The sequence below is a fragment of the Pseudomonas sp. Mb7 genome (assembly GCF_054790525.1).
Genome location: NZ_CP186501.1, coordinates 1,832,014 through 1,944,111 on the forward strand (window position 1 = coordinate 1,832,014; position 112,098 = coordinate 1,944,111).

Below are 112,098 nucleotides of genomic sequence, written 5' to 3' on the forward strand. Positions count from 1 at the left end.
CCTGTGCGCTGATGGAGGAGGGAACACTGATCGGCGGCGCTACCGGCAGAACCGAATTCCGGCGCCTGTTTGTCAATTACCTGTGGATCGACGCGCAATGGCGCGGAACCGGGCTGGGTACTCAGGCGTTGCACAAGCTTGAGGCGCTGGCCGTTGAAAGGGCGTGCGTGGATGCCTTGATCGAAACGCTGGATGACGACGTCGCCCGTTGGTACACCCGCTGCGGCTACCGATTGATCGCGCACGTGCCTGAGTACTGCGGCCCGTGGAGTCGTCATACGCTGTTGAAAACCCTTGGCGCAACCCAAGGAAATGCCGCCGATGACCAATAGCGATCTGGGCAGTACACCCAAAACCGGCAGGCTTCATCACGTTGAAATCAACGTCTCATCGCTGGAAGTCTCGCTGCGCTTTTGGCAGCCGTTGCTCTTGATGCTGGGATATACGCAGCATCAAAACTGGCCCGCCGGGCGCAGCTTTATTCTCAACGGCACCTACCTGGTGTTCGTTCAGGCAAGCGATCTGCAACAGGGCTTTAACCGCCGGGGCGTGGGCTTGAATCATCTGGCGTTCCAGGCGGGTTCACAGGCGCAAGTGGATGAAATGGCGGATTGGCTGCGAACGTCCGGTTTTCGTCTTCTCTACGAGAGCGCCTATCCGCACGCCGGCGGCCCGGAGCACTACGCCCTCTACTGTGAGGATCCGGACAAGATCAAAGTAGAGATCGTCGCGCCGGTGGACACGCACCTGTAGTCCCGTTTGCAGGGCTGGCACGAATGACGTTGCGTGCGGCATTGAAGACTGTGCCTTCTACAGCGCTTTGGCAAAAAGGAAATTCTTGGGGTTGATTAATATATGGATATCCGTATATTCGAATTTCCATATGTGCAGAGCCCATTCCATGATCACTCCCACCGAAGTCTTCAAGAGCCTCGCTGACGAAACCCGTGTCCGCGCCATGCTGCTCATTTCCGATCAAGGTGAACTCTGCGTCTGCGAGCTGATGTGTGCGCTCGACGACAGCCAACCGAAAATCAGCCGCCACCTCGCGCAACTGCGCAGCAATGGCTTGCTGCTCGATCGCCGTCAGGGCCAGTGGGTCTATTACCGGCTCAATCCGGAGCTGCCGGCGTGGGTGCGCGAGATTCTGCAAGTGACGTCCAAAGCCAACGCCGATTGGCTCAAGGACAACGCCGCCCGCCTGCAGAACATGGACGGGCGTCCGGTGCGCGAAGCCGCCTGCTGCTGAATCCGGATTTAGAGAGTTCTGACATGTTGCTGGCTTTCGCTGTTTTCGTCTTCACCCTCGTACTCGTCATCTGGCAACCCAAAGGATTAGGCGTCGGTTGGAGCGCCACGTTCGGTGCCCTGATCGCCCTGGCTGTCGGTGCCGTTTCGCTGCAGGACATTCCCACAGTGTGGGCCATCGTCTGGAACGCCACCGCCACGTTTATCGCGGTGATCATCATCAGCCTGCTGCTGGATGAAGCCGGCTTCTTTGAATGGGCGGCACTCCACGTTGCACGATGGGCAAAGGGCAGTGGTTATCGATTGTTCGCGTTCTGCGTGTTGCTCGGCGCGGCGGTGGCGGCGGTGTTCGCCAACGACGGTGCGGCGCTGATCCTCACACCCATTGTCATGTCGATGTTGCTGGCGCTGCGCTTTTCACCGGCGGCGACGTTGGCATTCGTCATGGCCGCCGGGTTTATTGCCGACACGGCCAGCCTGCCGCTGGTGGTATCAAATCTGGTCAACATCGTCTCCGCCGACTACTTCGGCTTGGGCTTTGCCGAATACGCATCGGTGATGGTGCCGGTGAGTCTGGTCAGTGTCGCGGCGACGTTGCTGGTGCTGTTTGTGTACTTCCGGCGCGATGTGCCACAGCGCTACCCGGTTGAGGCGCTTCAGGAACCCAAAGCAGCGATTCGCGACCACGCCACCTTCGTGGTCGGCGGCTGGACACTGCTGATACTGCTGGTCGGACTGTTCGCACTGGAACCGCTGGGGATTCCTGTCAGTGCCGTCGCGGCAGTGTGTGCGGCGATCCTTTTTGCGGTCGCTGCCAAGGGCCACAAGATCGCTACCCGACGGGTTTTGCGCGATGCACCGTGGCAGATCGTGGTGTTCTCGCTGGGCATGTATCTGGTGGTGTATGGCCTGAAGAATGCCGGGTTGACTGACCTGCTGGCCGTCGTCCTCGACCGCTTGGCCGAGCAAGGTTTGTGGAGCGCCACCCTCGGCACTGGCCTGCTGTCCGCGCTGTTGTCATCGGTGATGAACAACATGCCCAGCGTGCTGATCGGTGCGCTGTCGATCCAGGCCAGCGACGCCCAAGGGCTCGTTCGCGAAGCGATGATCTACGCCAACATCATTGGCTGCGACCTCGGCCCGAAAATCACCCCCATCGGTAGCCTCGCCACGTTGCTCTGGCTGCATGTGCTGGAACGCAAAGGTCTGCGCATCACCTGGGGCTACTACTTCAAGGTCGGCATTCTGCTGACCCTTCCGGTTCTGTTGATCACTCTTTCGGCCCTGGCACTGCGCCTGAGCCTTTGATGTCCGCCAAAAGCGGTAGGAGCAATCCATGCGAGTTTTGTTCATGTGCACGGCCAACAGCTGCCGCAGCATCCTCTCTGAAGCCATGTTCAATCATCTGGCGCCAGCGGGATTCGAAGCGGTGAGTGCCGGCAGTTTTCCCAAAGGTCAGGTCTTGCCGCGCAGCCTGTCGACGCTGCAACAGGCCGGCATCGCCATTGATGGTTTGCACAGCAAAGGCAACGACGCTTTTGAAAGCAACCCGCCAGATATCGTCATCACCGTGTGCGACAAAGCCGCTGGCGAGACTTGCCCGGTGTATTTCGGCCCGGCGCTGAAATCCCACTGGGGGCTGGAAGATCCGTCCGAAGTGAAGGGCGACGAAGCCACTGTCGACGCGGCTTTTCACGCCACCCTTATGCGCATCGGCCAACGCTGTCAGGCCTTCCTCGATCTGCCTTTCCACTCGCTCAGCCGCGATCAACTCAAGGCTGAGCTCGACCGCGTCGGCACGCTTTAAGGAGGATTTATGTCCGAACTGCCCAACCTCGATCTCAATCTGTTCGATAACGCCAAACCGTCGCAAGCGGGCGCGCACAAACCGCGCATCCTGCTGCTCTACGGCTCGACCCGCGAACGCTCCTTCAGCCGTTTGCTGGTAGAGGAGGCCGCACGTCTGCTCGAACACTTCGGCGCCGAAACGCGCATCTTCAACCCATCCGGTCTGCCACTGCCCGACGACGTTCCGGTCGACCATCCCAAGGTGCAGGAACTGCGCGATCTGGTGCTGTGGTCGGAAGGCCAGGTCTGGTGCTCACCCGAACGTCATGGCGCCATGTCCGCCGTGTTCAAGGCGCAGATCGACTGGGTGCCGCTGGAACTCGGCGCCGTGCGCCCGACTCAGGGTAAAACCCTGGCCGTAATGCAAGTCTGCGGTGGCTCGCAGTCGTTTAACGTGGTCAACCAGTTGCGCGTGTTGGGCCGCTGGATGCGCATGTTCACCATCCCCAACCAATCCTCGGTGCCGAAGGCCTACATGGAGTTCGACGACACCGGGCGGATGAAAGCGTCGCCGTTCTACGATCGTGTGGTGGATGTAATGGAAGAACTGGTGAAGTTCACCGTGCTGCTGCGTGATCAACAGGCGCATCTGGTCGACCGTTACTCCGAGCGCAAGGAAAGTGCCGAGCAATTGATGGCGCGGGTCAATCAGCGCTCGATCTGAGGCCGTCCCTCGGCGAGGGACGGCTGCGTTCAGTCGACCAGTACTTGCGGTGACACCACCCAGACGCTGCAGGGCATTTTGTACAGCAACTGTTCCACCGTGCTACCGATCAACCGACCGAGGCCGCGATGACCGATCCGGCCCATGACGATCACGTCGATGTCATAGGCATCGGTGTAGCTGCACAGCACTTTGGCCGGATTGCCCATGATCATGTGCTGGCGTTCCGGCGCGATGCCGTTGCGCTCGGCCAGTTCGCGGAATGCATCACCTTGCGCATCGAACAGGGTTTTCGCCTTGCCCGGGGTAAAAAACGTCGAGGCGTTGCCAAAACCGAACTCGTCGGCGCTGATCGATGACAGGTCGTAGGCGTAGATCACATCCAGTTCGGCATCGCAGAGGCTGGCCAGTTTCGCGGCCTCGCGCAGGATGCGGTCGTTGAAGTCAGCGTATTGCTCGTCGCGATGAAACGGATCAATCGCCGCGACGATCCGCCGAGGCCGGGCATGCTGAACATGGCTGACAAAGTGCAGCGGCACCCGGCATTCGCGCAGCAAATGAACATCGAGCGGGGTGAACATCAATCGCGACATGAACGAGGCGTGCTGCAGATCCTTGATCAGCAGGGCCATCGGCTGCTCCTTGAGGTGAATCTGGATTTCACGCAACGGATTGTCGACCCACACCACTTCCGTGGTCACGGTCACGCCGAGGTGGCGCATGGGCCGGGCCTGGTCCTCCAGCCATTGGCGGTGGCGCTCGACATAACCCAGGCGCATCTGTTCCAGGGCCTGCTCGTTGACCAATCCGGCGGTCGCCAGCCCTTCGAGGTAATCGAATGCCACGATATGCAGCGCCGCACCCGATGCCTTGGCCAGGGCAGCGGCCCGATCGAACGCAGGGCTGTGTTTCATCAGCGGTGAAGCTACCAGCATGAAACGTGCTTGCTCGGACATGACGAATCTCCTGTGGGTAGCGGCATTGGCCGGCCAGACGCAACGGCGTCAGTTCATGTTGCTCCGTGCCGCCGGGCGCGGCTTGATCTTTGTCAATGACGCAGCCGAGCAACGCCCGCGCCCGACGGGCGGTAGCGGCGGGCGCAATCCTGCATTGATTGATCGTTATCAACCTTGTGTCGGTCAGTTCGGCGCAGCCTTGGAAAGGTGCTGAACTCACTGCAAACACCTGCACAGGAGTCTTGATCATGGCCATGATGAAAGCGGCGATATTCGTCGAAAAGAATCGCATCGTGCTGGATGACAAACCGATCCCCGAGGTTGGCCCGCTGGACGCACTGGTGCGTATCACCACCACGACGATCTGCGGCACCGACGTGCATATCCTGCGTGGCGAGTATCCGGTGGCCAAAGGTTTGACCGTCGGTCACGAACCGGTGGGCGTGATCGAGAAACTCGGCTCACAGGTGCGCGGATTTTTCGAAGGCCAACGGGTGATTGCCGGCGCCATCACCCCCAGCGGCCAAAGCTACGCCTGCCTGTGTGGCTGCGGCTCCCAGGACGGGCCGGACACTCGCCACGGCTTTCGCGCCACCGGCGGCTGGAAATTCGGCAACATCATCGATGGCTGCCAGGCGGAGTACGTCTTGGTGCCCGATGCCTTGGCCAACCTGTGTCCGATCCCCGACGGGCTGAGTGACGAACAAGTGCTGATGTGCCCGGACATCATGTCCACCGGATTCTCCGGCGCCGAACGTGGTGAAGTCAGTATCGGCGACAGCGTTGCGGTGTTCGCGCTGGGGCCGATCGGCCTGTGTGCGGTGGCCGGGGCGCGGCTCAAGGGCGCGAGCGTGATCATTGGCGTCGACGCGGTGGCCGAGCGCATGAGCGTCGCGCGGCAGTTGGGTGCGACCCATGTGGTCAACTTCAAGGATGGCGACGTGGTCGAGCAAATCATGGCGTTGACCGACGGGCGCGGCGTGGATGTGTCCATCGAAGCCTTGGGCACCCAAGGCACGTTCGAGTCTGCCTTGCGGGTGTTACGCCCGGGCGGACGCTTGTCGAGCCTTGGGGTTTACGCGTCGGACCTGCGCATTCCCTACGATGCCTTCGCGGCGGGGCTGGGCGATTACAGCATCGTCAGCACCCTGTGCCCCGGCGGCAAGGAGCGCATGCGCCGGTTGATGGCGGTGGTGCAAAGCGGTGGTGTCGATCTGTCGCCGCTGGTGACCCACCACTTCAAACTGGACGATATCGAAGCCGCCTATGAACTGTTCGCGCATCAGCGCGATGGGGTGATGAAGGTGGCGATCACGCCTTGATTGGCAATGCGCCCCGTACTGTTTACTGGTGCAGGGCGCAGGAATGGCGCTACAGACTCAGGCGATGAATGACCTGATGGGGATCATCAGGATCGCTGTGGGTTTCAAAGCCCAGTGATCGGGCGAGGTCGCGCATGGCCGTGTTGCTGGCCGAATCCACCGAATACAGATGTTTGAAACCGTTGAGCCGGGCGGCTTTGATCAGGTGCTCCATCAGCAACGTGGCCAGGCCCAGGTGCATCCATTCATCGGCGACCGTCACAGCGCATTCGCAGTCCTGTTCGCCCGTGGCGGCGTAGCGGCTGATGCCGATCTCGATCAATTCGCCATTTTCGTGAACCAGTGCGATGAAGGCCGCGCGTTGTTTGTAATCGACGTCCATCAACTGATCGAGCAACGCGGTGCCCGGCTCACTCATCTGCGCGAGAAAACGCAGGTGTCGGGACTCGGGCGACAAGCGCTTGATAAACGCGTACTCGCGTTCGCGATCCTTGGCGGCCAGTGCGCGGATCAAGACGTGGCGGCCATCCTTGAGCGACTCGATCCAGTATTCACCTTGGTGCGCGGCATAGGCCGGCGCCGCACGGTCATTGTGGTCTTTGACAGTGAGCATGAGATGAGCCTCCATCGGGGCTGAACGAGCAACGCGCAGGAGAGTGCGCTGAGTCTGTTCTACACCGATGTCAGCCCCGGAAGCTGATCTGGATCAGATTCCGACGCGCGGCCACTGTTTTTTAGCGGGCGATGGTGCTTCTGTTTCCGCAACAGGCTCAGCCCTGAGGTGGCTCGCGGGTGCTGCGTTGCGATGCGGGGCGCGGTTGCCCGTCGGGAATCGACAAGGTCGCGCGCAGGCCGCCCTCAGCGCGGTTGACCAAAGTGATCCGTCCGCCCAACTGCGTGGCGATGGTGTTGACGATGGTTAGCCCCAGCCCCGCGCCGTGGGCATTGCCGCGACTGTAGAAGCGTTCGAACAAGCGCGCCCGGTCGGTTTCATCGATGCCCGGCCCCTGATCTTCAACGCTCAAGTGATAGAAACCCTCAGCCTGGCTGAGCAGCACGGTGATCACGCCGTGTTCCGGGGAGAAGTTCGCAGCATTGGTGATCAGGTTGTTCAGGGCAATGTCGATCGTGCCGGGGCTGGCCATGATGTTGAACGGCTGGGCGCTGTCTTCAAAGGCCAGTTCCAGGTGTTTGCTCAGCAACCATGGCGTCAATTGCACCAGGCTGTTGCGCACGGTTTCGCTGAGGTCGATGGGTTGCAGCGGCGGCGGATTGGGTTTCGGCTCCAGACGCGCCATGGTCAGCAACTGGTTGACCAGGCGACTGGTGCGGTCGACCCCGGCGATCAGAAACGCCAGCGATTCGCGGCGTTCCTGTTCGGTGCCGGCCTCCTGCAGGTTCTGCGCATGCACCCGCAGCACCGCCAGCGGCGTACGCATTTCGTGGGCGGCGTCGGCGATAAAGCGCCGCTCGCGGCCGAGCACTTCCTGGATCTGCGCGAGCATACGGTTGAGCGCCGCCTGCATCGGTTCCAGCTCACTGGGCAGCGGCGCCAATTGCAACGGTTCCAGCGAACCGCTGTGGCGGGCGCGCAAGGTTTCGGCCATGTTCGCCAAAGGTTTGAGGCCCCAGCCAATCGCCAGCCAGACCATCGCTGCCAGCAGCAGGCTGCCGACCACGTTCGGCCACAGCGTGTGACGGACGATGCGGTCGACCAGATCGGCGCGCACATCGTCGCGCTCACCGACCCAGATGCGCAGGCCGTTCTGTTTGTCTTCAAGGAGAAAGGCGCGCCAGTGCCGATTGTTCAGATCCACCACATCGCTGAAACCGGGCTGAGTCGGCGGCGCCTTGAAGGACGGTGCGCTGGCGGTGTGCACCAACACATCACCGGCAGGATTCCACACCTGAAAGGCGATTTTGCGTTCGTAAGGATGACCCTCGCCGCGCGGCACCGCTTCGCCCAGCGCCGAGTTAAACGCCTGGTAAAGCTCTGCGTGCTGTTTGCTGGCCAGGGGCATGCGCATCACCCCTTGCAACAAGCGCGCGTTCTGCGCCAATTGTGCGTCGTAGACTTCGGCGATTTCGTGGTTGCTGTCGTGCAGGTTGAAGGTGCTGAGCACCGCGAGGCCGGCCAGCAACAGGCCGATGATCAAGGTCAGCGTGCGGCGGCGGATCGAGGTCATCGACGCTCCTCCACCAGATAACCCACGCCGCGAATGGTGCGGATCAGGTCGGTGGAAAACTTCTTGCGCAGGTGATGGATGTGCACTTCGAGGGTGTTGCTTTCGGCTTCTTCATTCCAGCCGTAAAGCAGCTGCATCAACTGATCGCGGGTCATCACCCGGCCCGGCGGCGACAGCAGCTCGTGCAGCAACTGATATTCCTTGGGCGTCAGGGCCACAGGCTGGCCCTGATAGCTGACTTGCTGGGTGCCGGGGTTAAGGCTGATGCCGGCATGCTCGATCAACGCCTGGGCGCGCCCGGCACTGCGCCGCAACAGGGCGCGCAAGCGTGCCTTGAGCTCGTCCAGGTCGAACGGTTTGATCAGGTAGTCGTCGGCCCCGGCGTCGAGCCCGGCGATGCGATCTTCGGTAGCGTCGCGCGCGGTAAGAATCAGCACCGGCAGATTCGAACCGCTGTCGCGCAGGCGGCGCAGCACTTGCAGGCCGTCCATGCGCGGCAGACCGAGATCCAACACGGCGACATCGAAGGTTTCACTGAGCAGCGCATGCAACGCGCTGCTGCCGTCCTTGAGCCAGTCGACGGTGTAACCCTCGCGGCCCAGCGCCTGATGAATGCCTTCACCCAGCGCCACGTCATCCTCAACCAGTAATAAACGCACGCGGACTCCTGTCAGTCGAGTTTCTTGTTCACGTCCACCAGCAGGGCGGCGATCTCTTTGCGACGCCCGGCATCGGCACTTTCCCGGCCCGGACGCGGCGCGGCTTGTTGGGCTTTGAGCAGGGCTGCTTTGGCTTCAGCGTAGCGCTTCTGACGGTAGAGGTGATCGCCCCAGAAGTACAGGCTGTCGATGCCGTTGGGGTTGAGTTGCAAGGCTTGCTTGAGCAGTTGCTCGGCCTTGTCGCTGTCGCCGAAACCGATGGGCCAGCCGGGCACGCGGTCATACAGCGCGGCGAGGCTGGTGTAGGCCGAGCCTTGCAGGGCTTTGGGGTCGAGGGTCAGGGATTTTTCCAGATCGGCCTTGGCGTCCTTGGCTTTGCCCAGTGCGCCGAGTCCGCCCTCGGCACCGGCCCAACTGCTGGTGACGATGCCTTTCCAGATCCACGCTTCGGCCACCGCCGGGCGCTGCGTGGTGAACGTGTTGGTTTCGCTGGCCAATTGTTCGAACGCGGCGGCGCGCTGTTTTTCCGCCACTTCATATTGGATGTGCGCCCAGCTCTGCTGGATGCCCTCGAGACGTTGCTGGTCGGCCGGTTCCAGCGCCCAGACACTTTGACTCAAGGCGGCGAGCAACAGGCATGCGGATAGTTTTTTCATGGCTTTGGCGACTCGTGGTCAGGTTTTTCACTGAGACGGCGGATCAGCGGCAACTGCTTGCGCAGGCCTCGATCCACCAGATGCGGGAGCAGATTGTTCAGGCGGACGAAGAAGCGTTCCGGCCAGCCCAGGTAGAGATCGCGACGATCACCGGCAATCGCATGGATCACCGCCGAGGCCACGGTTTGCGGATCGTCGACGTTGGCCTTGAGTGCGTCGTTCAACGCTTGTGCGGCGGCGCTGTTCATCGAGGTGCGCGTGGCGCGGGGCGCGACGTACAGCACGCTGACGCGGGTGTCGGCGAGCTCGCGGCGCAGCGCCTCGGAAAACCCGCGCAAAGCGAATTTGGTCGCGCAATAACTGGCGTAACCCGGGTAGCCGATCGAGCCATAGGTCGAACCGACGTTGACCACCATGGCGCTGTCGGCCTGCTTGAGCAGCGGCAACAGCAGTTTGGTCAGGCACATCGGTGCACTGATGTTCACCGCCAGCATCGCGTTGATGTCGCTGTCATCCAGCTGTTCAAGCATGGCGAAGTGATTGACCCCGGCGGCGTTGATCAGCAGGTTGATGCCGCCGATGGCTTCGGCGGCGACCAGCACTTTGCGCCGATCGCTGAGGAAGGTCAGGTCAGCCGCGACCCAGCACAACGAGTCGGGGTAGCGCTTGAGCAACGGCAGCAATGCCTCCTGATGCCGCGCCACCGCGAGCACATGGGCACCGGCTGCGCACAAGGTTTCGGCGATGGCCAGGCCGATGCCGCCACTGGCACCGGTCAGCACCACCCGCGCATCACGCAGCTGCATGTTGAGCCTCCGCGTCACGCGGCAAGCCACGGAACATGTCGGTGTACAGGCGATAGACGACTTTCGAGGCATGGATCACGGCGGCTTGATCGGCAGGATCTTCCAGCTGATTCATCAGGCGCCGATAGGTCTGCATGTGCTCGATATCGAGCGAACCGTGGGAGCTCAGGTAACTGAACGCCGTTTCCGGCAACGCCAGGCGCTCGCGAATGCTGCCCGCCGCGTGGGTGGCCAGGGCGATGCTGGTGCCTTCGAGCACGTTGACCATGCCGAACAGACCGACCGGATTGCCCCGGGCGATCAGGTCGTAAAGAAAGCTGACCATCAGTTCGATCGACAACGACGGCTGACCGTCGCGCACCGCATCACGATCACCGCCACATGCAGCGATGTCGTTGAGCACCCAGTGCTCGTGGCCGTATTCGTCTTCGATGTACTCGGCCACCGCTTTGCGCAGCCATTCCAGACGCGTCGGCAGGCGCGCACCGCAAGCCATCATCAGCGGCACGGTGTGGCGCACGTGGTAATACGCCTGAGCCAGAAACGCCCGATAACTGTCTAGGCTGACCTTGCCTTGCAGGGCATCGACGATGATCGGCAGGTTGAACAGTTCGTGGCGTTCCTGTTGCGTGGCTTCTTGCAGGGTGTCAAAAAAACTCATGATGCGGACTCCTCGGAAACAGCGGATTCGGTCAATTGCGCGTGGTACTGCGCGACGATGGCGTCGCGGCGCGGGCGGCCATTGGCGGTGAGCAAGCCATTGGCGGCGGTGAAGGGTTGCGGCAGGCGCGTCCACTGATGCACCTGGGCGTAATCGGGCAAAGCCTCGTTGGCTTCGGCGACGGCAGCGGCCAGTTCGGCATCGGTGCAGTCCGGACGATGTGGCCAGAGCAGTGCGTGGTTATGCGGCAAGGCCTCGCCGTAAACGAACGCCTGAGCGATGTGGCGGCGCTGGGTCAGCTCGGACTCGACCCATTCCGGGTTGACGTTGCGCCCGAAACTGGTGACGAACTGGTGCTTCTTGCGGCCCTTGAGATAGAGAAAACCTTCCGGGTCGAACTCGCCCAGATCGCCGCTCGGCCACCACTCATCGGCGTACGGCGCGTCGCCCAGATAACCGAGCAATGTGGAACCCTTGATCAGCACCTCGCCGTCCTCGGCCAGGCGCACTTCAACATGTGGCAGCGGTCGGCCGACGCTGCCGGGGCGGCGTGCGCCGGGGCGATTGAGGCACACCACCGAGGCGCATTCGGACAGGCCGTAGCCTTCGTAAACTGGCAGCCCGACCCGTTGCGCACGGTGCAGCAGATCCTCCGAGACCCGCGCACCGCCGACAGCGGCAAAGCGCAGGTTTCGCGGGTCGAAGGCTTTCTGTTCGGCGGCGCTGACCAGCAACAACAGCAACTGCGGCACCAGGATCAGACTCTCCGGCGCGCGGCTGGCCAGATAACCGAGCAGGCGCGGAATCTCGACGCCGCTGGCGCCCTGAATGCCGAGGGTTTTCTGGCTCGGCACACTGAGCGTTGCGCCGGCATACAGCGCGGCATAGCAGCCGAGGTTCTCTAGCAGAATCGCCAACGGCAACAGCGCCAGATGATGCTGCGGGCCGGTCGCTTCGCTGGCCTGATCCAGCTCCCGCGCCACCCGCAGCAGGCTGTCGGCGCTCAGGCATACACCTTTCGGCGTGCCGGTGGTACCGGAAGTGAAGGTGAGTTTCGCGGTGCCGGCCGGCATGCAATTCGGGCCACTGAACGAACGGCACCAGAACTCGCCACGTTGTTCATAACCAGCCGCGAGCAGTTCGGCGCCCAGTTCTGGCTCGGCGATCACCCGTTCGGCTTGGCTTTGTTGCAGACAATGAGCACGTTGCGCCGCACTGAAAAACGGCGGCAGCGTCACACAGGTCAGGCCTTCAAACAGCACGGCCAGATCCCACAGCATCGCGTCGACGCCGTTGTCCAACGCCAGCGCAATCACCTGCGCTTGCTCATCGCGCAGGCGCTCCTGGCGATACAACACCTCGGCGTACAGCGTGGCGTAATCGAGTTTCAGCGTGTCGCCCCACAGGGCCGTCGCGTTGTCATTGCGCCGGGCATGGTCGCGCAGGGTTTCCTGGAAGCGTTGCAGTTCAAGCGACATGACAGGCTCCTTCAATCGAGCCGGGCAAACCCAGGCGAGTAAACAGGCCGATATCGCGCAAATGGACGAACCCGGCGCGGATGTTGCCGACGTGCACCCAAGGTTTACTTTCGTAATAACTGCCCCAGTGTTGACGCTCGTCACCCAATCGATCCGGGTCAGCGGCGCACAATGTCACTGGCTTCAAACCCAGGCGATGGAAGCTGTTGACCAGGCCGATGTTGCCGGTGAACGTCACCCATTCCAAGCCGCCCATGGCCAGCAGGTAGGTGATGGCGATGATGCTCAGGCGCGCGCTGCCGGTGTCGCTGGCGGCGAGGTTGCCGACTTCGACGATGGCGCTGCGCTCGACCGCACGATCTGCCGCCGCGCTGATCAACGGCTCGATCGGCTCATCCAGATAGCGCTCAAGGAACAGTGATTCCAGATGCGCGCGACGCACCCCGGCCACGGCGCACAACTCGCCATCGCCGTTGTGCATGCCGAACAGCTCGGGCATGAAATGGCGGATGTCGGCGCCGTGGGCTTTGCGAAAGCGCTGCTGGATAAAGGCTTCGAAAGTCTCTCGCAGGGCATCGTCGGGCAGCGCACCGGTCAACGTCATCTGCGGTGTTTCGGCTTGACCGAAGCGCAGGGGCAGGGGGATGTTCCAGTCAAATTCGGGCATGGGCAGAACGCCTCCCTCAATAGGTTTGAGGCGAGTATCGGAGGCATTTCTTAACGAAGTCTGAAGGTGAAAAAAGGTTAACCTGAGGGTCTGTCTTCAGACTCTCTTAAGACTGGGCGGGCAGGGTAACGCCGTCGGTTCGCCCAACAACCGGAGCGAGGCGGTCGAACGAATCGGCCGTCACTCACGACAATCAAGAGGCGCAGCTTATGTCCCACGACATCGCCGTAACCCGTTACGGAAAACTCTCAATCACCCTGCACTGGCTGATGCTGGCGCTGTTTGTCGGCGTCTACGCGTGCGTCGAAATCAAGGGCTACCTGCCCAAGGGCAGCGAAGCACGCGGCTTGCTGATGGGCTTCCACGGCCTGTTCGGCGCGAGCATCTTCGCCCTCGTGTGGATCCGCCTGCTCGGCCGCCTCAGCCCACGCCCACCGATCACCCCCAAACCACCGGCGTGGCAGACCGGCATCGCGCACCTGACACACCTGGCGCTGTACGGCCTGATGATCGCCACCCCAATCCTCGCCTGGCTGATGCTCGCCGCCGCCGACAAACCGTTCCCGTACTTCGGCTTCCACGTCCCGGCACCCGTGGCCATCGACCCGGACTTCGGCAAACAACTGAAGTACTGGCATGAACTGATTGGCAGCACCGGTTACTGGCTGATCGGGCTGCACGCGCTGGCGGGGTTGTTTCACCATTATTGGGTGCGGGATAACACGCTGGTGCGGATGCTGCCGGGCCGCACCGAATAACCCTGATCCACTACAACCCCTGTGGGAGCGAGCCTGCTCGCGAAAGCGGTGTGTCAGCCTACGATGATTTTGGCTGACACGGCCCCTTCGCGAGCAGGCTCGCTCCCGTAGTTTTTTGTGGTGTCTGGCAGAGCGGGGCAGTTGCCGGAACCGCACTTCGCGTCCACTCTATGACCTGCCGACAAGGAGCGTCCGCCGACCCTCCGTCGTGACCACAGGGAGCTTGCAGCATGAGCGAAGACAACAAGGTAAAAGGCCCGGCGTCATACTTCCCCTCCATCGAGAAAAAATACGGCCAGCCCATCGAACACTGGCTAAACCTGCTCGCCAGCATCACCGACAAGAAACACATGGAACTGGTGGCGTGGCTCAAGGAGGAACACGGCATGGGCCACGGCCATGCCAACGCCTTGGTTGCGCATCATCTGGCGGGTAAAAAGTGAGGGCAGGGCAGCGATGAATTTCTCCCACCGGCCCGTGACGGCCGACGACGTCAACACCCTGTGCAGCTTTCCCCAGGGCGAACAAGAACTGTTCTTCATGTTCCCGAAAGCCAACTTCCCGCTGACGGAAGAACAGATGCACAGCGCAATCAGCCAGCGCTTCGACTCCACGGCTTTTCTGGCCAACGGCGAGTTCGTCGGCTTCGCCAACTTCTACCGCGCTGAGCACGATGGCATCTGCTGCATCGGCAACGTCATCGTCGCGCCCTACGCCCGAGGCCAGGGTGTGGCGCGGTACATCGTCGAGACCATGACCGCGTTGGGTTTCGAAAAATACCAGGCCAAGGAAGTGCAACTCTCCTGCTTTAACGAAAACACTGCAGGACTGCTGCTCTACCCGAAACTTGGCTTCGTGCCGTTCTCCATCGAAGAACGCCCGGCGCCGGGTGGCCGCCGTTCCGCGCTGATCAACATGACGCGCCACCGACCATAGCCATCCTCCAATCTCTGTGGGAGCGAGCCTGCTCGCGAAGACGTCAGCCCGGTAAAAAACGCACCAAACCTTGGCCCGAATCCTGTGGGAGCTAGCCTGCTAGCGATGGCGTCAATTCAGTCGACGCATCAAGTATTGAGAGGCGTGCAACCCGCGCCCCGTGAATGATTCATCAACATAGCGAATAAGAATGGACACTCTGAAAGACAGACCGCGAGCAAAAGAAGTGCAAGCGGCTTGGCAGTCACTTGCTGGTCAGATGCTCAACACACAAGCGGTACACCGTATCGAACATCTGGTTTCCAAAAATCATGCTGTCACCGTACCGCCGAATGCCGGAGTTTATGCATTCTGGTGGGTGGGATGCCGTGAGCAGCTCATGAACGCAAATCGGCATATTATTTTGAAGGGCCCAGGAGGTTCTGATGTCGATGTGCTCTACCACGATTGGTGGCCGGCAGACGCACCGTACCCGTGTTTGTACGTAGGTAAGGCGACCAATTTAAAACGTCGGCTGAGAGAGCACCTTTTACCCGGCACGGCGGGTCGCGCGCACCCACCGTTAACCCAAAACAATAAGGCCAAGCCTCGAACAACCTCCTGCCAGTTACGATTTGGCATCGAACATGTATTTCCTGCGGAAACTGCACCCCTGACATTGATAAATGACAATGTCGGGTTTTCCTGGTGCGATGACTTTCCGGATAACGCAGTGGCTGAACGTTTCTTTGCCGAAGATAGACTTGTAGGGCACCTTCGGCCGTGGTTCAACATCGATTCGGAGCGCTAATGTGCGACAAAGGGCTGGATTGCTAATTCGCGTTCCAGCCCGGTTTTGCCACATTTCAAAGGTTTTGATCATGTCAGACATACCACCACGCCTGATCTACAGGCGCCCACAACAAGCAGACCTACCAATCGTGTTCGCTATTTTCGGCGACCCGCAAACCAACCAATTCAACCCCGCCGGCCCCTTGACCGACATCGCCCAAGCCGAGGCCCTGCTTGATCGCTGGCTGCAACACTGGACAACCCACGGCTACGGATGGTGGGCAATCAGCAGCCCTCAAGCCCCCGGAAAAATCCTCGGATTCGCCGGCATCGCTGCCCATGACTATCTAGGAAAACCGGTCACCAACCTCGGCTACCGCTTCGCCGTCGAAGCATGGGGCCACGGCTACGCAACAGAAGCCGCCCAAACCGCGCTGACCCACGCATTTCACCACCTCGGTTTACCCGAAGTCTTCGGACTGGTCAGACCCGAACATTCCGCCTCAATCCGCGTTCTGGAAAAAATCGGCATGCACCGCTTCGGCGATCTCGACGACGTCCCGGGCAAAGCCCCCAGCCTGGTATTTCGCATTCAACGACCTGACGTCTAGACCGCATTCCCCTGTGGGAACGAGCCTGCTCGCGAAGACGTCAGCCCAACCACCGCAAAATCCAAGCCGACCACAATCCCCTGTAGGAGTGAGCCTGCTCGCGATAACGCTAGCCCCGTCACCCCATCAACCACTGACCGAAATAAACAGTAAAAACCACCACTGTTTAAACGAAGCCTCAAGTAACCACCGAAACCCTACAACGCCTTGCGCCGTTACCTACGACTAAGCCAGAATCCGCCGGCTTGTGCGTCTAGGTCTCGGGTTCTATCGTCTGTCGGTCGCTGAAAAACAGCGATCGGGTTTGGTAGCCCGGTGTTAGATGTACAGCTCCTCCATCGCCGAAACTTCTTCGTTTCGAATTTATGGTGGTCATGTGCAGGGCGTCCTAGGGCGCGCCGGATCCTAACACCCGGTCTACCAACCTGCGCATGGCCGCCACCCTTCGTTTGGTAGCGAAAGGGTGAAGCCTCCTCTAAATGTGTTAGGAGCTTCATCTATGTTCAAAGTAACGCCGAACCCACCAGAAACCGACCCCACATCCCCCTACGAATCCCCCGACTCCAAGCGATTCCACGAAGCCGCCGAACGCGCCCTCGACCACTACCTCAAACCCGCCAGCCAAATCATGGCCAGCACCCAACAACCCGAACGCATGTACCTCGCCAACCCGAAGTACAACAGCGAATCCCTGCTCGCCAACGCCAGCGAAACCCTCGGCTCCGCCAGCGAAATGCTCCTCAACTTCGCCGCCATGCTCGACACCCCACACCGCAAAACCGCACTGGGCATCGCCCAAGTCGTGATGCTCGGCGAAATCGCCGTAAACCAAGCGCTGGATAACGTCGAAATCGCCAGCTAACCCCCACCTCGACGAGGGGAAACCCTCGTCGAACCCCGCTGTCACACCCTGGCTGGCACACGGCCACGGCTTGCGCCCCAAAGTCGCGGCTGTCACCCTTCGGGCCGTTCTCAAGGATCAGAACCAGGAATCACGGATGAGTGGCTACGTACCCAACGCCCCGAAAAACTACCGCTACGAAGAAGCCAAACCCGTCGATATTCACGCCCAGCGTTGGGCGGAATATGAGAAGCACGGGAAAGAGCCTGCGCGCGAACCTGAGAAAATCGGAATTGCGCTGAGGATTGGGGTTTTCTTTGATGGCACAGGGAATAATGCGAACAACACGGCGGCTGGATTGCTGTGTGGGGCGCAGCATCCGATTGCGCCGGAAGATATTCCTGCTAGCTGTCAGCCTTACATGAGGGATCCGGACAGCAGCTACGCCAATAGCACCACCAATGTTCAGAAACTAAGCGAACTGTACTTCGCACCTCAAAGGGCCGAAGGAGATGGTTTGCAGAAGCAAGCGTTCCGGATGATTTATATCGAGGGAATAGGAACTGAGTCAGGCAAGAAGGACAGTACGTTAGGTGGTGGTACTGGCCGAGGCGATACAGGCGTGGCAGGACGTGTTCAGTTGTCGTTCGCAGAGATCAAAACCCGTATCAAGGACGTGCTGGATAACAATCCCAATAGTGAAATTACGTCCCTGACGTTTGATGCATTCGGCTTCAGCCGTGGTGCTGCTGCAGCAAGACACTTTGCCAACGAGGTCGTACGTGGAAAGCAGGGGCCACTCGGGGAGGTTTTGCGAAGCAACGCCAATGCCCTCAGCCGGACCTTCATCGAAGAGTACAAAAGCAGCATCAACATGGGTTTTATTGGCCTTTTTGATACGGTGCCATCCATTGCTGGCTGGTCGAATCTGGGGGATATCAAAAGTCCCATCGCAACAGGAATCAAACTTTACCTCGACCGCCGCTTCTTCACTGATGTGGTGCAGTTATCCGCGCGTGACGAATATCGGGCTAACTTCGCTCTGAGCCGCGTTAAAGCGGATCACTTGGAAATAACTCTGCCCGGGGTTCATTCCGACATCGGCGGTGGCTACCGCGATGAAGTCCAAGAGTGCGTGCTCGTCAGTCCGATGCAAACGCTTGAGGTGTCGCAATTTACCGACGTCTCCACTACTTCGATCTACCGTGATGCCGTGACGGTGAAGGCGCAGTGGCTCGCCAAAGGATGGCCTGAAGAAATGTTGGAGATCGTCACGCCTGATGCCCTTTTTCTGCCAATTGATCGGCAGGAACGGCTCAGCCCACGTATGAAGCGCGTGTATGCCGCAGTGCAGCTCAAACGTCCTGTGAGTGGCTTGCTCTCCAGGGTATATCTACGAGTGATGCACCGATTGGCAAAAGAGAAGGGCGTTCGGTTTCAAGACATTCCCGATACGCCTGAGTTGGCAGTGCCCGCAGAGCTTCAAGCGCTGTGTGATCGATTTCTGGCGGGTAGTTACGACACCTCCATCCAAGAAGACCAATTGTTGAAGCTAAAGTACATTCACATGTCTGCAAATTGGAACCATCCTCTCGGGCGCAGAGATGGCAGTGGCGTCCGTGCCGTTTACATCAATGCCCCGACACCGGACTCGATACGCGTACAACACCCCCATGTAGCTGACTGGAAACTTTGGTGATGAAAGTACTTTTTACCCTGCTATGCGCGCTGTTCATTACTGGGTGCCAGTCTGCGGATCCACTTTCAGCAAAAAATGACCCGAAATCCGAGTGGTGGGAGTTGGCGTTTACCGAGCCGGACTATATGAAGGTCTGGGTAGAGAACAGTTCTGTTCAAGACATTAACGGCAGGATTTTCTACAAAACCGGCGGCGGCACCGCTGCGGGGGGAGAGCCGGAAGATGGAACGGAGTCCGCCCGAGGTTGGACAGGTGGGGTAGGCGGCAGCGGAAGGAGAGTGGTGGGAGCAGATTTACCTGTTCGCATCTGGGTTCGTTGGCAATCGATTGTCGAACAGAAAACGTGGCAGGCATGGGTAGAAATCCCAGAGGAAGCCAGGCAGTTGATGGTGGCGTCCGTCAGTCAACGTTGCCCGCAGACGCCTGATCAGGAAGCGAGATTTATGGCGTCGGTTTATTTAGGGTTGGCCCCCGGTGGTGTTGTGCAGGTTTGGGTAAGAGACTCTTGCCACCACCCGGTCAAAGTCGCTCGAGCGCAGGCAGAAATTGAGCCGCTAGGGCCGAGCCAAGGTAAGAACGAAGGGCGTTACGCTTATCCTGTGAGTGAAAAGGCAAAGCAGTACATTGAGAAGTACGGTATCCCTTACGGTAGTTGGTGAGCAGCGTGCTTCTGACCTCCAATCTCACCCTGGATGAAGCGCCTCACGAGGCTGTTCTCGTACGTCACCTGAACGTCGCAACACGTTTGGTTGGCGCTAGTCGGATCATGGAAATTCATTTTGAGAATTGTAAACACTACACGCTTCGATGATGTCGACCACGACGCGGGATATGAGTACCGTGGTTTCAACTACGTGATTCGGAATGAAATGGATGAGTTTCACGTCAGAATTTACGATAGTGATCTTGGCAAGGTAACGGTAGTACGTCCGACCTCTATGTATGAAAACTGCAACCTCAGAATTCTTGTAGGCTTTTTACAATCCAAGCTTGGTGCATCCTCGATATCCGTCTATAAGATGGAGGTAGGGGCTTATGAACAGATAGATCTCAATGGGTGATATTCAAAAAATAAATCTGTCCCGGTTTTCTGCCTGGCCAATCATTCCTGCGGAACGTGTGCACGAATGGCAGTGAATCACGCGCACGTTGTGCTAAATTCGGTCGATCTAACTCTTTGGAACCAGAAACGCGCACAGGCGCAGTACCGGAGCGATGTGAGCAAAGTTGTATCAATGGAGAGGCAGATTGCACGAGGTCTTTATCAGCAATGATGCTGAAGTTGAAATTGAAGAGCTGCTCGCACTGCTCAAGGCCCACTGTATTGTGGTTCTGAATGCCGTCATGCGGACTCAAGCAAGGGATATCAGAAAGGTAGCCAATGCAGCAATCAAGGATTATCGAGGTGAAGGCCCACATGTCCATCTGTTCGAATTCGATGTTCCTATCGACACCGAACGATGGAGCATGCCGACCTTCACCCACTCCACACGCAATCAGCTAGACATCACGCAGACACACCGCATCGTCGACAGAGCTACCCGAGCGTGGGTAGATCGAGGTATGGCGAATCACTTCCTCTATACCAATTGCGCAGAAGTTCAAAGCAAAAAGAGCAAAAAGGGAACTGAGCAAAAAGGGGGCTGATTTATTTCTCAGAAAATAAATCAGTCCCCTTTTTTATATAGTATCTGGTAAGGATTCAACCGATTAAGGAGAAAAAGGAGACCCAGTTTAATAGCGCTCTATCCTTGGTTTAAGTCTATTGTTTATCGCGATTTGTGCGTTAGGTATGTTCTGATGTAAAGATCGATCAGTTTGCTTAGTTGTTTATTTGCTTCGTCGTGCTTTTGTAAGCTTCTCATTTTTGAAAGATGGCGCTCTAGAAATTTATGTGAAATTTTTATTATTATTTTGTTGTGATTGTCATAGATTTCTTTCGCCCATTGTAGCTCTCTGTGTTTTTCGAGGTTGTCGTTGAAATCTCGATTGATGATGAATGCTAATCGCCCGTAGTCTTTGTAAAGATAGCCGTTAACTTGGCGATAGTCCGATGATGTCAAATCTCGATAGTTTTTGACTTCGAAGATGACCTGCCGTGTTTGATAATCTGTAAGGATTCGAGACCAAACTCCTGAGTCAGCGAGATTGGTGGCGATAATATCCCTTTGCTGAAGTCCATTTTTATTGGCGTGCAATTCGATATTTGCAAGGTTTGTTGCGAAAAGTATTTTAATTGCCTTTAAAGACCATGCCTCAAAGTCGACAGCTCCGGCTTTTCCTTCAGGTATCTCGCTCAAATCTTTGAGTAGTGATCCAATTCGTTGTTTGCGCTGTTCTTCCGAAACAGAGCTAACTTCTATGTCGTACTCGTCATGAATGTCTTCGGCTGCATTGCTGTCAATATCAAATTCTTGGATGCTTAGTGCTAGCCAGTAGCAAGGGTGAATTAATATCTTAGAACTTTCTGAAAAATCTTTTTCAGGTTCTTTTCCGTCATGGCAAAATACGTACGAAGACGACTGTGTGTTGTAAAGTCCTAAAAACCCAATGCTGTAGAGACGCTGGATAACTTGAATGGGCCCGTCAAGGAGAAGGATATCCTGTTGCTTTATTTTGCTTTCAAGTACTGGGGATGCCATTGCAGTTGTGATTAATTTTGCGGTCTCTAAGACTTGGTAGTCTGGTTTCTTGTTTGAGAATAGCGATGTGAACACGTCCAGGGCTGGAAATACTGTCTCGTACTCCTTGAGCAAGTCATTTAGTCTGTTTTGTGAGATTGTATTTGCTGTTGCATTTATATCGTCGATTATAATTTTATCTCGATCTTGAACAAAAGCACGCAGGAAGGCGTCATTGAGCAAAACAAGTATGTCTCTAGGCCGATATAGAGTGAGTTTTAGTGCTTCACGGAAGCCAGTGCTGGACTGGAGGCTGTTTGCTGTATAGGCATTCCATAGTCGGGTGTTATTCTCTATCTTTGAATCAAAAGCTGATCGAATTCGATTGCAGACCAAGTTGAATAGATTGTACTCGTCCCAGTGTAGTCTGAGTACTTGTCCTTCAATATTTCTTGTAAAGTCTGGGTCCATTTTAGATATGGCGCGGTGTATGTTGTCTCGGACGAATGCGAAGGCTATTACTCGTTCTTTGAAGGTCTGTTTTATATCGATAACTGATTGAATGAAACCGTCTACAATAGCGACGCCTACATCATCTGGCGTGTAACCTTCATCTAATCTATCGGCAAAAATAACAAACTGAAATTTATTTCTTTCTAGCGCTTCGAGAATTGCGTCTTCCAATTCATCAAGTTCGAAGCCATCTGAGAGCTCTGATATTCGACGAGCCGGAGACTGGTCCTTTGTGTTTTCCAGTATGCTGAGTAGTTTTTTTCTTATTTTTCCACTGATGTTTTGCCGCTTTGCACCCCAGATGCTGAGGTGCTTTAATGCAGTAGGGTCCGTCAAGTTACCTTGCAGTTTATAGTGATCGCTTATCTCGGAAATGATCTCCATGTAGATTGCATAACGCCAGGCAAGTTTGCTTCCTGCCTTAATGTGTAGGTAGTTCTCGCCAAACAGTGAGACAATATCTCTTAATCCAATTATTTGCTCTTCTACTGGCGTTATGGTGATTGTGTGTGTTTTTGGTTTGCTGTGCCAGTGTTTAGAAAGCATGTAAACTAATGCGCTCTTTCCTGTCCCGCGGCGCCCAACTATAACGCATCTGTCATTAGACTCTAATAAAGATTTGTAGTCCGTAGTCGGCCAGAAGGAGGTTTCGAGCATCTTTGCATCATGCTCTGCTCGGATGTCACCAAGTATATTTCCTTTCATTCTCTATTCCTTGCTGTTTTTTTTCTTAAGTGAGAGAGCTTATGCTGCCTTGGTGAATGCGATTTTTATAAGTGTCTAGTTTTCATGTTGTAGGTAAGGTTCGGAGTTGAGTTGTTTTTCAATCGAATTGATTTTTTCTATCAAGAATTCCCCAAACTCCTTTGTGATTTTGACCTTGTCACTTCCCATGTTAATGGTTCCTAAGCTAAAGCCGCCGGCATTGGTGATGGCTGTGTTTGGATGGATTTGTCTAAATTCGTCAAGTAGATCCTGCCGTTTTAAATCGTGTATCCACCACGACCCTCCAAATTTCGGTGAGTGATTACGCCCTTCCAGATACCAAGGCCATCTTTGGACCCAAGGTTCTATTTTTACTTGTGCATCAGCGACATATTGTAGGCCGCCGGTTATTCGGAAGTATGATAATATTGATCCCGCGCCTACAGCAGTAGTGATTATTATGTCGCCTTTTCTCAAGCCTTTTGGTTTTTTCTTAGAAAAGTGTAAGTTCTGGTGCAATCCTGAAAAGTCTTGTTGGTCATTAAGTGTTACAGGTCTTTCACTGTGACCGATCGGTTTAAGAAAATATTGGGTGGTTGTGTTGTTCGCGCTTGTATCGCTATAAATGCTTTTGAGAATATCGCACGATATATCTGGAAGGGTGACCCATTCAGGGTTGAGTTTTTTGTATTGCTCTGAAAACATGCACGCCTTCAGTAATTGGTGTAAGGTAAGCTCTTTGTATTCAATGTGGTGGAATAGTTCTGTGGCAGTCTTGTTGATGATGGTTTCATCTTTCGTAAGGAACCCCCACTCGTGATTGCTTACTAGTCCATTGTTGGTGAAGTTTGCTGATGTTAAAATCATTGTTTTTTGGCTTTTTGATAAATAAATCTTGCCGTGTAATTTGTTGCTGATGTGGATGTTTAATTTTATTTTAGGATGGTTTTGTGAAAAAAAATTATAGAAGGTTATGATTTGATATGGTTTCGTTAGCTGTTCTTCGCTATAAGGTCTTAGCGTTGTAATAAGTTCGATGGTGTTAAGGTTTGAGAAATTAAAATTTTTCAGGAACTCCGACATGTTGGAGGCTAAAAAAGGAGAAGCAATAATAAAGTGATCTTTACACTCTTCTAATAGCTTTTTGGTGTGGCTCATGTGATTGTTATTGCTATCAAAGTTGGAGATCAGCATTTCGTTGGGCCTGAGTTTTTCTCAAGGCTTCGCTTTTTGGGGTGATTGTCAAATTGTTTTTTTGTCAAGGTAAGTGCTCCTTCTCAGTCTTACCGTTTGCTTAAGGCACAAGTAAAAGGACTGCTTTTTAGGCTTGTTCAGCGCTAACTGCGAAAGATGAGTTCGCCAATTTAGCTCCATTTACCAGTACATGTACTAGGTGCTGCCCAAAATAGTGTTTTCGCGTCGTAAAATCCCTAATCACCTGGCGCCTCCCCACAACCTCACTCCCATACCCCGCCAACACCACCATCTTCAACTTAAAAACCTTAGCCGAAATCCCACCATTCGCCTTCACATAGTCAATCGCATAATCAATCACCAACCGCTGCTCATGCGCCACTGTCGACTTCACCACAAACGACAACGTAATCGCTTCCCCCAACCTAACCACCGCCGGCTCAACCCGCACATCCAACAACTCAACCTCAGCCTTCGCCCCGGCACCAATCACCGTCAGCGCCCGCAAATCCCCCTGCTTGATCAAACTCCGCAACGCATGCTTGGCAATCCAAGCCGTGTGCTTGTTCTCCAACGACCAACCTTCAACTGTGTCCAATACCCACTCCGGATGCACCTTCGTCACATCATTCAAATGATTCGCCACGGACTTGCGCACGTACAAACTCTCATCCGCCTTCAACCGATCCAGTATCCCGGCCGCTAACTGCGGATCCGCCTGCACCGCTTCCAACCGAAACGACCAAGGCAGGCGAGGGCGGCTGCCTTCGCTGGCGAGTCGTCGAACGTGGTGGTTTTCGTCTCGGGTCCAGTCGTGCATCCGTTCCAGCGAGCGCTCGAGGTCGCTGCGCAGAAAGTGGCGGATGGCGAATTCGGAGGAGCCGAAGGTGGTGAAGTACTTCAGGGCGTCCATGGAGGTGTCGAACGCTTGTCCGCCGTAGCTTGCGACGTAATGCGGCAAACACATGCTGACGAATCCGCTGTTCAGCCTTGGCGCGAGTTCACGCAATACATCGAGGGAATCCTCGTAATCCAGCGGCAACACGGCGTGCAGGCTTTCGCTGACACGGGCCATGCGTTGCATCACTGATAATTCGGCGAGTCCGTCCTGGGCGTGTTTGAGAAACGCTTTGGCCTTGAACGCCGGGTACACGGCGCTCATTTCGCGGGCGATGTGCTGCAAGCGCTCGGCGTTGAAGATTTCCTTTAACGCCGGGGCGGCGGTGTCGGTGGTGCTCATGGTCAGGTCATCGGGGTGCTGACGAACGCTTCGAGGGTTTCGGCGTAGGCGGTGTATTGGGCGATGTGGGGGTAGCGGCGGGTGTCGATCTGGTCGGGGACGACGAGGCCGGTGAAGCTCCAGGCGACGGCGAGGCTGATGCCGGCCTGGGTGAGGGTGCCGTCGGTGGGCAGGCCGGTTTTTTCCAGTTCTTGCTCAAGGGCGGTGAACGCGGCGGCGAGTTGGCCTTCGACGCGTTCGACCCACGGTTGGTATTGAATGTCGGCCGGGCGCAGGTTGCGTTCGTAGTAGAGCTGTACGGCTTTTTCGCAGGCGGCGAGGCTGAGGCCGATCAGGCGCAGGGCCTGGGCGCGTTGTTTCAGGTCGGTTGGCAGCAGGCTTTTGCCGGAACTGGCTTCGAGGTAGTCGAGGATGAGGGTCGAGTCCATCAGGACCACGCCGTCGTCGAGGATCAGCGTGGGGGCTTTGACCACCGGGTTGATCTGCTGGAATTGCTCGAAGTGGCGGAACACCGAGACCGACTCGTGTTCGAGGTCAATCCCCAAGCGTTTGGCGGAGATGGCTACGCGGCGTACGTAAGGGGAGTCCAGCATGCCGATCAGTTTCATGACGCGTTCCTTCAAGTCAAACCGGTGGGAAGGCATAACCTAGCCGACGCTGAGGCAATTGTCAGTCGTCGAAGCCGGGTTGTTCGTGAATCTCATCAACATTCAGTTCCAGCCGATACGCCACTGCCACAAACAGCGCCTGACACAAACACAACGTCGCACTCAGCGAACGAAAGGCGAGGGCGCTGCCTTCGTTGACCAGCAATACGCTGTTGGCGAGTTTCGCCAGCGGCGAGAGCTGGCTGTCGGTGAGGATCAGGGTGTTGGCCTGTTGCTGGCGGGCGAAGCGCAGGCAGTGTTGGGTCTCCTTGGCGTAGGGCACGAAGCTGATGGCGATGACCAGATCGTTGGCGCGCACGCTGCGCATTTGCTCGCGATAGCTACCGCCCAGCCCCGAAACCAGGTGAATGCGCTTCTGAGTGTGTTGCAAGTTGTAAACGAGGTAGTCGGCGACGGCGAAGGAGCGGCGCACGCCGACGACATAAATGTTGTCGGCGTTGACGATCAGCTCGACGGCTTTTTCGAAGGCGGCGTCGTCGAGTTCGCGGCCCAGGCGTTCGATGCCGGAGCGCGTGGCGTCGATGCATTCCCGGGCGAGGTCGCCGACGCTGGCTTGCTGCGACTGGTCGGCGATCATGCTGCGGATGCGTTGCTGGTAGTTTTGCACCGGCGAGGCTTTGTGCGTGTAGGCGCTGCGGAACAGCGCCTGCATTTCGCTGAAGCCGCTGAAACCGAAGCGTTGCGAGAAGCGCACGATGGCGGACGGGTGCACTTCGCACTCGCGGGCGATGTCGCTGATGCGGTCGACCATGATCCGGTCGCTCTGTTGGCTGATGTAGCTGGCGATGCGTTTGAGCTGGCGCGGCAGGGCGTCGTATTCGTCGGTGATCAGTTGCAGCAGGCGCTCGGCATTGATCGGGGGGCTGGCGAGTGAAACCTCGTCGGTGGCCGGCAGATCGGGGCGGGGCATAGGTCATCCTTCAGGCTGATTGATCACACGGTGGGCCTGATAGTAGGGGGGCTTTTGCGGTTCTGCTTTGCTGAAACGATGCAGTGCGTGGTAAAAAACTGCGTCTGGGCGCTGCGTGGTTAGCCGTTTGTCTTCTATATACAGCCGCTCGACTGAATTTCTTGCTATAAACGCACTCCGATGGCCGTGTGAACCCCGTGTCAGAGCAGTTTCCGGGCGTTGTCGGACAAATTCCCTGTATTTACAGTTGCTGAGGCCTCGATCGGGCCTTAGACTGCCGCCCCTCGTAAATTGAGTGCCGGGTGGCATTTGCAATAAACGATGCCTTTTCGCCGACCGCACGCGGTTCGCCGAAACGCTCCCTAATTCGCCTTAATGCACGTTTTTTTATAGAGATATCAATGACAAAGGACAAGTTGCTGGCCATGCCGGCAGATGACTACATGAATGCAGAGCAGCACGCTTTCTTCACTGAGCTGCTGCAGAACATGAAAGTCGAAACCCACGAGCGCATTGAGCAAAACCGTATCGCCATCGAAAGCCTGGACACCCCGGCTGACCCGGCGGATGCGGCTTCGGTTGAAGAAGAGCGCACTTGGCTGGTGAACGCGATCGATCGCGACCAGCGCATGCTGCCGCAACTGGAACAAGCCCTTGAGCGCATCAAGGAAGACAGCTTTGGCTGGTGCGACGACAGCGGCGAGGCCATTGGCCTGAAGCGCCTGCTGATCAGCCCGACCACCAAGTACTGCATCGAAGCTCAAGAGCGTCACGAGCAGATCGACAAGCACCAGCGTCAGGCCTGATTCTGTGGGGTGACCCTTTCAACAGGGCACCTTGAAAAGATCGCAGCCTTCGGCAGCTCCTACATGGGCGTTGCTGAAGGCTGCGATCTTTGTTTTTACTCGTCTGCAATAAGCCCGCGCCGTTCCATTGACCTGCCACAGACCCCACGACTAACGGACCATGGATAATGGCGTTGTAGTGGCGTTTAATGCAGTCACAATAATGAGAACAAGCGTGGGGTGTTGATATGACGAGAGACGGATCTCTGGTTGGGGCTTTGCCTGCACCAGTGCTTTTGCCGAAAAACCGCTGGATTGCGCCGACCCTGCAAAGCATCGCCCTGATGCTGTTGCTGGCCGGCATGACGCTGGGTGGATGGTCGCTGTACATCGGCATGCCGCTGGCGGTGCTGATTGTCTGGCTACCGCGCTTGCGTTCCCGCGCCATCCCCGATGTTCAGCCTGCCGACAGCGGCAGCGCCATTTCTGAGTTGACCCGAGACCTTTCCTACACCACCAGTCATAACGCCTTGTCGGCGGCTGGCGTGGCATTTTCGGTCAAGGAACTGGCGAGCAAACTTGAATCGCAACTCGATGCGGCGGCGCAGATCGTCAGCAACGCCGAGGTGATGATCGTGACTGAACACGCCACTTCACAACTCAGCCGTGCCGCGCTTGAAGCAGCGAGTCAGGCGCATCACAGCAGCGCGGCGGGGCGCACGGAACTGGTGGATTCGATCGCGCGCATGCATCAGCTCAGTCAGCGCGCCAATACCAGCCGTGAGTTGATCGAAGCCTTGAGCCTGCGCAGTGACGATATTCAGCGTGTGACCCTGGTGATTCAGTCGATTGCCAGCCAGACCAATCTGCTCGCATTGAACGCGGCGATCGAGGCAGCGCGAGCCGGAGAGCATGGTCGCGGTTTTGCCGTGGTCGCGGATGAGGTGCGTGGATTAGCGGCGCGCACGGCGTCGGCCACCGGTGAAGTGGGTGAGATGGTCGCCGACATTCAACAACGCACGGCGCAGGTGGTGGAGCAGATTCGCGAGTTGTCGAGTGATCTGCAGATCGGTGTCGAGCAGGTCGAACACACCGGCCAGCATCTGCAGAACATCGCGCGACTGGCAGCGGGGGTGGAAAGCCAGGTCGGTGAAATCGCTCAGGGTGCAGAAACCAATCGCGAACAGCTCGACAGCCTGTTCAAGGCCATCGAGCAGATGCGCAGCGATCTGGCGATCAGCGATCAACAGACTCGCCGCCTCGCTGAAGCGGCGGTGCAAATGGAAGGGCAGGCGGAAACCATCAGCGAGCGGCTGGCCGAAGTCGGTCTGGATGACTATCACCAGCGCATCTACGATCTGGCCCGCGAAGGGGCGAGCCAGATTGCCGCGCGTTTCGAGGCGGATGTCGAGCAGGGCCGGGTCAGCCTTGAAGACCTGTTCGACCGCCAGTATCAGCCGATCCCGAATACCCAACCGGCGAAGTTTCAGACCCGTTTCGACCGTTACACCGATCAGGTGCTGCCGGCGATTCAGGAGCCATTGTTGCCGCGTCACGAGGGGTTGGTGTTCGCCATTGCCTGCACGCAGCAAGGTTATGTGCCGACGCACAATCAGCTGTTCAGTCAGCCGTTGACTGGCGATGCGCAGGTCGATGCGGTGAACAATCGCACCAAACGCAAGTTCGCGGATCGCACCGGTATTCGCTGCGGCAACCATCAGCAACCGGTGCTGTTGCAGACTTACACCCGCGACACCGGTGAACTGATGCATGACCTGTCGGTGCCGATCATGATCAAGGGCCGGCACTGGGGTGGATTGCGCCTGGGCTATAAGCCGGAGAAACCGCGCTGAGAGATTGTTACTTGCGGTGCAATGAATCTGTGCACGGAGCTTGCTGTTTCCGCTCGAAAGAAACCATTAATCTGCCCGCTTAGTTAGGTTGCTAATGATTTCGGGGGCTGCATGCAGTGCAGAGTTGATGTTGCTGTGATGATCGGCAGTGGCGTGCCGGCCGGTTTACGCGCGTTGGGGCAGAGCGTGTGCTGGGTGGTTTTGCTCAATGGCGAGCGTCGCGGCACCGCGTTTGCCAGTCGTAACGAGGCCGAGCAGTGCAAGGCTGCGTGGCTCGCGCAATTGCAAGCCGAGTGTGGTGACAGCCTGCACTGAGTTCGGTTACTTGCCGTCGTGAAGGCGTACGTTCAGCTCGTCGAAGACGATTGCCCTGTCATCGTCTTTGCTGATCCACTCTTGCAGCGTTTGCTTTTGAGAGTCCGACCAGAAATGGGCATCGACTAGTTTGGTGTCAGCGTCGAGAGGATGCGCGTCGATGAAACTGTCGATCTCCGGTCCTTCTGAAGGAAGACCTAACTGATCGAACAGAGTTTTCAAGTTATAACCTTCCAGATCCATCGTGTTCTCCTTTTTGATTTGCGCCGGGATGGCACAATCGGTCGCTCTCTTTATCTGAGGCAGCCATTCGCCAGGAGTTCGATCTTCGACTCAAGTGAGCGGGCGAGGGCGCAGGCTTCGTTGTGATCTTCACGGAAACCTCTTACGCGCCCGGTCGATGTTTCCTTTATATGGAAGAAAGCGTTGCCGGCGGGTACCACTTGGAAACGCGGGTAATCGTCGTTGATCGTGGTGGCACTTAGTATCAGCGACGATTCGATCCGGGCGTCAACGGTCATGGCAAAGTGAGTCCGAGTGCACATATGAAGTCCTTTTCATCAGTTGGCCGGTATTTACCGGCCGTTTCGGGTAGTCGGAATGAGCATCGCTGCTCTAGAATCGCCAGTACCTGTTGACGACAGGGCTTATCTAAAGCAATTTTTCGCCAGCGATATGTCGGAGAAGTGCTTTTTTTCGTGAGAATTTTCCCTAAAGTTCGTAGTCAGACTGCTCTTGCTGACGCTGAGGAATTTTCCTTCAGGTTTTGGCGACATCGGGATGAGTTTCCCGAGTGACAATCCAGTAGTCTTACCAACCTCGCGTTGAATGAGCACTCTGCTCGATTCGGGCTTTATTGATTTGTTTGCAGTGACATCGGCCTGGCCGTTTTTTTGCCGTGCGCGTTTTCCGTGTGCGGTTTTTTCAGATGTGGGGATGTTTCTTTGGCAGTCAGTAATCTCGATATGCATGCTTTGTTCGTGTTGGGTGATTTGCGTGCAAAGCTGGTCAAGCTGTTCCAGTCGCGTTTTGTTTACATCACCGAGCAGAACGCCGAAGGCATTTACGTGGCCGAGATCGACACCGAAAGTGCCTTGGTGGTCGATGACAAACCGGGGCTCAAGCTCAAGGTCGGCGATCATTTCAGTGCATCGGTCTTGCCCAGCCGCGAAGGCGGCAAGATGGATCTGCGTTTTCGCGAAATCAAACTCACGGTCTATGGACTGGGTGATTACGCTTTCGTCGAAACCGCTGACGGGCACGCCATCCTGTTCAAGGAAGGCCATAGCGTGGTGACCGTGTTCGCCGCCCATGAGCAATTGCAGGAAGGCCTGACCAAAACCCTGAAAGCCGTTACGGCCAAAGCCGCCAAGTGGCGCAAGGGTGAGCTGGTGACGTTCAAGGCCAGCGAGTGAGCCGCGCGGATTTCCATTCGCAGAACCTCGTCACTGCACGCGAGGAAGCCCTGCGGTTGTTCGCCGCCAAGGCGGAACTGCAAGGTGCCTGGCTGAATTGGCTGGCTGCGCAGATCTATCAGTTGCGCCCCGCGGAATACGCCAGCATGGTCAGGCGCGAGCTGCAAAGCTTGCAGGAAAAGTCTGATTCATAACCTCGTCCGCAGCATGACCCGGAAAAAGCAGGAACCTCGGCTACAGTCAGTTGACTGAGTATTCAGAGGCTTGCGGTCCTCTGTCAGGCCAACCTGCCATTGCTGTGAACAGCACGAGGTGCAATGCATGAACGGATTTCGACGGTTATTGGCCGCCAGCGTGGCCACGTTCGGTTTGCTGACATCAGCGCCATCGGTGATGGCCGCGCAGGCGCCGATCCATTTTGCCGACCTGAACTGGGAAAGCGGCAGCCTGATTACCGATGTGCTGCGGATCATCGTCGAGAAGGGCTACGGCTTGCCAACCGACACCTTGCCTGGCACCACCATCACGCTGGAAACCGCACTGGCCAACAATGACATTCAGGTCATTGGCGAGGAGTGGGCCGGGCGCAGTCCGGTGTGGGTCAAGGCTGAGGCCGAAGGCAAAGTCGTCAGCCTGGGCGATACCGTCAAAGGCGCTACCGAGGGCTGGTGGGTGCCGGAGTACGTGATCAAGGGCGATCCGGCCAAAGGCATCAAGCCGCTGGCGCCGGATCTGCGCAGCGTCAGTGATCTGAAAAAGTACAAGGACGTGTTCAAGGACCCGGAAACCCCGAGCAAGGGGCGGTTCCTCAATAGCCCGATCGGCTGGACGTCGGAAGTGGTCAACAAGCAGAAGTTGACGGCTTATGGTCTGCAGGACGATTACACCAATTTCCGCAGTGGCTCCGGTGCGGCACTGGACGCTGAGATCAGTTCTTCGATTCGTCGCGGTAAGCCGGTGCTGTTTTACTACTGGTCGCCGACGCCGCTGCTGGGCAAATTCAAACTGGTGCAACTTGAAGAGCCGCCGTTTGATGCCGAAGCCTGGAAGACGCTAACCGATGCGGATAATCCCAATCCGAAACCGACCCGGTCGCTGGCTTCGAAGCTGTCGATTGGTGTGTCTACGCCGTTCCAGAAGCAATATCCGCAAATTGCCGAATTCTTCAGCAAAGTGGACTTTCCGATCGAGCCGTTGAACAAGGCGTTGGCCGAGATGAGCGAGAAGCACACGGCGCCGCGTGATGCGGCGGTGGCGTTCATGAAGGCCCACCCGGATGTGTGGCAGGCCTGGTTGCCGAAGGATGTGGCGGATAAGGTATCCGCTGATCTGAAATAGAGGCTGTAGCGCCCGGCCTCATCGCGGGCAAGCCCGCTCCCACAGGTATTGTCGTTGAATGCAAATTTTATGTACGACACCAAACACTGTGGGAGCGGGCTTGCCCGCGATGCTTTTAAAACTTCGTCTGCACGGCCAGTTCGAAGGTGCGCGGTGTCCCCAGGTAATACGCCGGCGAAACATGCGCAAACTCGGCATACACCTCATTGGTCAGGTTACGCACGCGCCCGGTGACGGTGGTATGCGAATCAACCTTGTAGCTGAGAAAGCTGCCGAACAATGTGTACGACGGCACGGTCATGGTATTCGCAGTATCGGCATACACCGACGCCACATATCGTGCATCCACCCCACCTTGCCATTGCGGCGAAAAATCATAAGTCAGCCACAGATTGCCAACCCGATCCGGCACGTTGGTCGGCGTGTTGCCCTTGCGTGATACCACCACGCCGGCGGCATTCTTTTCGGTGAAATCATCGTATTGCGCATCAACCCAGGCGAAGTTGCCTTCAGCCAACAGCTTGTCGGTGATCCGCAACGAGCTGGCGATCTCTAAACCTTTCGACGTCTGCTGACCGACCGGAATACTGCTGGTCGGGTCCAGCGGATCGGTCACGGCGAAGTCCTTTCGCTCAATGGTGTAGGCCGCAATCGTCGCCGAGCCGCGCCCGTTCAGATAATCAAATTTGCTGCCAATCTCCCATTGCTTGCCGGTGGAAACGTCGAAGTCTTGCGTGCCGTTCGGTTGCTCGGCGGCGGTGCTGTATTGCACGTAGACGTTGGCCGACGGAATGAATTGGTAAGTCAGGCCGGCGCGGCCGGTGACTGGTTCCCAACTGCGCTTGAGGTGTTTCGGGTTGGTGGCGGTTACCGTGCGATGGTTGGTCACGTCGAGGTCAATGTCGTCATAGCGCAGGCCGGTGAGCAGCGACAGTTTGTCGGTCAACGCTAAACGGTTTTCCACGAACAATGCTTTGGTGGTGACCTCGTTGGTTTTGTCGCTGATCAGCTTGGGGTTGGTGCCCGGGATGTCGTAAAAATGCCCCGGACGGTAGTTGTTCGGGTCAACCGAGCTAGCGCCTTTGACGTTCAGCGGCGAGTTGGTGGTCTGGTTGACCTTGTATTCGAAGCCCCCCGACCACGTCGTATCGAGACCGAACAGCGTGTTGTCATGGCGCAACTCGAACTGGTTGCCGTTCTGCTCGCCTTGATGACGCACCTGATACGCAGTGGAGCGATTCACCGCGGTGTTGTCGGCGTTGTACTGGTAGGTTTCGAGGTTGCGGTAATCGCGTTGGCTGTCGAGGTGGTACAGCGTATTGCGCAGGGTGGTGCTGTCGTTGATCCGGTAGTCGATGATCGAACGGACCCAGATCGTCCGCTGCTCGTAGCGACCGTCCTCGACGTTGTAGTTATTGAAGCGGTTGTGTTTATCGATCTTCAACTCGCCGGCCTTGGGATTGAGCACGGGCGTGCCCCAGTACGGACTGTCTTCGTGTTCATCCTGATATTCCAGGGCCAACGTGTGCGACAGGTCGGGTGTGAGATCGCTGAGCAGCGAGAACGCCACGCTCCAGGCATCGCGCTCCTGGCGGTCGATGTAGCCGTTGCTGGTGTTGTGACTGACGTCGAGGCGCGCGTAGTGCTGCACGTCGGCGCTCGGGTCGGTGAGGGCGTGGTTGAGGCCGAAAGCGGTTTTGCTGGTGTCGTAGGTGCCGTAGCTGACCCGGCCTTCAACCGCTTGTTCATCACGGGTGGCGAGTTTGGTCACGTAGTTCAGCGATCCCCCCACCGAGCCTGCGCCGTTGATCAGCGACGACGGGCCGCCGACCAGTTCCACACGATCATAGATCCATGAATCGACGGGCCGCGCGAGTCCGCCGGAGACGTTGATGCCGTTGAACATCTGGGTGATCTGGCTGCTGGTGAAGCCACGATAGGAGACGAAGCCGCCGAACCCCGGCGGTGCGCTGGCGTTGACCCCGGGCAAGGTGTTGGCGGCGTCCTGGAAGTTCTGCGCGCCATGGCGTTCGATGTCATTGCGATTGGCGATGGCCACCGAGGCCGGCGTGTCGCGCACGCTCAAACCCAGTCGCGAGGCCATGCCGCTGGATTGGTCGAGGCTCAGACCCGGTTCTGCGCCGGACTCGCCATCGATGGTGATCGGCGCCAGATCCACGGTGGATTGCGCCCAGACGTTAACGGACAGGCAGCCGCACAGGCTCGCCAGCAGAGTGAGTTGTTTCATCATTGAATCCTGAATGCTTGTCTAGGAGTCAGCGCACAGGCAAACGCCGCGCGTTGGCGCAGTGGGCTGACAAATCAAAAAGGCAGAGACACTCAGGCGAGCGGTGGGGCGCGAGGATTGGCCGACGGCCAGGTGAAGCGGGCAGGGAGGTCGGCGCTGACGATGGGCGCCAGTGGTGGGCTGTGTTGTTCGGGCAGGATCGCTAGCGTCAGGCTGGAGTTGAACGCCGGGCCCATGCCGCCGCCGACCGAGCACAGCGGGCAGCCAAATGCCTTGGACAGGGTCGGCAGTTGTTCTTCAGTGGGGTTGCTGGCGAGCGGCGCTTGAGTGGCCGGGTCGACTGTACAGAACTGGCCGCCGATACCGTTCAGCTGCATGCCGACCATTTGTCCGTGACCGATGCTGCAGGCGAACACGTTGAACAGGACGCAGCAATAAAGCATCCAGGCCAGTAGTGAGCGATCGGAACGGGAGAATTTCATGGGGCGGCACTTTACCGTACCGCTGATCGGTCGTGCACTTGGAAAAAATGCGACTAGGCTGATTTGTTCAAATCCCTTTCCAAGGATTTCAACCATGACCTTTGTATTGGCTCAATGGCTGGTGACAACGTTTGCGGTGATCGCCTTGATGCACGTGTATTGGGCGCTGGGTGGGCAGTGGGCGGCAGCGGTGGTGGTGCCGCAGGTGCCGGTGCGCGGATTTGTCGCAACGGTGCGGCCGGCGTTCAAGCCTTCGGGCTGGCTCACGTTGATTGTGGCAGCGGCATTGCTGGTGATTGCTGGGTTGGTGTGCATGCGGGTTGGCTGGGGAGTGCCGGCGGTAAGTCACAAGGCACTGCAATGGGTGATCAGCGCGATTGCGTTGTTGATGTTTGCCCGGGCGATTGGTGATTCGAATCTGGTCGGGTTTTTCAAGGAAGTGACGGATTCACGGTTTGCGCGACTGGACACCTGGGTGTATTCGCCGTTGTGTGCGGTCTTGGGGGCGGGGTTGTTGGCGGTGGCTTGGGTTTGAGGTGAGTCGGATATCGCTATCGCGAGCAGGCTCACTCCTACATTTGGAATGCGTTCCCCTGTAGGAGTGAGCCTGCTCGCGATGGCGTCATATCAGCCCCTACAAATCTTCAGCTACCACTCTCGGTGCGGCGGCTACTGACTTCTGCCGGCACATCATCCCCAGCCATGCGCTTGCGGAACAACGCCGCCCGCGCCAGCAGCAAAGTAGTCACCGGCACAGTAATCGCCAGCAAAACCGGAATCAGCCAGGCATGTATGACCGGCCCGGACTTCAGCGCCGAAAAACAGATGATCGATGCCAGCGCCACACACCATGCGCCTAGCGTCGAAGCCAGTGCCGGCGGATGCATGCGCTGGAAGAAATCCTTCATACGCAATAATCCGATCGCACCGATCAGCGCAAAAAGCCCGCTAAGCACCAGCAGGATCGCCACCGGAATCTCGATCCATAGCGACAATTCAGCATTCATTCGATCACCTCGCCACGCAGCAGGAATTTCGCCAGGGCAAACGAGCCGACGAAGCCGAACAGCGCAATCAGCAGCGCCGCTTCGAAGTAAGTGTCACTCGAATACCGAATGCCCAGGGTCAGCATCATCAGCATCGCGACGATGTACAGGTAGTCCAGCGCCAAGACCCGATCTTGCGCCGAAGGGCCTTTGAACAGGCGCACCAGGGTCAGCACCATCGCCAGCGAGAACAGGAACAGCGTCAGCAGGATCGCGTTCGACAGTAATGGGCTCATTCGAAAATCTCCATCAGCGGCCGCTCGTAGGTGCTCTTGAAGTGCTCGATGAACTGCGCTTCGTCATCCAGATCCCAGACGTGCAACAACAAAATGCTGCGATCCAGCGCCAGCTCTGACCATACCGTGCCGGGCACCACCGTGCAGATCATCGCCAGCGTTGCGAGGCCGTGAGCATCGCGCAGGTCCAGCGGGACTTTGACAAAGCCCGAGCGCGGAGGGCGCCGACCAGCATTGAGCACGCCCCACGCAACGATCAGGTTGGACATCACCACATCACGACCGACGAGCAGAAACAGGCGCAGAATCGTTCCCGGACGGCGAATGCGAACTTGTTTCGGGCGCAGTTTGCGCATCATCAAAGGTGCAGCAAAACCCAGTATCGCGCCGAGCAGCAGATTGCCCGGGCTGATCGACAGGTTCAGGGTCAGCCACAAGGCGCACAGCGCCAACGACAATAAAGGTGCAGGAAACACGCGCTTCATGGCTGCACCTCCAGCATCGCCGATTTGGCTTCCGGGCTCGGGACGGCGCGGGTGCCGAGCACCGCCATGACGTATTGCTGCGGGTTGTTCAGTGCCTCGGCGGTGGCCTGGGTGTAGCGCAGCAGGGGCTCAGCCTTGAAGGTCAAGACGATGCTCAGCCCCAGCAACAGGAAGATCGGCGCGCATTCGAGTTTGCGCAGCAGCGGCGAAGGGCGCTCCTCCGGGGTCCAGAAGCGCTGGATGCCGAGGCGCGAGAACGCCATCAACGACGTCAGCCCGGTGAGGATCAGCAGTGCCAGCAACGCCCAGGCCGCGTTGGATATCGGCGCGCCGGTGCCCAGGCCTAGCGGATTGAGCAAGGCGCCGATCAGGCTGAGTTTGCCGATAAATCCGGACAGCGGCGGCATGCCGATAATCAGCAAAGCGCAGGCGATGAAGCTCAGGCCGAGAAACGCCATAGTCCACGGGATAACCTGGCCGACCACGGCTTTCTGCTCGTCATCGAGGTTGATGCCTTTGGGCGGTTGCAGGGATTCCTGTGGGCGTGGCAGCAGTTCGCTTTCGTCTTCCAGCGGGATCTCGTTGGCCGAACGCGAACGTTCGATCAGTTCTGCCAGCAGGAACAGTGCACTCAGCGCCAGGGTCGAGCTGACCAGATAGAACAGCGCCGCGCCGATCAGGTTTGGCTGGGCGAAACCGACGGCCGATAACAGAATCCCCGCCGACACCAGAATGCTCAGGCTGGCCATGCGCTCCAGCCGTTGCGCGGCCAGAATCGCCAGCGCCGCACAGGCCATCGTCGCCATGCCGCCGTAGATCAGCCAGTCGCCACCAAAGAATGCCGACGCTCCGGCCTGGCCGGAAAACAACAGGGTCCACAGACGCAGCAGGGTGTACACGCCAACCTTGGTCATGATCGCGAACATCGCCGCCACCGGTGCACTGGCGGAAGAATAGGCGGGTACGAGCCAGAAGTTCAGCGGCCACATGCCGGCCTTGGCCAGGAAGGCGACAGCGAGAATCCCCGCGCCGGCGTGCAGCAAGCCGCGGTCGGCCTCCGGCACCAGTGGAATCTTCAGCGCTAGATCGGCCATGTTCAGCGTGCCGGTGACACCGTAGATCAGGGCCGCGCCAATCAGAAACAGCGACGAGGCAAGCAGGTTGATCGAGATGTAATGCAACCCCGACGAGACCCGTGCCCGACCCGAGCCGTGCAGCAACAGGCCATAAGACGCGGCGAGCAAGACTTCGAAGAATACGAACAGGTTGAACAGATCCGCCGTCAGAAACGCGCCGTACAGGCCCATCAACTGAATCTGGAACAGCGCGTGGAAGCTTGAACCGGCGCCGTCCCAACGGGCCATGGCAAACAGCAGGGCGCTGACGCCGATGATCCCGGTCAGCACCAGCATCAGCGCCGACAGGCGATCAACCACCAGCACAATGCCGAACGGCGCCTGCCAGTTGCCCGGCAGGTAAACCCCGATGGAGCCGGGCACGCCGGTGGTTTGCGTCCATTGCAGCAACAGCACCGAAATGAACAGGCCGACGAGGCTGGAGAACAGGTTGATTTTTGCCTTCAACGGTCTGTGCCGCTCGCCGAGCATCAGCATGATGGCTGCGGTCAGCAGCGGCAGCAGGATCGGTGCGGCGATCAGGTGAGTCATCGCCATCATTCCTTAGGCTCCCGGCCGTCAACGTGGTCGGTGCCGGTCAAACCGCGTGAAGCGAGCAGCACGACGAGGAACAGCGCGGTCATGGCGAAACTGATGACGATCGCGGTGAGTACCAGTGCCTGTGGCAGCGGGTCGGTGTAGTGCAACAAATCCTGGGTGACACCGTCCTTGATCACCGGCTCCTTGCCGATGAACAGGCTGCCCATGCTGAAGATGAACAGGTTGACGCCATACGACAGCAGGCACAGGCCCATGACCACCTGGAATGTCCGTGGCCGCAGGATCAGCCAGACGCCGGACGCGGCGAGCACGCCGATGGCGATTGCGATGACTTCTTCCATCAGACGGCTCCTTTACTAGCGACGGACTTGGGCAGCGATGCGGTCTTGTGACCCCGCACCGATTGGTGGGCGAGGGCGGTGAGGATCAACAGCGTCGAACCGACCACCACGCCGTACACGCCAATGTCGAAGAACAGCGCGCTGGCGACATGGATGTCACCCAGCACTGGCAAGCTGAAATGCCAGGTGTGTGTGGTCAGGAACGGATAACCGACCAGCATCGCGCCCAGACCTGTAGCGGTGGCGAATAGCAATCCGGTGCCCATCCAGCGCAACGGCCGCAGGCTCATTTGTGCCTCGACCCACTGTGTACCGGCGACCATGTATTGCAGGATGAAAGCCACCGACATCACCAGGCCGGCGACGAAACCGCCGCCCGGTTGGTTGTGCCCGCGCATGAACAGGTAGCACGACACTACCAGCGCAATCGGCAGCAGCAGACGCACCAGCACTGCCGGCACCATCATGAAGCCGAGCGCGGTGTCGCTGGCGGAACGCGGGTTGACCAGATCGGTGACCACGTCCGGTGCCAGCAAGCGTTGCTGGGCTGGCAATTGCAGGCTTTCTTTCGGAGGACGGAAGCGCCGCAGCAGGGCGAATACGGTCAGCGCCACGGCAACCAGCACGGTGATTTCGCCGAGGGTGTCGAAGCCACGGAAATCCACCAGCATCACGTTGACCACGTTGCTGCCGCCGCCCTCAGGCATGGCGCGGCTGAGGTAGAACGAGGAGATGTCGTTCGGCGTTTGCCGCGTCAGCATCGCGTAGGACAGCAGCGCCATGCCACCGCCGACGGCAATCGACAATAGTAAGTCGCGCAGGCGGCGAATGCGTGCCTTGCGCAGGCTGCTCGGCAGTGGCGAGACTTCTTCGATGCGTCGTGGCAACCAGCGCAGGCCGAGCAGAATCAGTACGGTGGTGACCACTTCCACTGCCAGTTGCGTCAGGGCCAGATCCGGTGCGGAGAACCAGACGAAGGTCACGCAGGTCATCAAGCCGCAGACGCTGACCATGGTCAGGGCGGCGAGACGGTGATACTTGGCTTGCCACGCGGCGCCGAGCGCGCAGGCGATGGCCAGCAACCACAGGGTCACGAAGACAATGGAACCGGGGATTTTCGGCCGGTCGCCCCAGCTCAGCGTGCTGTGCAACATCGGGATCAGGCCGGCGAGTACCGCCGCCATTACCATCAGGAACAATTGCATCTGCAAGCGCTTGGTGCCGAGTCGTCGCTCCAAGCGTCGGGCCATACGCATCATGACGACCAGACTACGCTCGAACAGGCGCTTACCGTTGAAGCGCCCCACCAGTGGCGGGTATTTAAAGCGCCCGCGCTTGAGCTGTTTGCGCAACAACAGATAGACGACGATGCCGCCGGACATGGCGATCAGGCTCATGATCATTGGCGCGTTGAGGCCGTGCCAGATTGCCAGGCTGTATTCCGGCAAGGTGCCACCAACGACGGGCAGTGCTGCCGCCGCGAGCAACGGGCCGACGATTTGCGCCGGGAAAATCCCCACCAGCAAGCAGGTGAACACCAGCAACTCGACCGGCGCACGCATCCAGCGCGGCGGCTCGTGCGGGGTGTGGGGTAGGTCGGTGGCCGGCGGGCCGAAGAACACATCGACGGTGAAACGCAGGGAATAGGCAACGCTGAATGTACCGGCGATGGTCGCGACAATCGGCAGCGCCGCTTCAACCCACGCCGTGGCATTGATGAACACGGTTTCGGCGAAGAACATCTCTTTCGACAGGAAGCCGTTAAGCAGCGGCACGCCTGCCATCGAGGCGCTGGCAACCATGGCCAGCGTCGCTGTGAAGGGAATCAGTTTGATCAGGCCGCTGAGTTTGCGGATATCGCGAGTACCGCTTTCATGGTCGATGATGCCCGCGGCCATGAACAGCGAGGCTTTGAATGTCGCGTGATTGAGGATGTGGAATACCGCCGCCACAGCGGCCAACGGGCTATTGAGACCCAACAACAGCGTGATCAGGCCGAGGTGGCTGATGGTCGAGTAAGCGAGCAGACCTTTGAGATCGTTCTGGAACATCGCGCAATAGGCGCCGAGCAACAGCGTACACGCACCAGCGCCGCTGACGATGTAGAACCATTCTTCGCTGCCGGACAGCGACGGCCACAGACGCGCGAGCAGGAAAACCCCGGCCTTGACCATGGTCGCCGAATGCAGATAGGCCGAAACCGGAGTCGGCGCCGCCATTGCGTGGGGCAGCCAGAAGTGGAAAGGGAACTGGGCGCTTTTGCTGAGGGCGCCAATGAGAATCAGGGGAAGGAGGATAGGGTAGAGCGAATGTGCGCGAATCATGTCGCCGGCGGCCAGGACCTTGTCGAGGTCATAGCTGCCGACGACATGGCCGAGAATCATGACCCCCGCCAGCAGGCATAACCCGCCGGCACCGGTGACCATCAACGCCATATAAGCACCGCGACGGGCGTCGGCGCGGTGGTGCCAGTAACCGATCAACAGGAACGAGAAGAGGCTGGTCAGCTCCCAGAAAAACACGATCTGAATCAGATTGCCGGAGATGACCAGACCGAGCATGGCGCCCATGAACGCCAGAAAAAACGCGAAGAAACGCGGCACCGGATCGTCCGGCGACATGTAATAACGGGCATAGAGAGAAACGAGCGTGCCGATGCCAAGTACCAGCATCGAAAACAGCCAGGCGAAACCGTCCATACGCAGAACGAAGTTCAGACCGAGGCTGGGCAGCCACATGAACTCTTCGCGGATCACGCCGCCGTGGGCAATTTGCGGGTACAACATCGCGACCTGGACGGTGCCGATCAAAGCGACCAGACCTGCCAACAGTGATTCGGTATTACGCGCGTTGTGAGGCAGCACCGCTGCCAGACAGCTGCCAATGAATGGCAGAAGCAGTAGAACTATCAGGGACATAGGCTTCTAATCTGCGGAAGTTTGTGAAGCATCATACGTGCCAGCTCCCCGATCACCAAACGCCAGGATGTCTCAGAATCCTACAAAGTAGTCTGGAATTTTCTGTTTGGCATTGTTTCAGGTAGATCGATGTTGCTTGGAATGGCCTCATCGCGAGCAGGCTCATTCCTACAGGGGGGAACGCATTTCAAGTGTAGGAGTGAGCCTGCTCGCGATAGCTATAGTCCAGGCACTAAAGATATTGCAGATTAACCTTGAGTTTCTCGCTCCAGCTCTGCTTCGGCTTCTGCAACCTTACCCTTGGTCTTCAACTCACTGACAATCACCGCAGCGACAATTAACCCGGCGCCCACCAGCGCAATCGCCGGCAACCGCTCCCCGGCAATCCGCCCGACAATCCCGGCCCACACCGGCTCACCGGCATAGATCAACGTCGCCCGGGTTGGCGAAACACTCTTCTGCGCCCAGTTCATCGCCACCTGAATCGCCGCACTCGCCGCGCCCAACCCCAGCGCGGTCACCAGCAGGGTCAAGGAAAAGTCCGGTATCAATTCGCCAGTCGGCACCACCAGCAGGAACGACAACACCGAAGTCGTGGCCAGTTGCACCACGGTGACCCGACGCACATCCACCTGGCCGGCGTAGGTACTGATCAAAATGATTTCGGCGGCAATCGCGATCGCACTGATCAATGTGGCGATTTCACCTGGACTGAAATTCAGCTCAGCCCCGGACGGCCCCGACAGCAGCATCAAACCGGTGAACGCCAACATGATGCCAATACTCGGCATCAAGCCCGGACGACGCCCGAGCACCAGCCATTGCAGCAACGGCACGAACGGCACATACAACGCGGTGATAAATGCAGATTGACTGCTCGGGATCGTTTGCAAGCCGACCGTCTGCAAGCCGTAACCAAGCATGATCGCCACGCCAATAAAGGCGCCGGCCTTGAGTTCGAACAGGGTCAGTTCGCGTAGATGACGCCATGAGAACAGCGCAACGATACAAGCCGCTGCCGCAAAACGCAGGCCGACAAAAAACATCGGGCCGCTGACCGTCATCGCGTGCTGCACCAGCAGGAACGTGCCGCCCCAGACCATGGTAATCAGCACCAGCACGCACTCGGCTTTGCTGAAACGAGAGAAACGGAGGGGAGTGGGGGAGCTGTTCTGCGACATCATGACCTTGCGCACTATAAAAAGGAGGCCGCACAATGCGCCCAACGTTGCGCAGTATACTGCCCAACCTCACCGAGTGAGCAATATAGTGCACAAAGATTCAATGCAACGGGCATCCGTCCTGCAACACGTCAGCCAGAACGTCCGGCGTCTGCGGCATGCCGCCGACCTGAGTCAGACCGCGCTGGCAGAAAAGTCCGGTGTCAGTCGGCGAATGCTGGTGGCGATCGAGGCGGGCGAGAAGAATGTCAGCCTGACCACCCTTGATCGCGTCGCCGAAGCGCTCGATGTAGCGTTCAGCGATCTGATCCAGGCGCCGGATGCGCGTGATCCGAGCCGCATCAATGAGGTGGCTTGGGCGGGCACTCACCCAGGCAGCAAAGCGGTGCTGCTCTCCAAAGCCACGGCGACGCGCGAAGTCGAGCAATGGGAATGGTGCCTGCAACCGGGCGAGGTCTACCCCTCGCAAGCCGATGCCGAGGGCTGGAGCGAGCAGATTTTCGTCTTTGAGGGTTGCCTGACCCTGATGCTCGGCGATCAGCCGCAGCACATCGGCACGGGCGAGTTTTTTATGTTTGCCAGTAACCAGCCGCATTCCTATCGCAACGATGGGGATGTGCCGGCGCGGTTTGTTCGTAATGTGGTGATTTGAATGAATCAGCGTGCAGACATCCTGATTATCGGCGGCGGCCTCAGCGGCACGATGCTGGCCGTGCAATTGTTGCGTCTGCCGGGCCGGCGCCATGTCCTGATTATCGAACCGCGTGCCGAGATCGGTCGAGGCGAGGCCTATAGCGCGGTCGAGTTGGGTCACACGCTCAACGGCAACGCCGCGCGCATGAGCGTTGATCCGGATAATCCCGATGACCTGACGCAGTGGCTCACCGAGCACATTACTGCTGGCGGCTGGCCAGAGTCTGCCGAGCAGAAGGTGCCGATCAGTGAACTGTTTCCGCCGCGTGGATTGTTCGGGGTCTATGTGCAGCAGCGCTTGGCCGAAGCGCGCCTTGTCGGTGCGAGAAATGGCTCAAGCGTTGAACACCTTCGCGCGGAGGTCGTCGACCTGCAAGTCGAGGCCGATTCAGTGCAGCTCACACTGAGCAATGGCCAGGCACTGCGCGGTGGCTACGCGGTCCTGGCGACTGGAATGTTCCCGGCCGCGCGAACCCCGCAGAAAACCTCCAGCGGCCTCAACGCCGCCGCGCTGGATCCGTGGGATGTCGCGGAGATGCGTCAACTTGACCCGCAATCGACCGTATTGATCATCGGCTCTGGCCTGACCATGGTCGATGCCGTGGTGTCGTTGGAGCAGGCCGGGCATCGCGGGCCAATTGAAGTGTTTTCCCGGCACGGTTTGTTGCCCCATGTGCGCCGACAACCGCCGGCCTGGATGGATTTTCTTGGCGACGATCACAGCCTGTGCACGCCTCGGCAGCTGTTGCGCGAATTGCGTCGGCAATGCCAGGCAGCCATCGCACAAGGCATCGATTGGCAAGCGCCGCTGGACACGGTTCGCGTGCACATCGCCCGCTTATGGAGCCAGGCGACTGACACGCAGCGTCGACAATTCGTACGCCATGTGCGGCCGTGGTGGGAAAGTCATCATCACCGTTCGCCGCCGCTGAGTGCGGCGCTGGTTGAACGGTTGCATGCAGAAGGACGGTTGCGGATTCAGGCGGCTTCGTTCAAAGGGCTTGTGCCGAGTCCGCAAGGTGGCGTCAGCATTTGTATTCGGCGTCGCGGTGAGTCTGGAACTTGTGTAGTGCAGGGCGCAGCACTGATTAATTCCAGTGGCATCGAATACGACTGGCGCCGCGTGGCACGACCGTTGCCGCAGCAGTTACTGGCGCGGGGTTTGGTGCAGCCGGGGCCATTGGCGCTGGGAATCGCAGCGGCAGTGGATGGCGCGGTGCTGGATGCCGAGGGGCGTGCGACTGGCCGGTTGTTTGCCATGGGGCCGCCATTGCGCGGGATGTGGTGGGAAAGCACGGCGGTGACGGATGTGGCGTTGCAGGCCAAGGCGTTGGCGGCGCGGTTGGTGGGATAAGGTTGATAGTGTTCTTTCGGGCCTCTTCGCGAGCAGGCTCGCTCCCACAGGGGGACTTGGGTTGTAAACACCCTTTGCGCTACACACCAGACCCTGTGGGAGCGAGCCTGCTCGCGAAATCAGTGGATCAGTCGACATCACAGCGACTGATATACCGCTATCGCGAGCAGGCTCGCTCCTACATTTGTTGCGTGGTAACCAAAAGAGTTACGCCACCACTCGATAACACGGCACATACGCGGCGCCGCCCGGCAGTTTCATCCGGTGTTGGGCGACGAAGGCTTTGAGCAGCGCATCCAGCGGTTGCATGATCGCCGCGTCACCACGGATCTGGTACGGCCCGTGTTCTTCGATCAGGCGAATGCCCTTGTCCTTGACGTTGCCGGCGACAATGCCCGAGAACGCTCGGCGTAGGTTGGCCGCCAGTTCGTGCGGTGGCTGGTCGCGGTGCAGTTTCAGGTTGGCCATGTTTTCGTGGGTCGGATCGAACGGGCGCTGGAAGCCTTCGTCGATTTTCAGCAGCCAGTTGAAGTGGAACGCATCGTTACGCTCGCGGCGGAACTGCTTCACCGCTTTCAGGCCTTGAGTCATCTGCCGCGCCACCTCGGCCGGGTCGTCGATGATGATTTCGTAGTGCTGCTTGGCCGCTTCGCCCAAGGTCGCGGTGACGAAGGCGTCGAGTTGTTCCAGATACGGCGCGGCATGTTTCGGCCCGGTGAGGATCACCGGGAACGGCAGCCCCTTGTTGTCCGGGTGCATCAGGATGCCCAACAGATAGAGGAACTCTTCAGCCGTACCGGCGCCGCCTGGGAAAATGATGATGCCGTGGCCAACGCGCACGAAGGCTTCCAGACGTTTCTCGATGTCCGGCAGGATCACCAGCTCGTTGACGATCGGGTTCGGCGCTTCGGCAGCAATGATGCCCGGCTCGGTCAAACCCAGGTAACGACCGCCATGAATACGCTGTTTGGCGTGGGCAATGGTCGCGCCTTTCATCGGGCCTTTCATCACGCCGGGGCCGCAGCCGGTGCAGATGTCGAGGCTGCGCAGGCCCAGTTCGTGGCCGACTTTCTTGGTGTATTTGTATTCTTCGGTGTTGATCGAGTGGCCGCCCCAGCACACGACGATTTTCGGCTCGACGCCAGGGCGCAAAGTGCGCGCGTTGCGCAGCAGGTGGAAGACGTAATCACTGATGCCTTGCGAGGTGCTCAGGTCGATGCGTTGGCTGTCGAGTTCGTTTTCGGTGTAGACGATGTCGCGCAGGGCACTGAAGAGCATTTCGCGGGTGCTGGCGATCATTTCGCCGTCAACGAAGGCGTCGGCCGGAGCGTTCAGCAGTTCGAGGCGTACGCCGCGATCCTGCTGGTGAATGCGGATTTCGAAGTCCTTGTAGGCTTCGAGGATGGTCTTGGCGTTATCGACATGGGCGCCGGTGTTGAGGATGGCCAGGGCGCACTGGCGGAAGAGGGTGTAGGTGCTACCGGATCCGGCTTCGCTCAGTTGCTGAACTTCACGTTGAGAAAGGGTTTCCAGGCTGCCTTTCGGGCTGACCGAGGCATTGATTACGTGTCGTTGGGTCATGCAATGATCCTTAAAACGATGTCATCTCAAGACTAGGCGATGGCATCCGAATAGTGTGTATCCATGAATGAAGATGGCACGATCTGCGCAGTACCGCCATGTCCCCGTTGGATGCTGAAAAGATGAAAAGGAGCCCCAGCATAGCTAAATCCGCGGTAGAGGCGATAATGCGCCGGCCGGTTTTTTCAGTTAGCCCTTTTGTCGCTCAAGGAAGTCATTTGTGATGTTCGAGATTCAGCCGATGGATGCCGCCACTTTTCGCCAGCAGACCCGCCGCAGCACGATCATCATCGCCGTGCTGTTCCTGGTGCTGGCGATGTTGTTTTCCAGCGTGGCGGTGGCGCTGTTCGGCGAGCCTGGCGGCGATAACCTGCGCTTCAATGTCGGCGGCGTGTTTGTGGCGTTTCTGCTGACCGCAGCGTTACTGCGCGGGCGCTTCTGGAATCAGAGCTGGATGGCGCCAGCGGTGTACAGCTGGCGGCTCAAGCGCAATCTGATGAGCATCACCAACGTCATGCATCAGGTCACTGCAGCCGTGGAGCAGAATGATCCGACCGCCATGAAGGTTCTGCGCTTTTACCATCTCGGGTTAACGCAAATGCACGAACTGGACGGCAACTCCAGTGATCACGGGCAACTGTGGCGGGAAGTTGAAACGCACAAGGAGCGGATGCAGGCGCTGGGACTCGATACCGAGCAGACGCGCCTGGATCCGGCCTGGCTGGAGGCGTTGAAGCCAACTTCGCGCTGAAACGTCCGCAGTATAAGTTTCAGCCAAAGATCATTGAGCGATGAGTGCCTGCACCGGCGCGGGCCCCATCGCCAACTGCTAGCGCTACTGAACCGGCAGCCAATGCCGCATCTCCGCAGGCAAATACGCCGGCGACGCTGGTTTGTTGTGTCGCGTCAGTCTGAATAAACGGTCCCATCGGGCCATCCTCGAATGTACATCCCAATTGTTCAGCCAGCGGGCTGGCCATGCGTGTGCGCGGCATGGCAAACAGGCCTGCAACGGCGATGACCTGACCATCGCTGAGCACCACGTCCGCACGCTCGCCACGGATGTGACTGACCGGCCGGGTTTCCAGAATTACACCGCGGCGATCCAGTTCCGCCAATTGTTCGGCATCCGGCTCGAAGACACCGTTGGTGAAGAACGTGGTCGGACCCCAATCCGGCAGTAGCAGGGCGTGATGAATCGACATGGGTGACGTCGCCAATACGCCGATCGCGCCTTGATTCAGTTCATAACCGTGGCAGTAGGGGCAATGGAAAACACTTTGGCCCCAGCGTTGCCTGAGACCGTCGATGTCCGGCAACTCGTCGATGACGCCCGAGGCCAGGACCAGTCGCTTGGCGCTGAGCCATTGGCCGCTCTCTGTGCGCAAATCGAATCCGCTGTCAGTCCGAGTCGCTTCAACTGCTGTATCCGTTAGCCATTGCACGCTGGGGTAAGCCAGTAATTGTGCGCGTGCTTCGTCAGCAATTTGCTCCGGAGCACGTCCATCCTGGCCGAGGAAACCGTGGGATGTTTCGGCAAAACGGTTGCGTCGCAGGCCCGAATCCAGCACCAGCACATTGCGTCGGGCGCGGGCCAGTTGCAGGCCGGCGGACAGCCCGGCATAGCTGCCGCCAACGATGATGACGTCGTAAACCATGAGCGAATCTCCTCTTGAGTTTTCAAGGCACACCGTAAGTTACGAGAAATATTGCTGTCAATAGTCTCGTAACTTCAGACCTTGCAAGCGATACTCGGCGCATCTTCTCAAAGGCTTGAAAAAAGGATCATCGATGAGAAACGACACGCGGTTATCGCGCATGCTCCATGTGTTGATTCACATGGCCCGCCATGAAAAGCGCGCGACCTCGGAAACCATCGCCGGCATGCTTGGCACCAACCCGGTAGTGGTGCGGCGCACCATGGGTTTGCTCAAGGAGCAGGGTTTTGTGACGTCAGAGAAGGGCCATCAGGGTGGCTGGGCGCTGGCCAAACCGCTGGCGCAGATCACCCTGCTGGATATCCACCAAGCGTTGGGCACGCAGTCGATTTTTTCCATCGGTTTGTCGACGGATCACCCGGAGTGTCTGGTCGAGCAAGCGGTGAACGCCGCACTGACCCGAACCTTCGATGAGGCGCAGGCGCTGTTGCTGGCGCGGTTGGGCGGCATCACCCTGGCGGACCTGGCAGCGGATTTCGAGGCCCGCTTCAAGTCAGTCGGCGAGGATAATTAAAGCGGCGAAGCGGCGCGACGATGTTTCCATGAGCGAATTGCCCGCCCGTACACCAACAGGTTGATCGCCAGTACCACGCTGCCGAGTGCCAGTTGAATCTGCGGGGTGAGCCCGGCCGGGTAGATGATCGGCCAGATGTAATGTTCGATGAAGCCGCCGGCATATTCGGTCTGCCCGGCGGCGTGGCGCATGAGGTTTTCCCAGTAGGTCAGCGGGCAGGTCAAGTGCAGCACCTCGACCGCCACGCCCCAAGCAGCGGCCGGCAAATGCAGCCACATCACCCGTGGCCATTTGAGGACCAGCAGCCCGCCAAACAGCACAAACAGAATGAAGGACAAATGAAACAGCACCAGCCCGTCGGCTGCGATTCGGTACAGCATGTCGTCTCCCTGACGCGGTTGTGAATGGCGCTATGTTACGCCGCTCAGGGCATTAAAGGTCAGTGCGAAAGTCAGCGAATTGCGCGCGCATCCGGCCGATTTCCCACAAGTGCGCAAGATTGTTCAAGCCAGAAAAGCGAAATGGCTGGCACAGTCTTCGACCGTTTTCCTGGTTGAAGAACGTTTATGTCTGATTCACTTATGCCGCGCAGTGCGTTCCTTCGCGGCGCTGTGGCGATCATGCCGTTGTCTCTGGCCACCGCGCCGTGGGGACTGTTGGCCGGCTCGATGGCGATCGAAGCCAACCTTACGCCGCTGCAAGGCCAAGGCTTGTCGAGCATCGTGTTTGCCGGGGCGGCGCAATTGGTGGCGATCGGTATGCTCAAGGGCGGGGCGGGTATTTTTTCGATTCTGTTGACCACGCTGCTGCTGACTTCACAGCACTTGCTGTATGGCATGAGCATGCGTTCGGTGATTTCGCCACTGCCGGGGCGCTGGCGCATCGGTCTGGGCTTTTTGCTCACCGACGAGTTGTTTGCACTGACCAGTCAACATGATCGTCAACAATTCAATCGCTGGTATGCGCTCGGCGTCGGCCTGACGTTCTACATCGCCTGGAACCTGTTCACCCTCGCCGGCATTGTCCTTGGCAGCAGCATTCCGGGGCTTGAGCACCTGGGGCTGGACTTCTCGATTGCCGCCACCTTCATTGCCCTGATTACACCGGTAGTGCGCAACGTGCCGACGGTGGTTTGCGTGGCAGTGTCGCTGTTTTGTTCGGTGTTGTTCAGTTACTGGCAATGGGGCTCGGCGCTGGTGTTGTCCGGTCTGGCCGGGATGACGGCAGGGTTTATCTGCAACAAGCTGTATCGGGAGCGCACATGATGGTTTGGGCGGTGATTTTCGGCATGGGGATTTTGGTGTTTCTCAATCGCTACGTGTTTCTTGAACCGCGTTTGCCGGTGCGCTTGAGTAGTAATGCGCGGCAGTTTCTCGGTTTTGCAGTACCGGGGATGCTCACCGCGATCTGCGGGCCGATTGTCTTCATGCCGGACAAACAGCTGAATCTGCAGTGGGACAATCCGTACCTGCTTAGTTCGCTGGTAGCGATCGCTCTGGTGATTTACACGCGCAGTACTTTGCTCAGTATGTTGTTGAGCATGGCGTTCTTCTTTTTGCTGCGGTGGTGGTTGTAAGTTGTGCGTTTGAAACTGTTCTACGCTTCAAGGATGACGGGTAACTGATGACGGGAGGTGTACATGACGACTGAGCCAAAGCAGCCAGAGACGGATGACCAAGACACGGATCAACCGACGCAAGAAGAAATAGAGCGGGAGAAACACACCGAACAGACCTGGAAGCGCGATGAATCCACAGAGCTTTCAGATCCAGACCGCAAGTTTTGAAGATTTTTACGAAAAAGCCCCGCACATGCGGGGCTTTTTTTGGGTTCAGAGATCGTCCAGCTGCGTGAAATCGGGGTGTGAAGCCCGATATCCCAATGTTCGGTCGATCCATGCGTTCAGCTCGTTGACCATCACCGGCGCGTGGCCGGGATACCCTTCGAGGGTGGTGCGCAGGATGCGTTCGATATCGGGAACGGCACGCAGGTTTCGGGTCTTGATGTAGTGGCCGATAAAACAGTCGAGTTCAAAGCGTTCTGTCATGGACAGATAAATACACTCCAGGCCGCTGACCTGTTTGATTGCAAAATCGTCGCGCAACTTATTTCTCTGCAAGGCTTGTAGACGTTGTGGGGATTCCTGGTTTGTTGACTCTTTGGTCAACTGGTATACCAATCGGAAAGGCGGCGCGCATGCTAGCCGTAGTGCATCTAAATGTATGTATGACGGTTGAAATGTCAGACAGGCGGTTTGTTCACTCGAACGTGTGTTTTATTTGCAGCGTTTCAAAGATGAAACAGAGTTTGTAACGGCAGTGATTCGCCTTTATGAGTCGCTGAAGGTTGCAATAGTTTTATTCTTCTAACGCTGCGTCAAAAGATCGCAGCCTTCGGCAGCTCCTACATGGATAGACGCGTCAAGGCGGTAAATGTTTAAGTCTCCTCGATAATCAAACTGGCCCCCTGATTGCGCACGTTACCGACGGCTTTGCCGACTTTGTACCACTCGAACACTTCACTGCCTTCACCTTCGAACAACAGCATTTGCTCGGCGCGTTCAACGGGTGTCGCGGGGTCGAGCCATTCGCGCACCAACTCTGCGCGGAACACCACCGGTCGGCGATCGTGGATATCGAGCATGCCGCCGGCGGCATCGGCGGTGATGATCACGAAACCGTCGTCGTCTCGGGCCGCTGTTTCGGCTGTCGGAAATTGGCCAATGGCAGCGCAGAAAACCGCCCCATGATCCGCCCGACGAATCAGCCACGGTTGTCGGGATTTGTCTTCGCTATCAACCCATTCAAACCAGTTGTCCACGGGCACAATCAAGCGATGTCGCCAGATCGCCCGGAAGAACGGTCCGTGGGCGACTTTCTCTACCCGGGCATTAATCGGTGGTGGGCGATCTTTGGCCCAATGCGGGCGCCAGCCCCAGCGCAGATTGTCGGCTTGCAGGTGTTGCTCTTGTTGATGCAGGACGGCCAGCGCGGTGGTCGGCGCCGCGTTATAGCGATCAAGCGGCGCATCGCCAACGTGGTTGATCAACGCGTCGGGAATGCTCAGCACCGCGACAAAGTCGTGAATGCCACGGTACTGCGAGAGTCTTCCGCACATGGGCCGATCTCCGGTTGGAGTTTTCAGCTTAGTCGCTGGCGCTCTGACCGGTGAATGTGTCGCGCCAGTTCAACCAGCGGCGTTCGAGCATGGCGAGCAGGCCGTCGCTGAATTTACCGAGCAAGGCGAGCACGATGATCGCGGCCAGCACGATGTCCGGCCGCGAGGTTTCCCGGCCGTCACTGAGCAGATAACCCAAGCCTTTGGTGGCCGCGATCAGTTCCGCTGCCACGAGAAACATCCACGCCAGACTCATGCCGCTGCGCAACCCGGTGAACAGGCCGGGCAGGGCGGCCGGCAGCAATATTCGTCGCACCAGTTGCAAGCGGCTGAAGCCATAGATGCGGCCGACTTCCACCAGTTTGCGGTCAATGTTGCGTATGGCCGCGACGACGTTGACGTACACCGGAAAGAACGCACCAATGGCGATCAAGACAATTTTCGAGGTCTCGTCGATGCCCAGCCACAACAACAGCAGTGGCACCCAGGCCAGGCTCGGGATTGAACGCAGGGCGGCGAAAGTCGGTTCCAGATAGGCCTCGGCTTCGCGGCTCAAACCGACCCAGGCGGCAAACACCAGCGCCAGACTGGCGCCAATGGCAAAGCCCAGCAGCACGCGTATCAGGCTGGCGCCGATGTGTTTCCACAGCGCACCCTCAGCGAGGTCGGTGAGGGTCAGGGCAATCTCGCTCGGTGCCGGCATCTGGTAGGACGGCAGCCACCCGATGCGTACGATAATTTCCAGCGCAACGATGATCAGCAGCGGCAGGGCCAGGCCCTTGCAGCGGCGCTGCCATGCCGGATTTAAACGCGCAGGACGCTGGCGCGATACGGCAAGTGGCGCGGGCAAGTCTTTGCTGTGAGTGGTCATGGTTTTTGGCTCCGCTCACAACAAATCCGCGACGGGCGCGGATTTGTCCTGAGGCTGATCGGTTACTGGCGGGCGACGGCTTGCTGCACACCGCTGTCGAGCAATTGATCGATGACTTGATCGACATTCACCCCACGGCGCACCAGTTCCTCGGAGACCAGAATCGGCGCCGCTGCCTTGGAGGCACTAATGTCCTGTTGGGTCAGTTGCGGGCTGCTCAGATCGGTACGCGACAGTTGCAACTTGGCTACGTCCAGCGGCAAGCCGGACTCCTTGGCGAGGAGGGCGGCGAACTCATCAGGATTTTTCAGCGCCCAGTCGCGGGCCTGTTCGTAGGCTTTGATCACGGTTTCGATAGTCTGCGGATGTTCTTTGGCGTATTGCTCAGTGACGCTGACCACGCCGTAGCTGTTGAACGCCGGGTTGCGGTAGAGCAGGCGCGAACCGGCCTGCACCTGACTGGCGGCCATGTGGGGATCAAGGCCGGCCCAGGCGTCGACATCGCCTTTTTCCAGCGCGGTGCGGCCATCTGGATGTTGCAGATGAACCAGTTCCACATCGTCTTTTTTAAGTCCGGCCTGTTGCAGGCTGCGTAGGGTGAACAGGTACGGGTCGGTGCCCTTTGTGGCGGCGATCTTCTTGCCCTTCAGGTCGGCGACGGTCTGATATGGCGAATCCTTGCGCACCACCAGCGCTGTCCATTCGGCGCGGCTGTAGACGTAGACCGATTTGATCGGGCTGCCATTGGCCCGGCTTAGCACGGCGGCGAGGCTGGCGCTGGAGGCGAAATCCACGCCCCCACTGTTCAGGTATTCCAGCGAGCGGTTGCTGCCCTGGCTCAATACCCAACTGACTTTGGTTTGCGGCAAGGCCTTTTCGAGGAAGCCGAAGTGCTTAAGCACCAGGCTGACTGGCGAGTAATAGGCGTAGTCGAGATGCACTTCAGCCGGCGCGGTTTCAGCCGCGTGGGCGAGCGGTTGCAGGCTCAGCACCATGGCGCTGGCAGCCAGCAGGGTTTTGAGTCGGGGAAAGAACGATGTCATGGGGGCGCTCCGGCAAAGGCACAAGTTTCTTATGTCCAAAAAGATATTTTTATCGAATGCTTCCTGCATGAATGGAATATTGCAGGCTCTGTGCCATGTGCTTGAGAGCGCCGGTTTATAAGGGTTTTAACGCCAGGTGCAGGATTTCAGCTGTTGCGTGGGAAACAGTGTGGTTCGCAACTGTTGCCAAGCAAACAGCAAGTATCAACCGTGATGAGCTTATGCATTTATCGAATTTCAAAACCGCGAATCAACAGCGTTATGGTCTATGTAATTACTTTCGCAGGACTCACCATGAAGCTTTCTCGTTTCCTCGGCAGTGGGTTAATCACTGCATTATTTACCTCGCCGCTTTCCTACGCAGCCGAGCCCTTGGTCCTCCACGTCGGCGATCAGAACTACTACAACATCCGTGCCTCGGTGGAGGCGTCCGGCGTGTTGAAAGACGCGCCTTATACCGTCGACTGGAAGCACTTCCAGGCCGCTGCACCCTTGGCGGAAGCCTTGCAAACCGGTTCGCTGGATCTGGGCTTTCTGGGCGATTCCGGTTTTCTGTTTCTGGCTGCCAAGCAGGCGCCGGTGAAACTGATTGGCGTATCGCGGCAGAATCCGGACACCATCGCGTTACTCGTGCCGAAGGACTCGCCGGTAAAAACCATCGCTGATCTGAAGGGCAAGAAAGTCGCCTATTGGCCCGGTGCCTGGAGCCAGCAGTTGACCTTGCGCGCACTGGAGCAGGGCGGTCTGCCGGAAAACTACGTCGATTTCGTCAAGCTAATGCCGATCGATGCCGCCGCAGCGTTGCCACAGGGCAGTATTGACGCTTTCCCGGTGTGGGAACCGTACATTTCCCAGCAGATCGTGTTCTCCGGCGCGCGACCGATCCTGACCGCAAAAAATCTGATGCCGGGGCTCAGCGCTATCGCCGCGTCGACGCCGTCCATCGACAGCAAGCGTGCCGCCATCGCGGATTTCCTCGGCCGTTTGAAACAGGCGCGAGCCTGGGTCGACAGCCACACCGATGACTACGCCGATCTGTGGGCAAAGAAAGCCAATCTCGATCAGCAGGTGTCTCGGCACTGGTTGCGTCAGGCGCACATGACTGTGGGACCTGTAGACGAGCAGGCGGCTTCAGACCTGCAAAGTACTGCTGATTTCCTGTTCAAAGTGAAAGCGCTGCCGGCTCCGTTGGCCACCGCTGGCATTATCGACACGTCTTTTCAACAGGCATTGGCTCACTGAGCGAGCGCCGGAACCAAACCCTGTGTACCTTATCCAACCTCCGCTCGCGTATCGGAGCGCAGGGATGGATAAGGGCGAGGGAGTTTTGCCAATCGACAACATGACGGCAGCCGCCGTGCTCAAGGCAAAACATGACATCCGGATTCAAGCTTCTCTGTGCAGCGCTCATCGTCCTCGGGCTGGCCGGTTGTATCGCCGCCCCGATAGAAATGACCGCGCAAACCGAAACGCGCCTGAAAGCCCAGGCACCGGTGCGCTTCCTGTTGACGTTCGATGACGGCCCCAGCGCATCCAGTTTCTGGAATCCGTCGGCGACGGTGCTCGACAGCCTCAAGGACAATTCGCTGATGCCGAATATCAAAGCGGTGTTCTTCGTGCAGACGCGCGCACCGCGAGCGGGCAACAGTGACATCGGTCGCGGCATCATGCGGCGTGAGCATGAGGAGGGCCACATACTGGCGTTTCACACGGCCACCCACTGGCACACCAATCATCGTTTGCTCGACCCGCAAGAACTCGAAGAATCGCTGACCAACGGCACGGCTGATATCGCTGCCATCACTGGCGCGCCGCCGAAGTTGCTGCGCCCGCCGTTCTGGAATTACGACAAACGTACCTTTGCCGCCTATCAGCAGCACGGCTTGCATGTGTTGCTCACGGATTTAAGTGCCAACGACGGCAAGATCTGGGGCTTCAATGCCAGCCCGAGGCGCCGGGCCAACCTATTGCGGCAGTTATCGGAAGTCCGTGAACGGATTGCCCTTGGCGAGCTGCCGACTGTGGACGGGGTGATTCCGGTGGTGGTGACGTTCCATGATCTCAACCGCTATACCGCGCGGCACACGCGCGAATACCTGCAGATTCTGCTCGATAGCGCCGCTGCCACGGGCGTGAAGCTGGCTGACAAGCCTTTCTACGATGATCACGCTGAACTTGAGAAAGCCGCATTGGCTCGTACGGTAGAAAAAAGCTCGGAGCCGGTGAGTTTGCCGGGGATGTGGAACTGGATCTGGGATCACGACGCACACTGAGGGCGGGGTGGATTGTTGTGATCGGGTTGGCATTTTGTATCGGGCAAGCCACAACTGGCTCATCTATGCTCAACGAGTCGACCGACCCATCGCCTGCGAGGCGTGCACTCATGCTTGCCATTAACGATATTTGCCGGATTGTCGAATCCGGCTTTCCTGCGTTCAAGTGCGAGTGCATTCCGAATTCGCAGGGCCTGCTGCAGATCAAGGTTTATGAGGCTGACAGCGAGCGCGTCGAATTGCTGCTCACTGGCGTTTCCCCGGAACACCTCGTCACGATCCGTGACATTTCCAACTTCATCGGTGAATTACGCACCGAAATGAGCGCTGGCCGTCGAGCCTTCGCGGGCTAACACCTCATAAACGCCGTTGAAACGCTTCAACGATGCGCAGCGTCGCCTCGCTGGTGTGCAGATTGCGCACCGCGTCCAGTGGGTGCCAGATGCAATCAATGATCTCGTTCTGCGGCCGCAATTGCTCGAAGTCCAGCACGGAGACCTCGTAGACATGATGCTGTGTGCTGCCGCTCTGCAATTCCATTAAATACAACACATCGTCGGCGTCCAGGCCGGTTTCTTCTCGCAGTTCACGTACGGCAGCCTGCGCTCGGGTTTCCCCAGGCTCGACCTTGCCGCCGGGCAATGTCCAGCGGCAGCGGGGTTTGCGTACCAGGAGAACGTGGCGATCCTGTTCGCATATAACGGTTGCGCGTACTTTCATCTGTTACCTGTTTATTGCTTGTCACGAAATGGTAATAAAACTGCAATATTTGAGCCGGAGCCAGCAACAAAGGTTTCATTGGAGTTTGGAGCGTTTGCGGCGGGGAAAAGTGCCAGAGCCATGGCGGACGCGGCTTGCGACACCCGGTCGGCATTTCGGGCGGATCAGGGTGTAAGGTAAAAGCGTGAAGCTGGATCTGACCGTTAGCGAAATGGAGGTGTCCATGAGCATGCCGATGTTGATCAAGATGCACATGAACGGCTATGACGTGCTAAGCGTGAACAATGGCCCATGGCGGGTTTGCACCCAGGGCGATCGGCTGGCGTCGTTTGGCAGCCAGGAGGAAGCACTGGCCTATGCCGCCGCACTGCCTGGCTACAAAAAACGCTCGACGCGCGCGCAAAGTCACAAAACCCACTGACAGGCAGGCTGTAACGAAAGAGCCCCGGCATGTGTCGGGGCTTTTGTTTGAGGTAGGCGGGTGGGTCTCAGTGGACCTTGGTTCGACTGATGGCGCGGGCTTTCACTTCCTTGGCATAGAGTTGCAGCCGTTCCTCATCGCTTTGCAGCACCTCACAGGATCTCAGCACGCTTTGCGCATCTGCCTCGTTGCCGGATTTGCGCAGTTGTTCTGCGATACGTTTGAGGTCGACCGCCGACCATCTCAAGTCCGATGCAACGCTTTGCAGGTCGCGTTGAAGTTCGTGTTCATATTCATTGAGCCGCATGATCACCTCCAGAACATTCTCGGTAGAAAAGAGTAGTCGCATTTTTCGTCGATGGGCAAAGCCTGTTCGTCAGCACGCTGAACGGTTGTGAAAAGTTGCGCAGATTGCGCCAAGGGCGCGGTGCCACGATGGATGTAGTGCCGCTTACACGCTACATTCACTTTTTTCAGATCAGGAATACACCATGCGGATATGGATCGGGAGTCTGGCGTTGACCCTGTTGGCAGGTTGCTCGTTGCCGGCATCGCTGGTGCCGGGTGAGCCGAATATCAGCAAGACCAGCGCCAAGTCGCCCAAGGACTATGCTGCGTGTTTATTACCGTTGTGGCAGAAGGATGTGGCCAAGACTTCGCAGACATCGATTTCCAACGGCTTCCGCATCACCGCGCCGAGCATCATCACGGCGGACGAGATTCTCGACATCGTCAAGTACAAGGATGGCAGTCGGGTTTCGCTGTATCAGGGGCCTCCGTGGGCCAAGTCCGGTTCGTTGCGCCAATCGGTGCGTGACTGCCTGTAACGACGCCTGCAGAGACAAAAAAAGCAGAAGCCGTATCGTCGGTTTCTGTTTTTTTTTGCCTGCAGGGAGACTGATAAGGTGCGATCTGATTCGCGAAATGACCGGTGACAGTTGCGCACGAAGGGTTTCCTCCGTGTGCACTAGGCTTTTGCGGGGCGGTCGATAGTCAGGTCGGCCGGTCTTTCAAGGAGCCTCGGATCATGGATGATCTGGTCAAAGAAGTTATCCCGTTGTTGCAGTACTTGATTCCCGGGTTTTTGTCGGCGTGGATTTTTTACTCGCTGACGGCGTTCAAGCGACCGGATACGTTCGGGCAGATTGTGCAGGCGCTGATTTTCACGTTTGTGATTCAGGGCGCGGTATTGGGGATTGGGGCAATTTGTCTGTGGGTGGGTTCGAAAGGCTTTTCTTTAGGAAAATGGGATGCTCGGGCGGAAGCATTGTGGGCATTTATTGTTTCAGTATGTCTCGCCGGGCTTTTCTGTTATTTGGCTTCAAACGGGATGTTGCATGTGTGGCTACGCAAGCGACACCTGACACGCAAAAGCTCCCATCCTAGCGAGTGGTACAGCGCTTTTGAACGACAGGATCGCCTTGTCACTTTGCAACTGAATGACGAGAGGCGATTGTTTGGCTGGCCTTTGGAGTGGCCTTCCAGTCCCTCGGAGGGGCAATTTATCTTGCTGAATCCACAATGGCTTGGCGATGGTGGCGAGGTGTTTACTTTTGGCGCCGAATTAATGGTGATAGATTCCTCAAAAGTTCAGTGGGTCGAATTCAATTCTGTCGAGGAGGTTGTTTCATGAGCGCAAAAGCACCCAATCCCATGCCACCTCACGTGGCACGTCTCTTCGTGGGCCCAGACGGCAAGCCATTGGCAAAACCCCTGGTTAAAGGACCCAGTGCGCCTCCACCGCCAAAGCGCTAATCAGCGTCGCCAGTCACCTGGCCCCACCCCTCAGCCACCGCCCGGCGAATCGCTTCCAGCAACATCGCAAACGCCGGGTTGTCGTTGTTCTCCCGCCAGATCAGATGCAGCTCGCTCTGCACCCCTTCGCCCAAATCGATATCGCGAAACACTACATTTTTGAACACCACACTCGTGGCGCAACGCGGCACCAGTGCCAGGCCCATGCCCGCATTGACCAGTGCCAATATCGTCAGCGACGACCCCAGCCATTGCACATAATCCGGCGCAACCCGGGCTGAACGCAGCATGCCGGTCAGCAATTCGTTGAACGGCGGATAAGCAGCGTGGGAGTACATCAGGAAGGGTTGTTTATCCAGGTCATTGACCGACACTTCAGTCGCCGTTGCCAATGGATGTCCGCTTGGCACTGCCAGCACAAACGGCTCGCGCACCAGGCACTCGGTGGCGTACCCCGGTTCCAGTAGCGGCGCACGGGCGATGCCCAAATCGATGCGTCGCGCGCGCAGGGCTTCGTGCTGCTGGTAAGTGTTCATCTCCGACAGATCGATTTTCACCTGCGGTTGTTTCAGGCGCGCCTCGGCAATCACCTTAGGCAGAAATTCATACACCGCGCTGCCGACAAAACTGATGTTCACCGTACCGATGTCGCCCTCTGCGAACCGTCGGGCAGTGACGGCTGCTTGCTGTGCGCGCTCCAGCAGGTTCTGTGCTTCGATGAAGAATGCTCGGCCCGCTGCGGTGAGAGCGACGCTACGAGTGCTGCGGGTAAACAGTTCGACACCGAGGTGATGCTCAAGCAACTGAATCTGCCTGCTCAGTGGCGGCTGGGTCATGTTCAGTCGCTCAGCGGCGCGGCGAAAGTTGAGTTCGGTGGCGACGGTGGTGAAGCAGCGCAGTTGGGTCAGTTCGAACATTGATCTAATCCGGGTATCAATCGAATGCCAAGTTAGATTAGACGGGATCAATGACCCCGTCCATGATCGACCCATCGCTTTACGCCATCCCTAAAAAAACAAGATCGGGAGTCGCCCCTTGAAAACCCTCCAGAGTCCGCTGGACGTCACGGTTCTCGCCCGTGCCGCCGCCAAGGTCAAGCGCCACGTGCTGCCGCTGTTCGTGGTGATGTTCATCGTCAACTACATCGATCGGGTCAACATCGGTTTTGTGCGCAGTCACATGGAAACCGATCTGGGCATCGGTGCGGCGGCTTACGGCCTCGGTGCCGGTTTGTTCTTCGTTGGCTACGCGCTGTTCGAAGTGCCGTCCAACATGCTCCTGCAACGTTACGGGGCACGGGTCTGGCTGACGCGGATCATGTTCACCTGGGGCGCAGCGGCCATGGCCATGGCCTTCGTCAGAGGGGAGACCAGTTTCTATGTGTTGCGCTTTATTCTCGGTGCGGCGGAGGCGGGGTTCTTTCCGGGGATCATTTATTACTTCACCCAATGGCTGCCGGCCTCCGAGCGCGGCAAGACCATGGCAGTGTTTCTCAGCGGTTCGGCCATTGCCTCGGTGATCTCCGGCCCGGTCTCCGGTGCGTTGCTGCACATCAACGGCCTCGGCCTGCATGGCTGGCAGTGGATGTTTTTGATTGAGGGCGCGGCTTCAGTGGTGCTCTGCGCATTCGTCTGGTTCTGGCTGCAATCGCATCCGCGTCAGGCCAAGTGGCTGAGCGAAGAAGAGCGCGAAGCGCTGGTGGCGGCGATTGCCGAGGAGCAGCGCGCTCGTGAGGCGTCGCAGGTGGCCAAACCGTCGATGTTCAAGTTGTTGGCGGATCGGCAGATTGCGCTGTTCTGTTTCATCTACTTCTCCATTGCCCTGACCATTTACGGCGCGACGTTCTGGCTGCCAAGCATGATCAAGAAGATGGGCAATCTCGGCGACTTCCAGGTCGGCCTGCTCAATTCGATTCCGTGGATCATTTCGATTGTTGCCATGTACGGTTTTGCGGCGATGGCCGGCAAGTGGAAGTTTCAGCAAGCCTGGGTCGCGCTGACGCTGGTGATCGCGGCGATCGGGATGTTCATGTCGACCACTGGCGGGCCGATCTTCGCCTTCGTTGCGATCTGTTTCGCCGCCATCGGCTTCAAGGCTGCGTCGGCGTTGTTCTGGCCGATTCCGCAAAGCTATCTGGATGCGCGCATTGCCGCTGCAGTGATCGCGTTGATCAACTCCATCGGCAACCTCGGCGGCTTCGTTGCGCCGACGGCGTTCGGCATCCTCGAAGAAACCACTGGCTCCATTGAGGGCGGTCTGTATGGCCTGGCGGCGACGTCGCTGATCGCGGCGGTGGTGATCTTCTTCGCCCGCACGGCGCCAGGAGCCAAAGGCAAAACCCCGGCAAAGCCGCATGACGAGACCGCCGTTGTCGTGACGGCCAGCCCGGCCGCGAGCCATTGAATTGATTGTCGATCTGTCAGGAGCGTTATCTTGAAAATCACCCGCGTAACTGTGACTCCGATTGCCTTTCGTGATCCGCCGCTGCTCAACGCCAGCGGCATCCACGAACCCTTTGCCCTGCGCTCGATCATCGAGATCGAAAGCGATAACGGCTACATCGGCCTCGGCGAAAGCTATGGCGATGCCCCGGCGCTGGCGATTCAGCAGCAGTTGCAGGCGCAGTTGATCGGCCTTGACCCGTTCAACCTCAACCAGTTGCGCGCGATCGTGCAGGCCACCGTTGCCGCGAACAAACCTGCAAGCATTGCTGGTGCCGAACTGGCGCCCGGTTCTCATGCCAGCAAAGCGGTGAGCAATGCTTATTCGGCGTTCGAAGTGGCGTTCCTCGATTTGCAGGCGCATTACCTCAATGTGCCGCTGGTGGATCTGCTCGGCGGTGCCATTCGCGATGAAGTGCCTTTCAGCGCTTACCTGTTCTTCAAGTATGCGCAGCATGTCGATTCGCCGTACAAGCCGGATAACTGGGGCGAAGCACTCAGCGAGCAGCAGATCGTTGCGCAGGCCGCGCGGATGATCGAGGCGTACGGTTTCAAAAGCATCAAACTCAAGGCCGGGACGTTGCCGCCGGAGCATGAAGTGGCGTGCATCAAGGCGTTGAAAAAGGCCTTCCCCGGCTACCCGTTGCGCATCGATCCGAACGGCAACTGGTCGCTGGAAACCTCGATTCGCATGGCCGAATTGCTCGGCGATGATTTGCAGTATTACGAAGACCCGACCCCGGGCCTCGACGGCATGGCCGAACTGCACAAGCGCACTGGTCTGCCGCTGGCGACCAACATGGTGGTCACCGATTTCGACGAGTTCCGTCGCAGCGTTGCGCAGAACAGTGTGCAGATCGTGCTTGCCGATCACCATTACTGGGGCGGCCTGCGCGACACGCAGACGCTGGCGAAAATGTGCGATGTGTTCGGTCTCGGTGTGTCGATGCATTCCAACTCGCACCTGGGTATCAGCCTCATGGCGATGGCGCATGTCGCGGCGGCGGTGCCGAATCTGGATTACGCCTGCGACACCCATTACCCGTGGCAGGAGCCGGATGAGGAGGTGATCAAGGGTGGCAAACTGCCGATTGTCGATGGCTGCGTGAAGATCACCCGTGCGCCGGGGCTTGGGCTGGAACTGGATCAGGAGCAGTTGGGCAAGCTGCATGATCAGTACCTGACGTGCGGGATTCGTCAGCGTGATGATGTGCGGCAGATGCAGCGCTACAAGCCGGACTGGAAGGCGGTCAAGCCACGGTTTTGAGGTGTTTGATTTGACGCCATCGCGAGCAGGCTCACTCCTACAGTTGGAATGCGCTTCCCTGTAGGAGTGAGCCTGCTCGCGATTGGCGTCCTCATGTTCACAACGTTTTTACCAGCCAATCCCGAAACGCTTTCAGCGACGGCAAATTCTCATTGCGCGGCGGATACACCAGGTAATAGCTGCGCCGACTGGTAATCGGCTCGCCCAGTTGCAACAACTCACCACTCAACAACTCATCCTCAACCAGAATCCGCGGCACCAAACCCACACCAATATTGGCCCGCACCGCTTGAATCAGGTGCGAGGTCATTTCAAAACTCGGCCCGATACGCATGCTTCGGTGCGGCAGACCCTGATGGCTGAACCATTCCGCCCACGCCTGCGCGTTGCTGCTGACGTTAAGCAGCAGTTGCCCGGCGATGTGCTGTTCGGCGTCATTGCGCTCGGCGCTGGATAGCTGCGCACTGGCGATCACCACCAGCTCTTCAGTATGCAAGGGCAGGGCGGTCAGCCCCGGCCACTCCCCGCCGCCGACGCAGATCGCCGCATCGATTTCGCTGGTGTCGAAGTCGATCGCTTCGATACGCGAATGCAAATGCACGGTCATACCCGGGTGCGCGGTGTAGAAATCCTTGAGTCGCGGCAATAGCCACTTCGAACCGAAAGTCGGCAGCGTTGCCAGGCGCAAGCTGTGAATGCCCGAGCCAAATGCCATGGCCTGCAAGGTCGCGCTGCGAATCTGCCCAAGCGCTTCGGCGAGTTCGCGCTGATACATGCGCCCGACATCGGTCAGCACCACTTGCCTGCCTTCGCGCGTGAACAAACGCATGCCGAGCATCTTCTCGAGAATCTGCACCTGACGGCTGACCGCACTCTGCGTCAGCGACAGTTCGTGGGCGGCGCGGGTGTAGCTTTCATGGCGCGCGGCGGCCTCGAAAGCCAGCAATAACGACATGGAAGGAGTGAGCGTGCGCGGATTCATTCGTAAAAGTCATCAATAGCGGGTCGAATTTACGGTTGTCCCTGCGTTCGCCAGCAATGAACATGGGCACCATGAGATGGCGGAGCCTGACGCAATCATTCGTTGCGTACAACTGTTCACCGCCACACGGCCCGATTTGACCGAGATACCCTGACCGATGATTGCCCAGCTGTCCCCCGCCAAAGCCCTGGCCAACGATTACCAGCAGTTCCTCACAGCCCTGAAAGCCAGCGGCTTTCGCGGTGAAATCAGTGCCGATTACGCCAGCCGTGTGGTGCTGGCGACCGACAACTCGATCTATCAGCGCCTGCCGCAAGCGGCGGTGTTTCCGCTGGACGCTGATGACGTGGCACGGGTGGCGCGGCTGATCGCCGAACCGGCCTATCAACAAGTGGTGATCACCCCTCGCGGTGGCGGCACCGGCACCAACGGCCAATCGCTGACGGACGGCATCGTCGTCGACCTGTCGCGCCACATGAACCGCATTCTGGAAATCAACGTCGAGCAGCGCTGGGTGCGCGTGCAGGCCGGAGTGGTCAAGGATCAGCTCAACGCCGCGCTGAAATCCGCCGGGCTGTTTTTTGCCCCGGAACTGTCGACCTCCAACCGCGCCACCGTCGGCGGCATGATTAACACCGATGCCAGTGGTCAGGGCAGTTGCACCTATGGCAAGACCCGCGACCATGTGCTCGAACTCGACATGATCTTGCGCGGCGGTGAGCGTCTGCACGGTCTGCCTCTTGAGGAAAGCGAACTCGAAGCCCAGTGCGCCCGCGAAGATCGCGTCGGTGAAGTCTACCGCTGTGCGCGGCAAATCATTGATGAGCAGGGCGAGCTGATCAAAGAGCGTTTCCCCGATCTCAACCGTTGCCTGACCGGTTATGACCTGGCGCACCTGCGTGAGGCGGACAACCGTTTCAACCTCAACAGCGTGCTTTGCGGTGCCGAAGGCTCGCTGGGGTTTGTCGTCGAAGCGCGGCTGAATGTCTTGCCGATCCCCAAGCACACAATGTTGGTGAACATCCGCTACGCCGGGTTCATGGACGCACTGCGCGACGCCCGCGCCTTGATGGCGCTCAAGCCGCTGTCGATCGAAACCGTCGACTCGAAAGTCTTGCTGCTAGCGATGCAGGACATCGTCTGGCACGGCGTCGCCGAGTATTTCCCGGAAAGCGCCGAGCGGCCGACCTTGGGCATCAATCTGGTGGAGTTCTGCGGCGACGATCCGGAGGATTTGCAGCACCGGGTCGAAGCATTCGTCGAGCACTTGAGCAGCGACCGTACGGTTGAGCGTTTGGGCCATACGCTGGCGGTCGGTCATGCGGCGGTAAACAAGGTCTACGGCATGCGCAAACGTGCGGTAGGCCTGCTCGGCAACGTCGCCGGAGAAGCGCGGCCGCAGCCTTTTGTTGAAGACACAGCGGTGCCGCCGCAGCATTTGGCCGAGTACATCGCCGAATTACGCGACCTGCTCGACAGCCACGGCTTGCAGTACGGCATGTTCGGTCACGTCGATGCAGGCGTGCTGCACGTGCGGCCGATCCTCGACATGAAAGATCCGCAGCAAGCGGCGCTGGTGCGTCCGGTGTCCGATGGTGTCGCCGCGCTGACCCAGCGTTACGGTGGCCTTCTGTGGGGCGAGCACGGCAAAGGCTTGCGTTCGGAATACGCGCCGGCCTTTTTCGGTGAACTCTACCCGGCGCTGCAAGCCTTGAAGGCCGCGTTCGACCCGTTCAACCAGTTCAACCCAGGCAAGATCGCCACCCCGGCCAACACTGGCGCTGCGCTGCTGAAAATCGACGAAGTGACTTTGCGCGGTGAACTCGATCGACAGATCGACGAAAAAGTCTGGCAAAGCTACGGCGCGGCCATGCATTGCAACGGCAACGGCGCCTGCTACAACTTCGACCCCGATGACGCGATGTGCCCGTCGTGGAAAGCCACTCGCGAACGGTCGCAATCGCCCAAGGGTCGCGCCTCGTTGATCCGCGAGTGGCTGCGTTTGCAGGGCGAGGCGGGCGTTGATGTGTTGTCCGACGCCATTCGCAAACCAGCGTTTTTCAGCTCATTGTGGCAGCGCTGGCGTAACAGCCGTGCACAGTCCGAAGACTTCTCCCATGAAGTCTACGACGCCATGGCCGGTTGCCTGGCGTGCAAATCCTGTGCGGGACAGTGCCCGGTCAAGGTCAATGTGCCGGAGTTTCGTTCGCGTTTTCTTGAGCTGTATCACAGCCGTTATCTGCGCCCGGCGCGGGATTACCTGATCGCCTCGCTGGAATACAGCATCCCCTACATGGCGCGGATTCCGGCGCTGTACAACGGGTTGATGGGCGCTGAATTTGTTCGCAGCCTGTTGGAACGGGTCGGTGGCATGATCGATGTGCCGTTGCTCAGTCGCTTTGATTTCCATGCGGCGATGCGCCGCTGGCAGGTGCAAGCGGCGACGGCGTCGACCTTGGCGACGCTGACTCCAGCGCAACGTGAACGCAGTGTGGTCATCGTGCAGGATGCCTTCACGCGCTACTTCGAAGCGCCGCTGTTGGCTGATCTGGTCGAGCTGATTTCGCGTCTGGGTTATCAGGTGTATCTGGCGCCGTTCAGCGCCAATGGCAAACCGCTGCACGTGCAGGGCTTCCTCTCGGCGTTCAACCGCGCGGCGCTGCGCAATGCCCGGCAGTTGCGCGAATTGGCGGACATCGGTGTGCCGTTGCTGGGCCTCGATCCGGCGATGACGCTGGTGTATCGCCAGGAATACCTGAAAGTCCCGGGCATGCAGCAATGCCCGGAAGTGGCGCTGGTGCAGGAGTGGTTGCTCAAGGTCATGCCGGAGCAGGCGCCGCAGGATAAAACCGCCTCGTTCCGACTGCTCGCCCATTGCACCGAGAAAACCAACGCTCCGGCCGCGACTCGGCAGTGGGAGCAAGTGTTCGAGCGCGCAGGGTTGAAACTGGCCACGCAAGCCACCGGTTGCTGCGGCATGTCCGGCACGTATGGCCACGAGGCGCGCAATCGTGAAACTTCAGCGGTGATCTACGAGCAGTCGTGGGCCCGTCAGGTGGCGGCGCCGGCAGAGCAGGGCGAAGCGTTGGCCACGGGGTATTCCTGCCGCAGTCAGGTCAAGCGCCAGTCGGATCAGGCACTGCGCCATCCGTTGCAGGTGTTGCTGACGGCTCTGCGTCGCTGAGTGGTTCATCGTCTGGAGCGTTGTCCCAGATCAGCCGAGGGTCGAAGCTCATTGCCGAGAGCATGGTCAGCACCACGACCATGCCGAAGAACAGGATGCCCGGTCGCGGTTCGATATCGCCCAGTGTCTGGAACTTCACCAACGCTGCGACCAGTGCGACCACCAGCACATCGAGCATTGACCAGTAGCCGATGAGCTCGACGAAGCGGAACATTTTCGAGCGCTCCCGGCGTGCCCAGCCACTGTCGCGTTGCACAGTGATCAACAACAGCGACAGGGCGACGAACTTGACGCCCGGCACGGCGATACTGGCGATAAAGATGATCAGTGCGATGTCCCACGCGCCATGCTGCCAGAACTCCAGCACGCCGCTCATGATCGTGCTGTCGGCGCCGCTGCCAAGCATGGTGGTGTTCATCACCGGCAGCAGATTGGCCGGCACGTAAAACGCCAGCGCCGCGAGCATGTAGGCCCAGGTGCGCGCCAGTGAATTAGTCTTGCGCCGATGCAGCGGCGCGTCGCAACGGGGGCATTCATGTGGCTCGTCGGTCATGTCGCAGGCCAGGCCACAGCTGTGGCACAGGCACAGGTTGAGTTCGCTGGCAGTCGCGGGTCGGTTCATGGAATGTCCCATAGGTCGCGGATATCGCGGCCGGCAATCCTGATCATCATCAAACTCAGCACGGCCAATGCGAACAGGCCGATGCCGGGCAACACGTCGAGCAATCCCGCCAGTTTGAACACCGCGACCATCGCCCCCAGCAGGCACACTTCGAGCATGCTCCACGGCCGCAGGGTTTCCAGCCAGCGCATGCACACCTTGAAGCCCGGTGCGCGTCGCGATGACAGGGCGAAGCTAAGCACCCAGGTCAGCAGGACCAGTTGAAATGCCGGGGCAATAATGATCGAAATTGCCGCGACCATCGCTATGAAGGTGATCGGCCCCTGACTCAGCGCCAGCACCGAATCCCACAGCGTCGCACTGTTTTTCAGGCCTTTGAGGCTGATGCTCATCACCGGATAGAAATTGGCAAACAGCCACAGCATCGCCGCCGTGAAGGTCAGTGCCAGGCGCTGTTCGACGGTCAAACCGTTGAAACGCTGGAGTACGCCGCCGCAACGCACGCACGAGGTTTTCTGGTGTTTGCCCAGCACGGCTTTTTCGTAAACGCAGTCGCAGTGCTCGCAGATGATCAGGTGTTCGGTGTTGACCATGGACAACGCTCGACAACAGGCCGCAAGGGCAGGGGACTTGATCACTATAGAAGCCTGAGGCCATTGGGCAACCTGGACGGTGTGATCGGCTGCGGTTTTCTGAGAATTGCTATCGATTGGGCTTTGGATTTTGCTTTTTAGTGTTATAAGGTAACGCAAAATTTTCAGGGCAGTCCTTGTCGGCGCCCGCTGTTAACCCTTCGATTGCGAAACGCTCATGACAATTGCGCTCCCCCGTTCTGCCTCGCCCACTGGCCGGCTGCTGTCCATTGACGCCCTCAGAGGCTTGGTCATTCTGTTCATGCTGCTCGACCACGTGCGCGAAACTTTTTTGCTGCACCGCCAGGTCGCCGACCCGATGGACATTGCCAGCACTGAACCGGCGTTGTTTTTCAGTCGCACGCTGGCGCATCTGTGTGCGCCGGTGTTCGTGCTGCTGACGGGATTGTCGGCGTGGTTGTTCGGCGAAAAGTACGCAGGCAAGGCCGATGTCAGTGCGTTTCTGTTCAAGCGCGGTCTGTTTCTGGTGGTGCTGGAGTTCACGCTGGTGAACTTCGCGTGGACCTTCCAACTGCCACCGAGCGTGATTTATCTGCAAGTGATCTGGGCGATCGGTTTGAGCATGATCGCCTTGTCATTGCTGGTGTGGCTGCCGCGCTGGTTGTTGCTGGCGTTGAGCCTGATGATCATCGCCGGACACAACCTGCTCGACGCGGTGCATTTCCCGGTGGAGTCGGCGCTGCATGTGCCGTGGGCGATTTTGCATGATCGCGGCTGGATCGAAGTCAGCGAAAATCTGCGCCTGCGCACCTCCTATCCGTTACTGCCGTGGATCGGTGTGATCGGTCTGGGTTATGCGCTCGGGCCGTGGTTTGCTCGTGGCGTTGAAGCAGGTTTGCGTCAGTGCCACCTGCTGATCGCGGGTAGCGCCGGGCTGCTGGGTTTTGTCGGCTTGCGGCTGATCAACGGCTATGGCGAAAAACCATGGGTCGTGGGTGACACGTCGGTGCAAACCCTGATGAGTTTTTTCAACATCACCAAGTACCCGCCGTCGTTGTTGTTTATCGCGCTGACCGTGAGCGTCGGGCTGTTGCTGCTACTGGCATTCGAACGCTTGCAGGATCGCCGCTGGATTCGCTGGCTGACTGTGTTCGGTTCGGCGCCGATGTTTTTCTATCTGCTGCATCTGTACGCGTTGAAGGTGTTGTACCTGATCGGTGTGGCCCTGTTCGGGCTGAATCAGGGCAGCTATTTCGGCTTCTCGTCAGTGGCGGCGATCTGGCTGGCGGCAGCGCTTCTGTCAATTGCGCTGTTCCCGGCCGTGCGCTGGTTCTCGGCATTGAAGGCCCGTCGCCGCGACATCGGCTGGCTCAAGTATCTGTAAACGCCTAGCGCCGGTTGCGCACGAAGTCGATAAACGCTTTGAGCGGTGCTGGCACATGACGCCGGCTCGGGTAGTACAGGTGCAGGCCCGGATAGAACGGGCACCAGTCTCCCAGCACTTGCAGCAGACGCCCGCTGGCCAGGTGTTCGCTGACCATGTCTTCGAACACATAGGCCAGGCCCAGCCCTTGCAGCGCGGGCCCGACCATCAGGCTGACATCGCCGAGGGTTAACGGGCCTTTGACTTCGATTTCCTGGGCGATGCCGCCACGTTCGAGTTCCCAGCGGTACATCGAGCCGCTGGGAAAGCGGTGGCGGATGCACGGCAGTCCGTGCAGGTCTTCGGGTTTTTGCGGTGCTGCGTGGCGTGCAAAAAACGCCGGTGAACCAACGACCACTGAACGCATTGTCGGGCCGATCGGCAGCGACACCATGTCAGCCTCAAGGCGATCGCCGAAGCGCACGCCGGCATCGAACCCGCTGGCGACGATATCCAGCAGCGCATCGCTCTCGACCACTTCCAGACGGATGTCTGGATAGGCCAGCAAAAACTCGCTGGCAATCGGCAGCAGCACCAGTTCACAGGCTTGCCGTCCGCAGGTGATGCGCAGGTTGCCCGAGGGTTTATCGCGGAAATGGTTGAGGTCTTCCAGCGCATCGTCGATATCACGAAACGCCGGTTTCAACCGCGCATACAGACGCTCGCCAGCCTCGGTCAATGCCACGCTGCGAGTGGTGCGATTGAACAGGCGCACGCCAAGACGATTCTCTAGTGCCTTTACCGAATGGCTTAACGCGGACGGCGTCAGGCCTAGCTCGATTGCCGCTTTGCTGAAATTCAACTGCTGAGCGGTGCAGAGGAATACCGAAAGATCTGCCGCTGAAGGGGTTTTCATCTGTGAATGCCTTTCACAAAGTCATGCAAATTTGTTGGGATTATCACATCAGTAACACGGCCTTAAAGTCGCTTCAACTCATCAAGAAGACCCCGGCACCACCGCTAGGGTCGCAGACAGGAGGGGTTGATATGCGTACCTGGTTCATTACTGGCGCTTCCCGGGGTTTTGGTAGCTTGATCGCAGAACGCGCCCTGCGTGCCGGCGATGCGGTGATCGCCACTGCACGTAACCCGCAAGACATCACTGACCGCCTCGGCGAGCAACCAAACCTGCTGGCGGTGCGTCTCGACGTCACCCGTGAAGACGAAGCGCACCAAGCGGTTGCCGAAGGCATCAAGCGGTTTGGCCGTATCGATGTGCTGATCAACAACGCCGGGTTTGGCGTACTCGGCGCGGTGGAAGAAACCAGTGCCAGCGAGACAGAGCGCCTGTTCGCCACCAACGTGTTCGGCCTGCTCAACGTCACCCGCGCGGTGTTGCCGCCTATGCGGGCGCAACGCAGTGGCCGGGTGATCAACATCTCGTCGATCGGCGGCTACCAGGCTTATATGGGCTGGGGTGTTTACGGCTCGAGCAAATTTGCCGTCGAAGGCATCACCGAAGCGCTGCATCAGGAACTGGCGCCGCTGGGCATTCAAGCCACGGTGGTCGAGCCGGGCTTCTTCCGCACGGATTTCCTTGATGAACAGTCGCTGATCAAAACCCGGCTTGAGCTGGCGGACTATGACGAAACCGTTGGCAAGATGCGTGCGTTCGCCGAGGCGGCCAACCATGCGCAACCGGGTGATCCGCAGAAGTTTGCCGAGGCGATGCTGGCGCTGGTCAATGCACCGAATCCGCCGCAACGCCTGGCGCTGGGCAGTGACACGGTGGCGCGGATCGAGGCGAAGAATCGGTTGGTGGCGCAAGAACTGGCCGAGTGGAATGAGCTGGCGCTGTCTACCGATTTCGCCAACTGAACGCCGGAGCTGTGAGAGCGAGGTTGCTCGCTCTCATCTTTTTCGTGCGCAAACTTCGGTGGAATTTTCTGCGGTTTTCGCGCCTTATTCGCTGCGTTATGCAGCACTGTGATTGCTCAAGGGATGGAATGATGAACGCTATGACTCCGCCGCACGGAACGCGCGACAAGTTGCTCATACTGGCGGCCGTGTGCCTCTCGGCGCTGGTTCTGCCGTTAAGTTTTACCGGAGGCGCGGTGGCGACGCCGGCCATTGGCCGCGATCTGGGCGGCAGTCCGGTGGCGCTGACCTGGATCACCAATGCGTTCATGTTGTCGTTCGGCAGTTTGCTGATGGCCGCCGGCGCATTGGCTGACGTGTACGGACGCAAACGCCTGTTTACCTTCGGCATGCTGCTGTTCACCGCCGCCTCGATCGCGCAGAGTCTGGCGCCGTCGGTGTTCTGGCTGGATGCGTTGCGCGCGGTTCAAGGAGTGGCGGGAGCGGCGGCGCTGGCCAGCGGCTCGGCGGCGCTGGCGCAAGAATTCGAAGGCCATGCCCGAACCCGGGCGTACAGCGTGCTCGGCACTACGTTCGGCATTGGTCTGGCTTTCGGTCCGCTGGTGGCCGGCGCGTTGATCGAGGCCTTCAACTGGCGGGCGATTTTTGTCTTTACCGCGTTGATTGGAATCATCGCGCTGGTTTTCGGTGTGCCGCGCATGCGTGAAACCCGCGACCCGCATGCCAAAGGGCTGGACTGGCCGGGCACGCTGCTGTTCAGCGCAATGCTGGCGCTGTTTACGTTTGGCCTGATCCAGGCGCCGGACAGTGGTTGGGACAGTCCACTTGTGCTCGGTTTGCTGTGCGCTTCGGCGGTGCTGCTGGCCGCCTTCGTGATCGTCGAAATGCGTGTCGAACGGCCGATGCTTGATCTGACCCTGTTCCGTTATCCGCGATTCATTGGCGTGCAGATGCTGCCGATCGGCACCTGTTTCTGCTACATCGTGCTGGTGGTGATGTTGCCGCTGCGCTTCATCGGCGTTGAGGGGCTGAGCGAGATAGACGCCGGTCTGCTGTTACTGGCGTTGTCGGCGCCGATGCTGGTGGTGCCGATGCTGGCCGCATCGCTGGCGCGCTTCGTTTCCGCCGGCATCTTGTCCGGTGCCGGATTCCTGATGGCCGCTGTGGGCTTGCATTGGCTGAGTCTGTACAACGTCGGTGAGCCGAAAATCGCCTTGGTGGTGCCGATGCTGCTGATCGGCATGGGCGCCGGTTTACCGTGGGGGCTGATGGATGGTTTGTCGGTCAGTGTCGTGCCGAAAGAGCGCGCCGGCATGGCGGCGGGCATCTTCAGTACCGTGCGCGTGGCGGGTGAGGGGATTGCTCTGGCGATTGTGGCGGCAGTGCTGGCGTCATTACTGCACGCTGATCTGTCGAGTGCCCTGCACGCAGTGACAGGCAGCGCTGAGGCGTCGCTGATCGCCGAGACCGCGCACCGGGTGACCACCGGCGATATGGCGCATGCGATCAACACCGTGCCAGGTCTGGCCAATGAACGTTTGGTGCAAGGTTATGCGGCGGCGTTTCAGTATCTGCTGCACATCCTGACGGTGATCACCCTCGCATCGGCGGCGGTGGTGCTGGGATTGTTGAGCAAAGATCGCAGCGTCGTCGAGCCACAACAGGCTGCCGCATAAAGCCAATGTGGGAGCGAGCCTGCTCGCGAAAGCGGAGTATCAGTTGGCATAAATGTCGACTGATGCACCGCTATCGCTGGCAAGCCAGCTCCCACAGGGTTCCAGGGTGTCTGCAGCATCAGTGGTTACACCGCAGTCATTGTGGGAGCTGGCTTGCCAGCGATGGGGCCGGTGCATTCAGCATCTTCATCGCTTGATGTACCGCTATCGCGAGCAGGCTCACTCCCACAGGGTTTTCCGGTGTCTGGATTACTTACGATCCAGCCACACGGTCTGCGCGTTGCAGAACTCGCGTACGCCGAAGTGCGACAGTTCACGTCCGAAACCGCTCTTCTTCACGCCGCCAAAGGTCACGCGCGGATCGCTCGCGGAGTAGCCGTTGATGAACACGCCGCCGGTGTCCAGTTCGCTGGTCAGTTGCTGGGCCAGTGCCACGTTGGCGGTGTAAATGGTCGCGGTCAGGCCGAACTCGCTGTCGTTGGCCAAGGCCACGGCATGCGCGCAATCGCGGGCGGTGATGATCGAGGCGACCGGGCCGAACAGTTCCTGTTTGAACGAAGTCATGCGGTCGGTGACATCGGCCAGCACGGTCGGCTCGTAGTAGTTGCCCGGGCCTTCAGACTTGCCGCCGCCGAGCAACAGCGTTGCGCCTTCTTCAAGGGTGTCGCGCACTTGCTGGTCGAGTTCATCACGCAGGTCGAAACGTGCCATCGGACCGATGTAGGTCTCGGCGGACAGCGGATCACCGACCTTCAACTTGCGCGTGGCTTCGACGAATTTACGCGTGAATTCTTCGACCACGCCTTCTTCGATGATCAGCCGTTTGGCTGCTGCGCAGACCTGACCGGAGTTCTGGTAGCGACCGATCACAGCGGCTTGCACGGCTTCATCCAGATCGGCGTCGTTGAGCACGATGAACGGGTCGGAACCGCCGAGTTCCAGCACGCATTTCTTCAGCGCGGCACCGGCCTGAGCGCCGATGGCCATGCCGGCACGCACGCTGCCGGTCAGGGTCACGGCGGCAATGCGCGAATCGGCAATCGCGGTGGAAACGCCTTCCGGGGTGACATTGATCACTTCAAACACACCATCAGCGAAACCGGCGCGAGTAAACGCGTCGCGCAACAGGTAGGCGCTGCCCATCACGTTCGGCGCATGTTTGAGCACGTACGTGTTGCCGGCGATCAGCGCCGGTACGGCGCCGCGCAGCACTTGCCAGATCGGGAAGTTCCACGGCATCACTGCGAGGATCGGGCCGAGCGGACGGTATTCGATGCGCGCCTTGCCGCCTTCAACTTGCGTTGGTTCGGCGTCGAGCATGGCCGGGCCGTGTTCGGCGTACCACTCGCAAAGCTTGGCGCATTTCTCGATTTCGCCACGGGCCTGAGCAATTGGCTTGCCCATTTCCTGAGTGATCATGGTGGCCATGGCTTCGCTGGTTTCGCGCAGAGCACCGGCGAGGGCGGTCAATAAACGCGAGCGATCCTGCAGCGGCTTGCGCTTCCACTTGCCAAAGCCATAGGCGGCGCGGGTCAGCGCAGCGTCAAGGGCAGTGGCGGATTCAAATGCGTAGTGACCGATCTGCTCGCCGGTGGCGGGGTTGATCGAGATGGCGTGGGTCTGGCTGGAAATCTGGCTCATGGCATCGTCCTGCATGTTCGTCGGATGGGCCTAGAGTAGGGTGGTGTTTGTTTTCTGGAAACTGAATAATAAAGATCGTTTCTTTCACGATTGGAGAATGACTGTGGATCTGGTGCAGCTGGAAATCTTCAAAGCCGTTGCCGAGCACGGCAGCATCAGCGCCGCCGCCGCGCAGATTCATCGCGTGCCGTCGAACCTGACCACGCGGATCAAGCAGCTTGAGCAGGATCTGGGCGTTGATCTGTTTATCCGCGAGAAAAGCCGTTTGCGCCTGTCGCCGGCCGGGTGGAGTTTTCTTGAATACGCGCGACGGATTCTCGACCTGGTGCAAGAGGCCCGGGCGACGGTGGCGGGGGAGGAACCGCAGGGCGCGTTTCCGTTAGGCTCGCTGGAAAGCACGGCGGCGGTGCGTATTCCCGAATTGCTCGCGGCGTACAACCAATTGCACCCCAAGGTCGATCTCGACCTCTCGACCGGCCCCTCGGGCACGATGATCGACGGCGTGCTGTCCGGGCGTCTGGCTGCAGCGTTTGTCGACGGCCCGGTGCTGCATCCAACGCTGGAAGGCGTGCCGGCGTTCGAGGAAGAAATGGTCATCATCGCCCCGATCAGCCACGCGCCCGTCAAGCGCGCGGCGGATGTCAACGGCGAGAATATTTATGCCTTCCGTTCCAACTGTTCCTACCGTCACCACTTTGAAAAATGGTTCAGCACCGACGCCGCTGTACCGGGCAAGATCTTCGAAATGGAGTCCTATCACGGCATGCTCGCCTGCGTCAGCGCCGGTGCAGGTCTGGCGCTGATGCCGCGCAAAATGCTGCAGAGCATGCCCGGCAGCGCGACCGTCAGCGTCTGGCCATTGGCCGCGGACTTTCGTTATCTGACCACTTGGCTGGTGTGGCGACGGGGCACGGTATCGCGCAGTCTGAGCATGTTTGTGCGCTTGCTGGAAGAGCGCGGGGTGGTGCGCGCAGATGCATGATCGCGTCCGCCGCGCACTGGATCGCTGTTATTGCCCGTCGACGCTACGTGGCAGTTGCAGCGGATTGCCCTCGCGCAACGGCTGTGGCAACAACTCATCCGGAAAACCCTGATAAGTCACGGGACGCAAGAAGCGTTCGATCGAGGTCATGCCGACCGAGGTGAAACGGCTGTCCGACGTCGCCGGAAACGGCCCGCCGTGCACCGTGGCGTACGTCACTTCCTGTGGATGCGCGAAGGCGTTGGCCACGATGCGTCCGGTGCGGCGTTCGAGGATCGGCAGCAGGCGCCGCGCGAGTTCCAGGTCCACCTCTTCAAGGTGGATGGCAGCGCTGAGCTGTCCCCTGAACGAGCGGGCGACCGCCAGCAGTTCCTCGGCATCAGTGACCGCCACCAGCAGCGCCGACGGGCCGAACACTTCGTGGGCCAATCCCGGTTCACTGAGCAATTGGTGTCCCTCGACTTGCAGCAACGCAGCACGTCCGGCGAACGTGGCATCGGCCGGCGTGCCTGTCGCGATCACCTGCGCGCCGGCACCTTCCATCGCCATCAGACCCTCGACGTAGGCACCATGAATGCCCGGCGTCAGCATTGTCCGCGCCGATGCCGCGCTGACCCGTTTGCGCATGGCGCTGCGCAGCTCTTCAAACCCGGCACCACGGATGGCAATCAGGATCGACGGACACAAACAGGCCTGACCGACGTTGACCAGCATGCGCTCGATAAAGCCGTCGCCGATCTCGGTGCCGCGAGCCGCCATGGCCTCGGGCAGGATGAAGGTCGGGTTGACGCTGGTCATTTCGGTGAATACCGGGATCGGCTCGGGGCGCAATTGCGCGCGGCGATAGAGCGCCATGCCGCCCTGTTCAGATCCGGTAAACGTCACAGCCTTGATCAGCGGATGATCGACCAGCGCTTCGCCAATGGCATTGCCGCCACCACGCACCATCGAGAAAACACCTTCGGGCAAGCCATGCGCCTGCACGGCTTTACGAATGGCGCGGGCCTGGATTTCCGAGGCGCCGGGATGCGCGTTGTGTGCCTTGAGAATCACCGGTGCCCCGGCCGCGAGTGCCGACGCGGTATCGCCACCTGCCACCGAATAGGAAATCGGGAAGTTGCTCGCGCCGAAAATCGCCACCGGGCCGATGGCGATTTTTTGCAAGCGATGATCCATCCGTGGGCGCGGCTGACGCTGGGGTTGCGCCGGGTCGATGGCCAATTGCAGAAAGCGGCCCCGGCGCACCACATCGGCGAACTGGCGGAACTGGATCGCGGCTCTCAAAGCTTCGCCCTCAAGCTGTGCTTCGGGCAGTCCGGTTTCCAGTGCCGCGCGTGCCGCCAGTTCGCTACGAACCTCATCGAGGTTGTCAGCGATGCTCTCGAGAAACGCGGCACGCTCGGCCAGCGAGGTGTGGCTGTAGTGGTCGAACGCGGCATCGGCGAGTGTTGCAGCCTGATCAACCTGTGCCGCACCGCCGAAAGCGAAGTCCGGTTCTATCCGTTGATCGGTGGCCGGGTTCAGCGCTTTCATCGTGCCTTCGGTGGCGGCGACATCCGCCGCACCGATCAGCAAATGGCCGGTCAGATTCATTGCGCTTCACCCTGGGATTGGAGGTTGGCAATTAGTTCGTCAGTGCTGGCAATCACGTGAGCGAATGTCGGGCCGTTGAGTTCGTGAGCGGCGTGCATCATTTCCGCTTTGAAGGCCGCTGTTGCATCGCGTACCAGGGTGACGTGGTAGCCCAGTTCCGAGGCATAGCGCGCGGTGGCTTCGATGCAGGTATTGGCCAGCAGGCCGACGATGATTACGTGGGTGACGCCTTGCTGCTTCAGGCGAAAATCCAGGTCGGTGTTGGCGAATCCACTGGAACCCCAATGCTCCTGAACCACGATATCGCCATCCTTCGGGGCGAAATCCGGGTGCCATTCGCCGCCCCATTCGCCCCGGGCAAAATGATGCATGTGCATGATTTTGCATTGCGTCGGGGTCGGGTGGTCCCAGGTTTCGTAGTCGCCTTTTTCCCAGCGATGATGGGGTACGATGACCACCGGAATGTTCAGGTCGCGCACCGTGCGATCGAGTTTGCGCAGGTTGTCGAGCAGGCCGTTCTGCTCGGCCATGGGTTTGATCAAAGGGAAAATCTTGCCGCCCTCCGAGAGAAAATCGTTGTACGGATCGACCAACAGGTAGGCGGTTCTGTCCAGCGGATAGGGGGTATTCGACATGGCTGCTTGCTCCGGCAATGGGATTATCGGTGCACAGGGCTTGTCCCGGCATCGTGTAGATATGATAATCATAGTAACTGTAAAAGAGGCAAGCCCTGATGGCAGTAAACGATAGTCTTCCCGATACGCTGTGCCCGATTTCCCGGGCCGAGACGATCGTCGGCGACCGCTGGACCGTGCTGGTTTTGCGCGAGTTGTTCATGGCCAATCATCGCTATGACGAGATCCAGGCGCAGACCGGCGGTACGCCGCAGATGGTTGCCGCGCGTCTGAAATGCCTAGAAGCGGAGGGGCTGGTTGAGCGCCGGTTGTACAACGAAAGGCCGAAACGCTACGAGTACCACCTCACGGCGAAAGGTGAGGCGTTCTACCCGGTGATCATCGCGTTGCGGGCGTGGGGAGAGACCTGGTGCAAGGCACCGGAGGAGGGACTGGCGGTGAACATGACCCACAAAAACTGCAACCACGACGCCGGCCTCGGGCCGCTGTGCGAGCACTGCGGTGAACCGTTGCGTCGGCAAGATTTGATCAGCCAGCCACAAGCAGCCTACGCCGCCGAACGGCAGGCGCGGCGTGAGGCGTTCAAAAGCAAATAACCGCGATCACGGCGTGCCGTTGCGACCGTGCAGCACGTAGCCGGGGCGCAGGTTCAAGCGATTGTAATAGGCTTTCACTGCGGCAAAATCCGGGTGAGCCAGTGGGGTTTCGAACCAGCGGTTCACCGACAGCCCGATGGGAATGTCCGCCAGGGAAAACTGTTCGCCGCTGACGTAGGCGCCGGTCTTCTCCAGTTGCCGGTCGAGGATTGCCATGTTCTTCGACCATTGCTCAATCCCGACCGCCAGTGCGGCGCTGTCCTGATGCTCAGGCGACTGTCGCACCAGAGACAGAAAAGCGTACGACCACGAGCGATTCAGCTCCGACGCTTGCCAGTCGATCCACTGATCAATCCGCGCCCGTGTTTGCGCGTCAGTCGGGTAGAGGTGCGAACCGTCGTAGCGCGACACCAGATAACGAATGATCGTGTTCGATTCCCACAACGTGAAGTCGCCGTCCTGAATCACCGGCACCATGGCACAGGGATTGAGCGCGAGAAACTGCGCATCGTGCGTCGATCTGAATCCCGAACCCCAGTCTTCACGCTCGAAAGGAATCTGCAGTTCAGCGCAAGTCCACAGGACTTTGCGCACGTTGATCGATGAGGCTTTACCCAGTATTCGCAGCATTGGATTTCCCTTACCCAATAATCGTCAGGCCTGAAGTAATACCACACCGCAATAGACAAGGCCCGCACTGGGCGGGCCTTGGTTGTTCATCAGGTCAAAATCACAGACTGCTCGCCAGTTTCCCGCCCATCATCCGCCGCCGATAGGACGTGTCGCGGTTAGCCAGCCAGAAGTACAACGGCGAGGTCACCAGCAGCCCCACCAGCCAGGACAGGTCCGCGCCGTTGATGTGCGCCGACACCGGGCCGACGTAAAGCGGCGTGTTCATGAACGGGATCTGCACGGCGATGCCGATCGCGTAAGCCAGCAACGCCTGCGGGTTGTAGCGGCCGTAGATGCCGCCGTCGACCTGGAAGATCGACTGGATGTCGTACTGACCTTTGTGGATTGCGTAGAAGTCGATCAGGTTGATCGCCGTCCACGGCACCAACACCACCAGCAACACCAGCACCATGTCGACGAAGTGGCCGATAAAGTCTTTCGAGGCGCCGACAGCGGCAAAGCAGCAGGCCAGCAACACGATGATCGAGATCACCGCACGGCTTTTGGCGGTAGGAATCCAGCGGTAGGCGAAGGTTTGCACCAGGGTGATCAGCGACAGCACCGCGCCGTAGAGGTTGAGGGCGTTGTGGCTGATTACGCTGAGCAGAAACAGCACCAGCATCAGCGGGCCAATGGAACCGGTGGCGAGTTTCACCGCGTCCATGGTGTCCATGCCGACGGGCGTTGCCAGCACCGCGACGGCACCGAAGATGAACGCCAGACTCGACCCCAGCGCTGAACCCAGATACGTGGTCCAGAACGTCGACGAGACTCTAACGTCCGCCGGCAAGTAACGCGAATAATCAGACACGTAAGGCGCAAACGCGATCTGCCACAACGCCGCCAACGACACAGTGGCCAGCCAGCCGGACAGGTTGAAGCTGCCGCGAGTGAGGAAGTCGTCAGTCTGAATATGGGTGAAAATGTAGCCGAAACCGACAACGATGCCGATCCCCAACACCCACGTGCCGATGCGGTTGAGCACGTGGATGAAGCGGTAACCAATGATGCCGATAATCCCAGAACCGACTGCGCCGATGACGATGCCGACCGGCACCGGAACGCTGTCGACCACGCCATGCAGCGACTTGCCGGCCAGCACGATGTTGGAGGCGAAAAAGCCGATGTACATGACGCCGGCAATCAACACCACCAGCAACGCGCCGAGGGAGCCGAACTGCGCACGGCTCTGGATCATCTGCGGGATGCCCATCTGTGGGCCTTGCGCCGAGTGCAGCGCCATCAACACGCCGCCGACCAAATGGCCGACGAGAATCGCGACGATGCCCCAGAGCAGATTCAAGTGAAACAACTGCACGCCCAGTGCACCGGTGACGATGGGCAACGGCGCGATATTGCCGCCGAACCACAGCGTGAACAGATCCCTGACCTTTCCGTGGCGATCTTCGGGGGGCACGTATCCTATCGTGTGTTTTTCAATCAGCGGAGCGGAAGTTGCTGCAGGGATAGCCATGACGAACTCCAAGGCAAGGATGAGTACGTGGACGTACTTCGGCAAGCGCCGGCATGGGCGGCGCATTTCTTGTTGAAGTGATCATGTGCAAAGCGTCGGGATTGATAAATTAGTAAGTTTGTTGCTACAGACCTTAAAAAAAATATGCTTCGGCTGGCGCCCGCGTCCGGTATGTTCAAGCTTGATCGTGCGCCAGGGAAACAGGGCGAACACTCGCGCTCTTCGGGAGACTCACATGGCTGCCTATAACCTGCGCCAGCTCAAATACTTCGTCACCACGGCCGACTGCGGCAGCGTCGCCGAGGCCTCGCGCAAGCTCTACATCGCGCAGCCGTCGGTCTCCACCGCGATCAAGCATCTGGAAGAAAGCTTCGGCGTGCAGTTATTCATCCGTCACCACGCCCAAGGCGTCTCGCTGACGCCCAGTGGCTCGCGCTTTTATCGCAAGGCGCTGGAGCTGCTGCGGGTGGCTCACGAGTTTGAACAAAACGCGCTGGCCGATAATGACGTGGTCGCAGGGCAGATCGATATCGGCTGTTTCGAAACCGTCGCACCGCTGTACTTGCCGCGCTTGATCGCCGGCTTCAAGGCGCGCTGGCCAGGGGTGGAAATCCGCATTCGTGATGGCGAACAACAAGAGTTGGTACAGGCCCTGACCGCCGGCAGCATCGACGTGGCGATGATGTTTGAACACGACTTGGACAGCACCATCGAAACCACGCCGCTGATGCCACCGCAGCAGCCTTATGCGTTGCTGCCGGCCAGCCACCGCTTTGCGCAACAGGCAAAGGTCTCGCTGGATGATCTGGTGCTGGAACCGATGATCCTGCTCGACGTGGTGCCGAGCCGCACCTACTTCGTGAGCATCTTCGAGGAACGCGGACTGACGCCGAACATCGTCTTCAGCTCACCGTCGATCGAAATGGTGCGCGGTATGGTCGGCAACGGTTTCGGCTTTTCGATTCTGGTGACCAAACCGTTCAGCGACTACACCTACGACGGCCAGCAAGTGGTGTGCGTGCCGCTGGCGGAAAACGTCACCGGTTCGGGATTGTCGGCGGCCTGGCTGCGCCGGGTGCAACTGACCAAACCGGCGCAGTTGTTTGTCGATCATTGCCGCGAAGAACTGGCCCGAGTGCACCCGTGAGGGCGGTCGGGCCGGGGTTCAATCACTGATAAACGCAAGCATGCGCTGAAGCATCTGATCGCACACCTGCAACTGATCGAGGCTGACAAACTCATCGGGCTTGTGACCCTGATCCATGCTGCCGGGGCCACACACCACGGTGGGAATGCCTACTGCATCAAACAACCCGCCTTCAGTGCCGAAGGCCACGGTGCCGAAATCCGTTGAACCGCAGAACGCAGAGATCAACTCAGCGGCCTGACTTTGCGCATCGGTGGCCAGCCCCGGATACGCCGATAAGGCGCTGAAGCGAATATCACTCTGCGCACTGACCGCGCGCATACGCGGCAGCACTTCGCGCTCGGCGTAGGCTTTCAGTGCTTCGGCGACGAGCGCTGGATCCTGCGAGGGCAGGGCGCGGATCTCGAAATCGAAACGGCAATCGGCGGGCACGATGTTCAAGGCCTTGCCGCCGCTGATCACACCGGTCTGCACCGTGCTGTAGGGCGGGTCGAAGCGCGCATCGTGATGCTCCGGCGCTTTCAGTTGCTGGCCGAGGCGACCCAGTTCGCCGATCAGTTCGGCGGCGTATTCAATCGCGTTGACCCCGAGCGGCGCATAGGCCGAATGGCAAGGATGGCCCTGCACATCGCAGCGCATTGCCAGTTTGCCCTTGTGGCCGAGCACCGGTTTCAATTCGGTCGGTTCGCCGATGATGCACAGCAACGGTTTGATCGGGCGTTGCTGCAAGACCTTGAGCAACGAACGCACGCCGAGGCAGCCGACTTCTTCGTCATAGGACAAGGCAATGTGCACCGGCAGGCGCAGCGGCGTTTTAACCAGCAACGGCACCAAGGCCAGCACGCAGGCGATATAACCCTTCATGTCTGCGGTACCGCGCCCAAACACCTTGCCGTCGCGTTCCGTCAGTTCGAACGGCGGCAGCGTCCACGGCTGACCATCGACCGGCACCACATCGGTGTGCCCGGACAGCACGATGCCCGGTTGATCCACCGGGCCGATCGTGGCGAACAGGTTGGCTTTGCTGCGCTCATCGTTGTAGATCAGCGCGCATGGCACGTCGAAACCTTCGAGGTAATCGCGAACGAATTCGATCAGTTGCAAGTTGGATTCACGGCTGGTGGTATCGAACCCCACCAGCGCCTTGAGCAACTCGACGCTGTTCATCGGTCATCACCGGCCACGCCATAACCCGGCGCCTTGGCCGGATCGAGGGCGCGGTCGATGTAGTCCTGAAGCTGCGGCTCGTAAGCGTTCCAGAGTTTTTGCAACTGACCGATCGGGTCTTCATCAGCCCAGTCGACGCGCAGGTTGACGATCGGCCAGGTCTGCTCGCCGACCACCACAACAGCGGCGGAGTGCACCGGGCCGGCTTCGCCACCGAGCGCTTGTGCGGCGTGCAGGGCTTTGAGCAGACGATCAGCGAGTTGACCTTCGCCGTCCTCGAAGGCGCTGACCATGGCTTCGATCACCGAACGCCCGGCAAGCATGTTGCCGGCGGCGACGCACTGTTCGCCGCTGACGGCGTTGTGCACACCGAGGGTTTGCGCACCGCTGAAATGTGCGGTCTGGCCGAGGTGGTTGATCGCGGTGATCTGGCGGTACTGGCTGTAGCCGTTGCGCGTGAGGACTTTGTCCAGCGCGTCGTCAGGGGCGAGACCCTGCTCCATCAGCGCGAGGACTTCCGGGCCGAGGGACGGCAGGGTGATGTTCTGGCTCGACACCGCGCCAACACCCGGCAGCAGCCACGGGCAACGGGCACCGACGGCGATGCTGGAGGAACTGATGGCGACACCGAACTGACCGGTTTCGGCGCAGCGGGCTGTGATTGAAAAGGTCATCTGCTTACTCCTTACTAGGAAGATGTTGTCCTTGAGGGCCTCATCGCTGGCAAGCCAGCTCCCACAGGTTTGGGGTCGATCAAAAAACCTTCAAACAACTCCAAACCCTGTGGGAGCTGGCTTGCCAGCGATAGCCGCGACTCGGTGTGATGCCTTACTCAGGAATCACCGCAATCACATCAATCTCCATCAACCACTGCGGCTGCCCCAGCGCCGACACCACCAGTCCGGTGGAAATCGGAAACACACCCTTGAGCCACTTGCCGACTTCGCCATACACCGCCTCGCGATAACGTGGGTCGATCAGGTATGTGGTGGTCTTGACGATATGACTCATGTCGCTGCCAGCCTCTTCGAGCAGTTGCTTGACGTTGCGCATGGCCTGTTCTGCCTGCGCGCGCGGATCACCCAGACCGATCAGATTGCCGTCGAAATCAGTGCCGACCTGACCGCGTACATACACGGTGTTGCCGGCGCGCACGGCCTGGCACAGGTCGTTGTCCAGTGTCTGGTTCGGGTAGGTGTCCTTGGTGTTGAACATGCGGATGCGAGTGTGGGTGGGCTGGCTCATGAACGGCTCCTGAAGAAGGTATGCCCGGCGCAATCGGCGCCGGGGCGTAAAGGGCTATCAAGCGTCGACGGTGTCGGCGGCTTTGCTGTGGCTGTTCTGGTGCAACTCGGCCTCGCGCTGTTCGGCATCGCGGTAGTCGAGGTACTTGCGCTGGGTGGCGATGTGGTCGGCGACATGTTTGGCGTCGTGCCAAACGCCCCAGATAAATGACGAGCCACGGCGCGACTGCCACGGCAGACCGAGGAAATACACCCCCGGCTCACTCGACACGCCGCGCTGATGCACAGGCTTGCCCTTGTCATCGAACGCTGCGACCTGCAACCACGAGTAATCCACGGCAAACCCGGTGGCCCAGATGATCGCGGTGACGCCAGCCTTGGCCAGATCCAGATCGGCTAGCGGATTTTTCACGCACTCGGGGTCGGGATAGGTTTCGCGCGCTTCTGGTTCTTCCGGCAGATCGAGGCCGTTGCGCTCGATGTAGGCATCGGCGGCATCCAGCAACGCCAGATAATTCTCGTCGCCGCGAGTGAGGTTGCCGACCAGGTCCTGCTTGAAAGTCACCACGCCGTTATTGAACGATTCGGTGACGCCGACCAGGGTCATGCCGCGATGGGCCAGACCACGGAAATCGATGGTGCGACCGCCATGAGCGCCGCTGACTGCGATGGTCACGTGCTCACGACCGGGTTTCATCGCCGCTTGATCCCACTCGCCGAGCACGCCGAGCCACCAGCAGAAATCCCGGTTGCGATAAGCGCGAGGCGGGCGGTCATGGGCGCCGACCGACAGGTAAACCTGTTTGCCGGCACGTTGCAGCTCATCGGCGATCTGCACGCCGGAAGAACCGGCACCGACCACCAGCACTGAGCCTGCCGGCAGTTGCTGCGGGTTGCGGTAGTCAGCGGAATGGATCTGCAACAGACGTTCGTCTTGCGGGGCAATCGCCGGGATCACCGGTTTCTGAAACGGCCCGGTAGCGGCGACAACACGGTTGGCTTCGATCACACCTTCGGAGGTCTCGACAGTGAAACCCGGGCGACCGACATTGCGCACCACGCTTTTCACCTCAACGCCGGTACGGATCGGCGCATTGAATTTCTTCGCATAGGCTTCGAAATAGTCAGCCACACGTTCTTTCGGGGCGAAACCGTCGGGATCGACGTCATCGAATTCTAGCCCCGGGAAGCGGTCGTGCCACGCCGGGCCGTTGGCCACCAGCGAGTCCCAGCGCCCGGTGCGCCAGCGTTCGGCAATGCGATTGCGCTCCAGCACCAGGTGCGGCACGCCGAGTTTGCTCAGGTGCTCGCTCATGGCGACGCCTGCCTGGCCGGCACCCACGATCAGCGTGTCTGTTTTTATTATTTCAGGGGTCATCTCTACATCCTTCCTAGCAAGGCAGTGGGATTCGGGCCGCTGTTGGCTTGTCCGTTTGGCTTGAGGTCAGACTAGGGAGGAGGGGGATATCGGTAAAATATTATTAAGCTGGGATGTGAAGATAAAATTCTGATGCAGAGGGGCGAAAGCCTTTGAATACGCGGCTTTCAGTTGTTGGAGCGGGGGAGAGAGGGGCGAGCGTGGCCCCTATATTTCGCGCGAACCTTTGTGCGCTGGTTTGTCGCCGGTCAGGAGTTTTTTCGCTGTTTCGGGTTCATCCGGCAATTGGCCGCTGAGATCCCAGATTTCGAGCATTTTTGCGTATTCGAAAGCGTGGCGCGGGTCGAGCTGGATCCAGTGCTGGAAAGCCTGACGTTCAGCCAGCGGGCAATTGTTATCGTGCAGGCGCATGCACCAGTCAGCGGCTTGGTTAGCGATGTCTTCGTCTATTTCGTTGAAGTCGGAAGGGGGCATGGGCAGGTTCCTGTTTGGCCGGATAACGCACCCTACGAAGCGGACTGGGAAAAAAATGTCAAAACGGCGTAATGATCGTCTGGGTGCGTTTGCAGCGGACCTTCACGCAGTCCGTGCGGTTGCCATTATCGGCAAAACGCAAGCAAATGCCGACTCCCTTTTACTCGGTAATGCCCCGACGATAGATCGTCTCGGTCGAGACGCAGAGCCGCAAAAAGTCCGTCAAAGTGATCTGACGGACTTGTTCGTGGGGTTTTTCAGCGCTGGAGAAACGCCAGCAGATCCTCATTCAAGGCCTGCGCATGCGTCACCGCAAAACCATGCGGCGCCCCGGCGTAAACCTTCAGTTCAGCGCCCTTGATCTGCGCCGCCGCCTGTTTGCCGGTAGTTTCGAACGGCACGATCTGGTCGCCGTCGCCATGGATCACCAGCGTCGGTACATCGATTTTCGCCATGTCCGGGCGGAAGTCGGTTTCCGAGAACGCAGTGACGCAATCCACGGTGCCTTTGAGCGAGGCAAGCAGGGCGACATTCAGGGTTTGCGTGAGCACGCCGTCAGAGACTTTCTGGCCTTGGTTGGTGCCGTAGAACGGCGCGGCGAAGTCGGCGATGAACTGCGCACGATCCTGCAGCAGGCCGGCCTTGATGCCGTCAAACACTGAAGTATCGACGCCCTGCGGGAAGTCGGCTTTCTTGCCGAACAGCGGTGTCACCGCGCCCAACAACACCAGACCGGCAACGCGCTCGCTGCCATGCCGGGCGATGTAGCGGCTGACGTCGCCGCCGCCCATGGAAAAGCCCACCAGCGTCACGTCACGCAGGTCCAAATGGTTGATCAGCTGCGCGATGTCATCGGCGAAGGTGTCGTAGTCATATCCGGTCCACGGCTGATCGGAACGGCCGAAACCGCGACGATCAAAGGCAATGGTGCGATAGCCACGGCTGCTTAGGTATTCCATCTGGTATTCCCACATGTCGGCATCCAGCGGCCAGCCGTGGCTGAACAGCACAGGTTTACCGCTGCCCCAATCCTTGTAGTAAATCTCGGTACCGTCTTGCGTGGTGAAGGTGCTCATGGAAACTCCTGCGTCAGGGATCGCGAGTGATGCCGAAATGGCGACATTCACTATCAACGCAAAGCGATCCGGCTACTTGTATGCAGGTGCTGGTTTTAGGTCGGCTCGGTCGTGGATCCGCGCCAGAGTTGTATGATGCAACTCAAGGCCGCCCGGCCGCCTACTGAATCGAGGGAGTACGTTTACGTGAAACGCAAAAGTCTGCAGGGCAATGCCTGCCCGGTTGCCCGCACGCTGGATCTGATCGGTGACTGGTGGTCGTTGTTGATCATTCGTGATGCGCTGGATGGCATCCGGCGTTTCAATGATTTCCAGAAGAGTCTGGATATCGCGAAAAACATGCTCAGCGCGCGCCTCAAGGGGCTGGTGGAGCAGGGGATTCTGCAAGCGATGCCAGCCGCCGACGGCGGCGCTTATAAGGAATACGTGCTGACTGAGCGTGGCAAAGCCTTGCAGACCGTGATCGTCGCGCTGTCGCAGTGGGGCGGTGAATTCATGTACGCGCCGGGTGAGCCGGGGTCGGTGATGGTTGATGCAAAGGATCGTCAGCCGATTCGCAAGCTGGCGTTGACCTCGGCCGATGGTCGCCTGCTTGCACCCGATGACGTCGCGACGCGACTGGGTGTTGAGCACTGACGAACAAAGGTTTGACGTCAAAATGATGGCCAACTAATATCGCGCCGCTATTCTGATGTCATCCTTGGCGCCAGTCCTTAATCGAGAAACTTCGTCCGTGAATAAACGCGCATTACTGCCTCTGGCTGTGATTTTCACGCTTGTAGGCTGCCATTCCACTGTTCGGGATTCCTCCCCGAGCCTGCTCAAAGACGGTGTTCAGTTGGGCCAGAACACCGTTGCCACGGATGACCAGCACGCCAAGGTCATCATGAAGGCCACGGGTGGCACCAATCCGGTGGAGTTTTCCATCCGGCGTGCGGATGACCCTGACCGTCGCATGGAGGTGCTTGGCACCGTCGTCGATTCAGGTCGGGGCCATGTTTTCGGCTGGATCGCCAAGCTCAATGAAGTGGCCAACAGCGCCACGGTCAAGCGCTTCCCACAAGTGGAGGCACAAGCGGATGCCGACAAGCCCTTTGAAATTTCGGGGTATTCGAACAGCCGGGTTACGGGGGGGATTTATACCTGTGGGCCGCTGACCACTGTTTTCACTCCCGAGCGTGGCAAGGTCTACCAGGTGGAGTTCCAGTTCAGCGGTGAGCATTGCGAACAGCATGTTTATGACGTTACTCAGCCCCGGCAGCGCACGCTCGTAAAGAGTTGAGTCGGCACGCACAGCGCACTGAATTTATCGAAAAAAAGGAAATACCCTGTGAAACGGAATCTCTCCCTGGCACTTATCATTCTGGCCGCCACATTGTCTGGCTGCGCCACTAATAAGCCGGTCGTTGACCCATCGCTGGTCGGTTCATGGAAAGGTCAGCGCGACGAAAACGGCAAATGCCAGTTCATGTCCTGGAAAAACCAGTTCAACGCCGACGGTACTTTCTCCATAACCTTTTTCCGCGACGCCAAGCAGACACAGAAGGTGCAAACCGAGCATGGCACCTGGACAGCTACCAATGGCAAGAGTGTGCTGAGAACCAATGGCGTCGCTGCGCCTGATGTTTACACCTACAAGCTTACTGATGCTGACACGGTGCATTACGTCAATGTGGAGAAAGGCCCTTCGGCGGATTGCCAGGAAGATTATGCTTTTGATGAGCACCGTATTCGCGGGTAAGCCAGTCAGAAGCATCGCGGGGCTGCAATGGCCCCGTTTGTTCAATTCTTGATACAAACCCGACAAAAGGTTTAAACGATAGTTTGACGTCAAAATGATGGCCATCTAATATCGCGCCACTATTTTGATGTCACTTTCGTATCGAGGGATCGAACATGTCCTCACCCGCCCTCGTGGCGAGGTTGTGCGTAGCGTTGCTGTGCCTTTCTCCACTCCAGATTGCCGTTGCCGCCCCTACACCCGGCGACACCGACCTCATCCGTGATCGCCAGAACCGCCTGCTCGAAGAGCAGCAGCGGCGCCTTGAAGAACTCAAGGATCTGCCCGGCAAAGATGCCAGGCCTGCGCAACCGGCAGCCCCCACCGATACCCGCTGTTTCCCGATCAAAGACATCGAACTCAAAGGGGCCGACAGTCTTTCCGAGCGCGACAAGACTCGTCTGCTCAAACCCTATATCGGTGAATGCCTCGGTGTGCCGCAGCTCAACGAGCTGCTCAAAGTCATCACCGATCACTACATCGAGAAAGGCCTGGTCACCAGCCGCGCCTACCTGCCACAGCAGGATCTGTCCACCGGGCATCTGCAAGTGCTGGTGGTCGAAGGCAAACTTGAAGGCATGAAAGGCGCGGAAAACAGCCAGCTCTCGGAGCGCGAACTGGCCATGGCTTTCCCCGGCAAAACCGGTGACCTGGTCAATCTGCGCGAGATCGAGCAGATGGTCGATCAGCTCAATCGTCTGCCATCCAATCAGGCAAAAATGGAGCTGGCGCCCGGGCAGAATGTCGGTGGCAGTGCAGTGCTGGTCAACAACACCCCGCAGAAGCCATGGCGAGTCGGGCTGTCACGCAACAACGACGGCCAGCGCAGCACCGGTGAGCAGCAGTGGGGCACCACGTTTGACTGGGACAGCCCGCTTGGCCTGGCCGATCAGTTGAGCCTACGCGGCGGTCACGATGCGATGTCCGATCATCAGCACACCTCGCGTAACGCCATGCTCAACTACAGCTTGCCGTGGGGCTGGTGGACCTTCAGCTACACCTACAGCCAGAGCGAATACCGCTCGCAAATCGCCGCCAACCTCTACAACTTCAAACAGACCGGCGACAGCGAAAACCATCAGTTGCGCGCCGAGCGGGTGATCCACCGCGACGCCGTCAGCAAGACCTCGCTCAGCGCGGGTCTGTCGTATCTGCGCACCAACAACTTCATCGAAGACAGCAAACTCAAGCTGAGCAGCAACCGCATCAGCGAAGCGCAGTTCGGCTTCAACCACGGTCGTCGGATCGGCAGTGCCTTCGTCAACTTTGACGCGGGTATGCAAGAAGGCATTGGCGCCTTCGACGCGCAGGGCAGTCACGATCCGGGCCCGGGTGAGCCAAATGCACGCTACCGCAAATACACCGCCACCCTGAGCTACCTGCAGCCGTTCAAGTTGTGGGGCGAGTCGTTCAGCTTCAGCAGCCTGATGACCGGCCAGCGCAGTGAAGATGTGTTGTTCAGCCCGCAACGCACCAGCCTTGGTGGCTCGTCGTCGATTCGTGGTTACAAGGATCAGTCGCTGTCGGGCGACAGCGGTGGTTACTGGCGCAACGATCTGCGCTGGTCGCGCCCGGTGACCATCGAATGGCTGCAACCGGTGTTCGCTGAATACGGCACAAGCCTCGGTTACGACCAGGGTGTGATCCAGAACGGTCGCTACAACGGCGATCAGCACGGGCGCATGTCGAGCAACTCGCTGGACCTGTTTGCCCGTGGCAAATACCTGTCCGCCGGGGTGACGTTTGCTCATTCCCTGGAACGCCCGGATGCGCTGACCGAGCGTGAAGCACCGATCTACTTCCGCCTGGATTTCTTCCTCTAATACCGCCCGCCCCGAGATTCTGAAATGGACATTCGTCAACTGGCCCCTCTGGCCAGCCAGCCTGCTGCTGCCGAAAAAAACCGCGAACTCTTCCTCGGCATGCCGAAACGCGGGCTGGCGTTTCTGTTGGCGAACGTCATGTTCTGGCAACCGATGTGGGCGCAGGCTGACGGCATTGTCGTCGCCAATCCGAATACCTCGCTGGATCGCGCCGGCAATGGCGTACCGATCATCAATATCGCCACGCCCAATGCCAGCGGCCTGTCGCACAACCAGTTCCACGATTACAACGTCGGTGCGCAGGGGCTGATCCTCAACAACGGCTCGACGCAGAATAATCTGACCCAGCTGGGCGGGCACATCATCGACAACCCGAACCTGAAAAACAGCGGTTCGGCACAGGCGATTCTCAACGAAGTCATCAGCGGTAACCCGAGCCAGTTGCGCGGTTACACCGAAGTGGCGGGGCAGTCGGCGCGGGTCATTGTCGCCAACCCTTACGGCATCACGTGCAACGGTTGCGGTTTCATCAACTCGCCGCGTGTGACGTTGACTACCGGTAAACCGGTGCTCGACAACGGTCGGCTGGATCGTTTTCAGGTCGATCAGGGCTCGGTGGCCATCGAAGGCGCGGGCCTTAACGCGACCAACGTCGACCGCTTTGAAATCATCACCCGCAGCGCAAAGATCAACGCGCAACTGCAGGCGCAGAACCTGACCATCGTTGCCGGTCGCAATGACGTCAACGCACAAACCCTCGATGCCACGGCCCGCGCCGATGACGGCAGCAGCAAACCGCAATTGGCCATCGACTCCTCGGCGCTGGGCGGCATGTACGCCGGGGCGATCAAACTGGTCGGTACCGAGGCCGGTGTCGGCGTGAAACTTGACGGCAAGCTGATTGCCAGCGGTGGTGACATCCAGCTCGACGCCAACGGCCAGTTGAGCCTCGCAGAAACCTCGGCCACTGGCGCCGTCAACGTCGAGGCTGCCAGCCTCGATACCCAAAGCGCGATCTATGCAGGCACCGCGCTCAATGTGCAGACTCAAGGCAACCTGACCAACCGCCAATCCCTCGCCGCCCGCGACAGCATCACCCTCAGCGCTGGTGGTCGACTGACGAACGCCGGCACCATCGAAGCGGGCGTCAACGCCGACGGCAGCCGCAATGCCAGCGGCGATCTGAGCCTGACCGCACAGAACCTCGACAACACCGGCAAGAGCTTGCTGGCCAGCCGCAATCTGACGGTCAACGCCGCCACCCTGAACAACCAGAACGGTACGCTCAACGCCAAAGCCATTGCCATCGGCGGCGGTGCTCTGGACAACCGCAACGGCCGGATGCTCGGCGATCTGGGCCTGAACATCGATCTCAGCGCGGCGCTGGACAACCGTGGCGGCGTGCTCGGTTCCGGTGCAATGGTCAATCTCAAAGCGGCCAGTCTCGATAACCGCGATGCCGGTTCATTGATCAGCGATAGCGGGCTGACGGTGCGCGTCGATGGCTTGCTCGACAACCGCGACAAAGGTGCGATCACCGCCAAAGGTGCAACAAGCGTTTCCGCCGGCACACTGTTCAACCAGGCAGGCTTGATCAGCGGCCGCAATGCGTTGCAGCTGACCGCCGACCAGACCCTGGATAACCAGCTCGGTACGGTGATTGCCGACGGCCAACTCACGCTCACCGCCAAGTCTTTGGACAACCGCAGCGGCAACCTCGTCGGCAAGTCGGATGTCAGCGTTCAGGCGCAAAACGTCAACAACCAGAAAGGCAAGTTGATCGCCACCGGCGTGCTCAAACTCAACGCCGATCAACTCGATAACCGTCAGAATGGTCTGCTCGGTTCGACCAGCGCCATGACCCTGACGGTCGCTGAGCTGGATAATCGCGGTGGCGAAATCAGCACCAACAGCGACCTGCTGCTCACCGGCAAAAAACTCGACAACAGCGATGGCGGCAAGGTTTTCGCCAGCAAGTCAGCGACGCTGACGGTTGATCAAGTGCTCAACCGCAACAAGGGCCTGATCGATGCGGCCACGCGGTTCACACTGCACGGGCGCACGCTGGCCAACAACGGCGGGGAATTGCGCAGCCAGCAAGCCATGCAATTGACCGTCGACGATGCTTTCGATAACGCTCAGGGCAAAGTCAGCAGTGAAGCGACGCTGACAGTCAACGCCGCGCAGCTGATCAACAATCTGGGCATCTTCTCCAGTGCCGCTGATTTGAAGCTCGTCAGCCGTGGTGGCCTCGATAACCTGGGCGGCAAGATTGTCACCGACGGTGCGCTCGTCATTGACAGCGGCAGCCTCGACAACCGTCAGCAGGGCACGCTCAGCGGTAAAGGTGCGGTCACCGTCACCACCGGCGCATTCGATAACAGCGAGGGCTTGCTCAGCAGTGCCGACACCCTGGACCTCGTCGCCGGGCAAGTCACCAACAATGGTGCTGGCAGTATCGGCAGTCAGGGCGCGCTGACGGCGTCGGTCAAAGGACTCGATCAACAGGGCGGCAAGCTGTTCAGCAACACGCGCCTGAGCCTGGATCTGAATCATGGTCAACTGAACAACGGTGGTTCGATCAACACTCCCGGCGCGCTGCTGCTCAAGCAACTCAACGGCGTCAACAACCAGGGCGGGACGATCTCCAGCGCGGAAGCGTTCACACTGACCGCGCAAAATCTTGATAACAGCGACGGCAGTCTCTTGAGTAATCAGGGGCTGACCCTGCGCATCGCGGCGGCGCTGGATAACGTCAAAGGCATGATCGGCGCGGCAGCCATCGATGCCCGCGCGGGGAATGTGAACAACAGCGGCGGCAGCTTGATCAGCCGTGGTGATCTTGAGCTGAATGTCGACGGCCAGTTGCGCAACGACGGCAAAGGCTTGATCAACAGCAAGGGCAATCTGACGCTGACTGCGACGGGGCTCGACTCGAGCAACGGGGGCGAAGTTTCCGCTGATGGCGACATTAACCTGGCGCTGACCTCGCTGACTCAAAACGGCGGACGACTGCTGGGTGAAAAATCGGTCACGGTGGATCTGGCCAATGGCGACCTCGACAACCAGAACGGTCTGCTCACTGCCAAAGGTCCGCTGGCCCTCAAGCGCCTGCGCGATCTGAATAACCAGAACGGCGAAGTCTCCAGCAACTTCGGTTTTGCCTTGATCGGCCGAGCGATGAATAACAGCGCCGGCAAAATCATCAGCGGTGAAAAACTGTTGGTGCGCGGCACGGATTTGATCAACCAGAAAGGTCTGCTTTCCGGCTGGCAAGCGTTGGCGGTGAACGGCAACAGCCTCGACAACCGCGACGGTGGCACATTATCGAGCAAGTACGCCGATGTCAGCGTTGATCTCAGCGGCAAGCTGCTCAACGGCGGCGCGGGCGCGGTGGTCGCACAGGGCAATCTGAGCATCAACGCCGGCAGTCTCGATAACAGCGACAAGGGCAACCTCAGCAGTGGAGCAGGGCAGACCCTGACGCTGGCCGGTACGCTCGATAACCATCAGGGTGGCCTGATTGCCAGCGGTGCGGCGCTGGATATCGTCAGCACCGCGTTCAGCAATATCGGCGGCGCTATCAATGCGCAGCAGGTCATCAATGCCACGGTTTCAAGCCTCGACAACAGCGGCGGACAGATCGCCAGCAACGATGCGATCACCCTCAACCTGAGCGGTGACCTGAACAACAACGCCGGCAAACTTGCGGCTACCGGCCCGCTGCTGATCAAGGGCGTAACCGATCTGCACAACCAGAACGGTGAGCTCGCCAGCCAGAAAAATCTCGACCTGCGCACCGGTTCGCTGGACAACAGCAACAAGGGCACCATTGCCGCCAATGACCAGTTGCTGATCAGCGCCACGGGCGCCGTCAGCAACCAGGCCGATGGCCTGATCTACAGCAAGAGTGCCGATGTTCAACTGCACGCGGCCAGGCTGCTCAACGGCAAAGGCGCGATCCAGAGCGACAGTGCGCTGACCCTGGAGATCAGCGGCGACTTCGATAATCAGAGCGGCAAAGTCATTGCCCAGAACGGTGATGTACTGATCACAGCCGCCAACATCGATAACCGTGGCGGCACGCTCTCGAGCATCAAGGGTGCTTTGGAGGCGCGCACGGTTGGTGTTCTGCGCAATGGTTTGGACCTGAACAACAACCGTCAGGGCGGCATCATTCAAGCGCAGAGCCTGAAGCTGTCGGCATTGGCTGGCCTGAACAACAACGGTGGTCGGATCTCGGCGCAAGCGGCAGACAGCAGCATCACCACGGCTGCGCTGACTAACGGCAGTGGCGTGCTTTACGCGAAAAAGCTGTTGGGCGTCACTGGCGCAAGCCTCGACAACAGCGGCGGGCAGATCGCCGCCGAGCGCATCGATTTCAGCCTCAGTGGTGCGCTAAGCAATGGCGCGGGCGTCATCGAAAGCGACACACAACTGAGCGTTAAAGCGGGAACGCTCGATAACCAGAACGGGCGCCTGCGCTCGCTGGGCGTCACCGGCAAGACCGAATTTCAGATTGCAGATTTGCTCGACAATCGCAATGGCGTACTCGAAACCGCTAACACTGACCTGACCCTGGCGGTCGGCAGCTTCCTCAACAGCGGCGGGCAGCTCAACCACGTTGGGCGCGGCAAGTTCGATATCTCCACAGCCAATGTGCTGGGCGCGGGTGGCAGCATCGTCACCGGCGGCCTGCTGGAACTCAATGCCGATAGCTGGAACAACACCAGCGCGATTCAGGCCGGTCGCCTGAACGTGAACGTGCGCGAATTCAGCCAGAGCGCCAGCGGCAAACTGCTGGCTTCGGAGTCTTTGCAGGCCCGGGGCGGCAACTGGACCAACAACGGCTTGATTGCCAGTGATGGCTCCATCGATATGCAGTTGGGCGGAACCTATGCGGGTAGCGGTCGCCTGAGCAGTCAGCGCGGCACCTATCTCTCCGCTGCACAAATGAACCTCAGTGCGGGCGGCAGTTTTGCCGCTGGCGCGACGTCGACCATCAGCGTCGGTGGGCAACTGCTCAACGCGGGACGCATCACCTCTAGCGAAGACCTGACCGTCAACGCCGGCAGCGTTGCCAACTACGGCAGCCTCGGGGCGGCGCAGAACCTGTTCATCAACACGCCCACATTGCTCAACGATCGCGGGCTGATTTTCAGCGGCAACAACATGACACTCGGCGTCAGCACGCTGACCAACCAGCACGGCGATTTCTACGGTCTGGGCAATGTGCTGATCGGTGGATATGGCGGCGCGGCAAGGGCTGCCGGGGTTTACAATATTTCCGGTTCGATGGAGAGCGTGAAGGATTTCACGCTGAACGCCGATGTGTTCGAGAACCGTACGGAAGGCCCGTCGGCGTCGGTCGAGCGCAAGTTGATATCGGGGTTTATCGCGGCTACGTGCGGTGACTGTGTTGGCGGCACGTTCAACAATTTCCTCGCCACGCGCGAGACGTATCAATTTGTCGACAGTGATACCAGTGCTTCTGCCGTGCTTAACATCGGCAAGGATTTTGTTTTCCAGGGCGGCACGTTCCTCAACAGCAAAAGTACTGTGGCGGCGGGTGGCAATATCACCGTTACTGCTGACTCCCTTAAGAACATTGGCGCCAAAAGCGGAGTTATCGACGTTACGCGCCAGTACAACTTTGAAATGGGGACTGGCAGCACGGCAAAGTTCATGGCCGAAGTCGTGATGCCCTATAACCAGCGCAACAATCCCGATTTCCCTTCTGTGTATTACGTGATCGCGCCGCAAGGACTGATTCGCAAAGCCACGGCCACGACAGTGGGCGGCGGCATTGTCATCACCGACGACGAAACCGGTGAAAACGTCGGCAGTCGCAAATATGGCCGAGCCATGTCTGGATTCAGCGCCGGTTTCGAAACCTCCACCCCGTCGCAGTACGACCCCGATAACCTGTTGGCATTGCCGAGCGAACTGGCCCAGTACCAGAAAGGCCTGGCGGTTGAAACGGAAAGTACCAGCGCGGGGCTGCCTGGTGCCGCGACCGGTCGCAACGCAGTCATACAGGCCGCTGGCAACGTCTCGATCAACGCCACCAAGGAAGTGGTAAACGCCGTCATCCACGAGGATTACGGTTCAACCGGTGGCACCAACAAAGTCGCTGATACCAAGGTCGGTAACAGTGACACTGTTGTTGTCCGCATCAACAGCCAACTGCCGCCAGATCTCGCCCAGCAGCAAGTCAATCCGCTGAGCCTGCCAGGCTTCTCCTTGCCCACAGGCGAAAACGGCTTGTTCCGTTTGAGCGGGCAGGGCAGTAGCGCTGCATCGGCTGGTAACGGGCCAGCGCCGACCTGGACGGTGGGCAATGAAGCGATCAGCGCTCAGGATCATTTGGCCGTCGCCACCAGTGGCGGTGCGCGCAATCTGTTTGTCGACGCCCCGGCTCAGGTTTCCGACGGCACTCGTGCGGTCGATACGTTCCATCGAACCTCAAGCACTGGCGATGACACCCGTCCGGTCACCCGCGTTACCGGCCTGCCGGACACCAAGGCACCGTCCAACCCACACAAATACCTGATCGAAACCAACCCGGTACTCACCGACCTCAAGTCGTTCATGAGCTCCGATTACCTGCTGGCCAAACTCGGCTACAACCCCGACCAGAGCGCCAAACGTCTGGGCGATGGCCTCTATGAACAGCGTCTGATCCAGCAAGCCGTGACCGCCCGCACCGGTCAGGCTTTCCTCGACGGCCAGACCTCCAACGAGGGCATGTTCAAGTACCTGATGAACAACGCCATCGCCAGCAAGGACGCGCTCAACCTGTCGGTCGGCGTCGGCCTCACGTCGCAGCAAGTCGCCGCGCTGACGCACGACATCGTCTGGCTCGAAGAGCATGAAGTGAATGGCGAAAAAGTGCTGGTGCCGGTGGTTTATCTGGCGCAAGCCAATGGCCGTTTGGGCCCGACCGGGGCGTTGATTGCCGGTAATGATGTGACGCTGATTGCCGGGGAAAACCTCGATAACGTCGGCACGCTCAAGGCCACCAACAACCTGTCCGCCACAGCGGGCAAGGATCTGATCAACAGCGGTTCGGTCGAGGCGGGTAATCGGCTGGATCTGTTGGCGACCAACAACATCGTCAACAAGGCCGGCGGCATCATCGCCGGACGCGATGTCAGCCTGACCACGCGCACGGGTGATGTGATCAACGAACGGACCATCACCTCGATGGACGACAAGTACGGCACCGTCACCCGGCATCAGGACTTTGCCGATAACGCAGCCCGTATCGAGGCGGCCAATGACCTGACTGTCAAAGCGGCCAACGACATCAACGTCATCGGCGGCGTCCTGAAAAGCGGTCAGGACATGACGTTGAATGCTGGACGTGATGTCAATGTCGCCTCCGTGCAGGTCAATGACAGCGTTTCGTTGGGTTCAAGGGCAAGTAGCAGTGATATCACTCAACTGGCCGCCGATATCGATGCCGGACGTGACTTCAAGGCCGAGGCCAAGCGCGACATCAATGTGATTGCCAGTGAGATCGATGCCAAGCGTGATGTGTCGATGAAGGCTGCCGAGAATCTGGTGATCAGCTCGGCGGCGGATGAAGAACACTCTAAATCCAAGAATAAGAAAGAGAAGCGCCAGGAGGATCATGTCACTCAGGTTATGTCCGGTGTTACCGCGGGTGGCGACGTCAAACTCGATGCGGGCAAAGACCTCAGTGTGATTTCCAGCCGCGTGACTGCGGGTGATGAAGCCTACCTGGTTGCGGGAGACCGCCTAGAACTCCTGGCCGCGCAAGATACGGATTACTCGCTGTATGACATGAAGAAAAAGGGCAGCTTCGGCAAGCTGAAGATGCAACACGACGAAGTGACCGACATTAAGCACGTCGGCTCCGAAATCAAGGCCGGTGGCAATCTGACGCTGTCGAGCAAGGGCGATCAGTTGTATCAGGTTGCCAAGCTGGACAGCGGTAACAACATCACACTGGACAGTGGCGGGTCGATTACTTTTCAGGGGGTCAAGGACCTCCATGATGAAAACCATACCAAGACCAACAACAGCGCTGGCTGGGTGTCCTCCAAAGGTCGCGGCAATACCGACGAGACCTTGCGCCAAACCCAGATGATCGCCAAGGGCAATATCGTTATCAAGGCAGTCGACGGCCTGAAAATCGATATCAAGGATGTGAATCAGCAGTCCGTCAGCCAGACCATCGACGCTATGGTCAAGGCGGATCCGCAGCTGGCCTGGTTGAAAGATGCCGAGGCCCGGGGGGACGTGGATTGGCAGCGGGTGAAGGAGATTCACGAGTCTTTCAAATACGAGAACTCGGGACTGGGCCCGGCAGCACAAATCGCAATCGCCATCATGATGTCCTTCGTGATGGGGCCGGCAGGGCTGGGCCTGGTCGGCGGTGGCTTCGGTGGGGCAGTCGCCACAAGTCTGGCAACCACGGGCGTTACCAGCACCATTAATAACAAGGGTGATCTCGGGGCCGCTTTCAAGGAGACCTTCAGTGCCGGGAGCTTGAAAAATGCGGCTATTGCAGGGTTTACGGCGGGCATGCTCGATTATGCAGATACTAACTGGTTTGCGGCTGGTGGCAGTAAAACCGCAAATATCCTGACCAGCAGCAATATTACTGATGTCGCCATCCGCACGACGGGGCGCGCGATTATCTCCGGCGGTATTTCCACCACCATTGGTGGCGGTAACTTTGGTGACAACTTTGGAGCGGCGTTGCTGGGTGAGGCGAGCAGTGTCGCCATGGCGACCGGGTTCAACTTTGTTGGCGATCGAACAATCAAATTCCCGGAAGGCGGCGTAGTAAAAGTTGTCGCACATGCGCTGATGGGGGGCTTGCTTTCCGAGGCGATGGGTGGGGATTTTGCTACCGGTGCGGCAGCTGCCGGGCTGAACGAAGCGGCGATGAACGTCCTTGTGAAGTTCGCAGGCGGCAATGATCAGTTGCACTTGATGATGTCGCAGCTAACCGGGCTCGTTGCTGCCGCAGCGGTGGATGGTGATCTCCAGCAAGGTGCAAATATTGCGAGGAATGCCACTCAGTACAACTGGTTGCTACATAGAGAAGTTGTAGCTGCGGACAAAGCGCGTGCAGCTTGTGGTTCGGGAGAGGGGCTCAAGCGTGTCAGGACAATATCACTCGGGCGGTAGCCGCATTGGATGGCGAAAGACAGCGTGAAATGGAGGAGTTTGGGCGTAAGACCCAGCTACAAGCACTAGAAGAAGGGGGGACGCGCGAGCAATACAATGCAGCCATGGCGAGTTATTTTTCCGGCATTGACCCAAGGGAGCTTACAACGGTTTATCCTCCTTCGATGGACCCTGGATTTCTGGCCAGAGAAGCGGGGATTCGCGTTGGTAACGACGCTGTTGCTCTGCCAGGTGAGGCAGTTAGGGCAGCGGAATCGATCTGGAAGGCAGTGTCATCACCTTTAGACACGATTGGTGCAATCGCTGGGGGCATAGGTGGGTTAGCGTTGGGGTTCAAAGACTGGATTACCAGTCCGATCCCGTCGCATACGCTGGAAAAACAGTTTGATAAAGTAGCGACCGCGTCCGCCCAAGAGTTGGGCGGTATGGCTTTCGATGCGGCCACCGGGCTTATCACCGCCTATATTGGGGGCAGAGCCGTTGAATGGGTTGGTGAGAAGTGGGTTAGTGCAAAAGGCACCGCGGGAACCCCAGTAACGAAGGGGCCTTGCTGCTTTGCTGCGGGTACGAAAGTTTCTACACCGCAAGGCGACCGCGTTATTGAGTCGCTCAAGGTGGGAGATGTTGTCTGGAGCAAGCCTGAGAAAGGGGGCAAGCCGTTCGCTGCAGCCATTCTGGCAACGCATCAGCGCTCGGATCAGCCGATCTACCGCCTCAAGCTCAAAAGTGTTCGTGGCGCTGGCGCAGCGGAAGGCGAAACCCTGCTGGTTACGCCGAGCCACCCCTTCTATGTACCCGCCAAACATGACTTCATTCCTGTCAAAGATCTGGAGCCGGGTGATCTACTACAGTCACTGGCTGATGGCGACACCGAAAACACCTCGTCCGAAGTCGAATCGCTAGAGCTGTACCTGCCCGAGGGCAAAACATACAATCTGACGGTCGATGTGGGGCATACGTTCTACGTTGGCGAACTCAAGACCTGGGTACACAACACTGGGCCTTGTGATTTGCCTCCGGATTATTTTGCGGGTGGTGCAAAAGGTAGCTCCGGGGCTGAGAGCGCTATCAATCAAGGCAGACTCAACTCTCAGCTCTTAGCTGAAGAGGTCGCAAGTGGACATGCTTTCCAGAAACATGTAGTTGAGCGGCAGGAGTTCGCTGATCTTGGTATCAGTACAAAAAACCAGTTTCAGAATTTTGTTGAGAACATCGTTTCTAACCCTGCGATCGATCGTCGCCAATCCGTTGATGGAACGATGTACTATCTCGATAGCTCAACTAAGACTATTGTAATTCGAGGGCAGAGAGGTGAGGCTACCGCGTTCAGGCCTGACCAGGGCGGTGTCGGTTGGGATAACTACATTAAATCTCAGGTCCCCAAAAGATGAATGAGCCAGTTAATGAACAAGATTATATTAGTTTGAAAATCACACCAAGAGAGCTTAGATATTTTGTGTCGTGCGGATTGGCTCTAATTCAAAATGTTCCAGATGAGTCTCTATCGACATATTGCGGCCTAAGTAAAAATGAGATCATTGAGGTTTCTCTGCGACTGAGGGAGGTCGCTGACAAATTAGGCGTTGATATGTAATTTTGTGGGAGGGTAAGCCAGTTAGGATAAATGGGGACAGACCCTGAGAAATCCCCGATTTTTCTTACGATAAATCAAGAAGTTAGTAATTGAAGAGGCCTGCATGGGTCGGCAGCTTGTATTGCACCAAATAAATGGGGACAGACCACGTTTAGAAAGCGCTCTGAAAGCGTGGTTTGTCCCCTTTTTACCTTATTTAGGATGAATGGGGACAGACCACATTTAGAAAGCGCTCTGAAAACGGGGTCTGTCCCCTTTTTACCCAATGGTGATGCTTGGAAGATGGCAAATTCAGTTAAGGCTCTTGGTCGTAAAGAGAAACGATCAGGAACCTACGATGCAAACTTAAATCGCATTGGAGATTGATATGAACGATAAAAAAACTCCCGACTGGGTTGGTCGGGGGAAAACCATTAAGCAACTTGTCGCTGAGTTGCAATCTTTCGAAAATCAAAATTTGTTGGTTGAAATATCAACTGATGATGGTGTAACCAAAAAGCCGATTAGCTTGGTTGTGAAGTCTGGTGATACCTGCGTATTAGGGTAAATGGGGACAGACCACGTTTAGAAAGCGCTCTGAAAACGTGGTCTGTCCCCTTTTTACGTGAAATTACCCGTGCCCCCGGAAACTTTGTGCCTGTCACGACGGATAAAGGCCATACCTTCCTTGAAAAAAGGCTGGCGGATGGTCGAGGCGTAAGATTGAATATGGACGGCACATTCAAAGGGTTCGTTGATTGAAGGAGGGCACCATGGCTGGGCTATTAGAAATCGTATTTGAGAACGTCAAGCAGAATGTGGTGTTGCCGTTGTTAGAAACGGTTATTGCTAATGCGGCCTCAGTAGTTAGTGCTGAGTGTTCCGAGGTTTTTTCAGTCTGGAATAATGGGAAACTTGAGCTTGATGCAGTCGACGCTGCTCTTGGTTTCAATGGCGCAGTGAGTGTACTTATCAATGTTCGAGGTCTGAAGTTTATAGATGTGAGCGTAAACTCGGCACTCATTCGAATTCTTAAGTATCAAGGTGGTTTTGATCTTGATATTAGTTTTGATGAGGATGATGACGGGTTGGCGGATGTCGATGGTGTTGGTGCTTTTTTTGCGTTCTCGAAGGAAGTGGCCAAGAAATTCGAGTTTGGTAATTGCTACTTTGGAATGGAGCCAGCCTCGGATGAGAGTACACGGTTTTTCACCAATGACGTGTTGGGGCCGCTGAAGTAAAGGGGGACAAATGGAGACAGACGACGTTAAAAAAATGTGGCCTGTCCCCATTTCTCCAGAATTTATTGAGCCGAATGCAACGTTCGGCTGGCAGCCAATTGGGCTCAGGCATCGTGAAGCACGAGTCTCATCCATTAATTGACGCCAGAATTATGCCGCTCTACAATAGTGCCACTATATTGATATCACCGCTTCGTCGCGCCTAGCCTGCCTGCCGTCGACGTGACATTCGCTTATTTCCTCTACGATCGCATCCGCTGACATCGTCTGCCTTGCCGGTCGGTTTTGGGAAAAATGGGGACAGACCACGTTTAGAAAGCACTCTGAAAACGTGGTCTGTCCCCGTTTTCCATGTCCCCTTTTTCTCAGACAGCGGAATCGATCTGGAAGGCAGTGTCATCACCTTTAGACACGATTGGTGCAATCGCTGGGGGCATAGGTGGGTTAGCGGTGGGGTTCAAAGACTGGATTACCAGTCCGATCCCGTCGCATACGCTGGAAAAACAGTTTGATAAAGTAGCGACCGCGTCCGCCCAAGAGTTGGGCGGTATTGCTTTCGATGCGGCCACCGGGCTTGTCACCGCCTATATTGGGGGCAGAGCCGTTGAATGGGTTGGTGAGAAGTGGGTTAGTGCAAAAGGCACCGCGGGAACCCCAGTAACGAAGGGGCCTTGCTGCTTTGCTGCGGGTACGAAAGTTTCTACACCGCAAGGCGACCGCGTTATTGAGTCGCTCAAGGTGGGAGATGTTGTCTGGAGCAAGCCTGAGAAAGGGGGCAAGCCGTTCGCTGCAGCCATTCTGGCAACGCATCAGCGCTCGGATCAGCCGATCTACCGCCTCAAGCTCAAAAGTGTTCGTGGCGCTGGCGCAGCGGAAGGCGAAACCCTGCTGGTTACGCCGAGCCACCCCTTCTATGTACCCGCCAAACATGACTTCATTCCTGTCAAAGATCTGGAGCCGGGTGATCTACTACAGTCACTGGCTGATGGCGACACCGAAAACACCTCGTCCGAAGTCGAATCGCTAGAGCTGTACCTGCCCGAGGGCAAAACATACAATCTGACGGTCGATGTGGGGCATACGTTCTACGTTGGCGAGCTCAAGACCTGGGTACACAACACCGGGCCTTGTGATTTGCCTCCGGATTATTTTGCGGGTGGTGCAAAAGGGGCTGTAATCCCAAAAGGTTTTTCAAGTGCAGATGATTTCGTTCGCTTTGGCACAAATACGCGAGATGGTTTGGCACGTGCTGGCTATGAAAATGTAGAGCCAATTCTTCAAGGAAGTGCCGTAACAGGTAAAAGCTTTAAAACTGGGGAGGCATTTGACGTTGGCAGGGTGAGTGACTTCGATGTTGCGCTGGCAAGTCCAGAACTTTTGCAACGCGCTCAATCCTTAGGAATAGGTTTGAGGAGTGGCGGAACTCGTACGGGGCCGTTGAGTGCAAGAGACTTGCAAGCCCTTGGCCTGAAAGATTTGTCGAGTAAGATGAGCGCCCAAGCAGGACGCGAAGTTAATTTTATGATCTATGACTCTGCGGTAACAGCCGCAAGTCGTGCTCCGAGTGCGGTGTTACCGAAATGACTATTGTGTATGATCTCTATGGTGCGGAAAAATCATGTCTTCTGTCGGCGAGAAGTGATGTGGAAAGAGCGCTGGGAGAGATTTTTGAGGAAAGGGATAGCTCTTATCAAGGTGGTATTTACTATATGTGGGGTAGGAGTGATTCAGAGAATTTTGTTTTAAAATTGAATATTGATCCTTTGGACGGCGATCCAGTAGAGCAGAACTACGCTAGCTATAAAGTCTTGCTCTATGTAAACGCTACAAATCGTTCAGCTGATATAGAAAAAGTGATTAGCCAAGGTGGTGGCTTTAAGTTGCTGAGGCATGAGGTTTTTTAAAGAACACCAAGGCTAGTCGGTGCAAAAGGCGCAGGTACATCCTTAGAGCGAGGTCTTGCCTATGACAACCCATCAAACCTTGTCCAAAATCGTGTAAGTGAAATTCAGTGGAATAAATGGGAACAGACCACGTTTAGAAAGCACTCTGAAAGCGTGGTTTGTCCCCTTTTTACCCAATGGTGATGCTTGGGAGATGGCAAATTCAGTTAAGGCTCTTGGTCGTAAAGAGACACGATCAGGAACCTACGATGCAAACTTAAATCGCATTGGAGATTGATATGAACGATAAAAAAACTCCCGACTGGGTTGGTCGGGGGAAAACTATTAAGCAACTTGTCGCTGAGTTGCAATCTTTCGAAAATCAAAATTTGTTGGTTGAAATATCAACTGATGATGGTGTAACCAAAAAGCCGATTAGCTTGGTTGTGAAGTCTGGTGATACCTGCGTATTAGTAAATTGCGAGCAGTAAAGGGGGGCAGATTTATTTGCCTAGTCCTTCTGGAAGAAAAAATAAGCTGTTCATTGGTCTTTGAATGTCCGGTTGAGTCGGCTGACTGATTGTATGGTTTTGTCTAGAGTACAACAGTGTTTTCGCTCCTTTTGAGATTAAAAATTAACATTTCTCTCCCCAGAGAGGACTATTTTATGCGCTTCTTTGAAATGCCTTTCGCTTGGGTCGAGCTTGGGGGTAAAGGGGGAGAGATCACGTTTAATGTAGTTGACTGCAACAATACGTAAAAATTTGCCGTCATTTGTCCTGTGCGGCCCGCTAAGCTTTCAGTTCGACCAATTGAAAGGATTCATCGATGCCGCGTGATGTAAATGGGGACAGACCACGTTTAGACAGAACTCCGAAAACGTGGTCTGTCCCCGTTTTTCCCGTACATCCCCCGCGTTGACGGAATCCACCAAAGGCGCATTGGCCAGCACCGGAAAAGTTATCGTCGCCGATTCCGGTGGTCTGAGCAGCCTGCAAGGTATCGCGCATTTTACCGAAAACCAGTTGTTGCAAAACTCCACCTCCGCGTTGCTCAACAAAGCCCTGGGCCGTGAAGGCAGCTTGGGTGATGCCGTGCAAAAAAGCCTGGTGAATGCGTTTACCGCCTATGGTTTCAACCTGGTGGGTGATATCGGAGTGAGCAACCACGTGAAGGACGGTGGTTTGGAGAAGATAGGCCTGCATGCGCTGATGGGGGGCTTGAGCTCACTGGCCGCGGGTGGGGACTTCAAAACGGGCGCCTTGGCAGCCGGAGTCAACGTGGCGGATAAATGGGGACAGAACACGTTTAGAAAACATTCCGAAAACGTGGTCTGTCCCCTTTTTACCGCGCCAAGATAGACTGATTCATTGGGGAATAAATGGGGACGAATAAAGGGGGCAAACCCTGAGGAATCCCCAATTTCTCTTAAAGAAAATCAAGAAGTTGGAATGTTGAAGAGACCTGCATGAATCGGCAACTTGGTTTGCACCACACAAATACTAGAAACCGAATCCATGCAGCCCATCCGATTTTTACACAGAGCGCTCGCTCAAGCACCACCCTCGATCCATTCTCGCCACCTGACATCACTGATGAGTTGTGTCAGTTCGTTACTGCGGTCGTCTCCCTTTGACGCCTTAACCATCGGCCATTATCATGTGCCATCATATTGGCATCGCTCTGCTTCAGTGCGTTGAAAACGTGCCTTCGTTCACCCTGGGCACGTCAACTTTGCCTCACAAATTCCCGTTTATGGCCTACGCCGTCGTCACAGGTGTTCAACAACGTGTCTGTCCCGAAAATTTCCGTCATCATCCCCACGTACAACGTTGAATCCTACATCGCCGAAACCCTTGATTCGCTGATTAATCAACCCGTGCCTTTGCACGAAATCATCTTGATCAACGATGGCTCGACCGACGGCACGCTTGACGTCATCGCGTCGGGGTTCGGCCATCGTGCGGAAGTCAAAGTCGTCACCCAGGATAATCAGGGCGTTGGTGCTGCACGGCGCAATGGTTTGGCATTGGCGAGCGGGGAGTATGTGTTCTTTTGCGACCCGGACGATGTGGTCAGCCCAGAGATGTTTTCGACGTTGGTGGAGCAGGTGCAGTCCAATGCCGCGCTTGAGTTGTTTTATTTCTCCAAGCGTTCGTACACCGAAGTCAACGGCGAGAAACAGCTGTTGCGGCGTAACACCGCGGCCAGCCGCAATGGTTGGTTCGACGCCGGACGTGACTTGCTCGAGGATCTGATCTTGTCCGGCAAGTATCACGCTGCAACGTGGCAGTACATTTTCAAGCGCTCGGTGTGCGAGCGTTTCGCGGTTCGGTTGGAAGGGCGAGCTCATGAGGATCATGTGTTCAGCATGAACATTTATCTGCACAGCCACGCTACTTTTGCCACCTCGGCGGATTTTTACTTACAACGGGTCAGAAGCGGTTCGCTTACGCAGAGCCATAAAGATGTCGAGTACGTAATGGGAAGTTATGCCGCGTACCGCGACACCCTGGCAGCGTTGAAGAAACACGTTGGGTCGTTCAATGCTGGACGGGACGTTGCGCTGAATTTCATGGAACGCAATGTTGATGCACTGATCACCAAGTGCATCAAGTACGGTGTGCCGTTGCCGCAGCAGATTACTTCGATGACTCGACAGGACAGCCGTGAGTGCGGAGTGGTGGTGCATCCTCGCTGGACGTTGCTGTTTCCGCGTATTGCTCACGGGATGCGCAAACTGCGCTTCAATCTCAAGCAAATGCGCAGGAATCGAAAAAGCCCGGTTCAGGGTTAGTTTTTGACTCATGACCACTGCAAAAAAGGGGCGAATTCAATTCGATGAATTCGCCCCTTTTTTGTGAGCCGCATGACTCCTCTTGATATTGTAGGTCCGCTGTTCTGCCGGAATACTCCCATTAAACCTGGTGTGGGGCTTCGTGAGGGGAACGTGGGTGATATGTGGGACGCAAAAAATGGGATTCGGTTGCAGGGATGTGGTAATCAGGTTAATTTTATGGATAAGACTCCCCGAACTAATCCAGAGCTGTATGAAGTGCATTTCGACTCGGTAAAATCACTCAAATGACAGCATTAATAAGTAAGGTTGTTACGGCTTTAGAAATGGACGATGGGGTCGTTTTTGAGCGATTTGTTAGTTGGGATGGGGCCCGCACCAGTTTTGATGATGTCAGAAAATATATTCTCTATTCGGAAAAGCATAGCGTAATAAATCGTAGGCAGTTTTTGGTTTTAGAGGGGGGAGTTGAGGTTGATATTCCAATGCTTGAAGCGCTGAATATATTACCTGATAGAACTGGGTTTTTAGTGGTTTTTGAAAAGGAACCTTTGAGATTCAGTATTCCAGAAGTACCTTGGTTTTTTAGCTATCCTGATAATGCTGCAGTTTATAATTTTGACGGCTCATTGCGTTTTCAGCTGCATAATACTTATGGTCAAGGCGGGTATATAGGTGCCCTGCACTCTGGTTCGATGCCCGATCATCCAGATAAGCTGGGAGTGCTAATCGGCACAGTTGGTCATGAGCCAGAATGGCTTTATTTGGTTGATCCGAATAGCCCGCAGTTGATTTCTACTGGAAAGTGGATTCGTTATTAGCTGAGAATAAATGGGGGGGCAGACGACGTTTAGAAAGAACTCCAAAAACGTGGTCTGTCCCCGTTTGCCCAAAAGAAAGCTCTCCCGAATGGCAATATGGCTGATGCACATGCAGAAATTGGTGTGATCCAGCAGGCGTTCACTGCAGGGAAAACGGTCGGGGCGAGCATGGAACTCAGGGTATCTGGAAAGGCAGTATGCGGGTTCTGCCGTGGAGACATTGCTGCAATGGCTAACGAGTCTGGCCTGTCCTCTCTTACCATCAAAGAGCTTGCGACAGGTAAAACGCTTTATTGGCGCCCTGGAATGAAATCAGTAAAAGAGGTGAAATAATATGAAGCGCTCTCTCTCTTGGACGGTCGGTTTTGGCAGAACCTGTGAAGGTGGCACGCAAAGAGATCCATCTTGGAACGATATCCTTGCGCACCTTGAAGAGTCCTGCCGAAATTTGGGGAGTGTAACCCTGGATATTGAAGAATTAGCAGGCTTCGAACTCTTGACATTGCAGGTTGTTGCAGAGACAGGCAAGTACGCACTGACGCTCGGCGTTGATGATGGCGATGACTACGATGTCAAAGTATTTTACGGCGATAAAAATCGTGGCGGAATCATGCATATCCAAGGCGACGCCGTTGCTGGTTCAGCCATCTGCTCAAATTTTGAGATTGTCGTGGAGATATTCAAGCAGCACTTCGACAGTGGCCGAGTGTCGCCAGCGCTCATGAACTGACGTTTAACTCGAGGACGATAAATGGGGACAGACCACGTTTAGAAAGCGCTCTGAAAACGTGGTCTGTCCCCTTTTCTTTCATTTTTTCCCCATTTTTTCCGAAAAATAACAGTCGCTTGCCTGGTGGCGGCCATCAAGCGAATTTAATGGATAAAGCGCCCCGAACTAATCCAGAGCTTTATGAAGTTAATATGAAGTCGGTGAGGACATTGCAGTGAATCAGTTGATCAGCGAAATTAGAACGAGGTGGGAGTGCGATGATAGAGCGCTCTTCGAGTCGTTTGTCAGCTGGAACGGAACCTCTACCAGCTTCGAAGACACAAAAAAAAATATGCTATATGCGCAAGAGCACCCAGTCGTACGTTTAGAACAATATCTGGTTCTTGAAAATGGCGTTGAAATACGCCTTCAAATCGGTGAGACGCCCTATATCCTTGAAGACAGAAGAGGGGTTTTGGTGGTTTTTAATGAGAAACCTTCAAAGTTTAGTACGCCTGGATTTCCTTGGTTTTTTGACTGTCCTAATAATGCGGCGATTTACAATGCTGATGGCTCTTTTCGTTTTCAATTGCAAAGTTCCTACGGTATAGGAAGCTATATTGGAATAGTGCACTACGCGGATACACCAGCGAACCCAAATGCGTTAGGTGTTTTGGTAGGTACATTAGGGCATGATCCGGAATGGCTCTATTTGGTTGATCCTAATAGCCCGGAATTGATACCTACAGGGAAATGGATTCGCTATTAGTTGTATAAAAAGTCGGATCTGAACGGTGTTTACTTAACAGCTGCCCAATTGAGCTCAAAAAGAGCGGGATAAATGGGGACAGACCACGTTTAGAAAACATTCCGAAAACGTGGTCTGTCCCCTTTTTACCCAAGATCGGAGGCGGAAGCCTTGGGGTTATCTTCTAAACAGTATGTTGCAAAATTTTATTCAGAGTTTGGTACTGTGGCTTTTGAGGATATTGCTGGTCTGACGATGTATGTTCGTCAAGAATTTCAAGAGATTGAGTGGGTAAATGGATAAGAGGTGTACGTGGCTATTTATATAGAGATGGATAAGGTTGTAGAGACTGAAGCATATGTGGAATATACGTTTGGCCGGGGCGGTGATGTGGGTCTGATACAGCTAGATAAAATAAAGGAAACTATAAGCGTCATTAAAGAGTGCCCGTTGGATGCAAGCGGAAAATGGTCGGAAAGAGCGGGTATGAAGCTCGCTCAGCTTTTCGTAAAAGGCGAGTATCCTGAGAAAACCCAGTGGGCTTCTTGAGAAAGGATAGAGAGAAAATGGGGAAAGATTCTCGGGGATTCCCCGCGCTAATTGAGTTAAATCCCGGGTTTATTGCGTGTAGATCATAAATGATGAAGAATTTTTTCTATTATCAATCGCTTCCTGACTCGATGCCTGTAGAAGATGTGGCAAACGAGTTTCATGAACTGCTGATCGAGAAACCTTTTTCTGGAAAATCAAAGTTTGATTTTTTACAGGCTCTGTTAGAACTCAGCGATCGTCAGTGGCACACCTATGAACAGTTGTGCGAGTCACTAAAGACTCAAATAGAAAAAACCTTGATCAATGAGTGGGATGGGTTTGATTTTGATTTTGCTCAGGGGGCGATCGTCGTTGCGGCATACCTTGGATTGGCGGAACTGTTTGACTTTATATCAAGCCAGAATGTCAGTGAGCTTTCGTCAGAAGTGGCTATCGAGATCAAAGAGGCAATTGCTGAGCTGGGTAGTAATATCGCTGATCCGTATAGTGGTATGAAATTGATAGGTGGAGACTACGTTTAGCGAGCATTTGGAAATGTCAGCTAGCCCCGTTTTCCACCGTTTCGAAGTCAACGTAGCCTCATCGAAGTCTGAACCATTTGGAATGGAATGGGGACAGACCACATTTAGACAGCACTCCGAAAATGTGGTCCATTCCCGTTTTTCCTTTCGGATTATTGACCGTGGTAACCCATAATGAACGAATCCTATCCAACAGCATGCGAGCAGTGTAGAGGCGAATTAGTTGTCTTCAATGAGGGTAGCACTCAGGGAACACGCTGCGATCTGTGTGGCTGGTCGGTAGTTACCACCAATATGCCCGGCATCCAGCTGGATGAGTGCAGGTATGAGGTTCGCTGTCGCGGCGACTATTGGAATCAAGCACAGATAAGGGCGGTTTCCGAGGTGACAGGTCACAATTTTTTAATGTCGAGAGATATGCTCCAGCAAGGCTCTACTCTGGTGTTTAGCGGTCAGGCGAAGTCGGTCCTACGGGTTAGAAATATTCTTGTATCAGCTGGGGTCGCTTGTGAGATTACGCCTGATTTTTGCTGGATATAAATTGACTCTGGCGATGAAGGCCAATTTTTCGCAGGCGGCCATGAGTCAACAACAGGAGTTGATGATTGACCAAGTATAGAGGCGGATTTCACAAGATAGATTTTTTGAGTTTTGATTCTGCGGTGGGAATATCCCAAAAGAATATTTGCATGCTGAACTGAAAAGCCCCGAACTGCTCGGGGCTTTTTTATTTGGGGCAGGCAATCAGCAGTGACTCAGCGAAACGCCGGCACCACATGCTTGATAAACAGCTCCAACGATTTCTTCTTCTCCTCATGCGGCAAGCTGTTGTCACACCAGAAACTGAACTCATCCACCCCCAATTCCTGGTAGTACTTGATCCGTGGAATGATCTCTTCCGGCGTACCAATCATCGCCGTCTTGTGCAAACTCTCCAGCTCAAACTCCGGACGCCCGGCAAACTTCTCTTCCGGGCTCGGCGCGAGGAAACCGTTGACCGGCGTTTGCTTGTTGCCAAACCACGCATCGAACGTGCGATAGAAACGTGAGATCGCTTTCGCCCCGACTTTCCAGCCATCCGGATTATCAGCGGTGTGCACGTGAGTGTGACGCAGCACCATCAGTTGCGGGCGTGGCACGTCGGGGTTGTTGTCCAGCGCAGTCTGGAATTTGTTCTTCAGGTCGAGGACTTCTTCGTCGCCCTTCATCAGCGGCGTGACCATCACGTTGCAGCCGTTGGCCACAGCGAAGTTGTGCGAATCCGGGTCGCGGGCGGCGATCCACATTGGCGGGTTGGGCTTTTGAATTGGTTTCGGCACGCTGGTCGAGGTCGGGAATTTCCAGATATCGCCGTCGTGAGCGTAGTCGCCTTGCCACAGGGCGCGGACCACCGGGACCATTTC

The 112,098-nt window shown here is 57.8% G+C and carries 119 protein-coding genes (2 of these 119 cut by a window edge); 67 read left to right on the forward strand and 52 right to left on the reverse strand.

Annotated features, from left to right (window positions below; all coding sequences use genetic code 11):
• From ACOYXH_RS08405 to arsH, 6 genes are all read left to right on the forward strand, one after another.
• Positions 1-332: the 3' portion of a GNAT family N-acetyltransferase gene (locus ACOYXH_RS08405; RefSeq protein ID WP_095047444.1), read on the forward strand. Its footprint begins 121 nt before the window's first position; only the last 332 of its 453 coding nucleotides appear in the window; the start codon falls outside the window, past its left edge; it ends in the stop codon at positions 330-332.
• On the forward strand, positions 322-753 hold the full coding sequence (locus ACOYXH_RS08410) for a VOC family protein (RefSeq protein ID WP_095047443.1): 432 nt from the start codon (positions 322-324) through the stop codon (positions 751-753). Before ACOYXH_RS08405 ends, ACOYXH_RS08410 begins: the two co-directional genes overlap by 11 nt.
• A 148-nt stretch (positions 754-901) precedes the next feature.
• Positions 902-1,249, forward strand: a complete 348-nt coding sequence (locus ACOYXH_RS08415; RefSeq protein ID WP_095047442.1) for a metalloregulator ArsR/SmtB family transcription factor — start codon at positions 902-904, stop codon at positions 1,247-1,249.
• A gap of 23 nt (positions 1,250-1,272) precedes the next feature.
• Positions 1,273-2,556, forward strand: a complete 1,284-nt coding sequence (locus tag ACOYXH_RS08420) for an arsenic transporter (protein ID WP_095047441.1) — start codon at positions 1,273-1,275, stop codon at positions 2,554-2,556.
• Positions 2,557-2,584: 28 nt separating this feature from the next.
• On the forward strand, positions 2,585-3,055 hold the full coding sequence (locus ACOYXH_RS08425) for an arsenate reductase ArsC (RefSeq protein ID WP_095047440.1): 471 nt from the start codon (positions 2,585-2,587) through the stop codon (positions 3,053-3,055).
• A gap of 9 nt (positions 3,056-3,064) precedes the next feature.
• The gene (arsH, locus tag ACOYXH_RS08430; protein WP_220558588.1) at positions 3,065-3,760 is read left to right on the forward strand and encodes an arsenical resistance protein ArsH; all 696 of its coding nucleotides are present in this window, start codon (positions 3,065-3,067) and stop codon (positions 3,758-3,760) included.
• 29 nt (positions 3,761-3,789) lie between these two features.
• Here arsH and ACOYXH_RS08435 read toward each other — a convergent pair whose 3' ends face one another.
• A complete protein-coding gene (locus ACOYXH_RS08435; protein ID WP_320414238.1) occupies positions 3,790-4,716 on the reverse strand; it encodes a universal stress protein in 927 nt (308 codons plus the stop codon).
• On the opposite strand from ACOYXH_RS08435, the gene ACOYXH_RS08440 reads away from it, so the two are divergent.
• Both ACOYXH_RS08440 and ACOYXH_RS08445 read left to right on the forward strand, forming a co-directional pair.
• A complete protein-coding gene (locus tag ACOYXH_RS08440) occupies positions 4,715-4,930 on the forward strand; it encodes a hypothetical protein (RefSeq protein WP_320414239.1) in 216 nt (71 codons plus the stop codon). The genes ACOYXH_RS08435 and ACOYXH_RS08440 overlap by 2 nt on opposite strands.
• 34 nt (positions 4,931-4,964) lie before the next feature.
• Entirely contained in the window at positions 4,965-6,038 is a 1,074-nt protein-coding gene (locus tag ACOYXH_RS08445; protein WP_134173893.1) for an NAD(P)-dependent alcohol dehydrogenase, read from the forward strand.
• A 49-nt stretch (positions 6,039-6,087) separates the two neighbouring features.
• Here ACOYXH_RS08445 and ACOYXH_RS08450 read toward each other — a convergent pair whose 3' ends face one another.
• The 8 genes from ACOYXH_RS08450 to ACOYXH_RS08485 form a co-directional block, all read right to left on the reverse strand.
• Positions 6,088-6,651, reverse strand: coding sequence for a GNAT family N-acetyltransferase (locus ACOYXH_RS08450; protein WP_095047435.1), 564 nt, complete (start codon positions 6,649-6,651; stop codon positions 6,088-6,090).
• 157 nt (positions 6,652-6,808) lie between these two features.
• Entirely contained in the window at positions 6,809-8,224 is a 1,416-nt protein-coding gene (locus ACOYXH_RS08455; protein WP_095125750.1) for an ATP-binding protein, read from the reverse strand.
• Positions 8,221-8,883 (reverse strand): response regulator, encoded by a 663-nt coding sequence (locus ACOYXH_RS08460; protein WP_007910671.1) that lies wholly within the window; start codon positions 8,881-8,883, stop codon positions 8,221-8,223. Before ACOYXH_RS08460 ends, ACOYXH_RS08455 begins: the two co-directional genes overlap by 4 nt.
• A gap of 11 nt (positions 8,884-8,894) precedes the next feature.
• Complete coding sequence (locus tag ACOYXH_RS08465; RefSeq protein WP_095125749.1) at positions 8,895-9,539, reverse strand: tetratricopeptide repeat protein; 645 nt, start codon at positions 9,537-9,539, stop codon at positions 8,895-8,897.
• Positions 9,536-10,345, reverse strand: coding sequence for an SDR family oxidoreductase (locus ACOYXH_RS08470; protein ID WP_095125748.1), 810 nt, complete (start codon positions 10,343-10,345; stop codon positions 9,536-9,538). Before ACOYXH_RS08470 ends, ACOYXH_RS08465 begins: the two co-directional genes overlap by 4 nt.
• The gene (locus ACOYXH_RS08475; RefSeq protein WP_095047431.1) at positions 10,332-11,006 is read right to left on the reverse strand and encodes a TenA family transcriptional regulator; all 675 of its coding nucleotides are present in this window, start codon (positions 11,004-11,006) and stop codon (positions 10,332-10,334) included. Before ACOYXH_RS08475 ends, ACOYXH_RS08470 begins: the two co-directional genes overlap by 14 nt.
• On the reverse strand, positions 11,003-12,484 hold the full coding sequence (locus tag ACOYXH_RS08480) for an AMP-binding protein (RefSeq protein ID WP_460064115.1): 1,482 nt from the start codon (positions 12,482-12,484) through the stop codon (positions 11,003-11,005). Before ACOYXH_RS08480 ends, ACOYXH_RS08475 begins: the two co-directional genes overlap by 4 nt.
• The gene (locus ACOYXH_RS08485) at positions 12,474-13,151 is read right to left on the reverse strand and encodes a thermostable hemolysin (RefSeq protein ID WP_320414243.1); all 678 of its coding nucleotides are present in this window, start codon (positions 13,149-13,151) and stop codon (positions 12,474-12,476) included. The genes ACOYXH_RS08480 and ACOYXH_RS08485 overlap by 11 nt, the downstream gene beginning before the upstream one ends.
• Positions 13,152-13,360: 209 nt before the next feature.
• Between ACOYXH_RS08485 and ACOYXH_RS08490 the strand changes: the two genes are divergently transcribed.
• From ACOYXH_RS08490 to ACOYXH_RS08530, 9 genes are all read left to right on the forward strand, one after another.
• Positions 13,361-13,909, forward strand: coding sequence for a cytochrome b (locus ACOYXH_RS08490; protein ID WP_258709633.1), 549 nt, complete (start codon positions 13,361-13,363; stop codon positions 13,907-13,909).
• 230 nt (positions 13,910-14,139) lie between these two features.
• The gene (locus ACOYXH_RS08495; protein ID WP_150730017.1) at positions 14,140-14,352 is read left to right on the forward strand and encodes a DUF4287 domain-containing protein; all 213 of its coding nucleotides are present in this window, start codon (positions 14,140-14,142) and stop codon (positions 14,350-14,352) included.
• Positions 14,353-14,365: 13 nt separating this feature from the next.
• Entirely contained in the window at positions 14,366-14,845 is a 480-nt protein-coding gene (locus ACOYXH_RS08500; protein ID WP_459668688.1) for a GNAT family N-acetyltransferase, read from the forward strand.
• A gap of 190 nt (positions 14,846-15,035) precedes the next feature.
• Positions 15,036-15,635, forward strand: coding sequence for a GIY-YIG nuclease family protein (locus ACOYXH_RS08505; RefSeq protein WP_320414246.1), 600 nt, complete (start codon positions 15,036-15,038; stop codon positions 15,633-15,635).
• Positions 15,636-15,705: 70 nt separating this feature from the next.
• Positions 15,706-16,227: a GNAT family N-acetyltransferase gene (locus ACOYXH_RS08510; RefSeq protein ID WP_320414247.1), complete on the forward strand. Its 522-nt coding sequence runs from the start codon at positions 15,706-15,708 to the stop codon at positions 16,225-16,227.
• A 499-nt stretch (positions 16,228-16,726) separates the two neighbouring features.
• Positions 16,727-17,089: a DUF6124 family protein gene (locus ACOYXH_RS08515; protein ID WP_108226440.1), complete on the forward strand. Its 363-nt coding sequence runs from the start codon at positions 16,727-16,729 to the stop codon at positions 17,087-17,089.
• A 136-nt stretch (positions 17,090-17,225) separates the two neighbouring features.
• Positions 17,226-18,767: a DUF2235 domain-containing protein gene (locus ACOYXH_RS08520; protein WP_460064124.1), complete on the forward strand. Its 1,542-nt coding sequence runs from the start codon at positions 17,226-17,228 to the stop codon at positions 18,765-18,767.
• Positions 18,767-19,426: a DUF2931 family protein gene (locus ACOYXH_RS08525; RefSeq protein WP_460064126.1), complete on the forward strand. Its 660-nt coding sequence runs from the start codon at positions 18,767-18,769 to the stop codon at positions 19,424-19,426. The genes ACOYXH_RS08520 and ACOYXH_RS08525 overlap by 1 nt, the downstream gene beginning before the upstream one ends.
• Positions 19,427-20,015: 589 nt before the next feature.
• Positions 20,016-20,414 (forward strand): hypothetical protein, encoded by a 399-nt coding sequence (locus ACOYXH_RS08530; RefSeq protein ID WP_095047418.1) that lies wholly within the window; start codon positions 20,016-20,018, stop codon positions 20,412-20,414.
• Between the two features lie 122 nt (positions 20,415-20,536).
• On the opposite strand, the gene ACOYXH_RS08535 is transcribed toward ACOYXH_RS08530, so the two are convergent.
• From ACOYXH_RS08535 to ACOYXH_RS08555, 5 genes are all read right to left on the reverse strand, one after another.
• Positions 20,537-22,606, reverse strand: a complete 2,070-nt coding sequence (locus ACOYXH_RS08535; RefSeq protein ID WP_095049990.1) for a P-loop ATPase, Sll1717 family — start codon at positions 22,604-22,606, stop codon at positions 20,537-20,539.
• A gap of 75 nt (positions 22,607-22,681) precedes the next feature.
• Entirely contained in the window at positions 22,682-23,800 is a 1,119-nt protein-coding gene (locus tag ACOYXH_RS08540; RefSeq protein WP_460410507.1) for a phospholipase D-like domain-containing protein, read from the reverse strand.
• Between the two features lie 127 nt (positions 23,801-23,927).
• Positions 23,928-25,040: a DNA alkylation repair protein gene (locus ACOYXH_RS08545; protein ID WP_460410508.1), complete on the reverse strand. Its 1,113-nt coding sequence runs from the start codon at positions 25,038-25,040 to the stop codon at positions 23,928-23,930.
• A 2-nt stretch (positions 25,041-25,042) separates the two neighbouring features.
• Complete coding sequence (locus ACOYXH_RS08550) at positions 25,043-25,648, reverse strand: glutathione S-transferase (RefSeq protein ID WP_371043035.1); 606 nt, start codon at positions 25,646-25,648, stop codon at positions 25,043-25,045.
• Between the two features lie 61 nt (positions 25,649-25,709).
• Entirely contained in the window at positions 25,710-26,618 is a 909-nt protein-coding gene (locus ACOYXH_RS08555; protein WP_460410509.1) for a MurR/RpiR family transcriptional regulator, read from the reverse strand.
• 401 nt (positions 26,619-27,019) lie between these two features.
• Between ACOYXH_RS08555 and ACOYXH_RS08560 the strand changes: the two genes are divergently transcribed.
• The 3 genes from ACOYXH_RS08560 (at position 27,020) to ACOYXH_RS08570 (ending at position 29,571) form a co-directional block, all read left to right on the forward strand.
• Entirely contained in the window at positions 27,020-27,424 is a 405-nt protein-coding gene (locus ACOYXH_RS08560) for a TraR/DksA family transcriptional regulator (RefSeq protein ID WP_003225981.1), read from the forward strand.
• Between the two features lie 608 nt (positions 27,425-28,032).
• Positions 28,033-29,256 carry a methyl-accepting chemotaxis protein gene (locus ACOYXH_RS08565; protein WP_460410864.1) on the forward strand — a complete coding sequence of 408 codons (1,224 nt, stop codon included), beginning with the start codon at positions 28,033-28,035 and terminating at the stop codon, positions 29,254-29,256.
• A gap of 111 nt (positions 29,257-29,367) precedes the next feature.
• Positions 29,368-29,571, forward strand: a complete 204-nt coding sequence (locus tag ACOYXH_RS08570; protein WP_460410510.1) for a hypothetical protein — start codon at positions 29,368-29,370, stop codon at positions 29,569-29,571.
• 6 nt (positions 29,572-29,577) lie between these two features.
• Here the strand turns inward: ACOYXH_RS08570 and ACOYXH_RS08575 are convergent, their stop codons facing one another.
• From ACOYXH_RS08575 to ACOYXH_RS08585, 3 genes are all read right to left on the reverse strand, one after another.
• Entirely contained in the window at positions 29,578-29,814 is a 237-nt protein-coding gene (locus ACOYXH_RS08575; protein ID WP_320414254.1) for a DUF2789 family protein, read from the reverse strand.
• A 50-nt stretch (positions 29,815-29,864) separates the two neighbouring features.
• Positions 29,865-30,116, reverse strand: a complete 252-nt coding sequence (locus tag ACOYXH_RS08580) for a hypothetical protein (RefSeq protein ID WP_095049997.1) — start codon at positions 30,114-30,116, stop codon at positions 29,865-29,867.
• 102 nt (positions 30,117-30,218) lie between these two features.
• Positions 30,219-30,542 (reverse strand): hypothetical protein, encoded by a 324-nt coding sequence (locus ACOYXH_RS08585; RefSeq protein ID WP_141231802.1) that lies wholly within the window; start codon positions 30,540-30,542, stop codon positions 30,219-30,221.
• Here ACOYXH_RS08585 and ACOYXH_RS08590 point away from each other — a divergent pair.
• The 3 genes from ACOYXH_RS08590 to ACOYXH_RS08600 all read left to right on the forward strand — a co-directional run bounded on the left by ACOYXH_RS08590 (position 30,537) and on the right by ACOYXH_RS08600 (position 32,324).
• Positions 30,537-30,986: a hypothetical protein gene (locus tag ACOYXH_RS08590; RefSeq protein ID WP_176471300.1), complete on the forward strand. Its 450-nt coding sequence runs from the start codon at positions 30,537-30,539 to the stop codon at positions 30,984-30,986. The two genes, ACOYXH_RS08585 and ACOYXH_RS08590, sit on opposite strands and share 6 nt — an antisense overlap.
• Positions 30,983-31,180, forward strand: a complete 198-nt coding sequence (locus tag ACOYXH_RS08595) for a hypothetical protein (RefSeq protein WP_449123389.1) — start codon at positions 30,983-30,985, stop codon at positions 31,178-31,180. The genes ACOYXH_RS08590 and ACOYXH_RS08595 overlap by 4 nt, the downstream gene beginning before the upstream one ends.
• 127 nt (positions 31,181-31,307) lie before the next feature.
• Positions 31,308-32,324 carry an ABC transporter substrate-binding protein gene (locus ACOYXH_RS08600; RefSeq protein ID WP_460410511.1) on the forward strand — a complete coding sequence of 339 codons (1,017 nt, stop codon included), beginning with the start codon at positions 31,308-31,310 and terminating at the stop codon, positions 32,322-32,324.
• A 115-nt stretch (positions 32,325-32,439) separates the two neighbouring features.
• Here the strand turns inward: ACOYXH_RS08600 and ACOYXH_RS08605 are convergent, their stop codons facing one another.
• Positions 32,440-34,572: a TonB-dependent receptor gene (locus ACOYXH_RS08605; protein ID WP_320414256.1), complete on the reverse strand. Its 2,133-nt coding sequence runs from the start codon at positions 34,570-34,572 to the stop codon at positions 32,440-32,442.
• Positions 34,573-34,664: 92 nt separating this feature from the next.
• Positions 34,665-35,054 (reverse strand): DUF2946 domain-containing protein, encoded by a 390-nt coding sequence (locus tag ACOYXH_RS08610; protein ID WP_016982997.1) that lies wholly within the window; start codon positions 35,052-35,054, stop codon positions 34,665-34,667.
• 94 nt (positions 35,055-35,148) lie between these two features.
• On the opposite strand from ACOYXH_RS08610, the gene ACOYXH_RS08615 reads away from it, so the two are divergent.
• The gene (locus ACOYXH_RS08615) at positions 35,149-35,589 is read left to right on the forward strand and encodes a DUF3995 domain-containing protein (protein ID WP_460410512.1); all 441 of its coding nucleotides are present in this window, start codon (positions 35,149-35,151) and stop codon (positions 35,587-35,589) included.
• 109 nt (positions 35,590-35,698) lie between these two features.
• On the opposite strand, the gene ACOYXH_RS08620 is transcribed toward ACOYXH_RS08615, so the two are convergent.
• The 7 genes from ACOYXH_RS08620 to ACOYXH_RS08650 all read right to left on the reverse strand — a co-directional run bounded on the left by ACOYXH_RS08620 (position 35,699) and on the right by ACOYXH_RS08650 (position 42,940).
• Positions 35,699-36,061 (reverse strand): Na+/H+ antiporter subunit G, encoded by a 363-nt coding sequence (locus ACOYXH_RS08620; RefSeq protein ID WP_093437301.1) that lies wholly within the window; start codon positions 36,059-36,061, stop codon positions 35,699-35,701.
• Entirely contained in the window at positions 36,058-36,336 is a 279-nt protein-coding gene (locus tag ACOYXH_RS08625) for a K+/H+ antiporter subunit F (RefSeq protein WP_007910754.1), read from the reverse strand. The genes ACOYXH_RS08620 and ACOYXH_RS08625 overlap by 4 nt, the downstream gene beginning before the upstream one ends.
• Positions 36,333-36,821, reverse strand: a complete 489-nt coding sequence (locus ACOYXH_RS08630) for a Na+/H+ antiporter subunit E (protein WP_095050004.1) — start codon at positions 36,819-36,821, stop codon at positions 36,333-36,335. The genes ACOYXH_RS08625 and ACOYXH_RS08630 overlap by 4 nt, the downstream gene beginning before the upstream one ends.
• Positions 36,818-38,497, reverse strand: coding sequence for a monovalent cation/H+ antiporter subunit D (locus tag ACOYXH_RS08635; RefSeq protein WP_095050005.1), 1,680 nt, complete (start codon positions 38,495-38,497; stop codon positions 36,818-36,820). Before ACOYXH_RS08635 ends, ACOYXH_RS08630 begins: the two co-directional genes overlap by 4 nt.
• Entirely contained in the window at positions 38,494-38,838 is a 345-nt protein-coding gene (locus ACOYXH_RS08640; RefSeq protein ID WP_007910763.1) for a Na+/H+ antiporter subunit C, read from the reverse strand. Before ACOYXH_RS08640 ends, ACOYXH_RS08635 begins: the two co-directional genes overlap by 4 nt.
• A complete protein-coding gene (locus ACOYXH_RS08645; protein WP_460410513.1) occupies positions 38,838-41,756 on the reverse strand; it encodes a monovalent cation/H+ antiporter subunit A in 2,919 nt (972 codons plus the stop codon). The genes ACOYXH_RS08640 and ACOYXH_RS08645 overlap by 1 nt, the downstream gene beginning before the upstream one ends.
• Before the next feature lie 248 nt (positions 41,757-42,004).
• The gene (locus tag ACOYXH_RS08650; protein WP_460410514.1) at positions 42,005-42,940 is read right to left on the reverse strand and encodes a DMT family transporter; all 936 of its coding nucleotides are present in this window, start codon (positions 42,938-42,940) and stop codon (positions 42,005-42,007) included.
• Positions 42,941-43,025: 85 nt separating this feature from the next.
• Here ACOYXH_RS08650 and ACOYXH_RS08655 point away from each other — a divergent pair, with 85 nt between their 5' ends.
• Together ACOYXH_RS08655 and ACOYXH_RS08660 are read left to right on the forward strand one after the other, a co-directional pair.
• Positions 43,026-43,589 (forward strand): helix-turn-helix domain-containing protein, encoded by a 564-nt coding sequence (locus tag ACOYXH_RS08655; RefSeq protein WP_093437325.1) that lies wholly within the window; start codon positions 43,026-43,028, stop codon positions 43,587-43,589.
• Positions 43,590-44,984: an FAD/NAD(P)-binding protein gene (locus ACOYXH_RS08660; RefSeq protein ID WP_460410515.1), complete on the forward strand. Its 1,395-nt coding sequence runs from the start codon at positions 43,590-43,592 to the stop codon at positions 44,982-44,984. It abuts the gene before it with no gap.
• A 207-nt stretch (positions 44,985-45,191) separates the two neighbouring features.
• Here ACOYXH_RS08660 and ppnN read toward each other — a convergent pair whose 3' ends face one another.
• Positions 45,192-46,565, reverse strand: coding sequence for a nucleotide 5'-monophosphate nucleosidase PpnN (gene ppnN, locus ACOYXH_RS08665; RefSeq protein ID WP_034152412.1), 1,374 nt, complete (start codon positions 46,563-46,565; stop codon positions 45,192-45,194).
• Positions 46,566-46,788: 223 nt separating this feature from the next.
• On the opposite strand from ppnN, the gene ACOYXH_RS08670 reads away from it, so the two are divergent.
• Complete coding sequence (locus ACOYXH_RS08670; RefSeq protein ID WP_095050009.1) at positions 46,789-47,316, forward strand: DUF3087 domain-containing protein; 528 nt, start codon at positions 46,789-46,791, stop codon at positions 47,314-47,316.
• Positions 47,317-47,335: 19 nt separating this feature from the next.
• On the opposite strand, the gene ACOYXH_RS08675 is transcribed toward ACOYXH_RS08670, so the two are convergent.
• Positions 47,336-48,223, reverse strand: coding sequence for an NAD(P)/FAD-dependent oxidoreductase (locus ACOYXH_RS08675; protein ID WP_460410517.1), 888 nt, complete (start codon positions 48,221-48,223; stop codon positions 47,336-47,338).
• Between the two features lie 133 nt (positions 48,224-48,356).
• On the opposite strand from ACOYXH_RS08675, the gene ACOYXH_RS08680 reads away from it, so the two are divergent.
• Positions 48,357-48,797, forward strand: coding sequence for an Rrf2 family transcriptional regulator (locus ACOYXH_RS08680; RefSeq protein WP_095050011.1), 441 nt, complete (start codon positions 48,357-48,359; stop codon positions 48,795-48,797).
• On the opposite strand, the gene ACOYXH_RS08685 is transcribed toward ACOYXH_RS08680, so the two are convergent.
• Complete coding sequence (locus ACOYXH_RS08685; RefSeq protein WP_095050012.1) at positions 48,794-49,177, reverse strand: DUF2784 domain-containing protein; 384 nt, start codon at positions 49,175-49,177, stop codon at positions 48,794-48,796. The genes ACOYXH_RS08680 and ACOYXH_RS08685 overlap by 4 nt on opposite strands.
• A gap of 186 nt (positions 49,178-49,363) precedes the next feature.
• Here ACOYXH_RS08685 and ACOYXH_RS08690 point away from each other — a divergent pair, with 186 nt between their 5' ends.
• From ACOYXH_RS08690 to ACOYXH_RS08700, 3 genes are all read left to right on the forward strand, one after another.
• A complete protein-coding gene (locus ACOYXH_RS08690; RefSeq protein WP_186623563.1) occupies positions 49,364-50,062 on the forward strand; it encodes an AzlC family ABC transporter permease in 699 nt (232 codons plus the stop codon).
• Positions 50,062-50,373: an AzlD domain-containing protein gene (locus ACOYXH_RS08695; protein WP_174244501.1), complete on the forward strand. Its 312-nt coding sequence runs from the start codon at positions 50,062-50,064 to the stop codon at positions 50,371-50,373. Before ACOYXH_RS08690 ends, ACOYXH_RS08695 begins: the two co-directional genes overlap by 1 nt.
• Positions 50,374-50,436: 63 nt before the next feature.
• Complete coding sequence (locus ACOYXH_RS08700; RefSeq protein WP_460410518.1) at positions 50,437-50,583, forward strand: hypothetical protein; 147 nt, start codon at positions 50,437-50,439, stop codon at positions 50,581-50,583.
• A 45-nt stretch (positions 50,584-50,628) separates the two neighbouring features.
• On the opposite strand, the gene ACOYXH_RS08705 is transcribed toward ACOYXH_RS08700, so the two are convergent.
• From ACOYXH_RS08705 to ACOYXH_RS08720, 4 genes are all read right to left on the reverse strand, one after another.
• On the reverse strand, positions 50,629-50,901 hold the full coding sequence (locus ACOYXH_RS08705; RefSeq protein WP_093437355.1) for a hypothetical protein: 273 nt from the start codon (positions 50,899-50,901) through the stop codon (positions 50,629-50,631).
• A gap of 332 nt (positions 50,902-51,233) precedes the next feature.
• Positions 51,234-51,914 carry an SOS response-associated peptidase gene (locus ACOYXH_RS08710; protein ID WP_095050014.1) on the reverse strand — a complete coding sequence of 227 codons (681 nt, stop codon included), beginning with the start codon at positions 51,912-51,914 and terminating at the stop codon, positions 51,234-51,236.
• 28 nt (positions 51,915-51,942) lie between these two features.
• Positions 51,943-52,785 carry an ABC transporter permease gene (locus tag ACOYXH_RS08715; protein ID WP_095050015.1) on the reverse strand — a complete coding sequence of 281 codons (843 nt, stop codon included), beginning with the start codon at positions 52,783-52,785 and terminating at the stop codon, positions 51,943-51,945.
• Between the two features lie 62 nt (positions 52,786-52,847).
• The gene (locus ACOYXH_RS08720) at positions 52,848-53,828 is read right to left on the reverse strand and encodes an aliphatic sulfonate ABC transporter substrate-binding protein (RefSeq protein WP_095050016.1); all 981 of its coding nucleotides are present in this window, start codon (positions 53,826-53,828) and stop codon (positions 52,848-52,850) included.
• Positions 53,829-54,122: 294 nt separating this feature from the next.
• On the opposite strand from ACOYXH_RS08720, the gene ACOYXH_RS08725 reads away from it, so the two are divergent.
• The 3 genes from ACOYXH_RS08725 to ACOYXH_RS08735 all read left to right on the forward strand — a co-directional run bounded on the left by ACOYXH_RS08725 (position 54,123) and on the right by ACOYXH_RS08735 (position 56,454).
• Positions 54,123-55,070 carry an ABC transporter substrate-binding protein gene (locus ACOYXH_RS08725; RefSeq protein ID WP_220558610.1) on the forward strand — a complete coding sequence of 316 codons (948 nt, stop codon included), beginning with the start codon at positions 54,123-54,125 and terminating at the stop codon, positions 55,068-55,070.
• A gap of 131 nt (positions 55,071-55,201) precedes the next feature.
• On the forward strand, positions 55,202-56,101 hold the full coding sequence (locus ACOYXH_RS08730) for a polysaccharide deacetylase family protein (RefSeq protein WP_460410519.1): 900 nt from the start codon (positions 55,202-55,204) through the stop codon (positions 56,099-56,101).
• Between the two features lie 110 nt (positions 56,102-56,211).
• Positions 56,212-56,454, forward strand: a complete 243-nt coding sequence (locus tag ACOYXH_RS08735) for a DUF1652 domain-containing protein (RefSeq protein WP_095125718.1) — start codon at positions 56,212-56,214, stop codon at positions 56,452-56,454.
• A gap of 4 nt (positions 56,455-56,458) precedes the next feature.
• Here the strand turns inward: ACOYXH_RS08735 and ACOYXH_RS08740 are convergent, their stop codons facing one another.
• Positions 56,459-56,821 carry an NUDIX hydrolase gene (locus ACOYXH_RS08740; RefSeq protein ID WP_220558612.1) on the reverse strand — a complete coding sequence of 121 codons (363 nt, stop codon included), beginning with the start codon at positions 56,819-56,821 and terminating at the stop codon, positions 56,459-56,461.
• Positions 56,822-57,044: 223 nt separating this feature from the next.
• On the opposite strand from ACOYXH_RS08740, the gene ACOYXH_RS08745 reads away from it, so the two are divergent.
• Positions 57,045-57,242, forward strand: coding sequence for a DUF2188 domain-containing protein (locus ACOYXH_RS08745; protein WP_220558613.1), 198 nt, complete (start codon positions 57,045-57,047; stop codon positions 57,240-57,242).
• A gap of 67 nt (positions 57,243-57,309) precedes the next feature.
• Here the strand turns inward: ACOYXH_RS08745 and ACOYXH_RS08750 are convergent, their stop codons facing one another.
• Complete coding sequence (locus tag ACOYXH_RS08750; RefSeq protein ID WP_016983018.1) at positions 57,310-57,549, reverse strand: hypothetical protein; 240 nt, start codon at positions 57,547-57,549, stop codon at positions 57,310-57,312.
• Between the two features lie 184 nt (positions 57,550-57,733).
• On the opposite strand from ACOYXH_RS08750, the gene ACOYXH_RS08755 reads away from it, so the two are divergent.
• Positions 57,734-58,069 (forward strand): hypothetical protein, encoded by a 336-nt coding sequence (locus ACOYXH_RS08755; protein ID WP_095125716.1) that lies wholly within the window; start codon positions 57,734-57,736, stop codon positions 58,067-58,069.
• A gap of 200 nt (positions 58,070-58,269) precedes the next feature.
• On the forward strand, positions 58,270-58,875 hold the full coding sequence (locus ACOYXH_RS08760; protein ID WP_095050032.1) for a DUF6338 family protein: 606 nt from the start codon (positions 58,270-58,272) through the stop codon (positions 58,873-58,875).
• Between the two features lie 118 nt (positions 58,876-58,993).
• On the opposite strand, the gene ACOYXH_RS08765 is transcribed toward ACOYXH_RS08760, so the two are convergent.
• Positions 58,994-59,914, reverse strand: coding sequence for a LysR family transcriptional regulator (locus ACOYXH_RS08765; RefSeq protein ID WP_095125712.1), 921 nt, complete (start codon positions 59,912-59,914; stop codon positions 58,994-58,996).
• Positions 59,915-60,032: 118 nt separating this feature from the next.
• On the opposite strand from ACOYXH_RS08765, the gene ACOYXH_RS08770 reads away from it, so the two are divergent.
• Positions 60,033-61,400, forward strand: a complete 1,368-nt coding sequence (locus ACOYXH_RS08770; protein ID WP_449122907.1) for an MFS transporter — start codon at positions 60,033-60,035, stop codon at positions 61,398-61,400.
• Positions 61,401-61,430: 30 nt separating this feature from the next.
• Positions 61,431-62,705, forward strand: coding sequence for a glucarate dehydratase family protein (locus ACOYXH_RS08775; RefSeq protein WP_460410520.1), 1,275 nt, complete (start codon positions 61,431-61,433; stop codon positions 62,703-62,705).
• Positions 62,706-62,802: 97 nt separating this feature from the next.
• Here the strand turns inward: ACOYXH_RS08775 and ACOYXH_RS08780 are convergent, their stop codons facing one another.
• Positions 62,803-63,687, reverse strand: a complete 885-nt coding sequence (locus ACOYXH_RS08780) for a LysR substrate-binding domain-containing protein (protein WP_460410521.1) — start codon at positions 63,685-63,687, stop codon at positions 62,803-62,805.
• A 157-nt stretch (positions 63,688-63,844) separates the two neighbouring features.
• Here ACOYXH_RS08780 and ydiJ point away from each other — a divergent pair, with 157 nt between their 5' ends.
• A complete protein-coding gene (ydiJ, locus tag ACOYXH_RS08785; RefSeq protein WP_460410522.1) occupies positions 63,845-66,871 on the forward strand; it encodes a D-2-hydroxyglutarate dehydrogenase YdiJ in 3,027 nt (1,008 codons plus the stop codon).
• Here ydiJ and ACOYXH_RS08790 read toward each other — a convergent pair.
• Complete coding sequence (locus tag ACOYXH_RS08790; protein ID WP_095125707.1) at positions 66,804-67,493, reverse strand: paraquat-inducible protein A; 690 nt, start codon at positions 67,491-67,493, stop codon at positions 66,804-66,806. The two genes, ydiJ and ACOYXH_RS08790, sit on opposite strands and share 68 nt — an antisense overlap.
• Positions 67,490-68,086 carry a paraquat-inducible protein A gene (locus ACOYXH_RS08795; RefSeq protein ID WP_095050039.1) on the reverse strand — a complete coding sequence of 199 codons (597 nt, stop codon included), beginning with the start codon at positions 68,084-68,086 and terminating at the stop codon, positions 67,490-67,492. Before ACOYXH_RS08795 ends, ACOYXH_RS08790 begins: the two co-directional genes overlap by 4 nt.
• A 217-nt stretch (positions 68,087-68,303) precedes the next feature.
• Here ACOYXH_RS08795 and ACOYXH_RS08800 point away from each other — a divergent pair, with 217 nt between their 5' ends.
• Positions 68,304-69,470 (forward strand): DUF1624 domain-containing protein, encoded by a 1,167-nt coding sequence (locus ACOYXH_RS08800; protein ID WP_460410523.1) that lies wholly within the window; start codon positions 68,304-68,306, stop codon positions 69,468-69,470.
• 4 nt (positions 69,471-69,474) lie between these two features.
• Here ACOYXH_RS08800 and ACOYXH_RS08805 read toward each other — a convergent pair whose 3' ends face one another.
• Positions 69,475-70,365 (reverse strand): LysR family transcriptional regulator, encoded by an 891-nt coding sequence (locus ACOYXH_RS08805; RefSeq protein WP_460064157.1) that lies wholly within the window; start codon positions 70,363-70,365, stop codon positions 69,475-69,477.
• Between the two features lie 131 nt (positions 70,366-70,496).
• On the opposite strand from ACOYXH_RS08805, the gene ACOYXH_RS08810 reads away from it, so the two are divergent.
• Both ACOYXH_RS08810 and ACOYXH_RS08815 read left to right on the forward strand, forming a co-directional pair.
• Positions 70,497-71,327: an oxidoreductase gene (locus ACOYXH_RS08810; protein ID WP_460410524.1), complete on the forward strand. Its 831-nt coding sequence runs from the start codon at positions 70,497-70,499 to the stop codon at positions 71,325-71,327.
• A 131-nt stretch (positions 71,328-71,458) separates the two neighbouring features.
• Positions 71,459-73,003 carry an MFS transporter gene (locus tag ACOYXH_RS08815; RefSeq protein WP_460064159.1) on the forward strand — a complete coding sequence of 515 codons (1,545 nt, stop codon included), beginning with the start codon at positions 71,459-71,461 and terminating at the stop codon, positions 73,001-73,003.
• A gap of 249 nt (positions 73,004-73,252) precedes the next feature.
• Here the strand turns inward: ACOYXH_RS08815 and ACOYXH_RS08820 are convergent, their stop codons facing one another.
• Entirely contained in the window at positions 73,253-74,644 is a 1,392-nt protein-coding gene (locus tag ACOYXH_RS08820; protein ID WP_460064161.1) for an aldehyde dehydrogenase family protein, read from the reverse strand.
• Between the two features lie 103 nt (positions 74,645-74,747).
• Between ACOYXH_RS08820 and ptrR the strand changes: the two genes are divergently transcribed.
• Positions 74,748-75,626, forward strand: a complete 879-nt coding sequence (gene ptrR / locus ACOYXH_RS08825; protein ID WP_095050129.1) for a putrescine utilization regulator PtrR — start codon at positions 74,748-74,750, stop codon at positions 75,624-75,626.
• A gap of 27 nt (positions 75,627-75,653) precedes the next feature.
• On the opposite strand, the gene ACOYXH_RS08830 is transcribed toward ptrR, so the two are convergent.
• Complete coding sequence (locus tag ACOYXH_RS08830; protein ID WP_460410525.1) at positions 75,654-77,219, reverse strand: aldehyde dehydrogenase (NADP(+)); 1,566 nt, start codon at positions 77,217-77,219, stop codon at positions 75,654-75,656.
• A complete protein-coding gene (locus ACOYXH_RS08835; RefSeq protein ID WP_095050046.1) occupies positions 77,216-77,854 on the reverse strand; it encodes a cysteine hydrolase family protein in 639 nt (212 codons plus the stop codon). Before ACOYXH_RS08835 ends, ACOYXH_RS08830 begins: the two co-directional genes overlap by 4 nt.
• 98 nt (positions 77,855-77,952) lie before the next feature.
• Between ACOYXH_RS08835 and ACOYXH_RS08840 the strand changes: the two genes are divergently transcribed.
• A complete protein-coding gene (locus ACOYXH_RS08840) occupies positions 77,953-78,450 on the forward strand; it encodes a winged helix-turn-helix transcriptional regulator (protein ID WP_099758736.1) in 498 nt (165 codons plus the stop codon).
• Positions 78,451-78,456: 6 nt separating this feature from the next.
• Here ACOYXH_RS08840 and ACOYXH_RS08845 read toward each other — a convergent pair whose 3' ends face one another.
• Positions 78,457-79,080, reverse strand: a complete 624-nt coding sequence (locus ACOYXH_RS08845) for a glutathione S-transferase family protein (protein WP_258709662.1) — start codon at positions 79,078-79,080, stop codon at positions 78,457-78,459.
• A gap of 100 nt (positions 79,081-79,180) precedes the next feature.
• Positions 79,181-80,596, reverse strand: a complete 1,416-nt coding sequence (locus tag ACOYXH_RS08850; RefSeq protein WP_460410527.1) for a purine-cytosine permease family protein — start codon at positions 80,594-80,596, stop codon at positions 79,181-79,183.
• 235 nt (positions 80,597-80,831) lie between these two features.
• On the opposite strand from ACOYXH_RS08850, the gene ACOYXH_RS08855 reads away from it, so the two are divergent.
• Positions 80,832-81,743: a LysR family transcriptional regulator gene (locus ACOYXH_RS08855; RefSeq protein WP_095125698.1), complete on the forward strand. Its 912-nt coding sequence runs from the start codon at positions 80,832-80,834 to the stop codon at positions 81,741-81,743.
• A gap of 18 nt (positions 81,744-81,761) precedes the next feature.
• Here ACOYXH_RS08855 and argE read toward each other — a convergent pair whose 3' ends face one another.
• The 6 genes from argE to ACOYXH_RS08885 all read right to left on the reverse strand — a co-directional run bounded on the left by argE (position 81,762) and on the right by ACOYXH_RS08885 (position 87,082).
• Positions 81,762-82,910 carry an acetylornithine deacetylase gene (gene argE, locus ACOYXH_RS08860; RefSeq protein ID WP_460410528.1) on the reverse strand — a complete coding sequence of 383 codons (1,149 nt, stop codon included), beginning with the start codon at positions 82,908-82,910 and terminating at the stop codon, positions 81,762-81,764.
• Positions 82,907-83,584 carry a DUF1028 domain-containing protein gene (locus ACOYXH_RS08865; protein ID WP_095050052.1) on the reverse strand — a complete coding sequence of 226 codons (678 nt, stop codon included), beginning with the start codon at positions 83,582-83,584 and terminating at the stop codon, positions 82,907-82,909. The genes argE and ACOYXH_RS08865 overlap by 4 nt, the downstream gene beginning before the upstream one ends.
• A 154-nt stretch (positions 83,585-83,738) precedes the next feature.
• On the reverse strand, positions 83,739-84,155 hold the full coding sequence (locus ACOYXH_RS08870) for a RidA family protein (RefSeq protein ID WP_099758743.1): 417 nt from the start codon (positions 84,153-84,155) through the stop codon (positions 83,739-83,741).
• A 57-nt stretch (positions 84,156-84,212) separates the two neighbouring features.
• Positions 84,213-85,532, reverse strand: a complete 1,320-nt coding sequence (locus ACOYXH_RS08875) for a flavin-containing monooxygenase (protein WP_460410529.1) — start codon at positions 85,530-85,532, stop codon at positions 84,213-84,215.
• Between the two features lie 207 nt (positions 85,533-85,739).
• Positions 85,740-86,006 carry a FecR/PupR family sigma factor regulator gene (locus ACOYXH_RS08880; RefSeq protein WP_460064173.1) on the reverse strand — a complete coding sequence of 89 codons (267 nt, stop codon included), beginning with the start codon at positions 86,004-86,006 and terminating at the stop codon, positions 85,740-85,742.
• A 257-nt stretch (positions 86,007-86,263) separates the two neighbouring features.
• Positions 86,264-87,082, reverse strand: a complete 819-nt coding sequence (locus ACOYXH_RS08885) for an alpha/beta fold hydrolase (RefSeq protein WP_460064175.1) — start codon at positions 87,080-87,082, stop codon at positions 86,264-86,266.
• A gap of 186 nt (positions 87,083-87,268) precedes the next feature.
• Between ACOYXH_RS08885 and ACOYXH_RS08890 the strand changes: the two genes are divergently transcribed.
• The 21 genes from ACOYXH_RS08890 to ACOYXH_RS08990 all read left to right on the forward strand — a co-directional run bounded on the left by ACOYXH_RS08890 (position 87,269) and on the right by ACOYXH_RS08990 (position 110,695).
• The gene (locus tag ACOYXH_RS08890; protein WP_220558631.1) at positions 87,269-87,718 is read left to right on the forward strand and encodes a winged helix-turn-helix transcriptional regulator; all 450 of its coding nucleotides are present in this window, start codon (positions 87,269-87,271) and stop codon (positions 87,716-87,718) included.
• 97 nt (positions 87,719-87,815) lie between these two features.
• Positions 87,816-88,364, forward strand: coding sequence for a hypothetical protein (locus tag ACOYXH_RS08895; RefSeq protein ID WP_095050131.1), 549 nt, complete (start codon positions 87,816-87,818; stop codon positions 88,362-88,364).
• Positions 88,365-88,412: 48 nt separating this feature from the next.
• Positions 88,413-88,823: a lipocalin-like domain-containing protein gene (locus ACOYXH_RS08900; RefSeq protein ID WP_095050056.1), complete on the forward strand. Its 411-nt coding sequence runs from the start codon at positions 88,413-88,415 to the stop codon at positions 88,821-88,823.
• A gap of 155 nt (positions 88,824-88,978) precedes the next feature.
• A complete protein-coding gene (locus ACOYXH_RS08905; protein WP_460410530.1) occupies positions 88,979-90,685 on the forward strand; it encodes a ShlB/FhaC/HecB family hemolysin secretion/activation protein in 1,707 nt (568 codons plus the stop codon).
• 24 nt (positions 90,686-90,709) lie between these two features.
• The gene (locus ACOYXH_RS08910; RefSeq protein WP_460410531.1) at positions 90,710-99,850 is read left to right on the forward strand and encodes a two-partner secretion domain-containing protein; all 9,141 of its coding nucleotides are present in this window, start codon (positions 90,710-90,712) and stop codon (positions 99,848-99,850) included.
• Positions 99,851-99,855: 5 nt separating this feature from the next.
• A complete protein-coding gene (locus tag ACOYXH_RS08915) occupies positions 99,856-101,241 on the forward strand; it encodes a Hint domain-containing protein (protein WP_460410532.1) in 1,386 nt (461 codons plus the stop codon).
• A gap of 485 nt (positions 101,242-101,726) precedes the next feature.
• Positions 101,727-101,810 carry a toxin C-terminal domain-containing protein gene (locus tag ACOYXH_RS08920; protein WP_460410865.1) on the forward strand — a complete coding sequence of 28 codons (84 nt, stop codon included), beginning with the start codon at positions 101,727-101,729 and terminating at the stop codon, positions 101,808-101,810.
• Position 101,811: 1 nt separating this feature from the next.
• Positions 101,812-101,991 carry a hypothetical protein gene (locus ACOYXH_RS08925; RefSeq protein ID WP_460410533.1) on the forward strand — a complete coding sequence of 60 codons (180 nt, stop codon included), beginning with the start codon at positions 101,812-101,814 and terminating at the stop codon, positions 101,989-101,991.
• 205 nt (positions 101,992-102,196) lie between these two features.
• A complete protein-coding gene (locus tag ACOYXH_RS08930; RefSeq protein ID WP_460410534.1) occupies positions 102,197-102,664 on the forward strand; it encodes a hypothetical protein in 468 nt (155 codons plus the stop codon).
• A gap of 450 nt (positions 102,665-103,114) precedes the next feature.
• Positions 103,115-104,248 (forward strand): Hint domain-containing protein, encoded by a 1,134-nt coding sequence (locus ACOYXH_RS08935; protein WP_460410535.1) that lies wholly within the window; start codon positions 103,115-103,117, stop codon positions 104,246-104,248.
• Positions 104,245-104,568 carry a hypothetical protein gene (locus ACOYXH_RS08940; protein WP_095050060.1) on the forward strand — a complete coding sequence of 108 codons (324 nt, stop codon included), beginning with the start codon at positions 104,245-104,247 and terminating at the stop codon, positions 104,566-104,568. Before ACOYXH_RS08935 ends, ACOYXH_RS08940 begins: the two co-directional genes overlap by 4 nt.
• A 97-nt stretch (positions 104,569-104,665) precedes the next feature.
• Positions 104,666-104,845 (forward strand): toxin C-terminal domain-containing protein, encoded by a 180-nt coding sequence (locus tag ACOYXH_RS08945; protein ID WP_371917970.1) that lies wholly within the window; start codon positions 104,666-104,668, stop codon positions 104,843-104,845.
• A 1-nt stretch (position 104,846) separates the two neighbouring features.
• Positions 104,847-105,038: a hypothetical protein gene (locus ACOYXH_RS08950; RefSeq protein WP_095050062.1), complete on the forward strand. Its 192-nt coding sequence runs from the start codon at positions 104,847-104,849 to the stop codon at positions 105,036-105,038.
• 426 nt (positions 105,039-105,464) lie between these two features.
• On the forward strand, positions 105,465-105,908 hold the full coding sequence (locus ACOYXH_RS08955; RefSeq protein WP_460410537.1) for a DUF637 domain-containing protein: 444 nt from the start codon (positions 105,465-105,467) through the stop codon (positions 105,906-105,908).
• A 428-nt stretch (positions 105,909-106,336) separates the two neighbouring features.
• On the forward strand, positions 106,337-107,344 hold the full coding sequence (locus tag ACOYXH_RS08960; protein ID WP_177409277.1) for a glycosyltransferase family 2 protein: 1,008 nt from the start codon (positions 106,337-106,339) through the stop codon (positions 107,342-107,344).
• A 287-nt stretch (positions 107,345-107,631) separates the two neighbouring features.
• A complete protein-coding gene (locus ACOYXH_RS08965) occupies positions 107,632-108,165 on the forward strand; it encodes a hypothetical protein (protein ID WP_141231875.1) in 534 nt (177 codons plus the stop codon).
• A gap of 54 nt (positions 108,166-108,219) precedes the next feature.
• On the forward strand, positions 108,220-108,498 hold the full coding sequence (locus ACOYXH_RS08970; RefSeq protein WP_460410866.1) for a cytidine deaminase-like fold-containing protein: 279 nt from the start codon (positions 108,220-108,222) through the stop codon (positions 108,496-108,498).
• A gap of 1 nt (position 108,499) precedes the next feature.
• The gene (locus tag ACOYXH_RS08975; protein ID WP_095050066.1) at positions 108,500-108,895 is read left to right on the forward strand and encodes a DUF6911 family protein; all 396 of its coding nucleotides are present in this window, start codon (positions 108,500-108,502) and stop codon (positions 108,893-108,895) included.
• A gap of 214 nt (positions 108,896-109,109) precedes the next feature.
• Positions 109,110-109,643 (forward strand): hypothetical protein, encoded by a 534-nt coding sequence (locus tag ACOYXH_RS08980; RefSeq protein WP_460410539.1) that lies wholly within the window; start codon positions 109,110-109,112, stop codon positions 109,641-109,643.
• 291 nt (positions 109,644-109,934) lie between these two features.
• A complete protein-coding gene (locus ACOYXH_RS08985) occupies positions 109,935-110,171 on the forward strand; it encodes a hypothetical protein (protein ID WP_095050132.1) in 237 nt (78 codons plus the stop codon).
• 89 nt (positions 110,172-110,260) lie between these two features.
• The gene (locus ACOYXH_RS08990; protein ID WP_095050067.1) at positions 110,261-110,695 is read left to right on the forward strand and encodes a hypothetical protein; all 435 of its coding nucleotides are present in this window, start codon (positions 110,261-110,263) and stop codon (positions 110,693-110,695) included.
• A 755-nt stretch (positions 110,696-111,450) separates the two neighbouring features.
• Here the strand turns inward: ACOYXH_RS08990 and ACOYXH_RS08995 are convergent.
• A protein-coding gene (locus ACOYXH_RS08995; RefSeq protein WP_007910852.1) for an LLM class flavin-dependent oxidoreductase crosses the window boundary here: on the reverse strand, positions 111,451-112,098 show its 3' portion. 396 nt of this gene lie beyond the right edge of the window; the window shows 648 of its 1,044 coding nt (coding positions 397-1,044); its start codon lies beyond the right edge, outside the window; its stop codon occupies positions 111,451-111,453.

Coding starts and splice junctions, on each gene's coding strand:
- ACOYXH_RS08410 (WP_095047443.1), top strand. CDS start 322: ATGACCAATAGCGATCTGGGCAGTACACCCAAAACCGGCAGGCTTCAT.
- ACOYXH_RS08415 (WP_095047442.1), top strand. CDS start 902: ATGATCACTCCCACCGAAGTCTTCAAGAGCCTCGCTGACGAAACCCGT.
- ACOYXH_RS08420 (WP_095047441.1), top strand. CDS start 1,273: ATGTTGCTGGCTTTCGCTGTTTTCGTCTTCACCCTCGTACTCGTCATC.
- ACOYXH_RS08425 (WP_095047440.1), top strand. CDS start 2,585: ATGCGAGTTTTGTTCATGTGCACGGCCAACAGCTGCCGCAGCATCCTC.
- arsH (WP_220558588.1), top strand. CDS start 3,065: ATGTCCGAACTGCCCAACCTCGATCTCAATCTGTTCGATAACGCCAAA.
- ACOYXH_RS08440 (WP_320414239.1), top strand. CDS start 4,715: ATGACGAATCTCCTGTGGGTAGCGGCATTGGCCGGCCAGACGCAACGG.
- ACOYXH_RS08435 (WP_320414238.1), bottom strand. CDS start 4,716: ATGTCCGAGCAAGCACGTTTCATGCTGGTAGCTTCACCGCTGATGAAA.
- ACOYXH_RS08445 (WP_134173893.1), top strand. CDS start 4,965: ATGGCCATGATGAAAGCGGCGATATTCGTCGAAAAGAATCGCATCGTG.
- ACOYXH_RS08450 (WP_095047435.1), bottom strand. CDS start 6,651: ATGCTCACTGTCAAAGACCACAATGACCGTGCGGCGCCGGCCTATGCC.
- ACOYXH_RS08455 (WP_095125750.1), bottom strand. CDS start 8,224: ATGACCTCGATCCGCCGCCGCACGCTGACCTTGATCATCGGCCTGTTG.
- ACOYXH_RS08465 (WP_095125749.1), bottom strand. CDS start 9,539: ATGAAAAAACTATCCGCATGCCTGTTGCTCGCCGCCTTGAGTCAAAGT.
- ACOYXH_RS08470 (WP_095125748.1), bottom strand. CDS start 10,345: ATGCAGCTGCGTGATGCGCGGGTGGTGCTGACCGGTGCCAGTGGCGGC.
- ACOYXH_RS08475 (WP_095047431.1), bottom strand. CDS start 11,006: ATGAGTTTTTTTGACACCCTGCAAGAAGCCACGCAACAGGAACGCCAC.
- ACOYXH_RS08480 (WP_460064115.1), bottom strand. CDS start 12,484: ATGTCGCTTGAACTGCAACGCTTCCAGGAAACCCTGCGCGACCATGCC.
- ACOYXH_RS08485 (WP_320414243.1), bottom strand. CDS start 13,151: ATGCCCGAATTTGACTGGAACATCCCCCTGCCCCTGCGCTTCGGTCAA.
- ACOYXH_RS08490 (WP_258709633.1), top strand. CDS start 13,361: ATGTCCCACGACATCGCCGTAACCCGTTACGGAAAACTCTCAATCACC.
- ACOYXH_RS08495 (WP_150730017.1), top strand. CDS start 14,140: ATGAGCGAAGACAACAAGGTAAAAGGCCCGGCGTCATACTTCCCCTCC.
- ACOYXH_RS08500 (WP_459668688.1), top strand. CDS start 14,366: ATGAATTTCTCCCACCGGCCCGTGACGGCCGACGACGTCAACACCCTG.
- ACOYXH_RS08505 (WP_320414246.1), top strand. CDS start 15,036: ATGGACACTCTGAAAGACAGACCGCGAGCAAAAGAAGTGCAAGCGGCT.
- ACOYXH_RS08510 (WP_320414247.1), top strand. CDS start 15,706: ATGTCAGACATACCACCACGCCTGATCTACAGGCGCCCACAACAAGCA.
- ACOYXH_RS08515 (WP_108226440.1), top strand. CDS start 16,727: ATGTTCAAAGTAACGCCGAACCCACCAGAAACCGACCCCACATCCCCC.
- ACOYXH_RS08520 (WP_460064124.1), top strand. CDS start 17,226: ATGAGTGGCTACGTACCCAACGCCCCGAAAAACTACCGCTACGAAGAA.
- ACOYXH_RS08525 (WP_460064126.1), top strand. CDS start 18,767: ATGAAAGTACTTTTTACCCTGCTATGCGCGCTGTTCATTACTGGGTGC.
- ACOYXH_RS08535 (WP_095049990.1), bottom strand. CDS start 22,606: ATGAAAGGAAATATACTTGGTGACATCCGAGCAGAGCATGATGCAAAG.
- ACOYXH_RS08540 (WP_460410507.1), bottom strand. CDS start 23,800: ATGCTGATCTCCAACTTTGATAGCAATAACAATCACATGAGCCACACC.
- ACOYXH_RS08545 (WP_460410508.1), bottom strand. CDS start 25,040: ATGAGCACCACCGACACCGCCGCCCCGGCGTTAAAGGAAATCTTCAAC.
- ACOYXH_RS08550 (WP_371043035.1), bottom strand. CDS start 25,648: ATGAAACTGATCGGCATGCTGGACTCCCCTTACGTACGCCGCGTAGCC.
- ACOYXH_RS08555 (WP_460410509.1), bottom strand. CDS start 26,618: ATGCCCCGCCCCGATCTGCCGGCCACCGACGAGGTTTCACTCGCCAGC.
- ACOYXH_RS08560 (WP_003225981.1), top strand. CDS start 27,020: ATGACAAAGGACAAGTTGCTGGCCATGCCGGCAGATGACTACATGAAT.
- ACOYXH_RS08565 (WP_460410864.1), top strand. CDS start 28,033: ATGATCGTGACTGAACACGCCACTTCACAACTCAGCCGTGCCGCGCTT.
- ACOYXH_RS08570 (WP_460410510.1), top strand. CDS start 29,368: ATGCAGTGCAGAGTTGATGTTGCTGTGATGATCGGCAGTGGCGTGCCG.
- ACOYXH_RS08575 (WP_320414254.1), bottom strand. CDS start 29,814: ATGGATCTGGAAGGTTATAACTTGAAAACTCTGTTCGATCAGTTAGGT.
- ACOYXH_RS08580 (WP_095049997.1), bottom strand. CDS start 30,116: ATGTGCACTCGGACTCACTTTGCCATGACCGTTGACGCCCGGATCGAA.
- ACOYXH_RS08590 (WP_176471300.1), top strand. CDS start 30,537: ATGCATGCTTTGTTCGTGTTGGGTGATTTGCGTGCAAAGCTGGTCAAG.
- ACOYXH_RS08585 (WP_141231802.1), bottom strand. CDS start 30,542: ATGCATATCGAGATTACTGACTGCCAAAGAAACATCCCCACATCTGAA.
- ACOYXH_RS08600 (WP_460410511.1), top strand. CDS start 31,308: ATGAACGGATTTCGACGGTTATTGGCCGCCAGCGTGGCCACGTTCGGT.
- ACOYXH_RS08605 (WP_320414256.1), bottom strand. CDS start 34,572: ATGAAACAACTCACTCTGCTGGCGAGCCTGTGCGGCTGCCTGTCCGTT.
- ACOYXH_RS08610 (WP_016982997.1), bottom strand. CDS start 35,054: ATGAAATTCTCCCGTTCCGATCGCTCACTACTGGCCTGGATGCTTTAT.
- ACOYXH_RS08615 (WP_460410512.1), top strand. CDS start 35,149: ATGACCTTTGTATTGGCTCAATGGCTGGTGACAACGTTTGCGGTGATC.
- ACOYXH_RS08620 (WP_093437301.1), bottom strand. CDS start 36,061: ATGAATGCTGAATTGTCGCTATGGATCGAGATTCCGGTGGCGATCCTG.
- ACOYXH_RS08625 (WP_007910754.1), bottom strand. CDS start 36,336: ATGAGCCCATTACTGTCGAACGCGATCCTGCTGACGCTGTTCCTGTTC.
- ACOYXH_RS08630 (WP_095050004.1), bottom strand. CDS start 36,821: ATGAAGCGCGTGTTTCCTGCACCTTTATTGTCGTTGGCGCTGTGCGCC.
- ACOYXH_RS08635 (WP_095050005.1), bottom strand. CDS start 38,497: ATGATGGCGATGACTCACCTGATCGCCGCACCGATCCTGCTGCCGCTG.
- ACOYXH_RS08640 (WP_007910763.1), bottom strand. CDS start 38,838: ATGGAAGAAGTCATCGCAATCGCCATCGGCGTGCTCGCCGCGTCCGGC.
- ACOYXH_RS08645 (WP_460410513.1), bottom strand. CDS start 41,756: ATGTCCCTGATAGTTCTACTGCTTCTGCCATTCATTGGCAGCTGTCTG.
- ACOYXH_RS08650 (WP_460410514.1), bottom strand. CDS start 42,940: ATGATGTCGCAGAACAGCTCCCCCACTCCCCTCCGTTTCTCTCGTTTC.
- ACOYXH_RS08660 (WP_460410515.1), top strand. CDS start 43,590: ATGAATCAGCGTGCAGACATCCTGATTATCGGCGGCGGCCTCAGCGGC.
- ppnN (WP_034152412.1), bottom strand. CDS start 46,565: ATGACCCAACGACACGTAATCAATGCCTCGGTCAGCCCGAAAGGCAGC.
- ACOYXH_RS08670 (WP_095050009.1), top strand. CDS start 46,789: ATGTTCGAGATTCAGCCGATGGATGCCGCCACTTTTCGCCAGCAGACC.
- ACOYXH_RS08675 (WP_460410517.1), bottom strand. CDS start 48,223: ATGGTTTACGACGTCATCATCGTTGGCGGCAGCTATGCCGGGCTGTCC.
- ACOYXH_RS08680 (WP_095050011.1), top strand. CDS start 48,357: ATGAGAAACGACACGCGGTTATCGCGCATGCTCCATGTGTTGATTCAC.
- ACOYXH_RS08685 (WP_095050012.1), bottom strand. CDS start 49,177: ATGCTGTACCGAATCGCAGCCGACGGGCTGGTGCTGTTTCATTTGTCC.
- ACOYXH_RS08690 (WP_186623563.1), top strand. CDS start 49,364: ATGTCTGATTCACTTATGCCGCGCAGTGCGTTCCTTCGCGGCGCTGTG.
- ACOYXH_RS08695 (WP_174244501.1), top strand. CDS start 50,062: ATGGTTTGGGCGGTGATTTTCGGCATGGGGATTTTGGTGTTTCTCAAT.
- ACOYXH_RS08700 (WP_460410518.1), top strand. CDS start 50,437: ATGACGACTGAGCCAAAGCAGCCAGAGACGGATGACCAAGACACGGAT.
- ACOYXH_RS08710 (WP_095050014.1), bottom strand. CDS start 51,914: ATGTGCGGAAGACTCTCGCAGTACCGTGGCATTCACGACTTTGTCGCG.
- ACOYXH_RS08715 (WP_095050015.1), bottom strand. CDS start 52,785: ATGACCACTCACAGCAAAGACTTGCCCGCGCCACTTGCCGTATCGCGC.
- ACOYXH_RS08720 (WP_095050016.1), bottom strand. CDS start 53,828: ATGACATCGTTCTTTCCCCGACTCAAAACCCTGCTGGCTGCCAGCGCC.
- ACOYXH_RS08725 (WP_220558610.1), top strand. CDS start 54,123: ATGAAGCTTTCTCGTTTCCTCGGCAGTGGGTTAATCACTGCATTATTT.
- ACOYXH_RS08730 (WP_460410519.1), top strand. CDS start 55,202: ATGACATCCGGATTCAAGCTTCTCTGTGCAGCGCTCATCGTCCTCGGG.
- ACOYXH_RS08735 (WP_095125718.1), top strand. CDS start 56,212: ATGCTTGCCATTAACGATATTTGCCGGATTGTCGAATCCGGCTTTCCT.
- ACOYXH_RS08740 (WP_220558612.1), bottom strand. CDS start 56,821: ATGAAAGTACGCGCAACCGTTATATGCGAACAGGATCGCCACGTTCTC.
- ACOYXH_RS08745 (WP_220558613.1), top strand. CDS start 57,045: ATGAGCATGCCGATGTTGATCAAGATGCACATGAACGGCTATGACGTG.
- ACOYXH_RS08750 (WP_016983018.1), bottom strand. CDS start 57,549: ATGCGGCTCAATGAATATGAACACGAACTTCAACGCGACCTGCAAAGC.
- ACOYXH_RS08755 (WP_095125716.1), top strand. CDS start 57,734: ATGCGGATATGGATCGGGAGTCTGGCGTTGACCCTGTTGGCAGGTTGC.
- ACOYXH_RS08760 (WP_095050032.1), top strand. CDS start 58,270: ATGGATGATCTGGTCAAAGAAGTTATCCCGTTGTTGCAGTACTTGATT.
- ACOYXH_RS08765 (WP_095125712.1), bottom strand. CDS start 59,914: ATGTTCGAACTGACCCAACTGCGCTGCTTCACCACCGTCGCCACCGAA.
- ACOYXH_RS08780 (WP_460410521.1), bottom strand. CDS start 63,687: ATGAATCCGCGCACGCTCACTCCTTCCATGTCGTTATTGCTGGCTTTC.
- ydiJ (WP_460410522.1), top strand. CDS start 63,845: ATGATTGCCCAGCTGTCCCCCGCCAAAGCCCTGGCCAACGATTACCAG.
- ACOYXH_RS08790 (WP_095125707.1), bottom strand. CDS start 67,493: ATGAACCGACCCGCGACTGCCAGCGAACTCAACCTGTGCCTGTGCCAC.
- ACOYXH_RS08795 (WP_095050039.1), bottom strand. CDS start 68,086: ATGGTCAACACCGAACACCTGATCATCTGCGAGCACTGCGACTGCGTT.
- ACOYXH_RS08800 (WP_460410523.1), top strand. CDS start 68,304: ATGACAATTGCGCTCCCCCGTTCTGCCTCGCCCACTGGCCGGCTGCTG.
- ACOYXH_RS08805 (WP_460064157.1), bottom strand. CDS start 70,365: ATGAAAACCCCTTCAGCGGCAGATCTTTCGGTATTCCTCTGCACCGCT.
- ACOYXH_RS08810 (WP_460410524.1), top strand. CDS start 70,497: ATGCGTACCTGGTTCATTACTGGCGCTTCCCGGGGTTTTGGTAGCTTG.
- ACOYXH_RS08815 (WP_460064159.1), top strand. CDS start 71,459: ATGAACGCTATGACTCCGCCGCACGGAACGCGCGACAAGTTGCTCATA.
- ACOYXH_RS08820 (WP_460064161.1), bottom strand. CDS start 74,644: ATGAGCCAGATTTCCAGCCAGACCCACGCCATCTCGATCAACCCCGCC.
- ACOYXH_RS08830 (WP_460410525.1), bottom strand. CDS start 77,219: ATGAATCTGACCGGCCATTTGCTGATCGGTGCGGCGGATGTCGCCGCC.
- ACOYXH_RS08835 (WP_095050046.1), bottom strand. CDS start 77,854: ATGTCGAATACCCCCTATCCGCTGGACAGAACCGCCTACCTGTTGGTC.
- ACOYXH_RS08840 (WP_099758736.1), top strand. CDS start 77,953: ATGGCAGTAAACGATAGTCTTCCCGATACGCTGTGCCCGATTTCCCGG.
- ACOYXH_RS08845 (WP_258709662.1), bottom strand. CDS start 79,080: ATGCTGCGAATACTGGGTAAAGCCTCATCGATCAACGTGCGCAAAGTC.
- ACOYXH_RS08850 (WP_460410527.1), bottom strand. CDS start 80,596: ATGGCTATCCCTGCAGCAACTTCCGCTCCGCTGATTGAAAAACACACG.
- ACOYXH_RS08855 (WP_095125698.1), top strand. CDS start 80,832: ATGGCTGCCTATAACCTGCGCCAGCTCAAATACTTCGTCACCACGGCC.
- argE (WP_460410528.1), bottom strand. CDS start 82,910: ATGAACAGCGTCGAGTTGCTCAAGGCGCTGGTGGGGTTCGATACCACC.
- ACOYXH_RS08865 (WP_095050052.1), bottom strand. CDS start 83,584: ATGACCTTTTCAATCACAGCCCGCTGCGCCGAAACCGGTCAGTTCGGT.
- ACOYXH_RS08870 (WP_099758743.1), bottom strand. CDS start 84,155: ATGAGCCAGCCCACCCACACTCGCATCCGCATGTTCAACACCAAGGAC.
- ACOYXH_RS08875 (WP_460410529.1), bottom strand. CDS start 85,532: ATGACCCCTGAAATAATAAAAACAGACACGCTGATCGTGGGTGCCGGC.
- ACOYXH_RS08880 (WP_460064173.1), bottom strand. CDS start 86,006: ATGCCCCCTTCCGACTTCAACGAAATAGACGAAGACATCGCTAACCAA.
- ACOYXH_RS08885 (WP_460064175.1), bottom strand. CDS start 87,082: ATGAGCACCTTCACCACGCAAGACGGTACCGAGATTTACTACAAGGAT.
- ACOYXH_RS08905 (WP_460410530.1), top strand. CDS start 88,979: ATGTCCTCACCCGCCCTCGTGGCGAGGTTGTGCGTAGCGTTGCTGTGC.
- ACOYXH_RS08910 (WP_460410531.1), top strand. CDS start 90,710: ATGGACATTCGTCAACTGGCCCCTCTGGCCAGCCAGCCTGCTGCTGCC.
- ACOYXH_RS08920 (WP_460410865.1), top strand. CDS start 101,727: ATGGCAAATTCAGTTAAGGCTCTTGGTCGTAAAGAGAAACGATCAGGA.
- ACOYXH_RS08925 (WP_460410533.1), top strand. CDS start 101,812: ATGAACGATAAAAAAACTCCCGACTGGGTTGGTCGGGGGAAAACCATT.
- ACOYXH_RS08930 (WP_460410534.1), top strand. CDS start 102,197: ATGGCTGGGCTATTAGAAATCGTATTTGAGAACGTCAAGCAGAATGTG.
- ACOYXH_RS08940 (WP_095050060.1), top strand. CDS start 104,245: ATGACTATTGTGTATGATCTCTATGGTGCGGAAAAATCATGTCTTCTG.
- ACOYXH_RS08950 (WP_095050062.1), top strand. CDS start 104,847: ATGAACGATAAAAAAACTCCCGACTGGGTTGGTCGGGGGAAAACTATT.
- ACOYXH_RS08965 (WP_141231875.1), top strand. CDS start 107,632: ATGACAGCATTAATAAGTAAGGTTGTTACGGCTTTAGAAATGGACGAT.
- ACOYXH_RS08975 (WP_095050066.1), top strand. CDS start 108,500: ATGAAGCGCTCTCTCTCTTGGACGGTCGGTTTTGGCAGAACCTGTGAA.
- ACOYXH_RS08990 (WP_095050067.1), top strand. CDS start 110,261: ATGATGAAGAATTTTTTCTATTATCAATCGCTTCCTGACTCGATGCCT.